Source organism: Microbispora hainanensis (genome assembly GCF_006874475.1).
GTDB lineage: Bacteria > Actinomycetota > Actinomycetes > Streptosporangiales > Streptosporangiaceae > Microbispora > Microbispora hainanensis.
On sequence record NZ_VIRM01000001.1, the window covers coordinates 1 to 113647 of the forward strand.

Annotated in this window: 98 protein-coding genes and 1 pseudogene (1 of these 99 cut by a window edge); 46 read left to right on the plus strand and 53 right to left on the minus strand. The window is 71.8% G+C overall.

The annotated features are described in order from the left end of the window. The first annotated feature begins 102 nt into the window (after positions 1–102). Positions 103–981, plus strand: a complete 879-nt coding sequence (locus tag FLX08_RS00005; protein WP_280117079.1) for a pectinesterase family protein — start codon at positions 103–105, stop codon at positions 979–981. Between the two features lie 54 nt (positions 982–1035). Here the strand turns inward: FLX08_RS00005 and FLX08_RS00010 are convergent, their stop codons facing one another. From FLX08_RS00010 to FLX08_RS00040, 7 genes are all read right to left on the minus strand, one after another. Beyond that, positions 1036–1431 carry an ACT domain-containing protein gene (locus FLX08_RS00010; RefSeq protein ID WP_142615832.1) on the minus strand — a complete coding sequence of 132 codons (396 nt, stop codon included), beginning with the start codon at positions 1429–1431 and terminating at the stop codon, positions 1036–1038. Positions 1432–1506: 75 nt separating this feature from the next. Then, entirely contained in the window at positions 1507–2160 is a 654-nt protein-coding gene (locus FLX08_RS00015; protein WP_142615834.1) for a DUF6461 domain-containing protein, read from the minus strand. 167 nt (positions 2161–2327) lie between these two features. Next, positions 2328–3932 (minus strand): sensor histidine kinase, encoded by a 1605-nt coding sequence (locus FLX08_RS00020; RefSeq protein WP_208761190.1) that lies wholly within the window; start codon positions 3930–3932, stop codon positions 2328–2330. Between the two features lies 1 nt (position 3933). Continuing rightward, the gene (locus FLX08_RS00025) at positions 3934–4608 is read right to left on the minus strand and encodes a response regulator (protein WP_142615836.1); all 675 of its coding nucleotides are present in this window, start codon (positions 4606–4608) and stop codon (positions 3934–3936) included. Positions 4609–4630: 22 nt separating this feature from the next. Beyond that, on the minus strand, positions 4631–6184 hold the full coding sequence (locus tag FLX08_RS00030; RefSeq protein ID WP_142615838.1) for a serine hydrolase domain-containing protein: 1554 nt from the start codon (positions 6182–6184) through the stop codon (positions 4631–4633). 141 nt (positions 6185–6325) lie between these two features. Then, a complete protein-coding gene (locus FLX08_RS00035) occupies positions 6326–6802 on the minus strand; it encodes a DnaJ family domain-containing protein (RefSeq protein WP_142615840.1) in 477 nt (158 codons plus the stop codon). A 77-nt stretch (positions 6803–6879) separates the two neighbouring features. After that, a complete protein-coding gene (locus FLX08_RS00040; protein WP_142615842.1) occupies positions 6880–7749 on the minus strand; it encodes an NAD(P)-dependent oxidoreductase in 870 nt (289 codons plus the stop codon). A 97-nt stretch (positions 7750–7846) separates the two neighbouring features. Between FLX08_RS00040 and FLX08_RS00045 the strand changes: the two genes are divergently transcribed. Next, on the plus strand, positions 7847–8188 hold the full coding sequence (locus FLX08_RS00045; protein WP_142615844.1) for a winged helix-turn-helix transcriptional regulator: 342 nt from the start codon (positions 7847–7849) through the stop codon (positions 8186–8188). Between the two features lie 112 nt (positions 8189–8300). Here the strand turns inward: FLX08_RS00045 and FLX08_RS00050 are convergent, their stop codons facing one another. From FLX08_RS00050 to FLX08_RS00060, 4 genes are all read right to left on the minus strand, one after another. Then, complete coding sequence (locus FLX08_RS00050) at positions 8301–8750, minus strand: hypothetical protein (protein ID WP_142615846.1); 450 nt, start codon at positions 8748–8750, stop codon at positions 8301–8303. A 57-nt stretch (positions 8751–8807) separates the two neighbouring features. Further along, positions 8808–9719: a CDP-alcohol phosphatidyltransferase family protein gene (locus FLX08_RS00055; protein ID WP_142615848.1), complete on the minus strand. Its 912-nt coding sequence runs from the start codon at positions 9717–9719 to the stop codon at positions 8808–8810. 41 nt (positions 9720–9760) lie between these two features. Then, a complete protein-coding gene (locus FLX08_RS42820) occupies positions 9761–9883 on the minus strand; it encodes a hypothetical protein (RefSeq protein WP_261986053.1) in 123 nt (40 codons plus the stop codon). Positions 9884–10081: 198 nt separating this feature from the next. After that, complete coding sequence (locus FLX08_RS00060) at positions 10082–10567, minus strand: SRPBCC domain-containing protein (RefSeq protein WP_244312155.1); 486 nt, start codon at positions 10565–10567, stop codon at positions 10082–10084. Between the two features lie 135 nt (positions 10568–10702). On the opposite strand from FLX08_RS00060, the gene FLX08_RS00065 reads away from it, so the two are divergent. From FLX08_RS00065 to FLX08_RS42830, 4 genes are all read left to right on the plus strand, one after another. Beyond that, complete coding sequence (locus FLX08_RS00065; protein WP_142615852.1) at positions 10703–11191, plus strand: DUF5946 family protein; 489 nt, start codon at positions 10703–10705, stop codon at positions 11189–11191. Between the two features lie 39 nt (positions 11192–11230). Next, complete coding sequence (locus tag FLX08_RS42825) at positions 11231–11359, plus strand: hypothetical protein (protein WP_280117080.1); 129 nt, start codon at positions 11231–11233, stop codon at positions 11357–11359. A 113-nt stretch (positions 11360–11472) separates the two neighbouring features. Further along, positions 11473–11652 carry a hypothetical protein gene (locus tag FLX08_RS40305; RefSeq protein ID WP_167530220.1) on the plus strand — a complete coding sequence of 60 codons (180 nt, stop codon included), beginning with the start codon at positions 11473–11475 and terminating at the stop codon, positions 11650–11652. A gap of 477 nt (positions 11653–12129) precedes the next feature. After that, positions 12130–14697, plus strand: coding sequence for an HNH endonuclease signature motif containing protein (locus FLX08_RS42830; RefSeq protein WP_142615854.1), 2568 nt, complete (start codon positions 12130–12132; stop codon positions 14695–14697). A 464-nt stretch (positions 14698–15161) separates the two neighbouring features. Here the strand turns inward: FLX08_RS42830 and FLX08_RS00075 are convergent, their stop codons facing one another. After that, complete coding sequence (locus tag FLX08_RS00075; protein WP_142615856.1) at positions 15162–16247, minus strand: L,D-transpeptidase; 1086 nt, start codon at positions 16245–16247, stop codon at positions 15162–15164. A 165-nt stretch (positions 16248–16412) separates the two neighbouring features. Here FLX08_RS00075 and FLX08_RS00080 point away from each other — a divergent pair, with 165 nt between their 5' ends. Further along, positions 16413–17021: a cupin domain-containing protein gene (locus FLX08_RS00080; RefSeq protein ID WP_142616302.1), complete on the plus strand. Its 609-nt coding sequence runs from the start codon at positions 16413–16415 to the stop codon at positions 17019–17021. A 108-nt stretch (positions 17022–17129) separates the two neighbouring features. Here the strand turns inward: FLX08_RS00080 and FLX08_RS00085 are convergent, their stop codons facing one another. After that, positions 17130–17672 carry a hypothetical protein gene (locus FLX08_RS00085; protein ID WP_142615858.1) on the minus strand — a complete coding sequence of 181 codons (543 nt, stop codon included), beginning with the start codon at positions 17670–17672 and terminating at the stop codon, positions 17130–17132. 119 nt (positions 17673–17791) lie between these two features. Between FLX08_RS00085 and FLX08_RS00090 the strand changes: the two genes are divergently transcribed. Further along, positions 17792–19222: an aldehyde dehydrogenase family protein gene (locus FLX08_RS00090; RefSeq protein WP_244312156.1), complete on the plus strand. Its 1431-nt coding sequence runs from the start codon at positions 17792–17794 to the stop codon at positions 19220–19222. A 128-nt stretch (positions 19223–19350) separates the two neighbouring features. Beyond that, the gene (locus FLX08_RS00095; RefSeq protein ID WP_142615860.1) at positions 19351–19929 is read left to right on the plus strand and encodes a hypothetical protein; all 579 of its coding nucleotides are present in this window, start codon (positions 19351–19353) and stop codon (positions 19927–19929) included. 34 nt (positions 19930–19963) lie between these two features. Here the strand turns inward: FLX08_RS00095 and FLX08_RS00100 are convergent, their stop codons facing one another. The 4 genes from FLX08_RS00100 to FLX08_RS00120 all read right to left on the minus strand — a co-directional run bounded on the left by FLX08_RS00100 (position 19964) and on the right by FLX08_RS00120 (position 27117). Further along, entirely contained in the window at positions 19964–24370 is a 4407-nt protein-coding gene (locus tag FLX08_RS00100; RefSeq protein WP_142615862.1) for an HAD-IC family P-type ATPase, read from the minus strand. 595 nt (positions 24371–24965) lie between these two features. After that, complete coding sequence (locus FLX08_RS00110; protein WP_167530221.1) at positions 24966–25316, minus strand: STAS domain-containing protein; 351 nt, start codon at positions 25314–25316, stop codon at positions 24966–24968. 202 nt (positions 25317–25518) lie between these two features. Next, the gene (locus FLX08_RS00115) at positions 25519–26376 is read right to left on the minus strand and encodes an SAM-dependent methyltransferase (RefSeq protein ID WP_142615866.1); all 858 of its coding nucleotides are present in this window, start codon (positions 26374–26376) and stop codon (positions 25519–25521) included. A gap of 237 nt (positions 26377–26613) precedes the next feature. Continuing rightward, positions 26614–27117: a VOC family protein gene (locus FLX08_RS00120; protein WP_142615868.1), complete on the minus strand. Its 504-nt coding sequence runs from the start codon at positions 27115–27117 to the stop codon at positions 26614–26616. Positions 27118–27281: 164 nt separating this feature from the next. On the opposite strand from FLX08_RS00120, the gene FLX08_RS00125 reads away from it, so the two are divergent. Next, the gene (locus tag FLX08_RS00125) at positions 27282–27494 is read left to right on the plus strand and encodes a hypothetical protein (protein WP_142615870.1); all 213 of its coding nucleotides are present in this window, start codon (positions 27282–27284) and stop codon (positions 27492–27494) included. A 58-nt stretch (positions 27495–27552) separates the two neighbouring features. On the opposite strand, the gene FLX08_RS00130 is transcribed toward FLX08_RS00125, so the two are convergent. Together FLX08_RS00130 and FLX08_RS41810 are read right to left on the minus strand one after the other, a co-directional pair. Then, positions 27553–27771 (minus strand): hypothetical protein, encoded by a 219-nt coding sequence (locus FLX08_RS00130; protein WP_142615872.1) that lies wholly within the window; start codon positions 27769–27771, stop codon positions 27553–27555. A 478-nt stretch (positions 27772–28249) separates the two neighbouring features. After that, the gene (locus tag FLX08_RS41810; RefSeq protein WP_244312157.1) at positions 28250–29599 is read right to left on the minus strand and encodes an ROK family transcriptional regulator; all 1350 of its coding nucleotides are present in this window, start codon (positions 29597–29599) and stop codon (positions 28250–28252) included. Positions 29600–29890: 291 nt separating this feature from the next. Here FLX08_RS41810 and xylA point away from each other — a divergent pair, with 291 nt between their 5' ends. From xylA to FLX08_RS00150, 3 genes are all read left to right on the plus strand, one after another. Further along, positions 29891–31036: a xylose isomerase gene (xylA, locus tag FLX08_RS00140; protein ID WP_142615874.1), complete on the plus strand. Its 1146-nt coding sequence runs from the start codon at positions 29891–29893 to the stop codon at positions 31034–31036. A gap of 28 nt (positions 31037–31064) precedes the next feature. Continuing rightward, positions 31065–32435: a xylulokinase gene (gene xylB, locus FLX08_RS00145; protein WP_142615876.1), complete on the plus strand. Its 1371-nt coding sequence runs from the start codon at positions 31065–31067 to the stop codon at positions 32433–32435. Between the two features lie 176 nt (positions 32436–32611). Then, positions 32612–33265 carry a DUF998 domain-containing protein gene (locus FLX08_RS00150; protein WP_142615878.1) on the plus strand — a complete coding sequence of 218 codons (654 nt, stop codon included), beginning with the start codon at positions 32612–32614 and terminating at the stop codon, positions 33263–33265. Between the two features lie 123 nt (positions 33266–33388). On the opposite strand, the gene FLX08_RS00155 is transcribed toward FLX08_RS00150, so the two are convergent. The 3 genes from FLX08_RS00155 to FLX08_RS00165 form a co-directional block, all read right to left on the minus strand. After that, a complete protein-coding gene (locus FLX08_RS00155; protein ID WP_142615880.1) occupies positions 33389–34180 on the minus strand; it encodes an SDR family NAD(P)-dependent oxidoreductase in 792 nt (263 codons plus the stop codon). Positions 34181–34200: 20 nt separating this feature from the next. Then, the gene (locus FLX08_RS00160) at positions 34201–35649 is read right to left on the minus strand and encodes an MFS transporter (protein ID WP_142615882.1); all 1449 of its coding nucleotides are present in this window, start codon (positions 35647–35649) and stop codon (positions 34201–34203) included. Positions 35650–35711: 62 nt separating this feature from the next. Then, positions 35712–36407, minus strand: a complete 696-nt coding sequence (locus tag FLX08_RS00165; RefSeq protein ID WP_142615884.1) for a type 1 glutamine amidotransferase domain-containing protein — start codon at positions 36405–36407, stop codon at positions 35712–35714. A gap of 133 nt (positions 36408–36540) precedes the next feature. Between FLX08_RS00165 and FLX08_RS00170 the strand changes: the two genes are divergently transcribed. Continuing rightward, entirely contained in the window at positions 36541–37503 is a 963-nt protein-coding gene (locus FLX08_RS00170; RefSeq protein WP_142615886.1) for a LysR family transcriptional regulator, read from the plus strand. A 15-nt stretch (positions 37504–37518) separates the two neighbouring features. On the opposite strand, the gene FLX08_RS00175 is transcribed toward FLX08_RS00170, so the two are convergent. Continuing rightward, the gene (locus FLX08_RS00175) at positions 37519–38094 is read right to left on the minus strand and encodes a helix-turn-helix domain-containing protein (protein ID WP_142615888.1); all 576 of its coding nucleotides are present in this window, start codon (positions 38092–38094) and stop codon (positions 37519–37521) included. 184 nt (positions 38095–38278) lie between these two features. Here FLX08_RS00175 and FLX08_RS00180 point away from each other — a divergent pair, with 184 nt between their 5' ends. Continuing rightward, complete coding sequence (locus FLX08_RS00180; RefSeq protein WP_142615890.1) at positions 38279–39361, plus strand: alkene reductase; 1083 nt, start codon at positions 38279–38281, stop codon at positions 39359–39361. Positions 39362–39377: 16 nt separating this feature from the next. Here the strand turns inward: FLX08_RS00180 and FLX08_RS00185 are convergent, their stop codons facing one another. Genes FLX08_RS00185 through FLX08_RS00200 form a run of 4 tightly spaced genes read right to left on the minus strand, consistent with a single transcriptional unit; the run spans position 39378 to position 43305 of the window. Then, complete coding sequence (locus FLX08_RS00185; RefSeq protein WP_142615891.1) at positions 39378–39953, minus strand: GTP-binding protein; 576 nt, start codon at positions 39951–39953, stop codon at positions 39378–39380. Then, positions 39934–40299: a DUF742 domain-containing protein gene (locus tag FLX08_RS00190; RefSeq protein WP_142615892.1), complete on the minus strand. Its 366-nt coding sequence runs from the start codon at positions 40297–40299 to the stop codon at positions 39934–39936. Before FLX08_RS00190 ends, FLX08_RS00185 begins: the two co-directional genes overlap by 20 nt. A gap of 13 nt (positions 40300–40312) precedes the next feature. Next, positions 40313–40720, minus strand: a complete 408-nt coding sequence (locus tag FLX08_RS00195) for a roadblock/LC7 domain-containing protein (RefSeq protein ID WP_030507694.1) — start codon at positions 40718–40720, stop codon at positions 40313–40315. Next, on the minus strand, positions 40717–43305 hold the full coding sequence (locus tag FLX08_RS00200; protein ID WP_167530222.1) for a sensor histidine kinase: 2589 nt from the start codon (positions 43303–43305) through the stop codon (positions 40717–40719). The genes FLX08_RS00195 and FLX08_RS00200 overlap by 4 nt, the downstream gene beginning before the upstream one ends. A gap of 186 nt (positions 43306–43491) precedes the next feature. Here FLX08_RS00200 and FLX08_RS00205 point away from each other — a divergent pair, with 186 nt between their 5' ends. The 4 genes from FLX08_RS00205 to FLX08_RS00220 all read left to right on the plus strand — a co-directional run bounded on the left by FLX08_RS00205 (position 43492) and on the right by FLX08_RS00220 (position 47503). Next, positions 43492–44307, plus strand: coding sequence for an SDR family NAD(P)-dependent oxidoreductase (locus FLX08_RS00205; RefSeq protein ID WP_142615896.1), 816 nt, complete (start codon positions 43492–43494; stop codon positions 44305–44307). A 188-nt stretch (positions 44308–44495) separates the two neighbouring features. Continuing rightward, the gene (locus FLX08_RS00210; RefSeq protein ID WP_142615898.1) at positions 44496–45545 is read left to right on the plus strand and encodes an acyltransferase family protein; all 1050 of its coding nucleotides are present in this window, start codon (positions 44496–44498) and stop codon (positions 45543–45545) included. Positions 45546–45753: 208 nt separating this feature from the next. Next, positions 45754–45954, plus strand: coding sequence for a hypothetical protein (locus FLX08_RS00215; RefSeq protein ID WP_142615900.1), 201 nt, complete (start codon positions 45754–45756; stop codon positions 45952–45954). Between the two features lie 46 nt (positions 45955–46000). Then, positions 46001–47503 (plus strand): SPFH domain-containing protein, encoded by a 1503-nt coding sequence (locus FLX08_RS00220; RefSeq protein WP_142615902.1) that lies wholly within the window; start codon positions 46001–46003, stop codon positions 47501–47503. A 46-nt stretch (positions 47504–47549) separates the two neighbouring features. Here FLX08_RS00220 and FLX08_RS00225 read toward each other — a convergent pair whose 3' ends face one another. After that, complete coding sequence (locus tag FLX08_RS00225) at positions 47550–48392, minus strand: helix-turn-helix transcriptional regulator (RefSeq protein WP_244312158.1); 843 nt, start codon at positions 48390–48392, stop codon at positions 47550–47552. 170 nt (positions 48393–48562) lie between these two features. On the opposite strand from FLX08_RS00225, the gene FLX08_RS00230 reads away from it, so the two are divergent. Beyond that, positions 48563–49585, plus strand: a complete 1023-nt coding sequence (locus FLX08_RS00230; protein WP_142616306.1) for an aldo/keto reductase — start codon at positions 48563–48565, stop codon at positions 49583–49585. A gap of 32 nt (positions 49586–49617) precedes the next feature. On the opposite strand, the gene FLX08_RS00235 is transcribed toward FLX08_RS00230, so the two are convergent. Beyond that, positions 49618–50433: a helix-turn-helix domain-containing protein gene (locus tag FLX08_RS00235; protein WP_142615905.1), complete on the minus strand. Its 816-nt coding sequence runs from the start codon at positions 50431–50433 to the stop codon at positions 49618–49620. Between the two features lie 76 nt (positions 50434–50509). Between FLX08_RS00235 and FLX08_RS00240 the strand changes: the two genes are divergently transcribed. Next, a complete protein-coding gene (locus FLX08_RS00240; RefSeq protein ID WP_142615907.1) occupies positions 50510–51913 on the plus strand; it encodes an MFS transporter in 1404 nt (467 codons plus the stop codon). Positions 51914–51938: 25 nt separating this feature from the next. Here the strand turns inward: FLX08_RS00240 and FLX08_RS00245 are convergent, their stop codons facing one another. From FLX08_RS00245 to wecB, 6 genes are all read right to left on the minus strand, one after another. Then, a complete protein-coding gene (locus tag FLX08_RS00245) occupies positions 51939–53471 on the minus strand; it encodes an MDR family MFS transporter (protein ID WP_244312159.1) in 1533 nt (510 codons plus the stop codon). A 137-nt stretch (positions 53472–53608) separates the two neighbouring features. Next, complete coding sequence (locus tag FLX08_RS00250) at positions 53609–54268, minus strand: response regulator transcription factor (protein WP_142615908.1); 660 nt, start codon at positions 54266–54268, stop codon at positions 53609–53611. Continuing rightward, complete coding sequence (locus FLX08_RS00255; RefSeq protein WP_142615910.1) at positions 54256–55539, minus strand: sensor histidine kinase; 1284 nt, start codon at positions 55537–55539, stop codon at positions 54256–54258. Before FLX08_RS00255 ends, FLX08_RS00250 begins: the two co-directional genes overlap by 13 nt. A gap of 49 nt (positions 55540–55588) precedes the next feature. Next, positions 55589–56518: a CPBP family intramembrane glutamic endopeptidase gene (locus tag FLX08_RS00260; RefSeq protein ID WP_142615912.1), complete on the minus strand. Its 930-nt coding sequence runs from the start codon at positions 56516–56518 to the stop codon at positions 55589–55591. Between the two features lie 195 nt (positions 56519–56713). Next, a complete protein-coding gene (locus tag FLX08_RS00265) occupies positions 56714–58783 on the minus strand; it encodes a glycosyltransferase family protein (protein WP_142615914.1) in 2070 nt (689 codons plus the stop codon). Between the two features lie 110 nt (positions 58784–58893). Further along, positions 58894–60021, minus strand: coding sequence for a non-hydrolyzing UDP-N-acetylglucosamine 2-epimerase (gene wecB, locus FLX08_RS00270; RefSeq protein ID WP_142615916.1), 1128 nt, complete (start codon positions 60019–60021; stop codon positions 58894–58896). Positions 60022–60119: 98 nt separating this feature from the next. Here wecB and FLX08_RS00275 point away from each other — a divergent pair, with 98 nt between their 5' ends. The 8 genes from FLX08_RS00275 to hisC all read left to right on the plus strand — a co-directional run bounded on the left by FLX08_RS00275 (position 60120) and on the right by hisC (position 69664). Further along, entirely contained in the window at positions 60120–61787 is a 1668-nt protein-coding gene (locus FLX08_RS00275; RefSeq protein WP_142615918.1) for a glycosyltransferase family 4 protein, read from the plus strand. Between the two features lie 110 nt (positions 61788–61897). Then, a complete protein-coding gene (locus FLX08_RS00280; RefSeq protein WP_142615920.1) occupies positions 61898–63160 on the plus strand; it encodes a nucleotide sugar dehydrogenase in 1263 nt (420 codons plus the stop codon). A 14-nt stretch (positions 63161–63174) separates the two neighbouring features. Then, positions 63175–64263 carry a glycosyltransferase gene (locus tag FLX08_RS00285; RefSeq protein WP_208761192.1) on the plus strand — a complete coding sequence of 363 codons (1089 nt, stop codon included), beginning with the start codon at positions 63175–63177 and terminating at the stop codon, positions 64261–64263. A gap of 113 nt (positions 64264–64376) precedes the next feature. Then, positions 64377–66203 (plus strand): DUF4434 domain-containing protein, encoded by a 1827-nt coding sequence (locus tag FLX08_RS00290; RefSeq protein WP_142615922.1) that lies wholly within the window; start codon positions 64377–64379, stop codon positions 66201–66203. Between the two features lie 223 nt (positions 66204–66426). Beyond that, positions 66427–67014 carry a hypothetical protein gene (locus FLX08_RS00295; RefSeq protein WP_142615924.1) on the plus strand — a complete coding sequence of 196 codons (588 nt, stop codon included), beginning with the start codon at positions 66427–66429 and terminating at the stop codon, positions 67012–67014. A 177-nt stretch (positions 67015–67191) separates the two neighbouring features. Further along, positions 67192–67848: an NUDIX hydrolase gene (locus FLX08_RS00300; protein WP_079314646.1), complete on the plus strand. Its 657-nt coding sequence runs from the start codon at positions 67192–67194 to the stop codon at positions 67846–67848. 199 nt (positions 67849–68047) lie between these two features. After that, the gene (locus FLX08_RS00305; protein ID WP_142615926.1) at positions 68048–68524 is read left to right on the plus strand and encodes a hypothetical protein; all 477 of its coding nucleotides are present in this window, start codon (positions 68048–68050) and stop codon (positions 68522–68524) included. Positions 68525–68599: 75 nt separating this feature from the next. Next, positions 68600–69664, plus strand: coding sequence for a histidinol-phosphate transaminase (hisC, locus tag FLX08_RS00310; RefSeq protein ID WP_208761193.1), 1065 nt, complete (start codon positions 68600–68602; stop codon positions 69662–69664). Here the strand turns inward: hisC and FLX08_RS00315 are convergent. From FLX08_RS00315 to purD, 6 genes are all read right to left on the minus strand, one after another. After that, complete coding sequence (locus tag FLX08_RS00315; protein WP_142615928.1) at positions 69661–70110, minus strand: Clp protease N-terminal domain-containing protein; 450 nt, start codon at positions 70108–70110, stop codon at positions 69661–69663. The two genes, hisC and FLX08_RS00315, sit on opposite strands and share 4 nt — an antisense overlap. Positions 70111–70416: 306 nt before the next feature. Further along, on the minus strand, positions 70417–71379 hold the full coding sequence (locus FLX08_RS00320) for an EamA family transporter (RefSeq protein ID WP_142615930.1): 963 nt from the start codon (positions 71377–71379) through the stop codon (positions 70417–70419). A 36-nt stretch (positions 71380–71415) separates the two neighbouring features. Beyond that, positions 71416–72660, minus strand: coding sequence for a transcriptional regulator (locus tag FLX08_RS00325; RefSeq protein ID WP_167530236.1), 1245 nt, complete (start codon positions 72658–72660; stop codon positions 71416–71418). 262 nt (positions 72661–72922) lie between these two features. Continuing rightward, positions 72923–74200 carry a UDP-N-acetylglucosamine 1-carboxyvinyltransferase gene (gene murA / locus FLX08_RS00330; protein WP_142615932.1) on the minus strand — a complete coding sequence of 426 codons (1278 nt, stop codon included), beginning with the start codon at positions 74198–74200 and terminating at the stop codon, positions 72923–72925. A gap of 173 nt (positions 74201–74373) precedes the next feature. Continuing rightward, positions 74374–75222, minus strand: coding sequence for a phosphoribosylaminoimidazolesuccinocarboxamide synthase (locus FLX08_RS00335; protein ID WP_142615934.1), 849 nt, complete (start codon positions 75220–75222; stop codon positions 74374–74376). A 278-nt stretch (positions 75223–75500) separates the two neighbouring features. Further along, on the minus strand, positions 75501–76742 hold the full coding sequence (gene purD, locus FLX08_RS00340) for a phosphoribosylamine--glycine ligase (protein WP_142615936.1): 1242 nt from the start codon (positions 76740–76742) through the stop codon (positions 75501–75503). Between the two features lie 508 nt (positions 76743–77250). Here purD and FLX08_RS00345 point away from each other — a divergent pair. From FLX08_RS00345 to FLX08_RS00355, 3 genes are all read left to right on the plus strand, one after another. After that, on the plus strand, positions 77251–78324 hold the full coding sequence (locus FLX08_RS00345; RefSeq protein ID WP_244312160.1) for a magnesium and cobalt transport protein CorA: 1074 nt from the start codon (positions 77251–77253) through the stop codon (positions 78322–78324). A gap of 188 nt (positions 78325–78512) precedes the next feature. After that, positions 78513–79709, plus strand: a complete 1197-nt coding sequence (locus FLX08_RS00350; RefSeq protein WP_142615940.1) for a cytochrome P450 — start codon at positions 78513–78515, stop codon at positions 79707–79709. A gap of 20 nt (positions 79710–79729) precedes the next feature. Beyond that, the gene (locus tag FLX08_RS00355) at positions 79730–79924 is read left to right on the plus strand and encodes a ferredoxin (RefSeq protein WP_142615942.1); all 195 of its coding nucleotides are present in this window, start codon (positions 79730–79732) and stop codon (positions 79922–79924) included. 224 nt (positions 79925–80148) lie between these two features. On the opposite strand, the gene FLX08_RS00360 is transcribed toward FLX08_RS00355, so the two are convergent. From FLX08_RS00360 to fbaA, 4 genes are all read right to left on the minus strand, one after another. Further along, a complete protein-coding gene (locus FLX08_RS00360) occupies positions 80149–81075 on the minus strand; it encodes a glycerophosphodiester phosphodiesterase family protein (protein ID WP_142615944.1) in 927 nt (308 codons plus the stop codon). 73 nt (positions 81076–81148) lie between these two features. Continuing rightward, the gene (locus tag FLX08_RS00365; RefSeq protein WP_142615946.1) at positions 81149–82432 is read right to left on the minus strand and encodes an adenylosuccinate synthase; all 1284 of its coding nucleotides are present in this window, start codon (positions 82430–82432) and stop codon (positions 81149–81151) included. A 194-nt stretch (positions 82433–82626) separates the two neighbouring features. Next, positions 82627–83049 (minus strand): DUF3151 domain-containing protein, encoded by a 423-nt coding sequence (locus FLX08_RS00370; protein WP_142615948.1) that lies wholly within the window; start codon positions 83047–83049, stop codon positions 82627–82629. Positions 83050–83156: 107 nt separating this feature from the next. Next, positions 83157–84179, minus strand: coding sequence for a class II fructose-bisphosphate aldolase (gene fbaA / locus FLX08_RS00375; RefSeq protein ID WP_142615950.1), 1023 nt, complete (start codon positions 84177–84179; stop codon positions 83157–83159). A 176-nt stretch (positions 84180–84355) separates the two neighbouring features. Here fbaA and FLX08_RS00380 point away from each other — a divergent pair, with 176 nt between their 5' ends. Next, positions 84356–85036, plus strand: a complete 681-nt coding sequence (locus FLX08_RS00380) for a DedA family protein (RefSeq protein WP_244312161.1) — start codon at positions 84356–84358, stop codon at positions 85034–85036. A 133-nt stretch (positions 85037–85169) separates the two neighbouring features. Next, a complete protein-coding gene (locus FLX08_RS00385; RefSeq protein WP_142615952.1) occupies positions 85170–85643 on the plus strand; it encodes a hypothetical protein in 474 nt (157 codons plus the stop codon). Here FLX08_RS00385 and pyrE read toward each other — a convergent pair. After that, positions 85615–86172: an orotate phosphoribosyltransferase gene (gene pyrE, locus FLX08_RS00390; protein WP_142615954.1), complete on the minus strand. Its 558-nt coding sequence runs from the start codon at positions 86170–86172 to the stop codon at positions 85615–85617. The genes FLX08_RS00385 and pyrE overlap by 29 nt on opposite strands. A gap of 189 nt (positions 86173–86361) precedes the next feature. Here pyrE and FLX08_RS00395 point away from each other — a divergent pair, with 189 nt between their 5' ends. Together FLX08_RS00395 and FLX08_RS41815 are read left to right on the plus strand one after the other, a co-directional pair. Next, positions 86362–90243 (plus strand): sigma-70 family RNA polymerase sigma factor, encoded by a 3882-nt coding sequence (locus FLX08_RS00395; RefSeq protein ID WP_167530223.1) that lies wholly within the window; start codon positions 86362–86364, stop codon positions 90241–90243. A 263-nt stretch (positions 90244–90506) separates the two neighbouring features. Next, on the plus strand, positions 90507–92576 hold the full coding sequence (locus FLX08_RS41815) for an NYN domain-containing protein (protein ID WP_244312162.1): 2070 nt from the start codon (positions 90507–90509) through the stop codon (positions 92574–92576). 93 nt (positions 92577–92669) lie between these two features. Here FLX08_RS41815 and FLX08_RS00410 read toward each other — a convergent pair whose 3' ends face one another. Together FLX08_RS00410 and FLX08_RS00415 are read right to left on the minus strand one after the other, a co-directional pair. After that, positions 92670–93296, minus strand: a complete 627-nt coding sequence (locus FLX08_RS00410) for a response regulator (RefSeq protein WP_142615958.1) — start codon at positions 93294–93296, stop codon at positions 92670–92672. A 3-nt stretch (positions 93297–93299) separates the two neighbouring features. Then, entirely contained in the window at positions 93300–97511 is a 4212-nt protein-coding gene (locus tag FLX08_RS00415) for a HAMP domain-containing protein (protein ID WP_142615960.1), read from the minus strand. A gap of 158 nt (positions 97512–97669) precedes the next feature. Between FLX08_RS00415 and FLX08_RS00420 the strand changes: the two genes are divergently transcribed. Further along, positions 97670–99202 (plus strand): PP2C family protein-serine/threonine phosphatase, encoded by a 1533-nt coding sequence (locus tag FLX08_RS00420; RefSeq protein ID WP_425280606.1) that lies wholly within the window; start codon positions 97670–97672, stop codon positions 99200–99202. Position 99203: 1 nt separating this feature from the next. Here FLX08_RS00420 and FLX08_RS00425 read toward each other — a convergent pair whose 3' ends face one another. From FLX08_RS00425 to FLX08_RS00435, 3 genes and pseudogenes are all read right to left on the minus strand, one after another. Further along, entirely contained in the window at positions 99204–101006 is a 1803-nt protein-coding gene (locus FLX08_RS00425) for a S9 family peptidase (RefSeq protein ID WP_142615964.1), read from the minus strand. Positions 101007–101115: 109 nt separating this feature from the next. Further along, positions 101116–101289: pseudogene (locus tag FLX08_RS00430) on the minus strand (helix-turn-helix domain-containing protein); the annotation flags it as partial. Positions 101290–101331: 42 nt separating this feature from the next. After that, entirely contained in the window at positions 101332–102756 is a 1425-nt protein-coding gene (locus FLX08_RS00435) for an ATP-binding protein (protein WP_142615969.1), read from the minus strand. Here FLX08_RS00435 and FLX08_RS00440 point away from each other — a divergent pair. Beyond that, positions 102700–103167, plus strand: coding sequence for an FtsX-like permease family protein (locus FLX08_RS00440; RefSeq protein ID WP_142615971.1), 468 nt, complete (start codon positions 102700–102702; stop codon positions 103165–103167). The two genes, FLX08_RS00435 and FLX08_RS00440, sit on opposite strands and share 57 nt — an antisense overlap. Positions 103168–103215: 48 nt before the next feature. Here FLX08_RS00440 and FLX08_RS00445 read toward each other — a convergent pair whose 3' ends face one another. Beyond that, positions 103216–104031, minus strand: coding sequence for a putative RNA methyltransferase (locus tag FLX08_RS00445; protein ID WP_142616318.1), 816 nt, complete (start codon positions 104029–104031; stop codon positions 103216–103218). Positions 104032–104141: 110 nt separating this feature from the next. On the opposite strand from FLX08_RS00445, the gene FLX08_RS00450 reads away from it, so the two are divergent. Together FLX08_RS00450 and FLX08_RS00455 are read left to right on the plus strand one after the other, a co-directional pair. Then, entirely contained in the window at positions 104142–105473 is a 1332-nt protein-coding gene (locus tag FLX08_RS00450) for an FG-GAP and VCBS repeat-containing protein (RefSeq protein WP_142615973.1), read from the plus strand. Positions 105474–105496: 23 nt separating this feature from the next. Continuing rightward, positions 105497–106228 (plus strand): MBL fold metallo-hydrolase, encoded by a 732-nt coding sequence (locus tag FLX08_RS00455; RefSeq protein ID WP_142615975.1) that lies wholly within the window; start codon positions 105497–105499, stop codon positions 106226–106228. On the opposite strand, the gene FLX08_RS00460 is transcribed toward FLX08_RS00455, so the two are convergent. Then, positions 106221–107477 (minus strand): MFS transporter, encoded by a 1257-nt coding sequence (locus tag FLX08_RS00460; protein WP_244312164.1) that lies wholly within the window; start codon positions 107475–107477, stop codon positions 106221–106223. The two genes, FLX08_RS00455 and FLX08_RS00460, sit on opposite strands and share 8 nt — an antisense overlap. A 139-nt stretch (positions 107478–107616) precedes the next feature. Here FLX08_RS00460 and FLX08_RS00465 point away from each other — a divergent pair, with 139 nt between their 5' ends. The 6 genes from FLX08_RS00465 to FLX08_RS00490 all read left to right on the plus strand — a co-directional run. After that, positions 107617–108048 (plus strand): ester cyclase, encoded by a 432-nt coding sequence (locus tag FLX08_RS00465; protein WP_167530225.1) that lies wholly within the window; start codon positions 107617–107619, stop codon positions 108046–108048. A 173-nt stretch (positions 108049–108221) separates the two neighbouring features. Continuing rightward, positions 108222–109469 carry a YbfB/YjiJ family MFS transporter gene (locus FLX08_RS00470; RefSeq protein ID WP_167530226.1) on the plus strand — a complete coding sequence of 416 codons (1248 nt, stop codon included), beginning with the start codon at positions 108222–108224 and terminating at the stop codon, positions 109467–109469. 54 nt (positions 109470–109523) lie between these two features. Further along, a complete protein-coding gene (locus FLX08_RS00475; RefSeq protein ID WP_167530227.1) occupies positions 109524–110504 on the plus strand; it encodes a GlxA family transcriptional regulator in 981 nt (326 codons plus the stop codon). Between the two features lie 57 nt (positions 110505–110561). Further along, positions 110562–111080 (plus strand): NUDIX domain-containing protein, encoded by a 519-nt coding sequence (locus tag FLX08_RS00480; RefSeq protein ID WP_142615981.1) that lies wholly within the window; start codon positions 110562–110564, stop codon positions 111078–111080. Between the two features lie 73 nt (positions 111081–111153). After that, positions 111154–111378, plus strand: coding sequence for a hypothetical protein (locus FLX08_RS00485; RefSeq protein ID WP_142615983.1), 225 nt, complete (start codon positions 111154–111156; stop codon positions 111376–111378). 145 nt (positions 111379–111523) lie between these two features. After that, positions 111524–113647: the 5' portion of an ATP-binding protein gene (locus FLX08_RS00490; protein WP_142615986.1), read on the plus strand. It continues 285 nt past the right edge of the window; the window shows 2124 of its 2409 coding nt (coding positions 1–2124); the start codon lies at positions 111524–111526; its stop codon lies beyond the right edge, outside the window.

Genomic DNA, 113647 nt, shown 5'->3' on the forward strand with positions numbered 1-113647 from the left:
CCACCCACGCGCTCACCCACGCCCACCCCCTCGCCCACTCCCACCCCCACGCGCTCACCCTCGCCGTCGCCCACGCCGTCGCCCACCGGCGGGAAGCCCACAGTGGCCGCCGACGGAACCGGCATATACCGGACCGTGCAGGCGGCGATCGACGCCGTGGCCTCGGGCAACTACAGCCGGAAAGTGATCACGATCAAGCCGGGCACCTACCGGGAGATCGTCACGATCCCGGCCAACAAGCCGTACATCACGCTGGAGGGCCTCGGCTCGTCGCCCGGGGACGTCGTGATCGTCAACAATCACTACGCCGGAGGGAACGGCGGCACCTTCAACAGCGCCACCGCGTTCGTGAACGGCCACGACTCCGCCCTCACCAACCTGACGATCTCCAACGACTACGCCGAGAACGGCACCACCGTCGACCAGCAGGCCGTCGCGCTGAACCTCAACGCCGACCGGGCGGTCCTGTCGAACGTCCGCCTGCTGGGCGACCAGGACACCTTCCTGATCAACGACTCCGCCCGCACCTACGTCAAGAGCTCCTACATCGAGGGCACCGTCGACTTCATCTTCGGCGGCGGCACCGCGGTTCTCGACGACTGTGACATCTACGAGAAGCGCAGCACCGGCGCCCCCGTCACCGCCGCCAGGACCGCCGCCGGCAAGACCTACGGCTTCCTCATCTACAAGTCCCACATCACCGGCGCGACCGGAAACACCACCCAGCTCGGCCGCCCGTGGGGGCCCGACGCCCAGGTCCTCTACCGGGAGTCGACGCTCAGCTCGACCATCAAGACCTCGCAGCCCTGGACCGACATGTCCGGCAACTCGTGGAAGAACGCCCGCTTCTTCGAATACCGGAACACCGGCGCCGGCGCCACGGTGAACTCCAACCGACCGCAGATGAGCGACTCCCAGGCGGCCGGCTACACCCCGCAGAAGTACCTGGCCGGATCAGACGGCTGGAACCCGATCGGCTGAGCGCATTCGCTTCGCCCGCCGTCCGGGACCGCCGGATGACGACGACGTCGAGCGCTACGAGTCGGGTGTGCGCAGGTGACGGGTGTCCACCCGGTGTCCCGCCTCCTCCAAAACGGTGACGGCTTCCTTGACCCTCGGCTCGGGCACGAGGACCAGGTCGGCGTGGAACGTCGAGGCGACGAACACCGGGATGGCCGCCTCGGCCAGCGGGCCCACGACCGCCGCCAGCATGCCCGGGACGTCGAGCGCGTGTCCGGTGCCCCCGCCGTACAGGCCGATCCACCGCTCACCGGACCCCGTCGGCCAGGCCTCGCGGACCACGGTGAGGCCCTCCGGGGCGCGCACGAGCGCGATCCAGTCGTCGTCTTCGGGGAACGTCGCCTGCGGAAGGTGCTGGACGGCGAACGCGGACGGCACGATGCCGAGCTTCTGGGCGGCGGGTGAGGTCATGACACGTGTGTAGCAGAGCCCCCCGACAAGACACCCCGACAAGACAACCCGACAAGAAGCCCGTGACACCGGCGCCTAGACCTGGGCCCACTCGGTGATGGGGGCGACCAGCAGCGGCCCGTCGAAGGAGCGCGGGGTGAGCGTCACCCCGGTGATCGTGGCGGCGAGCGCGAACGCCTTCGGCAGCGCGTCGTCCCAGCGCGTGTCCCAGGCCGCCTTGCCCGTCGTGGCGGCCAGCGGCAGCCCGGCTCTGCGCATCGGCTCCTTCAGCCGATCGGGGTCGCTGCCCCAGCGGTTGACCGACGCGTGCGGCGTGAAGGCGGTGACGATCTCCCCGTCTACGGCGTAGAGGAAGGCGTGCTCGCCGTAGTCGTGGCGTCCGACGGCCACGGCCTCGCACTCCTGGGCGAGGCGCGCCAGGTTGTCGCCCAGCGCGGTGTGCCAGCCACACGGCTCGATTGCAACGCTCCATTCGGCGATGTGGGTGATGCCGACATATCCGCCACCGTCGCCGCCGTCGGTCTCCTCGATGAACTCCGCGACCTCGTCGTGGAGTTCATCGAGGGTCATCGAGCGGACCGCCGCCCCGGAGGGCTCGAAACGGGCCGCGACGTCGGCGGGCTCCACGCCATGGAAGAACGACACGCTGAAGACGTCACCCAGCGGGTTGTGCACGTTGTCCGTCGCGGGGGCCGTCAGCCACCGGAAGGGGGCGAGACGATCGGGCACCTGGGCTCCCTTGGTCGTTTCGCGACATCGTGGCAGTCGCCGCCGACAAAAACCGGAGGCCGAGACCATTCGTCGCGTTTCTGTCATCCGGCAGCGGGACGCCGCCGACGTCAGGAGGATCGCGACGCGCTCCTGCAAGAGGCTTGGATCTTGCTTGACCCGCGCTCTTACGGCACGACGGTCGTGGAGACGAGCCGGTCGCGGGCGAAGCACAGGCGGTAGGCGCGGGCCGAATCGGTCGTCATCGTGTAGTAGACGCAGTCCTGGCCCGCCGGCGGAGCGGGAGCGCCGTCGGGCGCGCCGTCCCTGGTGAACACGGGAAGCCGCGACCGCAGGTCGTCGCGCGGCTCACCCGCCTTCAGCCCCTCGTACGCCGCCGGGTCGAGGACGGAGAACGACGAGCTGACGAAGCTCAGGGGGATCAGGAGCGCGAAGATCCCGGTCAGCACGGCCACGGGAATCCCGACCGCCTGCGCCAGCCGCAGCCGCACCCGCCGCCGCGCGAGGTCCAGCTCCCGGGCCGCCGTGGTCTCGCGCACGCCGAGGCCGGCCGCGGTGGGCGCCTGCTCGTGCGCCGCCCGGCTGCCGGTGACGGGCAGCTCGGCGGCGACCTCGAAACCCCCGCCGGGAGCCGGGCCGGCCCGCAGGACGCCGCCCGCCAGCCGCACCCGTTCCGCCAGGCCGACGAGCCCGGAACCACACGAGGCCACGCCCGTCGGGGCCGCCGCCGGAGCGGGGTCGTTGACCACTTCGAGGGTGACGACGCCGTCATCGAACCCGACCCGGACGCGTACGGTCGCGCCGGGGGCGTGTTTGGCGGCGTTCGTCAGGGCCTCCTGGAGCACGCGGCGTACGGCGAGCGCGGTCATCGGGGGCAGTCCGTCGATGACGCCGGCGTCGTGTGCCGCATGCTCGACGACGATCGGCACGCCGGAGTCGCGGGCGCGCTCGACGATCGTTTCGACGCTCTCCTCGCGTGGGGGTGCGCCGTCTTCGTCGTCCGCGCGCAGCACGCCGATGATCTCGCGGAGCCGCTCGGTCGAGGCGGCGGCGGCCTCACGCAGCTCGCGTACGGCCGCCTGCTGCCGCGGGTCGAGACCGGGGTCGAGCTCCAGGGCGCCGGCGCGCACCGCGAGGAGCGTCAGGTCGTGACCGAGCGAGTCGTGCATGTCGCCCGCGATGCGCGCCCTTTCCCGCAGGCGGGCCCGGTCGGCGACGGCCCGCTGCTCGCGTTCGAGCCGGTCGGCGAGCAGCCAGCCCGTACGGACCAGCTCGGCGTGCTGGCGTCGCCAGCGGCCCAGCAGCCAGGGCACCACGACCGCGAGCAGCAGCGTGACGAGCTGCGTCGGCCACCCCCACAGGTCGCGCAGGATGAGCCCGGACAACGGCAGTCCGGCGAGGGCGACGGCCGAGAAGAACCACAGCGCCGGACGGGCGCTCGCCATCCGGTGCCCGGCCAGGTAGCCGAAGACCACCAGCGCCGCCCACGTCCAGGACAGGGGGCCGAACATCTGCACGTCCAGGGCCAGGCTCACCGCGACCGGGATGGCGAGCGCCGCCAGCGGCCACCGACGGCTCACCGCCGTGGCGGCCCCGAACAGGGGCACGGCCACGGCCGCCACGGCCATCCCCCGGGCGTCGCGGTCGTCGAGGGCCAGCGCGACGGGCGGCGCGCACACTGCCACCCACACCGCGAGCCACACTGCGAGCCACACCGCCGGTCGCAGCGCCGGTCGCGGCCCGAGGTCGAGCAGACGGGACGGCCGCGCCACCTCACGCCCTCCGGTCGAGCGGGCTCTCGGGCACGAGACCCGCCTCGTACGCCAGGATCGCGGCCTGGACGCGGTTGCGGAGGCCGAGACGGGTGAGGATCTGGCTGACGTACCCCTTGACCGTGCCCTCGACGAGATGAAGGCGCCGGGCGATCTCGGCGTTGGACAGGGCGGCCCCGACCAGCGCGAGCACCTCGCGCTCGCGGTCGCCGAGCCCGTCCACGAGGGCGCGGGCGGCGGACTCCGTGCCGAGCGGGCGTTCCCGGAGGCGGGTGATGACCCGCCGCGTGACGGCGGGGGAGAGGTAGGCGCCACCTGCGGCGACGGCGCGGACCCCCGCGATCAGTTCGCGTGGGTCGCCCGACTTGAGGAGGAAACCGGACGCGCCGGAGCCGAGCGCGCTCGTCACGTAGTCGTCCTCGTTGAACGTCGTGAGCATCACGACGGCGACCTCGGGGAGGACCCGGCGCAGCTCCGCGGCGGCCCTGAGCCCGTCGAGCCGCGGCATCCGGATGTCGAGCAGGCAGATGGCGGGACGGTGCCGCAGGGCGAGCTCGACGGCCTCGTGCCCGTCGGCCGCCTCGGCGACGACCTCGATGTCCCCGGCCGTGGCCAGGATGCTCGCGATGCCGGCGCGGATCATCGCCTCGTCGTCCGCCAGCAGGACGCGGATCATCACTTTTCCCCTGCAATCCGGCCTATCGCGCTGTGTGGACTGATTGGTGTATTTCGCTCGCCCATGCGGGGACGCTACCAACGGTCCGTCGCCCGAGCCGTACGGCCTGGACGAGGCGGGCGGTGTGGACGAGGCGGGCGGCCACGACGGCGACGGCGGCCAGGCCCCCGGTGGCGGCCCAGATGTACAGCGCGAGCCAGACATAGGCGAGCTGGTCCAGCGTGCCCACCCGGTTGAGCAGCAGCCCGGCCAGCTCCGCCAGCCCGAGGAAGAACGCGACCGGCAGCGCGTAGGGGACCAGCCGCGCGACCGTCCGCCAGGCGCGCCGCCGCGCGCGACGGGCGGCCCAGCGACGGGAGCGCAGCACCCCGGTCAGGCCGAGGGCCAGGTTGAGCAGCGACAGACCGCCCAGCCAGGGGTCCGCCTGCGTGGTGAACGGCACGGCGTGCGCGTCGGGCCGTCCCTCGATCATGTCGACCAGGCCGTCGCTGATGATCAGCGCGTCGTCGCCGGAGATCATCCCGGTATTGGTGACGACCGCGATGCCCCACCCGCTCGCGGGCAGGAGGGTCTGCGCCGAGTTGTGCGTGAGCAGCCAGCCGGTGTGCCGCAGCATCGGCGCCCCTCCGGCCGTCCGCTCGGCCGACCACCCCATGCCGTACGCGCTGCCGCCCGCACCGGACGGGGTCTGGGTGGCTGTGACGAGGTCCCGGGGAAGGGCGTCACCGTGGCCGTTCTGTGTGATCAGCCATCTGCCCAGGTCGTGGGCGGTGCTGACGACCCCGTAGGAGCCGTTGACGAACCACTTCGGATGCGCGCGCTCGATCAGCCGGCCGTACGCGCGGATGTATCCGGCGCCCGCGCCGGGCAGTTCCTCCGTGGTGTCCACCGTCCGCGTGGACGTCATGCCGAGCGGCCTGAACACCGTGGCGGCCATGAAGTCGGCGAAGGGCCTCCCCGACACCACCTCGGCCAGCCGCGCCGCGACCGCGTAGTTGGGGTTGTGATAGATCATCCGGGTGCCCGGCGCGGCGGCGAGCGGCGCGGTTCCGAGCATCGCGACGGCGTCCTTGAGGTCGTCCGGTGCGGGGAGCGTCAGCTCGGGGAAGGTCCGGTCGCTCATGCCCGAGGTCTGCTGGAGAAGCTGCCGCACGGTGATCTTTTCGGCCCGGGGATCGGCCATGGTGAACTCGGGCAGATAACGCCGCGCCGGCGCGTCGAGGTCGATCCTGCCCTGGCCGGCGAGGCGCAGCACCGCCAGGGCGGTGAACGACTTCGACAGCGAGGCGAGCGGCACGGGGGTGTCCGCGGTGATCGCCTCGCCGCCGGCCGTGTGACCGAGCCCGGCGGCGTACACGACCGTGTCGTCCTTGACGACCGTCACCACGGCGCCGGGCAGGTCCGTACGCCGCATGTAGTCGCGTACGTATCGGTCGACGGACTCCGCGGTCAGGCCGGGCCGCCCGTCCGGGGAGGGCGCCTGCGTCGTAGCCGCCACCGCCCCTGAACCTGTTATAAGCAGTCCCGTCGTGAGCAGCACACCGGCCAGGCCGATGGTCGCCGCGATCCCGCGCATGCGCACCGTGTTTCCCCTCCGAGCTCTTTTCGGGCTCTTTCCGTTCGCAGGTCATGAACGGTAGGAGCGGCCGGAGGGGCGGCACATCGGGCGATCGGGAGGTCCTCACCTGACTTTCGTCAGGTCGCCGGCTTCGGTGGGTCAGCGGCGTCCGAACCACCGGAGGAAGGAGCGTCCCCGGCGCTTCTCGGGCGCGGGGGCGGGCTTCTTCTCGGCGACCGGATGAAGGGCGCGCCACTCGGCGGCGACCTCGTCCGCGTCGATGAGCGGCTGCACGACGGGCGGACCGGACAGGGGCTTGCGGTAGCTGTCGCGGATCTTGTCGTTCATCTCCTCGACGATCCTGCGCGCCTCGGCCTCGGTGCGCGCGCCCAGCGCCTCCGCCCTCGCCTCCTCGGCCTCCTTGCGCAGCGCCAATGTCCCCGGCAGCGGGAACGACAGGTTCTCCGCCTGCATCTTCTGCTTGATCCACCACATGTCGTCGTGGGGCTTGCCCTGACCGGGGATGGGCTTGCCTGCGCCCGGCAGGTCGTCGAACTCGCCACGCTCGGTGGCCTCGCGAATCTGCCGGTCGATCCACGACTCGAAGCTCACTCCGAGGGGCTTGCGTTCGGTCACGGCCTCACCTCGCAATCCTCTTGCGAGGATAACTTCCGGTGTGGACGGCCCGGGGGCAGGGGTCAGGGCACCCCGGATCAACGCCGCAGCAGGTCGATCACCCCGGTGGTGCCCTCGTCGCCGTGGCCGTCCGCGAGCCGCCGCGCCATGAGAGCCATGAACGGCGTGAGCAGTTCGGGACTGACCTTCTGCTCCTCGGCCGTACGCAGCAGGGTCGCGTTGCCCCTGACCATCATCGCGAGGTTGGACGTGACGTCCCTCGTGTAGTCGCCGCTCTCCAGGTGCTCGGCCACCCCGTACGCGTACGGGACCATCGCCTGCAGCCAGCCCACGACGAGGTCGGCGAACGCCTTTGGGGGGATCTCGTCCCGCACGAGCGCGAAGGCGTGCGTCACCCCCGCGAACATGCCCGTCATCGCGCTGAGCAGCGCCACGTCGTGGAGAGCGGCGAGCCCGGGGTCCTCACCGGTGTAGACGGTGGCGGCGGGTGCGGCCAGCGTGTCCGCGTGGGCCTCGAACACCGCCCGGGAGCCGCTGTAGAAGACGTACGCCCCGGAGCCCGGCACCCCGATCATGGGCGGGACCGCCATGATGCCGCCGTCCAGGAACCGGGCGCCGCGCCCCTGCGCCCAACGGGCTCGGGCGCGGGCCTCCTCCGGGGTGCCGGTGGTGAGGTCGACGAGGTCCTTGCCGGACAGGTCGGCGTCGGCGAGGGCGTCGTCCACCGAGGCGTGGTCGAGCAGGCAGACGACCACCAGGTCGCTCGCGGCCACGGCCCCGGCGGCGGTCGCGGCGACGCGGGCGCAGTCCATGGCCTCGGCCTTCCCCGGGGTGCGGTTCCAGACGGTCACGGGGTGCCCGGCGGCGAGCCAGGCACGGGCGAGCGCTCCGCCCATCGCTCCCAGCCCGAGAAGGGACAATGAAGGCTTTTCAGCGTTGTGAGTCATGCCGATTAGGCTGGTCACGAGCCCCGGGAGGATCAAGTACGCACTTTGAAGTGGGTGCTTACCCCGGGGTGAGCAAGCAGCCAGGAGGGGATGGGCAATGCGGGCCGCGCGGCGTCCGATAGCGTCCGAATGCGGGCTCGACGCGGCGATGGAGGTGATCGGCGGCAAGTGGAAGAGCTCGATCCTCTGGGCCCTTAACGAACGCCGATGCCGTTTCGGTGAGCTGCGCAGGATGCTCCCGGGCGTGACCGAGAAGGTGCTCGCCTCGCACCTGCGCGAGATGGAGGCCGACGGCATCGTGTGCCGCGAGGTGTTCGACGAGGTGCCGCCGCACGTCGAATACTCGCTGACCCCGCTCGGCGTCGCGCTGAACGAGGCGCTGGCGGCGCTCGGCGCGTGGGGCCGGGACCACCTCCTCGGCGGCCGCGACGGTCACTGACCCCCGCTCCGGCGACGGCGCGCGGGCACGTCCGACTCGGCGGGCACCCCGGACGTGCGCCGCTCCCTCGCAGCCGGTGACGATCGTGGACGGCCGGCCGGCGGTCCGGGTTTCACGGGATGACCTCGTGGCCCGGCTGCCCGGGTGTGCGCCGCTGCTGCTTCAGCTCGGCCTCATAGAGGTGACGGCGGCCTCCGGCAAGTTCGTTGCGGGCCTGGCGTTCCAGCTCCTGGAAGGTCGCGTAGTAGCCGTCGTCGTACTCCTCCACGATCTGGAAGGTCCAGCGGCCCTGGATGACGTTGCGGCCGATCAGCTCGCGTTCGATCCGGTCGGCCCACTTGTCGTGCCCGGCCTGCCGCAGCAGCCGTACGGCGTTGTCCAGCTCGAAGTCCGCCGTGCCGGTGAGCTGGTGGAAGGAGTAGAGGTGGCCCCTGACCCGGTGGATCGTCTCCAGGGCCTTGCTGAGCCTGCCCAGCGCGTCGACCGTGACGTCGTCCAGCCCTTCGGGGCGGCGGTGGCAGGGATCGGGCAGGCCGGCGGGTTCCTCAGGTTCGGTCATCATGTCCCACCGCTACCCCTCGCGACGACGCCTCTATCCGTCTGAGCAGCCGTGAGACGCTCAACCGGCGGGCGTCCCCGAGGCGGACGGCTCGGCGGACGAGCGGATCGAGGCCAGCGCGCGGTTCAGGTCCCGTGACGACAGCACGAGCTTGTACATGATGAGGGCCTCGAAGAGCAGCAGCAGGGCGGCCGCGCCGATCGTGACCGGGACGACCGCGCCGAGCAGCGGGCCGACGATGAACACCGCCATCTGGAACTCGATGCCGCTGACCAGGTGGGTGCGGATCCGGTGCTCGCGCAGCCACTCGCGCATGCCGGGATACCAGGAGAAGCGGCTGCGGAACTCCTGCTGCAGGTCCACGGCCTGCGTCAGGCGGACCCTGATCTCGTCGGGGTCGCCGTCGAGGTCGTCGTTCAGCAGGGACGCCGGCAGCGCGGCCCCACCTTCGGACGCCGACTCCTCGTAGGCGAGCCGTAGCGTGCGCCGCATCTGGCGCCGGACCTTCGCGATCTGCAGGGCGTCGACGTAGCGCAGCATGTCGAGGAACACCACGGCGATGCCGAGGAGCAGGTAGACGTCCTGACCGGTCGCGCGGTATTGCCCCCACATGAGCGCGGCGGTGCAGGCCAGCACCCGGATCCGGTCGAAGACGTAGTCGAGCCAGCCGCCCAGGACGGTCCCCGTCCCCTTGAGCCGCGCGATCTTCCCGTCCATGCAGTCGAGGACGAAGCTCACGTGATAGATGGCGGCCCCGGCCACCAGCCACCGCCACTCGGCCTGCAGGAAGCACCAGGCCGAGCCCAGGCCGAGCACGAAGGCGCCCCAGGTGATCTGGTTGGGGGTGATGGACGTGCGGTTGGCCGTCGTCACCACCAGCCGGCCCGCCAGGGGATCCACCAGGAAAACGGTCCACCAGGCGTCGCGCGCCTTATATGTCCGAGAGCGTACGTCGTGAAGCGTGAACGTCATTTGGGGGCTTTCTAGATTATGGGGGGATTTCGGGGAGAACGTCAGAAGTCGTCGTCCAAATCGTCCATTTCGTCCGCATAGTCGTCCGGGTCGAGCGCGTGCGCGTCGTCGCCCAGGTGCAGGTCGTCCTCGTCGAGCAGTGCCACCATTTGCTGGAGAAGCATCTTAAACATGATTTTGCCCTTTGACCGGCGTTTGTTTCGCTACCGCTCATCAAAGCATCACCCGACATCACTCGCTGACGTTTTCCACAGGCCCTCCGGGTGGCGCGAATTACCCGAAAAGCCGAATTTCCCTTTTTGGTATCCCCGTGTTTCTTCCCCGCGCGACGACGGGATGGCGCGGGGCCGAGGCGGGGCGGCTCAGGCGACGGCGCGGGCGAGATCGGAGAGCCACCGCTCGTGGTTGGCCCGGAGCATGGGCTCCCGGTAGAAGAGCGGCAGCAGTGGGCCGGCGAGCGACTCTTCCATGGTGACCCTCGTGCGCCCGCCCTCCAGGGGTTCCAGGACGTGCCGGTCGACGGCCCGGTAGCAGCCGAGGAACGTGCCCGTCCAGGTGAGCTCCCGCCGGGGTTCGACCACGGCGAACCGCGACCGCAGCGGCACGCCGTTCAGGCGCCACCGGAAGGACGCGCCGGGACGCACGTCGCCGAGTTCGACGATCCGGATGCCCGAGACCCACGACGGCCACGTCCACAGGTCGGCCATGACCGCCCAGACCCGGTCCACGGGTGCGTCCATCACAAGGCGGGACGAGGAGGTGAGCTGGGCGTCGGGATCGACGCGCCCCCGCGCGGCGTACTCCTCGTGCAGCACGGCCAGGGACGGACCCGAATAGAGCAGCGACATGGACGACTCCTTGAGACTAGTGCTCATTAACAAGAGCGATGCTCTCTCATGTGCAAGAGACATGTCAAGAGCAGTGCTCTCGGAGTCGTGAAATGCCGTGGACGCGGCCGTCTCCGGCTGCCTAGGGTGCGGGCCATGACGGACAGCTCCGGTATGGGCCGGTGCGACTGCGGCGCGACCCCCGGTCCGCTGGGCGAGTGCGCGGACTACTACCACGCGATCCTGGCCGAGGAACAGGCCGATCCCGAGATGTTCAGGTGGCACACCGTCGTGGTCTGCGCCTATCTCCTGCAACACCCGGCCAGGGGCCACGAGAAGCACCTCGACGGTCAGTTCCGCCTGCTGCAGCTCTGTTTGGACAAGGGCCTCGAGGCGTTGCTCCGCGTCGCGGCGAATCAGGTGGCGCGCAACAGGCGCGGATCGCGGTCGGGCTACGACATGGCCCCGCTGGAGGCGTACGCGCCGCTGCCGCGGGGTGTGTCCCCCGGGCCCTTCCGTGCGAGCTTCTGCAGGTTGCCGTTCAGGGACGGCAGCCTCGTTTTCGACGGATATCCGGCGTACGGCAGCCGCATCGTGGGCATCGCCGCAGCGACCGTGGAGTCCTGGAGCGTCCTCACGATCTGATGCGGGCAGGGGCTCGCCGAGCTCGCCGTCTCGGCCGACGTGCTCTTCGCGACCCAGGACGAGCTCATGCTCGTGGAGCCCGCGCTCGCGTGCAGGCCCCAACTGGTCGTGACCCGGGGCGCCAAGGGAGGCGGCGCCACCGTCGAGGGCCTGCGCTACCACACGTAGGCCGCCCCCCCTCCGTCGACCCCTCCGAGGTCGGCGGCGCGTTCGTCGCGGGCTATCTCAGCGCGATCCTGGACGCCCTGCACCCGGCGGACCGCCTCAAGCGGGGCATCTCGGTGGCCGCCTTCGCGTTCGCCTCCGTGGTCGCCTTCGCGTTCGCCCTCGCGTTCGCCCTCGCGTTCGCCCTCGCGTTCGCCTTCGTGGTCGCCTTCGTGGTCGTCCGCCACAGTTCCTGGCGGGGCCTCCCCGCACGCGGGAACTACCCCCGTGAGCAGGGCGGTCCCCCCAATCTGTGATCCCAAGAGATTCCTATTTGATCTTGCACTAGCTCCGGAGAGACGAAAGAATTGATACAAGTTTTCGAATCTCTTGATGGAGGTGTGATGGATCTGTTCGACATTGATCCTGAGCGCCTTCGTCATTCGAACGATGGCGACGGTGAGTGGTGGGACCGTCTGATCGCCAATTCCCCGCTGTGGTCGTCCGACGGCTCATCCGCCCGCCAGCCCTTCCCGATCATCGGCTCCGAGCCGCCGCAGCATGCGAGCCAGAGTGGGAGCACCTCCGCCGGCACATCCCTCGGCGATGGTGTGCCCGATAGCGGGAGCACGGCCGGCCCAGGCGCGGATACCGCTGGCAGGCTCGCCGACGGCGCAGAGGCCGACAGTGCGGATGCCGCGCTTGGAGATGCCGCAGGCGTGGACGGCGCTGGCGCGGATGCCGCCCGTGGGAATGCTGATGGTGCGGACGCCGCTGGCGCGGATGGCTCTGGCGTGGGTGCCTCCGATGCGGGTGGCTGTGGTCGCGGCCGTGCGCGGTCGTCGTGGGTGCTGGTGGGGTGTGTTCGTGAGGTGGCGCAGGAGCTGGCGCTGGCGCCGCTTCCCGACGACGTGGACGTCTGTCTGGCTGAGGCGGAGGAGTTGCTGTTCGCGCGGGATCGGATCACGTGTGCGCTGGCCGACCGGGTGGGGCGGGTGCATCGTGCAGGGCAGGCCAAGCAGCATGGGCATGCCTCCACCCGGTCCTGGCTGCGTACCGCCGCCGGGATGACGGTGGGTGGTGCGGGCCGCCTGCTGATGCTGGGCGCGGAGCTGCCGCGCCTACCGGTGGTGCGGGAGAAGTTCGCCGTGGGTGAGTTGGCGGCGGGGGTGGTGGAGGCCATCTGCGCCGCTGTCGCCGGGCTGACCGATGAGCAGGCCGGGTTGGCGGAGCCGATCCTGGTGGAGCTGGCGGGCAAGGCCGGGGCGGCGGAGGTGGCCAAGGCCGGCCGCCATTTGCGGGCGGTGCTCGACCCCGACGGCGAAGAACGCGATGAGCAGGCCGATTACGGGCGGCGCTTCCTGCGGGTCCGGCCCGGTAAGGGCGGCGGCGTGGAGGGGGAGTTCTACATTCCCCGTGAGCCCGGCGCCCGCCTGATGACCTTGTTGCAGGAGTACGCCAAGAAGAAGGCCGAGGGTGATGACCGCACGCTGACGGAGCGCCAGGCGGACGCGCTCATCGCCGCGCTGGAGCAGCAGATCGTCACCGAACTCCTCGTCGTGGTCAGCGCCGAATCCCTCCCCACCGACCCCGAAGACACCGACCCCACCGACTACTCCGAAGACACACGGGATGCCGGGGGCTTCGAGGAAGGCCAGGACCACACGCGCGACTCTGCTCCGGGCGAGGCCAATGACACCAGCGACGCTGCTCCCGGCGAGGCTGACCACCTCGACACTGCCGAGGCAGATGCCGGTGCGGGCAGCGATGCCGATGCCGACGGAGCTGTAGACGTCGGTGGTGGGAGCGCCGAGGGCGTCTGCGATATCGCAGAGGACGACGTCAGCGGCGTCGGCACGGCCGCCGCCGACCCCGCCGCCGACCCCGCCGCCGACCCCGCCGCCGACAGCGCTGGTGATCGGGCCGAGATGGGCCACCTGGGCGACCTCAGCGACCTGGGCAGCACCGACGCCGCCACCGCCCCTGCCACCGGCTCCGGCGACGCCACGCCCGGACTTCCCGACGAGGAGTCTCGCGGCTGCGGGGTCGGTGAGCGCGGGGTCGGTGAGCGGCGGCCCGGCGAGCAGCGGCCCGGCGAGTGCGAGCCGCGCGACACCGCAAGCACCGCCTCTGCCCAGGTCGACGACGCCGGGGGCGACGAGACCATGAACACCAGCTCTGCCGAGGGCGACCACACCGCGAGCACGAGCTCTGCCGAGTGCAACGAGAGCGCCCCCGCCAAGGACGGAGACGGCGACCGTGCTGCGGCCCCGTCTGGAGCACCCCACGCCACGCGGCGCGCGTCGGCATGGCCAGCCGACGGTGGCGGGCATTCGCACACAGCCCCTTCGGACACGGCTCCTTCGGACACGGCCCTTTCGGACACAGCGTCTTCGGGCGCGACCTCTTCGCACACGGCGTCTTCGGGCGCGACCTCTTCGCACACGGCGTCTTCGGGCGCGACCTCTTCGCACACGGCCCCTTCGGCTGCACCGCCATCGCACGCAGTCCCTTCGGAGGCGGCGCTTTCGAAGGCGGGGCGGCCGGATCCTCCTCCCGAGGACGCCTCCCCACGTCACACCCACGCCGGGCCTCGGCCTGCGGGGGAGTGCCGGCATGGCCAGGGCGCGTGCCGGTGCGGCGGCGAGGCGCGCTGCTCGCGTGCGACGCAGGCACCGGGAACAGCACAGGGGGCCTCGGCAACGGCGCCCGGCGGGCCGGGACCGGAGCCGGAGACACCACCCGGGAGGGCATCGAGAACAGCACCGAGAGCCGGGCGAGGGACGCGCGGAGCGGCGCAGGGTGCGTCACCGGGAGCGGCGCAGGGTGCGTCACCGGGAGCAACTCCGGGAGCAACTCCGGGAGCGTCGGCAGGCACGCCGCCCGGGGCGTTCCCGGGGGCGGCGCTGGGGGCGTCACTGGGACCAGCGTTGGGGGCGTCGTTGGGGATGGTGCCGGGGTTGTTGCTGGCGACCGGGCAGGTGCTGCCCGTCTCCAGCGTGCACCGCCTCGCCCGCACCAGCACGTTGGTGCGGATCGTCATGAACGCCGACGGGCAGGTCCTGGACATGGGCCGCAAGGTCCGCCTGGCCACCCCCGCCCAGCGCAGGGCGGTGTTCGCCCGGTATGCCACCTGCTGGATCGACGGCTGCCCGCTTCCGGCGACCATGTGCCAGATCGACCACGCCGACAACTGGAGCAGCGGCGGCCTGACGGACCTGAAGCTGCTGGGTCCGGCGTGCCAGTTCCACAACCGCGACCGCTACCAGCACCCCGAGCGCTACACCCGCCGCAAAGAAGGCACCGACCGCTGGGCCTTCACCTACCACCGTCTCGGGAGAGCCCGGCGACTACGGGAATGAGGCGGGGAGTGAGGAGTGGCGATGCGCAGGCAGGCCCGGGCGGCTGCGGGAATGACCACCAGGGCCGAGGGCCGACGCGAGGACCGACGCGAGGACCGACGCGAGGGTCGCCGGTGCGCTGTCCGCTGGGCGCACAGTCCTTCACCCTGCGCCGCAGGGCTTCAGAGGGCAAACAGCTTCGCCCTGACCTCAGATCTCAGCCGTCGGGCGGCACTGTGAAGCGCCGTGGAGCGGACGGCGAAGGCGAGCCCCGCCGGGCACCGGAAAGCAGGCGGCGCCCCACCCGGGTCGTACGGACCGGGGGCGGGAGCGCCGTGCGGAGCAAGAGGGGGCACCGTGCGGAGCAAGAGGGGGCACCGCGCGGAGCAAGAGGGGGCACCGTGCGGAGCACGGAAGTAGCACCGCGCGGAGCACGGAAGTAGCACCGCGCGGAGCACGGGAGAGCGCCGCGCGGAGCAGTGGGCCTATCCCTGGAGGGCGTCCTGGCCGGCGGACGGGGACGCGGAGGGCGATGCTGACGCCGACGAGCCGGCGGGCAGCGCGCTGCCGCGCTTCCACTGGTTCCAGCTCAGCTGCCAGTAGCTCCAGCCGTTGCGCCAGTCGAGCTTGCGCTTGGTGCCGGTGACCGTGATGACGTCACCGCGCTGGCTGATGCCGTAGAACCACTTGGCTCCCGCGGGGGTGGCGCGTACGCAGCCGTGGCTCTGGTTCGACTTGCCCAGGAACTGGTAGTCGCCCGCGCTCTGGTGGACGTACTCGCCGCTGTCGGAGATCCGGACCGCCCAGGGGATCTCCAGCTTGTAGTAGAGCGGGTCCTTGGGGTCGGTGACGCCGAGCCAGGACGAGGTCATCGTCTCGACCCGCTTCTTGCCCATCGCGAGGTGTACGCCGGTGGTCGTGAGGTAGACGTCGACGCCGTTGCGCCGCAGGCCGCCGCGGCCCGCGCTGATGGGGATGGTCTTGGCGAGCTTCCCGTCGCGGCGCACCTTCATCACGTGCCTCTTGGTGTCGACCACCGAAATGTTGGCGGTGCCGACGGCGAAGCGGCGCGAGACGTCCTTGGCGGCCTCGTTACCGGGGATCTGGCTCAGCCTGGCGGTGAACAGGACCTTCTGATGCGGCTTCCAGTAGGTCTTGGTGCGATAGATGACCTTGCGGTCGGAGACCCAGCGCCAGGCGCCCTCGACGGGCTTTTCCGCCTGGACCTGCAGTACCGCTTCCGCGGCCGCCTTGTTGCGTACGGCGCGGTCGAAGGTGACGATGATCGGGAAACCGACGCCGACCCGCTCGACCTTCTCGCCCATGGGCGTGATGTCGGCGATGCCGAGCTTCGGCTTTCCTGTCTTGCGTGCCGTCTTGGACGCCGCGCGCGGGGCGAGTGCCGTCGCCTTGACGTCCTGGGCCTGAGTGGCCGGAGCCTGAGTGGTCGTACCGGCCGCACCAGTGACTGATGCGGCGGGAGCGGTTGTGCCTCCCGCCGAGCAGGCCGTAGCGACGGCGATGGCGGCAACGGTGAGTGTGACGTGGGCCGCCCGCCGGAGGGTATTCACGGTCTACTCCTCATAGGGGGTTTTCACAGCGAATTGCACTGACTTGGAACGTGTGAAACGGCGGTTTTGTGCGGCCGATTCCGTAACGATCAAGTAACGCTGATATAGGCGGTCCTGGTCGGATATATCGGGTTGCCCTGCCGTACGATCGGCCGCGTGCTGCTGATGACGCTGGACGCCTGTCCCGGCGGGCCTGGACTTTCCGCCCGCGACGACGAGGAGGCGCTGCGGATCGCCGCCGAGGCCTTCCCCGGCACGGATCCCGTCGTGGCGGTGGACGAGGACGACCGGGACGCGCCCCTCCGCTTCCTGCGCCGGGACGTCACGGGGGCGTTCGTGGCGATCCAGACGCGTCCCCCGATCGCCGAGGCTCTCGGCCTGCTGCCGCACCCCGAGGGCGGGTGGTATCGCGAGACGTGGCGGACGGCCGCCTCCGTCGAGCTTCCCGGGTACGGCGGCACGCGGGCGACGGCGACCGGCATCTACTTCCTGCTGGAGCCGGGCGAGGAGTCGGTCTGGCACGCGGTGCGGTCCGACGAGGTGTGGTTATGGCACCGGGGCGGGCCGTTGACGCTCGTGCTTGGCGGCACGGGCGAGCGGCCCGGCCGGGAGGACGTGATCGTCCTGGGGCCGGATGTGGAGAACGGGCAGGTCCCGCAGGCGGTGGTGCCGGCGGGCACCTGGCAGGCGGCTCGCCCGGCGCGAGATGAGGGCGTGCTGGTGAGCTGCGTCGTATCACCCGGCTTCGATTTCGCCGACTTCACCGCGCTCTGAGGCCGACTGCACCGCGCTCCCGATATCACCGTGCTCTGAGCCGGCCGCGCGACGCCGGGAGAGCACGACGACGCCGGGTCCGCTCAACGCCCCGGGATCGCCCTGCGCTCAGGTGGTGGTGCCGGGGAGGCCGACGCGGTCGGGCACCTGGCGGGGCAGGCCGCGCAGCCATCCCTCGACATCGGCGGGCCACCAGCGGCCCGCGGACAGGCCGCGCAGCGTCTCCTTGACGGCGCCGGCCGAGGCGGGGCTCGGCATCACCCTGGTCGGCGCGGCCCCGGCGAGCACGCCGAGCCACCAGTGCCGCCGGGTGGGCGTGAGGCTGTCGGGGTCGAGGACGATGTAGTAGTCGGGGAGCACCAGCCGGTCGGCGCGCAGCGCCCCGGCCGCCGCCTCGATGGCGACCTCCAGGCCGCCCACCGGCGTCGTACCGTCGAAGAAGCCGGTCCAGGCCTCGCCGACCTCGGCCAGTGGATCGGCGTCGTGCAGCACGTACGTCGCGCTCGCGCGCGTCACCACCTCGGTCATCTCGGTGGGCGTCCGCTCCCCGCGCAGGATCGCCCGCACGTTGTGGAGGCCGTCGAGCCCCGCGATCACCTCGGCCGCCCGGTGACCCACCACCACGACCACCGTGCTGCTCAGCCGTCGCATACGGGGAAGTCTAGGAAGCCTGGTGATAACCGTACGGCCCCGGGGGTAGGCGAGCACGGGTAGAGCGAGCACGGATAGGCGATACGAGCAGCGATACGAGCAGCGGGGGGAGAACCGGGGTGCGGGACAGGGACCGCTGGGTGCTGACCGACGGCGCGTGGACGGCGAGCGCGAGCGAACGTGACCGTACGGTCGCCGACCCGGCGACGGGAGAGCCGGTGGGCGACTTCCCCGCCGGGTGCGCCGAGGACGTGGAGCGGGCGGTCCACTCGGCCCGCCGCGCCCAGCCCGCATGGGCCCGTACGGCTCCCGCCGACAGGGCGGCGTGCCTGCACCGGATGGCAGGCCGGATCGAGGCCCGCGCGGACGAGCTGGCCGAGCTGGTGACCAGGGAGATGGGCAAGCCGATCGGCGACAGCCGCGGCGGCGTGGCGGCGGGGGTCGGCACGCTCAGGCAGTATGCCGAGCTGGGGCCGCTGCACCGGGGACGCAGCCTGCAGGGCGGCTGGGACGCCACCGACCTCATGGTCCACGAGCCGCTCGGCGTGGTCGCGGTGATCACGCCGTGGAACGACCCGGTGGCCATCGCCTGCGGGCTCGTCGGAGCGGCCGTGGTGACCGGCAACGCGGTCGTGCACAAGCCGTCGGAGCGCACACCGCACACGGGGGCGCTGCTCGCCGAGCTGATGGCGGCGGAGCTGCCGCCGGGCGTGCTGACGATGGTGCCGGGCGACCGGCATCCGGGCGAGGCCCTGGCCGCGCACCCGGGGATCGACCTCGTCGCGCACGTCGGCTCGACCGCCGCGGGCCGGGCCATCGCCGCCGTCGCCGCGCGCACCGGCGCCAGGACCCTGCTGGAGAACGGCGGCAAGGACCCGCTGATCGTGGACGCGGGCGTGGACGTGAAGTGGGCCGCGGGACAGGCGGCGACCGGCTGCTTCGCCAACGCCGGGCAGATCTGCACCTCCGTCGAGCGGGTCTACGTCCACCGCGACGCCGCCGAGGAGTTCCTCGCCGCGCTCGTGCAACGGGCCGAGGAACTGCGCATGGGCCCCGGGATGAACGAGGAGACGACGCTGGGCCCGCTCGTCGACCGGGCGCAGCGCGACGTCGTGGACCGGCACGTACGCGGCGCGATCGAGGCGGGGGCGCTGCTGCTGACCGGCGGATACGTGCCCGAGGGGCCGGGGGCGTTCTATCCGCCGACCGTCCTCGCCGACTGCACGGAGAACATGGACGTCATGCGCGAGGAGACGTTCGGACCGGTCGCGGCGGTGCGGGTGGTGGAGTCGTTCGACGAGGCGCTCGAGCTGGCCCGCGAGTCGCGGTATGGCCTGGCGGCCACCGTCCTCACCCCGTCAATGGACAACGCCCAGCGGGCTTGGCGCGAGCTGCCGGTGGGCACGGTGAAGATCAACGCCGTCTTCGGCGGGGCGCCCGGGGGCGCGGCCCAGCCGCTGCGCGCCAGCGGGCACGGCTTCGGGTATGGTCCCGAGCTGCTCGATGAGATGACCCACACCAAGGTCGTCCATCTGAGCCCGCTTCCCTGAGTCGATCGCCGGGGCCGGCTGTCAAGAGATTCTGAGCTTTGACCCGACACTGAGCGCGGGGCGCGCGATCGGCGGTGACGTGCTGCCTACGGTCTTCCTCGTACGATCCGTCACCTCGGGGGAGACTCATGATCATCAGCTCGGCCGCCGCCGCCCTCGCCGCAACCCTGATCGCCGGACCGGTCGCGTTCGCGGACCCCGCGCCGCCCGGGGGAGCTTCCGGGGACGACGCGATCCCGGTCGCGACCACGATCTCGGCGCCGCTCGACACGGCGGTCTACAACCCCCGCAGCAACCCTCGCAACAACCCCCGAAACAACCCCCGCAACAACACCGGCTACGACGGCGAATACGGCCCCTCCGGACCCGACGGCCTGGGGTCGGCCGTCGCCGCACCCGTCACCAGGCCCGTCGCGGCCGGTCCCGCTCCGCTGATGGGCCAGGCCATGGAGCCGAAGCAGGCCGTTTATCACACGAAGGGCAAGGACGGCGTGCGGCACGACGTGTACGTCGTCCCGATCTCGGACGACCCCTCCAAGCCGATCACGCTGCCCGACTTCGGTTTCAAGACGTTCCATGTGACGAACAAGCCGCGCGCCCACACCAAGCAGCGTGCGCACAAGTCGAAGAAGGTCAAGCACCACGCCGTCCGCGGCGCGGGAAAGAAGCACCGCCACGGCGGCAAGGGCATACACCGCGGCCGCTGACCGATCAGGCACTGACCGATCAGGCGCTGACCGATCAGGCCGCCGGTACGGGCAGGTGGGCGGCGGCCCTGCGGCGTTCGGCCTCGGCGCGGGTCGTCGCCTCCCTGACCGGGCGCTGCACGAGCATTCCCACGAGCGTGGCGGCGGCCGCGCTGCCCAGCCCGATGACCCAGCCCACCGGGCCGAGCGGCCGGCATCCGAAGACGGCGCTGACCCCCGGCACCGTGATGATGAGCCACAGGACGGCCAGCGACGACAGCGACGCGAGCACGACGATCCTGTCCCGGCCGCCGCCCGCGAGCGTCTGCAGGAGCTGCGCGGACACGAGCGCGACGAGGCCGATCGTGTCCGCGCGCCCGCGGGTGCCCGTCATGCGTCCGAGAATCCACGCGACCGTCGCCGCCGCCGTCGTGACCGCCGCGCGCAAATAGATGTCGCGGGTCAGCGACGCGCCCAGCGACGCCTCGGGGCCCTCGGCGAGCAGCTCGTCCGGATCGGTCGAGGCGGGCGGCCGTACGGCGACCGCCATGGCCGGCACCATGTCGGTGAGGAGATTGACCAGCAGGAGCTGCCGGGCGTTGAGCGCGCTTCCGCCGGCCAGCAGGTTGGACCCCACGGTGAACGCGATCTCGCCGATGTTGCCGCCGAGGAGGATGCTCAGCGAGTCGCGCACCGAGGTCCACATCGCCCTGCCCTCGACGATGGCGTCCACGATCGTCTCGATGCGGTCGTCGGTGACGACCAGGTCGGCGGCGGACCGCGCGGCGGGCGTCGCGCGGGAGCCGAGGGCGATCCCGACGTCGGCCGTACGGATGGCGGGCGCGTCGTTGGCGCCGTCGCCCGTGACGGCGACGACCTCACCGGCCCGGCGCAGGCACGTGACGATCCTGGCCTTGTGCGCGGGGGTGGTGCGGGCGAAGACCGCCACCTCGGGCAGCACCTTGGTCAGCGTCTCGTCGTCGAGCTCGTCGAGCTCGGGGCCCGTCATGACGCGCTGGCCGTTCAGCGCGTTCAGCTCGACCGCGATGGCCTCGGCGGTGCTGGGGTGGTCGCCGGTGACCATGACGATCCGCACCCCGGCCCGCATGAGGCGCCTGACGCTCTCCGCGGCCGTGGACCTGACCGGGTCGGCCAGGCCGAGGAAGCCGAGGAAGCACAGCTCCTCGATGCGCGACTCGTCGAGGTCGCTCCGGTCGGAGGCGGGCCGCTGCGCGACGGCGAGCACCCGGTAGCCCTGCCGGGCCAGCCGCTCCACCTCGTGCTCCAGCTCCGCGCGTACGGTCTCGTCGCAGGGGACCGCCCCGGTGTCGCGGTGCACGGTGGTGCAGTGGGTGAGCACGATCTCGGGCGCGCCCTTCACGCTGAGCAGGTGCCCCTGCTCGGTGCGGCCGAGCACGGCGTGGTAGCCCCGGCCCGGCTCGAACGGCATCTCGTCCACACGTTCCCAGGTCTCGAACCCTTCAGCCGGCGTGACGCCCAGCCGAAGGGCGCCTTCGAGCACCGCGCGGTCGGTCGGGTGGGCGATCACCCGTCCCCCGCCGGACTTGGGGCTGGCCCGGACGGCCGCGGCGAGGACGCGCCGCAGCCACGCGTCCGCCTCCTCGAGCGGACGGCCCGACCACCCGTTCGACAGGTACCGCAGGCTGATGCGGCCCTCGGTCAGCGTGCCGGTCTTGTCGAAGCACAGCACGTTGACCCGGCCCAGGGCCTCGATGGTGGAGGGGTTGCGCACCAGGGCGGCGCGCCTGGACAGCCGTCGCGCGGCGGCCAGCTCCGCCACCGTGGCGACGAACGGGAGCCCCTCCGGCACGGCGGCGACCGTCAGGCTGACGGCGGGCGTGAGCGCCGCGGCCAGCGGCCGTCCGCGCAGGAGGTCGGTGAGGAGCAGCACGACACCCGAGGCGATCGACAGCGGCAGGATGCGCCGGCTCAGCTCCCGCAGGCGCAGCTCGACGCCGGTCGGCGGGCTCGGCTCGCCCGCGAGCCTGGCGCTGCGCCCCGACTCGGTCATGTCGCCGGTCGCGACGACCACCGCCCGGCCGCTGCCCGCCGCGATCGAGGTTCCCTGGTAGACCATCGAGCTGCGGTCGGCGACGGCCGCCGCCACGGTCGGCGCGGCCGTCTTCGTGACGAGCTGCGACTCGCCGGTGAGCGTCGACTCGTCCACCTCCAGCCCCACGGCCTTGATGACGCGGGCGTCCGCGGGCACGGCGTCTCCGGCGCGCAGCTCGATGACGTCGCCGGGCGCGAGCTCGGCCTTCGTCGTCTCGACGACGCCGTCGGGGCGGCGCAGCCGTACGAGGACCTCGGTTGACTCGGTCAGGCGCAGCAGCGCCCGGTCGGCCTTGAACCGCTGCACGCCGCCGAGGAACGCGTTGATGACCATGACCCCGCTGATCAGCACGGCGTCGAGGACCGAGCCGACGAGAGCGGAGATGCCCGCGCCGGTCGCGAGGGCGGGCGTGAGCGGGTTGGCGAGCTCCTCCAGCGTGGCCCGGGCCAGCGAGTGGGGCCCCTCCGCCTCCTCGGGCAGGGCCTGCGTGCGGCGCCTTCCCGCCTCCTGCTCGCCGATGCCCTCCGACGAGGAACGGAGCCGAGCGAGCACCTCACGCGCCGACATGGCGTGCCATGGCGTGCTGTCGGCGCGGGCCGGAGTGGAGACGCGGCCGGCGTTCTGCCCGTCCCACTCGCCCAGCACGATGGCGCCCAGCGAGACGGCGGCGCTCGCGATCTGCGCCCGGCGCAGGGCTGTGGCGGCCGGGCCGGCGACGGCCAGCAGCGTGCCGACGCACGCGCCGGCCGCGCCGAGCCGTACGGCGTTGCCGCTGTTGCCACGCGCCCGGGGCAGGCAGCGCAGGAACAGGTGGACGCCGTGCAGCTCACCGGCGATGTCGGCGTCCCACGGCACCACGTGGCCGGGTTCCTCGGCCGCCGGATCGACCACCCCGACGCCGATGTCGGCCTGGGCGAGCGCGTGCCAGGCGTTCCTCGACACGACGGCCACGCAGTGGCCCGCCGCCTGCAGGTCGTGCACGTGCTCGGCGAGCTCGCGGCCTCCGGGCAGCGTACGGGCGATCCCGAGGTGCTGGGCCAGGCCCTCGTCGCCGCCCGCGAGCAGGACCGTGCCGGCCGCCGCCTTGGCTGCGCCGACGACGGGCAGGGCCAGAGCGTCGATCTCCGGGGCGAGACCGGCGACGGCGACCCGCGAGCCGTCCCTGGACACCTCCACCGCCCGCAGCCCGCGTGACCGCCAGAGGTCGGCGTCCGAGAGCAGGAGATCGGGGTCCGGCAGCGGGCGGACCGACCAGCCCTCCACGGTCCCGGTGCGGCCGGGGTCGGAGAAGTCGATGAGCGAGTAGAGCCGGGAGTAGAGCTCGCCGGTGTCCTCCCCCTCGCGCAGCGGCTCGACCCGGTCGATCGTCCACGAGCCGGTCGTCAGCGCGTCGGCGTGCAGGATGACGGTGTCGACACGGTCCATCTTGCGCAGGCATTCGGCGTCGAAGACGACCGTGTCGTGCTTGCCGAGCGCACGGGTGACCGCGCCCGCGAACGCGTCGCGGCTGAGATCGGCGACCTTCGGGGTGCCGGAGACGAGGATCGCCACGGCCCGTTCGCCCCGCACGAGCGCCTGCGTCAGCGCGTACGCGGCGGCACTGATCGGGGCGACCACGTCGGCGTAGCGCTCGATCGGCCCGTGCGGCAGGTGGGTCGGCCGCGGCCGGGTCTCGGCCCTGATGTGGTGGTAGGCGCCGGGACGCGCGGCGAGCCGCTCCTCCAGCCTCTCCCACGCGTGCCGGCTGGCCCTCGTCTCGACGTAGCGGCCCACGTTGGCGGCGGCCTGCACGAACAGCGCGGCGGGACGCAGCGTGAGGGTCTGGGTGACGAGGTTGGCGGTGTTGAACAGGGCGTCGGTGGGCCCGTGCCCCAGCCGGCGGTCGAGCTGTTCGCGGATCGCGGGCGTGGCGTTGACCAGTTGCAGCAACGCGGGCACGGCCACCGGGAGCTGCGGGGCCCGGATCGCCCTTCCCAGGAAGATCAGCCCGATTCCGGCGACGCCGGCCGTCAGCCGTATGGTCGCCCGCAAGTGCTCCTCCACGAGCTGGACGGGGCTCTCGTGGGCGTGCTCCTCCTGCTCGTCCAGCTCCTGGATGACGGCCAGCAGCTTGTCACGGTCGACCCGGTCCGGGTCGCAGGCGACGAAGACGGCGGAGATGCGGCCGTTGACCTCCGCCCGCTCGACGCAGGGGAGGGCCTCAAGCCGCTCCTCCAGCTGAAGCGCCGCGGCCTCGGAGCCGGGCCGGCCGATCCCGCGCAGGTCGATGCGTACGCCGCCGGGGCAGACGTGCACGTCGCGCGGGCAGGGAAGCAGGTCTCGGAACGGCTCGGGCAGCACACCGCGCAACAGGGTCGCGGACGTCGTGAGCACCTGGTTCAGGAACATTCGGCTCTCCAGCAGACGGGAGCCCGGACGCCGGGCCCGGGATCGAGCGGGCGGCCGCATCGGAGGGTCAGCCGGCGGGGGTCAGGGCGCCTCGCCACCGCCGCGCGAGCGCGCGGAGGCTGTGCCACGTCGGCGGACGGCCGCCGACATCGGTGGCGGGCTGCCGGAGTGCCCGGAAACACCTCACCCCCCCTCCTCGTGAGAGTCGGGGGGAACTCACGAATGGCTTCCGCCTGAACCCATACGAAGGCTCAGGTGCTGGTCATAACGGTCGTGCGACCGTCCTCGGATACTTTTCCTCCATCCGGAGCCCGAGAAACGCGGGAATGCCAGAAACGCGGGAATGCGGGCGTGAGGGGAAAATCCGGATGAGGTGGGCGTGAGGGAAACCCGGGAGCGGGGTGTCCGGTAGCGGCGTGCCCGGGAGCGGGGTGCCCGGGAGCGGGGTGCCCGGGAGCAGGGTGTCCGGGAGCGGGGTGCCCGGGAGCAGGGGTGCCGGGGTCGGGTTTCCGGGGGCCGGTCGTTGGCGCGGGGCGTTGGTGCGGGGGAACGCGCCGCCCGCGATCGGCGTGTGGGGCCCCGGCGGGCCGCGGAGTCACCCGATGGTGAACGCGGGCCAGTCGAGCAGGGTGAGCAGCTTGCGCAGGCTGGGCTTGACGTTGTCGAGCCGGATCGGCCGGCCCAGGGGAGCGTCGGACAGCAGGGCCAGGGCGCGCAGGCCGTAGAGGTCGATGAACTGGAGCTCGGCGACGTCCACGGTTCCCGTGCCCGGCCTCGCCCACCGCCGGTGCAGGGCGTCGGCCATCGCGTCGCCGTTGGTGAGGTCGATCTGTCCGATCAGCCGTACGCCGCCGTCTTCTGAGGAGCGTACGACCAGTTGCTTGTCGAGGTAGAGCAGAGTCTTCTTGCTCAGGGCCGATTCGAGCGACCCATTGACGATCGTCATGTCGGTGCCGCCTTCCATGTAGAGGGGCAGCCACCTCCGAGCATCACCGTCGCCGCTCACCGATGTCAACCCGGCCGCCGTACGGCCGCGCCGTACGGCGGGAAGCCGCTCCGTCGCCGCAGGGCCCGCTGCCTGCGGCGACGCGCTCCCGGCCGTACGGCTGCGGAGTGACGCGACTCACGTTTGTCGCAGGAAGATCGTTTCAGGGCTTGTGCGCGACGCCGCCGACGAACGTGTGATAGGTGATGCCGGGCTCGAAGACCTCACCCGGGTCCGGCCGCCACTCCGGGAGCGGCACCAGGCCGGGTTCGATGAGCGGCAGGTCGCCGAAGTAGGCCAGGATCTCCTCGCGGGTGCGCCACCGGCCCGTGCCCAGGTTCTCGTTGAACAGCTTCTCGGCCGTGGTCGCCTGCGCCGACACATCGGGCATGCTCGGCCCGGGGTTGTGGAAGTGGGACAGCGCCAGATAGCTGCCCGAGGGCAGGGCCTCGCGGAAGCGCGCGGCGATCCCGTGGGGGTCCTCGTGGTCGTTGACGTGATGCAGGATCGCGAACAGCAGCAGGGCCACCGGCTGGTCGAAGTCGATGAGCGCGCGGACCCCGGGGTGCCCCAGGATCGACTCCGGGTCGCGGATGTCGGCCTCGACGACCGTGGTGCTCCCGTTGGTCGCGAGCAGCGCCCGGCCGTGCAGGAGCACGATGGGGTCGTTGTCGACGTAGACGACGCGAGCCTCCGGGGCGACCTTCTGGGCCACCTCGTGCACGTTGCCCTGGGTGGGCAGGCCCGAGCCGATGTCGAGGAACTGCCGGATGCCCGCCTCGGCGGCCAGATGGCGGACGACGCGCCGGAGGAAGGCGCGGTTCGACCGGCCCGCCGCGGGGGCGTCCGGCGCGATCTGCAGCGTCGCCTCGCCCACCTGCCGGTCGATGGCGTAGTTGTCCTTGCCCCCGAGGAAGAAGTCGTAGACCCGGGCGATGCTCGGCTTGCTCGTGTCGATCCTGGCGAACGCCTGGGCGCGTCCGGCAGCGTCGTCGCCCGGGTGCTGGTCGTTGTCGGCCATGATCCGTCCTGTTCCTCGCCGTACCGGTTCAGATCATGATCATGCTATGAGCTTCCGGGGCCGCGGAGAAGGATGTTTGCGCTAAATGGCACGAACCGGTCGGTCAGCGAACAGCATCGGCCGGCGAAGTGTCCGGTCGGAGGGGGAACTGTCCGTTTGGCGGGCGGGGCAGGTCGGCGGGCGGGGAGCCGGTCGTCGTGGGCGGCCGTGGAAAGCGGGCCGCCCACGGGTGCCGGATCAGACGCTGACGCCGACCCCGCCGCGCGTCTGCGCGCCGTACCGCTCCAGTTCCTTCGCGAGGTCGAGCGGCTTGATCTGGGTGCGCCCGTCGAGGACCTCCTGGGTGATCAGGCCGGCGGGCACCAGCCAGGACACCTCGAACTCCAGCCCGTCCGGATCCTTCGCGTAGAGGGCCTTGGTGGTGGAGTGGTCGGACGCGCCGACCAGGGCGTTCATCTCCGTCAGCTTGGTCGCGATCCGGTGCAGCTCGGCGAGCGTGTCGACCTCCCAGGCGAGGTGATAGAGGCCGACCGTCGCGCGCCCGGCGGTCGACGGCCCCGCCTGCGCCCCGATCTGGAACAGCCCGAGGTCGTGGTCGTTCGAGGAGCCCTCGGCCTGCAGGAAGGCCGCCCCGGGGAACGCCTGGACGACGCGGAACCCGAGGGCCTCCTGGTAGAAGGCCACGCTGCGGGAGACGTCCCGCACGTACAGCACGGCGTGGTTGAGTCGCTGGACCGGCATGACGCCCTCCCGAAAACTTGAACGCTCAAGTAATTGTACCTCGGTGGGTTTCCCGGAAACTGTCGGTGCCAGGTCGTACGGTGGCCACCGGGCAGCGCCAGGGGCGCTGCTCGGGAGCGGTCCGGGGATCGGTGCCGGCGAGGGGGCCGGCGGAGGGGGACGACATGATCGTGGACAGGGCGACGCGGGAGCACGAGGACAACCTGGTCCTGTTCCGGGTGGTGCACGAGGTCGCGGTCCGTCACGCCGGCGCGCCATACCACCAGGTGATCTCGGCGCTGACCGCCGACCTGCCCGGCACGCCCCGGCTGGCCGACGACGAACTGCGGCGCATCGCCGAGGAGATCAGCCTCGGCCGCGACCCCTCCGGCCTGTAAGCCGCTGCCTGCGGAGGGGCGCGATGCCTGCCGGTGGCGCGGAGTGGACGGGGAGGTGTCAGTCTTTCTCGTGGACCGGCATGTTCTGTTCCATCGTGCAGGCAGTGGGCTGCGATCCGCAGAAGGCGGCCTGCAGTTTGAGTGAGTGGGTCTTGGTGATCGGTCCTTGCGACCGCCCCATCACGAAGGCGGGGGCGATGGCTCCGTTGAGGCTCTGGTTGAACCGGCCCGTGGCGGACCTGCCCTGGACGGCGTTCGCGCGTCCCCCTTCGATCACCTGACGTCCGCCTCCACCGGACTTGTGGGCGCGGCCGGCCGCGGGCTCCTCGCGTACGGGTGGCGGGGTGACATGCACCGCTGCGGACGGCGGGGTGCCATGTGCCGCTGCCGGCGGTGAGGCGGGACGCGCCGTCGCGGGCGGTGGTGTGACATGCGCCGTCGCGGGTTGTGCGGCGCAGATTCCCGCCGCCGGGATCATGAGCGCTGCCAGGGCCAGCCGCCGGGCCGTGAGGACCACGACGTCAACGGGGGGCCGCGTCCAGTAGCGGGACATATCGCTGTACGCCTTCCTGCTGGACGGCCGACGAAGCGCGTCGGCCGTCCAATTTCCGTGGATCGGCGGCCTCATACCCCGCGGGCGCAGTCCGTGACCTGTGCTGGGCAAGATCGGCACTGGTCCTTACGGCTTCTTGGCACCCGGCTTCTCGGCACCGGGCTTCTCGGCGTCCGGCCGGGGCGCTTGCGTCGCCCTCGCGTCAGGTGTGCAGGAGTGCGGCGGGGTCGGCCATGACCTGCTCGATCACCTGGCCTGCCGCGCCGAGGGCGGCGGCCTCGGCGCCGAGCCGTGACACGACCACGGGCGGCACGGCACCGCGCATCTGGCCGAGGCGGTCCTTCAGCGTGTCGGCGACCATGTGGCCGATCCAGGGGAAGAGCGGCGCGTAGATGCCGCCGAGGACGATCGCGTCGGGATCCACGAGGTTGACCGCCGACGACAGAGCCACGCCGAGCGCCCAGGCGGCCCGCTCACAGGCGGCACGCACGTCCGCGTCACCCTCCTTGAGCCGGGACAGCACCCATGCCACGCCCTGCTGCGCGGGCAGGAGCATCTCGGGTGAAGACGACGGTTCGTCCGTCTTCCCCGACGTGCCCGTCTCCCCTGATGTGTCCGCATCCCTGCGCCGCGGCATCCCGGCCGGCGGGTTCCCGTGCGCCGCAACCGGGGAAACCGCAGCCGGGGAGACCGCAGCCGGGGGCACGGCGGCGGGCCGGATCGAGGCGGCGGCGCGGGCGGCGGTCAGGAGGGCGTCCTGGCCTGCGTACTGTTCGAGGCAGCCCCGCCCGCCGCAGCGGCACGGCGGGCCGTCGGGGGAGACGACGACGTGCCCGAGCTCCCCGGCGAAGCCGTGCGCGCCCCGGAAGAGCCGGCCGCGGACCACGAGGCCCGCCCCGATGCCGATCTCTCCCGACACGTGCAGGAAGTCCGGCAGCCCCGACCCGAACCACAGCTCGCCGAGCGCGGCCAGGTTGGCCTCGTTCTCCACCCGTACGGGGAAGGGGAACCGCAGGAGCGACGCCAGCGGCACGTCGCGCCAGCCGAGGTTCGGCGCGTTGTGGACGACGCCGCTGGTCATGTCCACAGGGCCGGGCACGGCCAGCACCCCGCCGACCACCCGCAGGCCGTTCTCCACAGCTTCGTCCACAACCGCGGAGGCCAAATCCCCAAGTCGCGCGATCACATCCACAGGGGGTGCGGCTCGGTTGTCCACAGCCTGTGTACGGCGCAGCCGTACCGTCCGGGCGAGGTCGACCACGCACACCGCGAGGTAGTCGACGTTGACCTCGAGCCCGAGGGCGGCGACGTGCTGCCCGCTGATCCGGATCTCGACACCGGGCCTGCCGCGCTCGCCGTCCCGGACGGCGCCGGTCTCCACCACGAGCCCGCCCTCGATGAGGTCGCCGACGAGCTTGGACACGGTCGTCTTGGTCAGGCCGGTCATCTCGGCGAGGGCGGCCCGGGTCACCGATTCCCGGGCGCCGACCGCGCCGAGGACGAGCGCCAGGTTGCGGGCGCGCATCGCGTCATGCCGCAGGGCCTGCGTCATCGCACCCTCCACGCCGCCTCATAACGGCCGCGGCTCTCGCGTCCGTGCCGTCCGTAGCTCTTGTGCTCGTACCGTCCGCTGCTCTCGCGCTCCTGCACGCGTGCGGCCCGCCTCACGCCGTTCCCGCCCGCGTCATCGCACCCCTCCACGCGACTGTCGCCGCACGCCCGACGGGCTGTGCAATCACATCTTCCACTGCCGGAGGTTGAGAACCCGGACACACCCCCTTGACCCTGCGGCTCCTCACGTCCGATATTTAGTCCACAACATAGACTAATTCGGAGGCGACCCATGTACACCCCCACTCCCGAGGACCGCTTCACGTTCGGGCTGTGGACCGTCGGCTGGCAGGCGCGCGACCCGTTCGGCGACGCCACCCGGGCCCCGCTGGACCCGGTCGAGAGCGTCCACCGCCTGGCCGAGCTCGGCGCGTACGGTGTGACCTTCCACGACGACGACCTCCTCGCGGTGGAGCCGGACCGGACCAAGGCCATCGAGAGCTTCAAGAAGGCTCTCAGCGAGACCGGCATGAAGGTGCCGATGGCCACGACCAACCTCTTCACCCACCCGATCTTCAAGGACGGCGGGTTCACCAGCAACGACCGCGACGTCCGGCGGTACGCCCTGCGCAAGGTCATGCGCAACATCGACCTCGCCGCCGAGCTGGGCGCGAAGACGTACGTGTGCTGGGGCGGCCGTGAGGGTGCCGAGTCCGAGGCCGCCAAGGACGTGCGGGTCGCGCTCGACCGCTACAAGGAGGGCTTCGACCTCCTGTGTCAGTACGTGATCGACAAGGGCTACGACATCCGGTTCGCCGTCGAGCCCAAGCCGAACGAGCCGCGCGGCGACATCCTGCTGCCGACGATCGGCCACGCCCTGGCGTTCATCAACTCGCTGGAGCACCCCGAGATGGTGGGCCTCAACCCCGAGGTCGGCCACGAGCAGATGGCCGGGATGAACTTCGTGCACGGCATCGCCCAGGCGCTGTGGCACGGCAAGCTGTTCCACCTCGACCTCAACGGCCAGCACGGCCCGAAGTACGACCAGGACCTCATCTTCGGCCACGGCGACGTGAAGAACGCGTTCTTCCTCGTCGACCTGCTGGAGAACGGCGGCTACGACGGCCCGCGTCACTTCGACTACAAGCCGCTGCGCACCGAGGACAAGAACGACGTCTGGGAGTCGGCCGCCGCCAACATGCGGACCTACCTCATCCTCAAGGAGAAGTCGAAGGCCTTCCGCGCCGACCCCGAGGTGCAGGAGGCGCTGGCCGCCAGCAAGCTCACCGAGCTGGCCCAGCCGACCCTGGCCGAGGGCGAGACCTACGACGACATCCTCGCCGAGTCGATCGACGTGGACGAGGTGGCCGCCCGCGGCTTCCACTTCACCCGGCTCAACCAGCTCGCGCTGGAGCACCTCTTCGGCGTGCGCGGCTGACCGGTACGACGAGAGCGGAGGGACGACTGTGACGCTGGTCGCGGGGGTCGACTCGTCGACCCAGAGCTGCAAGGTCGTCATCCGGGACGCGGAGAGCGGGGCCCTCGTGCGCGAGGGCCGCGCCTCCCACCCCGACGGCACCGAGGTCCATCCCGAGCACTGGTGGTCCGCGCTGCAGAGCGCGATCGAGCAGGCGGGAGGGCTCGCGGACGTCGCGGCGGTGAGCGTGGGGGCCCAGCAGCACGGAATGGTCTGCCTCGACGAGGACGGCGAGGTGGTCCGGCCCGCGCTGCTGTGGAACGACACCCGCTCGGCCGGAGCGGCGGCCGACCTGGTCGCCGAGCTCGGCGGCCCCAAGGCGTGGGCGGAGGCCGTCGGCAGCGTCCCGGTGGCGTCCTTCACCGTGACGAAGCTCCGCTGGCTGGCCCGCAACGAGCCGGACAACGCCGCCCGTACGCGGTCGGTGTGCCTGCCGCACGACTGGCTCACCTGGCGGCTCGCCGGGCGGCCGGGCACGATCACGACCGACCGGGGCGACGCCTCCGGCACCGGTTATTGGTCGCCCGCGACCGGTGAATACCGGACCGACCTGCTCGAACTCGCCATGGGCCGGGTGCCGGAGCTGCCCCGCGTGCTCGGTCCCGCCGAGCAGGCGGGCACGGCCGAGCAGGGCGGCGCGCTGCTCGCGCCGGGCACGGGCGACAACATGGCGGCGGCGCTCGGCGTCGGCATGCGGCCCGGTGACGTGGTCGTGTCGATCGGCACCTCCGGGACGGCGTTCGCCGTCGCAGAGGGGCCGTCCGCCGACCCGTCAGGGGCGGTCGCCGGGTTCGCCGACGCCACCGGGCGCTACCTCCCGCTGGTCTGCACGCTGAACGCGGCACGGGTGCTGGACGCGGCGGCCCGGATGCTCCGGGTCACGCCCCAGGAGCTGAGCGACCTGGCGCTGCGGGCCCCCGCGGGTGCGGACGGGCTGGTCCTGGTGCCCTACCTGGAAGGGGAGCGCACCCCGAACCTGCCCGACGCCACCGGTTCGCTGCACGGCCTGCGGCTGGGCAACTCCACGCCGGAGCACCTGGCCCGGGCGGCGGTGGAGGGCATGCTCTGCGGGCTCGCCGACGCGCTCGACGCCCTCGGCCTCGAACCGCGGCGGGTGCTGCTCATCGGCGGCGGTGCGCGGTCGGAGGCGGTGCGCCGCATCGCGCCGACCGTTTTCGGGCGTCCGGTGCTCGTCCCCACCCCCGGGGAGTACGTCGCGGACGGCGCGGCCAAGCAGGCCGCCTGGCTGCTGTCGGGGCAGCCGGAACCGCCGCTGTGGGACACGGGCGCCACCGAGTCCTACGAGGCCGATCCCACGCCGGACCTGCGCGAGCGCTACCACGAGGCCGCACAGCAGTAGTCGTCCGAGGTGGGGCCCGGGCCGCGTCCCCTCACGGCCGCACCCGAAGGTCTGGGCCCGAAAGTTCTGGGCCCGAAGGTCTGGGCCCCACCCTGAGACGACCCTGACCCGTTCTCCGGGGCATCTACGCGTTGTCCCGGATGTTGGGAACGGGCCGTACGCGGGATCCTGACCATATGGTCAAGAGGATCTATCCCCTGCTCGCCGGCGGCGGCATCCTGTTCGCGGTCGTCACCGTGGTGGCGGCGCAGGTGGGCGGGGATTCCTCCTTGGACCCCGTCTCCATGACGATCAGCGAGTACGCCGCCCGCGACGGGGGCGGCGCCATCGAGACGGCCACGGCCGTCCTCGGCCTGGCGTCGCTCGCGCTGCTGGCCGGGATGCGCGCGCTCGGCGCGCCGGTGCACGGCTGGCCCGCCCGCCTGATCGGCCTGTGGAGCGTCTCGCTCGTCGGCGCGGCCGTGATCCCGTCGGGCACGGTCTGGCAGGGGGACGTCCACGGCGCCCTGTCGGTGGCGGCCTTCGTGAGCGTGCCCGCCGCCGCCATCCAGTTGGTGGGCCGCCTGGGACAGGACGAGCGGTGGAAGGCCGTCGCCCGCCCGCTGGAGTGGCTGACGCTCGCCTCCGGCCTCAGCCTGGCGGCCATCACCTACGTCGCGCTGCCCGGCCACGGCGTCATGATCGGCCTGGTGGAGCGGCTGCTGCTGACCGCCGAGGTGGCCGTCCTGGGCGTGCTCGCCGTACGGCTCGCGCAGCTCGCCTGGGTGCCGTCGCTCAGGGCGCGGATCGGCGACCGGCGCGCCGCGCGCGACTTCCTGGTCCACCGCTGAGCAGTGTCCACTTCCGAGCAGTGTCCACTTCCAAGCCGCCGGATCGTGCGGGCGCGGGGGCGCCGCACGATCCGGCCGGGCAGGCGCCCGGCGTAGGGCACCGGTCATGCTCGTCCTCGCGTGTCAGACGTTCGCCAGCATCTTCCGGGTCAGTTCGCCGAGGCGGCGACGGTAGTCCGGGTCGTACGCCTCTTCGGAGGCCCGCGCCTCCTTCTCCCCGTCGAAGTAGCGGCCGGTGATCCCGGCCAGTTCGGGCGCGTCCACCAGACGCCGGGTGGCGGCCACGCCCTTCTCCAGGGTGTCGACCACCTCCATGCCGGATCTCGCCGACATGGCCGTCGGCATGTACGAGGCGGGATGAATGCTGTTCGCCGTGACACCGCTCCCGTCGAGTTCTCCGGCCAGATCGAGGGTGTGGCAGATCAGGGCGAGCTTCGACCGGCAGTAGGCGGCGACGTCGGTGTATCCACGTTCGAGGTGCGGATCGTCGAAGTCGATCGGCTGCTGGCCGATCGAGGCGACGTTGACGACCCGGGAGGGTGCGCCTCGGCGAAGCAGCACGAGCAGCTCCCGGGTGAGCAGCACGGGCGCGAGATAGTTGACCGCCAGGCGCAGCTCATGCCCGTCCGCCGACAGTTGCTGGGATGTCCCGTCGACGTGGAACCCGATCCCGGCGTTGTTGACGAGCACGTCCAGCCGGTCGTGGGTCTCGGCGATCCGTGCGGCGAGCCGCCGGACCTCGGCGAGGGAGGAGAAGTCGGCGGTGAACGTCTCGCCGCCGGTGGCCTCGGCCACCTCGGCGAGCCGCCGGACGTCTCGTCCGTGCAGCAGCAGCCGGTGCCCGGCGGCGGCGAGGTCTTCGGCGAGCGCACGGCCGAGCCCGTCCGATGCGCCGGTGATGAGAATCAGTGCCATGTCTTCCACCCTTCCGGTGGTTACGTGTCATGTCGTGGCCGTACGGAGGTGATCCCGGTTAGGGCGATGAGGACGACGAGGACGAATGCGCCTCCGCCCAGGGCGAAGCACGCCGTGAACCGGCCTTCGGCGGGCAGGGAGGCCGCTCGGGTGGCGAGGTGCCCTGCGGGCTGGACCGTGAGCAGCGTCGCGGCCAAGGCGCTGGCGACGGAGCTGCCCACCGAGCGGGCGACCGAGTTGATCCCGTTGGCGATGCCGGTCCCGTTGGCGGGTACGGCACCGGCCAGGACGGCGGGGAGGGTGGCGAAGCCGAAACTGACGGCGACGCCGACGAGGACGGCCGCCGTGATGACGACAACGGCCGAGCCGCGCGCGGCGGCGAGCACGGTGAAGCCGGCGGCCCCGCATGCGGCGCCCACGGCGAGGGTCGCGTGGGCGCCGATCACCCGGACCATCGCCCCCGCGACCCGGGCGGCGGCCAGGGAGACCACGGCGGGCGGCATGAGGTAGACGACGGACGTCTCCAGCACGGTGGCCCCGAATCCGTACCCGTCGGGCGGGGCCGGGAGCTGGACCAGCGCCGAAACGCCGAGGAACTGCGAGAACATCGCGAAGCCCACCAGGAAGCCCGCCAGGTTGGCGAGCAGCACCGGTCGCAGGGCGAGCATCCGCATGTCGACGAGGGGCTCGGCCGCCCGCCGCTCGCGCCTCGCCCAGACGGCCGCCATCGCCACCGCCGCCGCGAAGCACCCGAGGGTCGGCGCGGACGACCACCCCCACCTGACCCCCTGCGACAGGGGAAGCAGCAGCAGGGTCAACATCACGGCGAGCGCGATCGCCCCCGGCCAGTCGGTGCGTCCGCCGGGCCGTACGCGGGGGCGGGGGACGACGGCGGCGACGGCGGCCAGGGTGAGCGCGGACACTCCGGCCGACAACCAGAACACGGGGTGGAAGTCCGGTGCGGCGCCTCGGGTGAGCAGCCCCGCGCCGACCAGGGCGACCGCGTTGCCGACCGCCAGCGTCCCGCTGAGCAGGGCCGTCGCGCCGGGAAGGCGGTCGCGGGGCAGTTCGTCGCGGATCACCGACTGCGCGAGCGGGAAGATCGCGGTGGAGGCTCCCTGCAACGCGCGTGCAGCGATCAGCCAGGGCAGCGCGTGGGTCGTGGCGCCCAGCGCGGACCCCGCCAGAGTGAGACCGAGCACGCCGATCAGGGTGCGTCTCGCGCCGTGCTGGTCACCGTAGCGGCCGAGCAGAGGCGTGCATACGGCGGCGGAGAGCAGCGTGGCCGTGGTGAGCCAGCTCGCGGCGGTCGTGGTGGTGTGCAGATCTCGCTGGACGACTCCGAGGATCGGCACGGTCAGCGTCTGCATCATCGAGACAACCATGGCGCCGAGGCCGAGGACCGGAACGAGCAGCCGGCCGCTGCGGCGGCCGGCGGACGCCGTGGTGTCGATGCGGGTCATGAGCATGAGAGAGCTCCTCGGCGGCCGGCCCTCTGCGGTCGAGGGCCGGCGCAGGGATCGGCCGAGGATCAGCCCAGGGTCTTGAGCAGTTCGGCGGCCAGCGGAGCGGAGGAGGCGGGGTTCTGCCCGGTGTGGACGTTGCGGTCGACGACCACGACGGGCGCCCAGGGCTCGCCTGCGGAGAACCGCACGCCCAGGGCGACCAGCCGGTCCTCCAGGACCCACGTCACCCGGTCGGCGAGCCCGGCCAGCGTCTCCTCCTCCCTCGTGAATCCGGTGATCCGGTAGCCGGTGAACGGCGAGGTGCCGTCCGGCCCTTCGGTAGCCAGGAGGGCGGCCAGGCCGTGGCAGACGAGGGCCACCGGCGTGCCCGCGGCCATGACGTCGGCCAGCAGGCGAGCCGAGTGCGGGTCGGCCGCCAGATCCTCCATCGGGCCGTGCCCACCGGGGTAGAACACCGCGGCATAGCCGGCCGGATCGACGCTCTCCAGCGCGATCGGGCTGTGCAGCTCCGCGGCGGACCGGAGCGTGGCGGCCATCGCGTCCGCGCCGTCCTGGCCGCCGGTGACCTCGGGGGCGAGGCTCGCCTGGTCGGCCGTCGGCACGACGCCGCCGGGGGTGGCGACGACCACCTCGTGCCCTGCCTCGGTGAACGCCAGGTAGGGAGCCGAGAACTCCTCGGCCCAGAAGCCTGTCGGATGCTCGGTGCCGTCGGCCAGCGTCAGGTGGCGCGCACCGGTCATCACAAAAAGGATCTTCGCCATTACTCGTGCTCTTTCCGGACTCCTCGCGGAAGGCGAGGTGAGGTGAGCTGACGACGCCCTGCGGCCCCGTCAGCGAGGGAACGAGCTGGAGCGTAGGCGGCCCAGGCATCAGGGAACCAATAGCATTTGTTGTATGAGCCATAGGGGTGCCTATGTGTCGGGAGACCGGGCGGCAGGTGGGGCCCTGGATCTGATGCTGCTGCGGACGTTCCTCGCGGTCTATCGCGCCGGTTCCTTCACCGCGGCCGCCGCGCTGCTGGGGCTGTCGCAGCCGACCGTGACGAGTCAGGTGCGCACGCTGGAGGAGCAGCTCGATCGCCAGTTGTTCGAACGGCTGCCGCGAGGAGTGGCCGCCACGTCGGTGGCCGACGAGCTGGCCGCACAGGTCGCGGGCCCGCTGGACGAGCTGGCGGTGGTGGCCGGACGAGGACGCCAGGGCGAGGAGTCCTCCGAGCCGGTGCATCTCGGGGGTCCGGCCGAGATGCTGAGCGTCCGCGTGCTGCCCGCCCTGGCGCCGCTGGTCGAGCAGGGCCTGCGGCTGCGCGTCACGGCCGGGCTGGCCGACGACCTGCTGGAGGGCCTGCGCGCGGGGCGTTTCGACCTGGTCTTCTCGGCGATCCGGCCGCGGGGCCGCACCGTGCTGGCCACACCGCTCATGGACGAGGAGTTCGTGCTGGTGGCCGCACCTGCCTGGGCGGACCGGATCGGCCCGGTCGCCTGCGACGACCCCAGTGCCCTGCACGGTGTCCTGCACGGTGTCCTGCACGACGCTCCGCTGGTCGCCTACGCCGAGGACGTGCCCATCCTCCGCCGGTATTGGCGCCACGTCTTCCATACGCGCCTGACGAGGTCGCCCGCGGTGACCGTGCCCGATCTGCGCGGTGTGATGGCGGCCGTCGTCGCCGGAGCCGGAGTCACCGTGCTGCCGCGCTATCTGTGTGCCGGCGAGCTCGACAGCGGCAAGCTCGTGATGCTCCTCGACCCGGACGACCCGCCCATCAACACCGGCTTCCTCGTGCAACGAGCGGGCGCGCCCGTACGCCGCCAGGTCACCCTCGTCCGAGACCGGCTGTTGCAGGAGGCCCGCCACTGGTGAGAGCCGGAGTGGGCTTCAGGCGGGACGGGCACGCAGGTGGGCGCGTTCGCCCTGCGGGCCGAAGAGGACCAGCAGCTCGACGGGGCGCGTGTCGGCCGACCCCAGCCAGTGGGGGATGTGGGTGTCGAACTCGGCCACCTCGCCGGGCTTGAGCACCAGATCCCGGTGGTCGAGGAGCAGGCGCAGCCGGCCTTCGAGGACGTAGAGCCACTCGTAGCCCTCGTGTGTCTTCAGGTCGGGCTCGCCCGCGTCGCGGTCCGGTGGGATGACGAGTTTGTACGCCTGCATGCCGCCGGCCCGGCGGGTCAGCGGGACGAAGGTCATGCCGAGGCGGTGCACCGGACGCAGATGCACGCGCGGGTCGCCGGTGCGCGGCGCGCCGGCCAGCTCGTCGAGAGGCACGCCGTAGGCGTGGGCCAGTGGGAGCAGCAGCTCGAGGTTCGGCCGGCGGCTGCCGTTCTCCAGCCGCGACAGCGTGCTTTCCGAGATGCCGGTGGTCCGTGACAGGTCGGCCAGCGTGACACCGCGCTGTTTGCGCAGGTCACGCAGCTTCGGCCCGATGGCGGCCAGGACGTCTTTGAGCTGGTCCATGCCGAACAGGTTGCCGAAACGGCATGAGAAATTGCAACGCGGGCGAGGGGCGGGTCACTCTCGACCTGCTCGCGGGCCGGTCAGGCCGCCGCCCCGGGCCTTCATACGCTCCCGCCATCGTGCCCGGTCGTCGCGCCGAGGCGGCCCGGGAGCCTCCCCGAATCCCTTGGAGGAGAGACCGTCGATGCCAGACCTGTTCGAGCCGCTGACCGTCGGCAAGTGGACACTGGACAACCGGATCGTCATGGCGCCCATGACCCGCAACCGGGCCGGTGCCGGAGGCGTGCCGCAGGACATCACCGCGACGTACTACCGGCAGCGGGCGACCGCGGGCCTGATCATCACCGAGGGCGCCCAGCCCAGCGCGGCCGGGCAGGGCTACCTGAACACGCCCGGCCTGCACACACCCCGGCAGATCGACGGTTGGCGCAGGGTCGCCGACGCCGTACACGAGGAAGGCGGCCGCATCGTCGCCCAGATCATGCACACCGGGCGCATCGCCCACCCGGACAACAAGGACGGCCACGAGACCGTCGCGCCCAGCGCCATCGCCGCGCCCGGCGAGATCTTCACCGCCCACGGCCTCAGGCCGCATCCGGTGCCCCGCGCCCTCGAAACGGCGGAGTTGCCGTCCGTGATCGGCGAGTACGTGCACGCGGCACGCTCGGCCGTGGAGGCCGGCCTGGACGGCGTCGAACTGCACTCCGCCAACGGCTACCTGCTCCACCAGTTCCTCGCGCCCTCCACCAACCGGCGCACCGACGCGTACGGCGGCTCCGCCACGGCACGAGCCCGGTTCGTCATCGAGGTCGCCCATGCCGTGGCCGAGGCGATCGGCGGCGAGCGGGTGGGGATCCGCATCTCCCCGGCGGCCAACCTCCACGGCGCCGTCGAGGACGATCCGGCCGAGACGGCCACGACCTACCGGGCGCTTGTCGACGGGATCGCCCCGCTGGGCCTGGCATACCTGCACACCATCGGCGATCCCGCCGGCCCGCTGCTCGCCGGCCTCCGCACGCGGTTCGGCGGCCCGCTCGTCGTCAACGACGGCTGGGTGCCGGTGACGGACGGGAGCACCGCCCGCCGGCGCGTACGGAGTGGCCAGGCGGACCTCGTCGCCGTGGGCCGGGCCTTCATCGCCAATCCCGACCTGGTGTGGCGCTGGCGGAACCACGCCCCGGTCGACGAGGCCGATCCCGCCACGTTCTACGGCGGCGACACGCGGGGCTACACCGATTACCCTGCTCACCCTGCGCCGGCGGACTGACCGGGCCGGCCGGGCGCTACCGCTGGGCCGCCGTCAGCATCTTGAGCGCGTGCTCCACGAGCGTGACGAGCACGACCTTGGCCGAGGCGCGGCGCCGTACGTCGCAGAGCAGGACGGGGACGTCCGGGTCGAGGTCGAGGGCGATCCGCACGTCCTCGGGCTCGTGCTGCTCGGCGCCGTCGAAGCAGTTGACCGCGACGATGAACGGCGTGCCGCGCTGCTCGAAGTAGTCGATCGACGGAAAGCAGTCGGTCAGCCTGCGGGTGTCGGCCAGCACGACGGCCCCGAGCGCGCCGTAGGACAGCTCGTCCCACATGAACCAGAAGCGCTCCTGTCCGGGGGTGCCGAACAGGTAGACCACGAGCCCTTCCCTGATGGTGATGCGGCCGAAGTCCATGGCCACCGTCGTGGTCGTCTTGCCTTCCACGCCGTCGGTGTCGTCGACGCCGACGCCGCGATCGGACAGCACCTCCTCGGTGCGCAGGGGGCGAATCTCGCTGATCGCGCCGACCAGCGTGGTCTTGCCGACGCCGAAGCCGCCGGCCACCAATATCTTGAGGGCGACCGGCTCCTCAGAGGGCGCGAAGGCCATTGATCACTTCCTTGAGAATGCGCTCGCTTGGCAGCGGCGCCACCTTGCCCGGAGCCCGTACGTCGACGAGTCCGAGGTCGTGCAGATCCCCGATGAGGACGCGGACCACGCCCAGCGGCAGGTCGATGTCGGACGCGATGTCCGCCACCGACGCGCCTCTGCGCGCGATATCGAGGATCCGCCGCTGCTCGGGGCCAATGCCGGGGACGTCCCTCGGTGAGCCCTTGGTGGTCACCATGGTGATCAGGTCGAGCTTGGCCCCGGAGTGCCGTGCCCGGCCCCCTGTCAGCGCGTAGGGCCGGACCAACGGCCCGGCCTCCTCGTCCATCCACTGGGGTCCCGTCATGTGGCCACCAATCTCATGGGGAGATCCGCCGCGGGTTGGTGGAGATGTGCTGACCCACCCGCTTGACCAGCATCGCCATCTCGTACGCGATGTGCCCGACGTCGGCGTCGGAGGCGGCCAGTACGGCCAGGCAGGTGCCCTGGCCGGCGGCCGTGACGAACAGGAACGCGGCCTCCATCTCCACGATGGTCTGCCTGACCTCGCCCCCGCCGAAGTGTCGTCCCGCGCCCCGCGCCAGGCTCTGGAACCCGGCGGCGACCGCGGACAGGTGCTCCGCGTCCTCCCGGCTCAGCCCTTGGGAGGCTCCAACGACGAGACCGTCGGTGGAGAGGATCACCGCCTGGCGGACGGCGGCGACCCTGCTGATGAGATCGTCGAGCAGCCAGTTCAGTTCGCCGGTCGACGTCGCTTTGCCGGTCATTCGTCACCCTTCTCGCCGTACATGTTGTGTGCGTGATCACCGGGTGCGGCCCCACCCGGCTGATCGGAGTCCTCCCGGCCCCGCAGCGCGCCGCGCTGGAAAGCGCTGAACATCGCCCTGGCCTCCTCCGGCGACCGCTCCTCCACGGTCGGGGCGGACAGTGGCGGCGTCTGCGGACCGGTCTCCTGGGACTGGGCGCGAAGCTGCGGGGCGATGTTGGCCTGACGGACCCGGCGCGGCAGGCCGGCGTGGGTGCCGTTGGAGGCGGGGCCCCTGGCCCGCTGCCTGCTCGTCCGCTGCGCCAGGCCGTTCGGGCCCACCCCCGCGGCTGCGGTCGCCGGTTCGGCGGCCGGTGCGGCAGAGGACGACACGGAGGACGACACGGAGGACGACACGGAGGAGGGCACGGAGGAGGGCACGGAGGAGGGCGCGGAGGACGACGCGGGGAGGTCGTCGCGCGCGGCGGAGGGCACCGCGTCGGTCCGCAGGGCGGCCGGAGTGAAGAACGGGGACGGCTCGGACGCGTCCGTGCGCTCCTCCCGGTCCTGCGTCTCCCCGGAAGCCCCCCCTGACGCGGGAACGTCCTTCGCGACCTCCCCGACGAGCGTGCGGACCTCGCGGGGCTCCCCTGCGGAGGCGGGGCCGCGCAGCCCGAGGTCGGCGTGGAGCGTGTCGTTGAGCGAGATGTCGGTGTCGCTGCCGCCGGCGGCCAGCGCGGGCTTCGCGTGAGAGCCGCGGGAGGACGGACCCGCCAGCGCCGCGGGCGAGCCTTCGTCCACCACCAGGGTCCGGGGCATGAGCACGATCGCCGTCGTCCCACCGTACGGCGAGCCGCGCAGGACCACCCCGATCTCGTGCCGGGCGGCGAGCTGGCCGACGACGAAGAGCCCGAGCCGGTCGCTGTCCGCCAGGTCGAACTCCGGCGGGTCGGCCAGGCGGCGGTTGATGTCGTCGTACTCCTCGGGCATCAGGCCGAGACCGCGGTCCTCGATCTCCACCGCGAGCCCGTTGGCGACGACCTCCGCGCGCACCTCCACCCTCGTCTGCGGAGGCGAGAAGATCGTGGCGTTCTCCAGCAGCTCGGCGATCAGGTGCACCACGTCGGCCACGGTCGCACCGGCGATGGCGACCTCCGGCATCGGGGCGGTCGAGATGCGGGTGTAGTCCTCGACCTCGGAGATCGCGGCGCGGACCACGTCGATCAGCGGCACCGGCTTGCGCCACGCACGCCCGGGCGCGGAGCCGGACAGGATGATCAGGCTTTCCGCGTGGCGGCGCATGCGGGTGGTCAGGTGGTCGAGCCGGAAGAGGTCCTCCAGGCTCTCCGGCTCCTCGGCGCGGCGCTGCATCGTGTCGAGAAGCGTGAGCTGGCGGTGCAGCAGGGTCTGGTTGCGGCGGGCCAGGTTGAGGAAGACCTGGCTGACGCCGCGGCGGAGGGCGGCCTGGCCGACGGCGGCCTCCACCGCTGTCCTCTGGACGGAGCTGAACGCGCGCGCGACGTCCTCGACCTCGTTGGAGCCCGTCGCCTTGATCGGGGGCGCCTCGGCCTCGACGTCCACGTCCTCGCCCTGCCGCAGCTTGCCGACGACCTGCGGCAGCCGTACGACGGCGAGTTCGAGCGCGGCGTCGCGCAGGCCGGCGAGGTCGCGGGCGAGCCGGCGGCCGAACCGGACGGAGAAGATGATCGTGGCGATGATCACCACGAGGCCGAGCCCGCCGGCGATCAGGATGCGGAGCATGATCCCGGTGGCGACCGTCGTGGCGGAGACGCTGAGCGCGTCCGAGGCCTTCACCCGGGCCGAGTCGAGCCGGAGGATCAGCTGGTCGATGGTCGGCGACCACTTCTCGGCCTCGGCCGGGAGCGGGCCGCCGGCGCGCACCTGGTTGACGATCTGGTTCTCCAGGGCGGTGAACCGGTCGAACAGCGGCGAGGTGAGCACCTGCTCGTACGGCGCCCGCATCTCACCGGTGAGGACGGGCCGGTTCTTGTTGTAGAGGAACCGCCGGGTGGCGACCCACTCGCTGAAGGCGTTCTGCTCGTCGGCCGTCATCGTGCCGCTGGCGAGCGCGCCGCGCACGAGGGCGTCCTCACGAGTGATCATCTCGTGTGCGTTGCCCATCCCCTGCATGGCGCTGGCCTGCTGGAAGGTGGCCAGGTCGGGCAGCGAGACGAGCCGCTCGTAGAGCGCGAACAGGTCGTCCATGATCGCGTTGTACGCGTTGATCGCGGTCAGCCGGTCGGACCTGCCGAGCGAGACGCCCTCCCGGATCGTGGGCAGGCGTTCGAGGGAGGACAGCAGTGACTTCAGGGGCGCCGCGAGCTCCTCGCTCATGGCGTCGCGGGTCGCCTCGTCGTCGGCGGACTTCTTGAACTTGTCCGCGGCGGCGGTGGTCTTGGCCTGCTGGGCGGTGAGCGCGGCGGACGTCGTCCGGCCGCTGCTGAGGACGCCGGCGGTCAGCGCGCGCTCGGCCTGGATCTGGGTGCCGAGGTCGGTGGAGGTGACACCGATGGTGTCGTACAGCGTCTTGGAGTGCAGGAGGACGAGGCCGTCCCCGACCGTGAGCTTTAGGGCAAACCCCCACATAGCACTCAACATGAGCAATGGCAGGAGCAGCAACAAGAAGATCTTGAACCGAATCGACCGGTTTCTCGAACCCATGGCCACTCCTGCATTGCTGGAGGCTCGCGCCGCATTTATGGGGGAATGCACCTCCGGAAGATCGCACAGAAGGCTAGCACCGATACAGTTCTGGCGCAGTGGGAGGAACTGATGATTACTGTGATCACTGGGGCAGGTGCCGGAATCGGTGCAGCTTCTGCCCTTGATCTCGCCCGGCGAGGTCACCAAATCGTGCTCGTCGGACGCACCCCGGAGAAGCTCCGCGCCGTCGCGGACCGCGCGGAGCAGGCCGGCGGCAGCCGTCCGGACACGCTCGTCGCGGACTTCTCCTCCCTCGATCAGGTGCGCCGGCTCGCCGCGGACCTGCTGGCGCGCTACGAGCGCATCGACGTGCTGATCAACAACGCCGGCGTGATGACGCCCGACCGCCGGACCACCGTGGACGGCAACGAGTGGATGATGCAGGTCAACCACCTGGCGCCGTTCCTGCTGACGAACCTGCTCCACGACCGGCTCGCGGCGTCCTCCGCCAGGGTCGTGACCACCTCGTCGCGGGCCGGGAAGTCGGGCCGCCTCGACCCGGCCGACCTGTCCAGGGAACGGCGGCGCTGGAACGGCTGGCTGCAGTACGGCGACTCCAAGCAGGCCAACGCGCTGTTCACCGTGTCGCTCGCCGAGCGGGGCCTGGCCGCCACGTGCCTCCACCCCGGCGTGCTCAAGACCTCGTTCGCCGAGGGCACGTTCTTCATGAAGCTGGTGTGGCTCCTGCCGGGCATGGGCGAGCCGCCGGAGGCCGGGGCCGAGCGCGTCGTCCATCTCGCCACCCACCCCGACGGGGTCGATCACCCGGGCCGATACTTCGTCAAGAACGCTCCCGCGCGGGTGCCGGAGAGGATGTCGGACCCTGCCCTCGCCGCCGCCCTGTGGGACGCGAGCCTCGCCGCCACCGGCCTGGCCGCCTCATAGAGCGCCCTCCTGGCATCGCAGCGGAACTCGCCGCCTTCGGCGGCCGGAGCCCTCGGCTCGCCGGCGGCTGCCGGGCCGCCTGACCCGCCCGGTTTCCACGGCCCGGAGGCGTGGGCGGGGGAAGAGTTCGGGGACTGTTCGCCGGCGGTTGCGCCGGTGCTCACGGAGGGTGACTAGGGTCCGGGCGCATGACCGTGATCGCCCCCGTCCACTCGGCCGGAAGGTCCGCCGCTCGCGACCCGCTGCTGGACAACGCCAAGTTCCTGGCCATCGTGCTGGTCGTTTCCGGGCATCTCGTCGAGGACCTGCGGGACGTTCCCGTGGCGCATGCGCTCTACTTCTTCGTCTACCTCTTCCACATGCCGCTCTTCATTGTCGTCAGCGGCTATTTGTCCCGAAATTTCACGTTTTCTCCGGGTAAGGCGCGCAAGCTCATCAGTGGCCTCGCGGTGCCGTACGTCATCTTCGAGGTGGCCTATTCGCTGCCCCGCTACGTCCTGTACGGCAAGCTCGAGATCAGCCTGCTCGACCCGTACTACCTGACCTGGTTCCTGATGTCGCTGTTCCTGTGGCGGCTGTCCACGCCGGTCTGGCAGCAGTTGCGTCACCCTCTGGTGATCGCGGTCGGGCTGTGCCTGCTGTCGGGCACCAGCGCCCTGCCCGACGAGCTGTCGATGAACCGCACGTTCGGCCTGCTGCCGTTCTACGTGCTCGGCCTCATGCTCACGCCGGAGCACCTCGATCTTCTGCGCGGGCGCCGGGCGAGGATCGCGGGCGGGGCCGTCCTGGCGGCGGCGCTCGCCGCCGCGTTCGCCGTGCACAGGCTCGTGCCGACGGAGTGGATCCGCTGGCGTCACTCCAACCACCAGATCGGCGTGGACGACCTGTCCGGCACGCTGATCCGGCTCGCGCTGCTCGCGGCCGGCGCCCTGCTGGTGGCGGCGTTCCTGGCGGTCGCCCCGAGCCGCCGCACCTGGTTCACCGGCCTTGGCGCCGTCACCATGTACGCCTACCTGCTGCACGGGTTCGTCGTGAAGGTCGCCGAGCGCTTCCACGACGTCCTCGTCAACCCGCTCGGCGTGACCGCCATGGCGGTCTCTGGGGTCGGGCTCGCGGCCCTGCTCTGCACGCCGCCCGTGCGCAGGGTGTTCCGGTGGGCGGTGGAGCCCGGCGTCTCCTGGGCCTTCACCCGGCTCCGCCGGCCAGGGAGGCGGGAGCCCGCCGCGCCCGTCCGATAGCGATACGCCGCACGGCCCGGCCCCGGCCGCGCACTACGGAACTTCTGGTGGGGGCTCCCCGTTCTGCCAAGTGATGGTGCGAAGCAGGGCGAATTGCGCAGCCGGCGGGCTCGGGAACGGAACTCGGCTCTGTCACGGCGTGGTGATACGGGGTAACCTGCGCATTCGCGGTGCAGCCAGGAGCGGTGAAAACGACGGGGTGACGCGGGTGGTCGGCAGACAGGGCAGGGTCACGGGCAAGATCGGCCCGGGCCTTGTCGGCGAGGTGATGGTGCCTATCCGCGGGGGTGTCGAGGCGTTCTACGCCTATCCGAGCATTCCGGACGAGGAGATCCCGGTGGGGTCCATCGTCGTCGTCGTGGAGTATTCACCCCCGCGCACCGTCTACGTCGCTCGCGCGGTCATCTGACCCGCGCCCTCCTCCACTCCCTTCCCCCCACTACATGGAGGCTCCAATGTCACCGGAGATCCTGGTCGTGGGCGGTGTGGCCATTGTCGCCGTCATCGTCCTCATTCTCCTGTTCAAGGCCATCTGGCGGGTGGCCGAACCCAACGAGGCGCTCATCATCTCGGGCCTCGGCGCCCACACGAAGAACGAGCTGGCCGACAGCCTCGGCTTCAAGATCATAACTGGCAAGGGCACCGCCGTGCTGCCCGGCTTCCAGACCGCCCGGCGGCTGCGGCTCGACAGCCGGGCCACGAATCTGCAGGTCAACTGCGTGACCCAGCAGGGCATCCCGGTCCAGGTGCGCGGTGTGATCATCTACAAGGTGGGCGACGACTTCACCAGCATCGCGAACGCCGCCCGGCGCTTCCTCGACCAGCAGGACTCGATGAACGGCGCCATCCACGAGCTGTTCACCGGTCACCTGCGCTCGATCATCGGCAACCTGACCGTCGAGGATCTCATCCTGAACCGCGAGCGGCTCACCAGCGAGACCCGCAGCTCCGCCGCCGACGAGATGAGCAAGCTCGGCCTGGTGGTCGACTCGCTGCAGATCCAGGAGATCGAGGACGAGACCGGCTACATCACGAACCTCGGCAAGCCGCACGCCGCGAAGATCGCCGCCGCGGCGCGCATCGCCGAGGCACAGCGCGACCAGGAGGCCACCGAGGCCGAGCAGATCGCGGCCGCAAAGAAGGCCGCCGCCGTCCGCGAGTCGCAGATCCAGCAGGCCGGCTATCAGGCGGAGGTGGACCAGGCGGCGGCCAAGGCCAGGCAGGCCGGCCCGCTGTCGGAGGCCACCGCGCGGCAGGAGGTCGTCGTCCAGGAGACCAGGGCCGCGGAGCTGGAGGCCCAGCTCGCCGAGCAGCGGCTCCAGTCGCAGGTCCGCAAGCCCGCCGACGCCAAGGCGTACGAGACCGTCACGCTGTCGCAGGCGGAGCGCGACGCCCGCATCGCCCAGGCCGAGGCCGAGGCCAGGGAGACCGAGCTGCGCGCCACGGCCCAGGCGTCCCAGGTGAAGCAGGCGGCGGCGGCCGACGCCGAGTCGGTGCGGGTGCGTGGTGAGGCCGCCGCGGCGGCGACCAAGGCGACCGGTCTCGGCGAGGCGGAGGCCGCCAAGGCGCGGGGCCTCGCGGAGGCCGAGGCGGCCAGGGCGAAGGGTCTCGCGGAGGCGGAGGCCGCCAAGGCCAAGGGTCTCGCCGAGGCCGACGCGATCAGGGCCCGTTCCGAGGCGCTGCGCGAGAACCAGGAGGCGGTCATCGCCCAGCAGCTCGCCGAGAACTGGCCGCAGATCGTGGAGGCCGGCTCGAAGGCGTTCGGCAACGTCGACCACATGGTGGTGCTCAACGGCGCCCAGGGCATCGAGGAGATGCTGGCCAAGGCGCTCACGCTGGGCGGCACCGGGCTGGGCCTGGCCCGCGCCCTGCTGTCCGGCGGCGCCCCCGGGGCGGTCAACGCCGGCGTCAACGGCGCCGAGCCCCCCACGAAGGACACCATCGACGCCGCCTCCTGACGGCCCGCGTTCGTCCCCGTCCCTCTCCCCGGACGGGGACGAACGCTCAGCCGCGGGTCAGGTCCTGGAGACCGACCACGCGCAGCAGCTCCAGCCGCTCGTGCGACTCGCTGCCCGGGCGGGCGGTGTAGACGATCAGCCGCTGGTCGTGCTCCGGGCTCAGCAGCACCTCGCAGTCCAGCTCCAGCAGACCGACCACCGGATGCAGGAAGCGCTTGACGTCGGAGCGGCGTACGGCGACGTCGTGGGTCTCCCACAGCGCCGCGAACTCCTCGCTGCGGGCCCGGAGCCGGCGTACGAGCGTCGCCAGCCGCACGTCGTCCGGGCGGCGGGCGGCCGTGGCGCGCAGATCCGCCACCCCCGCGCGGGCAGCGTTGTCACGGTCGTCGGGCGGGAACAGCTCCCGCGCTGACGGGTCGGTGAAGTAACGCCAGATGACGTTGCGCTCCGCCTCGGGGCGGGCGGACGCGTCACCGTGCAGCGCCTTGTCCATCGCGTTCTGCGCGAGGACGTCGCCGCGGTCGTTCACCACCTGGGCGGGGGTGTCGACCAGCCGGTCGAGCACGAGCAGCAGGCCGGGGCGGACGTGCTCCGTGGCCGTCCGGTCCCGCGGCGGCTCCTCGCCGGCCAGGTGGAAGAGATGGTCGCGTTCGTCGCCGGTCAGCCGCAGCGCGCGGGCGACGGCGGCGAGCATCTGGCGGGACGGATGCGAGCCCCTGGCCTGCTCCAGCCGTGTGTAGTGGTCGGTGGACATGCCCGCGAGCTGCGCGACCTCCTCGCGGCGCAGTCCGGGCGTACGCCGCCGCGCGCCGTGCGACAGCCCCACGTCGGCGGGGGCGACCCGGGCACGGCAGTGGCGCAGGAAGTCGGCCAGTTCGGTTCTGTCCACACCCTTCACCATGCCCGCGGACGCCGGACGTTGCCAGGGACGGCCTGTCCCGGGATAAGGGCGTCTCTCCCGCCCGCGCCCGCACCGCCGGAGGCTGGGAACCGGCTCGGCGGACCGCGCCGGAGCCCGGACGACCCCGAGATCCTTTGAAAACGGAAGGCATGGTTCGCATGCACTACCGCACGCTCGGCCGCACCGGCATCAAGGTCAGCCCCTATGGGCTCGGCGCATTGATGTTCGCCACGTCCATCGGCAACCCCGATCCCGGCGACTCGGCCCGCATCATCCACAAGGCGCTGGACACGGGGATCAACCTCATCGACACCGCCGACGCGTACGGCGACTCGGAGGAGATCGTGGGCAGGGCGCTCAAGGGGCGGCGGGACGACGTCGTGCTCGCGACCAAGGTGAGCCGCCCCGTCGGCGACGATCCCAACCAGCAGGGCGCCTCACGGCGCTGGATCATGACCGCCGTCGAGAACTCGCTGCGCCGCCTGCGCACCGACCACATCGATCTCTACCAGATCCACCGGCCCGACCCCGCCACGGACGTCGAGGAGACGCTCTCCGCGCTCTCGGACCTGATCCGCAGCGGGAAGGTCCGCGCGATCGGGACGTCCGGCATGCCGCCGTCCGACATCGTCGAGGCCCAGTGGGTCGCCGAACGGCGCGGCCTGGAACGGTTCCGCACCGAGCAGCCCGCATATTCGCTGCTCAACCGCGGCATCGAACGCGAGGTGCTGCCGGCCGCGCAGCGCTACGGAATGGGCACGCTCGTGTGGGGCCCGCTCGGGCAGGGACTGCTCACCGGCCGGGTCCGCAAGGGGCAGCAGAACGAGCTCCGCCGCGCCGGCTTCGTCAGGCACGTCAACGACGAGCACCGCATCGACGTCGTCGAGCGGTTCGTCGCGCTCGCCCAGGAGGCGGGTCTGCCACTGACCCATCTCGCCATGGCCTTCGCCATCGCGCATCCCGGCGTGTCCAGCGCCCTCCTCGGGGCGCGCACGATGAGCCACCTCGACGACCTGCTCGCGGGCGTCGGCGTCACGCTCACCGACGACGTCCTCGACCGGATCGACGAGATCGTCCCGCCCGGCACCGACGTCGGCGCGCTCGACCAGGCGTACGTGCCGCCGGCGCTCCAGCAGACGGGCCTGCGCCGCCGTCCCCTCGCCGAACGCGCCGCCGCCTGACACCTCCGCCGGGGCGGGGCACCGGCCCGGCCCTAGGAGCCGCAGGGGGGTGTGGCGGTCACCGGGCAGGCAATGGGTGACAGCAGCCGCCGGACGTGGCCGGGCGGGCGGCCGAGCTCGGCCCGCATGGTGCGGGTGAGGTGGGCCTGGTCGGCGAAGCCGAGAGCCGCGGCGAGGCCCGCCAGGTCCCGCTCTCCCTCATCGAGGCGGGCGAGGGCGCGGCTGACCCGCACCCGGTTGCGGTAGCGGCTGACCGTCATGCCGACCTGCCTGCGGAAGGTCCGGCTCAGGTGGGAGGGCGAGACCCCGAGCGCCCGGGCCAGCCGTAGGAGATCGGCCGAGTCGGGGTCGTCCGCGAGGATGGCCTCTCGCGCCCGGTCCGCCAGGGCTCCGCCGCGGTCCGGGCTTCGCCGGTCGGCTCGCGGGCGGATCGTCGTGACGAGCGTGTGCACCAGCCGTTCCGCGGGGTCGGCCGAGTCGTGCACGGTGCGCAGGAGAAGCCGGTGTGCGAGCTCGGCCCGGCCGTCGATCGCCAGCGGCGGATGCGGCGGCTCGTCGCCCACCACCGCGTGCCACACCGAGGGCCGCACCACGACGAACGTGCAGACGTCGCCGCCCGCGGGGTGCGCGAACGCGTACTCGCCACCCGGCCACTGCGCATAGCCCGTCGTGGGATCGGCGACCATGCGGTGACCGTCGCCGCGCACCCGGAACATCCCACGGCGCACGAGGACGATGCCGTACGACCCGCCCTCCTCGGGGGTCGACCAGGTGTGATGCCGGGCCGTGCAGGAGACCACGTGGACGGAGAAATCCGGCGTATCGATGACTGTCCTCGATGTCCGCACCGGTCCACTGTACGGATCCCCTGCAAGGCAAAAATGTTCAAGACCCGTGGGCCAGCGATCGCGGAGCCTGAGGGCCATGTCGAGATTGACGAGGGCGCGGCCGTGGGTGGTGCTCACCGTGCTCCTGGCCGGGCAGATGATGGCGTCGATGGACGGCTCGATCGTCACGGTCGCGCTGCCGTCGATACAGCATGATCTGCGGGTCGGTGACGCCGTCCTGCAACTGGTCCCGTCGGCGTACCTGCTCACGCTCGGGGTGCTCAACGTGACCGGCGCCCGTACGGGAGATTTGATCGGCCATCGGCGGGCCTTCCTCGGCGGGCTGGCGGCCTTCACGCTGGCGTCGCTGCTGTGCGGGCTCGCACCGGCGGCCCCGGTGCTGGTGGCGGCCCGGGTGGCCCAGGCCGTGGCGGCCGCGCTGATGGTGCCGCAGATCTTCTCGCTGATCCAGCTTCGCTTCGACGGCTCCGCCCGCAGGCGGGCCATCGGCGTCTACTCGATGGTGCTCGCCCTGGGCGTCGCCCTCGGCCAGGTGATCGGCGGTCTGGTGGTCGGGGCCGACCTGTTCGGGCTGACGTGGCGGCCGGTCTTCCTGGTCAACGTCCCGGTGGGGGCCGTGCTGATGGTCGTAGGGCTGCGCGCGCTCCCGGAGAGCACGCCCGTGGCGCGCAGGCTCGACCTGGGCGGGGTCGCGCTGCTCACCGTGGCGATGTCCGCCGCGATCGTCCCGCTGATCTTCGGCAGGCAGTACGGCTGGCCGGAGTGGGCCTGGGCCTCACTGCTCGCCGGCCTGGTCCTGCTGGTGGTCTTCGTGAGGTTCGAGGGCCGGGTCGTCCGCCGCGGGGGTCTGCCGCTCCTCGACCTCAGCGTGCTGCGGCCTCCGGGGGTGGGAGCCGCGCTCGCCACCTGTGTCGCGGTGATGGGCTGTTACACCGCGTTCCTGTTCGTGCTGACCCTGCATCTCCAGAACGAGCTCGGGTTCGGCCCGCTCGCCGCCGGGCTCGCCTTCGTGCCGTACGCGATCGGGTTCGCCACGCTGAGCCTGACCTGGACCCGACTGCCGGAGGGGGCGCAGCCGGTCCTTCCGATCGCCGGGCCGGCCGTCTTCGCCGCGGGCGCCCTGACAGTGGCCGCGCTCCCCGGTGACGGATGGCCCCCGGCACTCATGATCCCGGTGTTGTTCCTGGCAGGCGCGGGGCACGCGGCCGGTTACAGCCCGCTGGTGGCACGGGTGGCCGCCATCGTGGGCCCGGAGCGCGCATCGGCGTTGTCGGCGTTGAACTCGACCGGGCCCGTGCTGGCCGGCGTCAGCGCCGTCGCCGGGCTCGGCGGCCTCTACCTCGGCGCAGGCCTCGGCTTCGCCTTGGTGGCCGTCGCCGCGCTGCTCACGGCCGGGGCGTTGAGCGCCGCCGCCGCGCGTGCGACCTGGCGGAGCGGTTCCCACGCCCCTGAACGCCCGGCGCGGACACCGGTCGACTAGTCGGCCGCGTGGCGCCGCCGGTGTGTCAGTCGAACGTCAGCTCGGTCGTACGGCGGGGCATGAGCAGCAGCGCGGCGACGCTGAGCACGGCCACGACGACGAGCGCGATGAAGATGTGGTGGACCGCGTCGTACAGCGCGCCCCGGACGAAGGTCGCGGCGGCCGAGTGGGCCGCCGCGCCCTGGGCCTTCAGCACCAGGCTCGTGGCGTCGAGGCTGTCCGGCAGGTGTCCCGCGACGCCGGCGGGCGGGTGGGCGAAGCGGTCCGACAGCGTCGAGTTGGAGATGGCGCCGAGCACGGCGGCCCCGACCGTGCTGCCGAGCGAGCGGCAGAACATGTTGGTCGCGGTGACCACGCCGCGGCGTTCCCAGCCGACGACCGACTGCACGGCGACCATCGTGGGGCTGGCCGACAGGCCGAGGCCGACGCCGACGACGAAGCAGGCGACCGCGACCTGCCAGATCATCGCGTTCGGGCCGAGCAGCGCGCACAGCACGGCGCCGGCCACCACCACGACGATGCCGATCAGCGCGGTGTCGCGAAACCCGATGCGCATGTAGAAGCGGCCCGAGAACGTCGCCGCGAGGGGCCAGCCGACGGTCAGCGCGGCGAGGGCGAAGCCCGCCACCAGCGCGCCCGTGCCCAGCACGCCCTGCGCGTACGTCGGGACGTACGAGGTGAGCCCGATCGTGAGGGCGCCGATGCCGAGGGAGGTCAGGTTGCCGCCGGTCAGCGTGCGGCGGCGGAACACCCACAGGGGCAGCACCGGCTCGGCCGCGCGGCGCTCCACGAGCACGAAGGCGGCGATCAGGAGGAGGCCCGCCGCGAAGATCAGCAGGCTGGGCGCCGAGTTCCACGCCCAGGCGACTCCGCCCTCCAGCAGGCCGAGGATGAGCAGGGAGGAGCCGCCGGTGAGCAGCACGGCACCCGTGTAGTCGATCCGGTGGGAGCCCCGCTTCACCTGCTCCTTGAAGCGCCGGGCGAGCATCCAGGTGGCCACCGCGCCGAGCGGCAGGTTGATGAAGAAGATCCAGCGCCAGGAGACGTACTCGGAGAAGACGCCGCCGAGCGTCGGGCCGACCACCGCCGAGATGCCCCACACGCTGGCGAGGTAGCCCTGGACGCGGGCCCGCTCCTCCACCGTGTAGAGGTCGCCGGCCATCGTCATGCTGATCGGCTGCACCGCCCCGGCACCGATGCCCTGGATCGCGCGGAAGGCGATCAGCGCGGGCATGCTCCAGGCCACCCCGCACAGCACCGACCCGAGCAGGAACGCCCCGATGCCGAAGAACATCACCGGCTTGCGCCCGAACACGTCGGCGAGCTTGCCGTAGATGGGCACGGTCACGGCCTGGGTGAGCAGGTAGATCGAGAACAGCCAGGGGAACTGGGAGAACCCGCCGAGGTCGGTGACGACGGACGGCACCGCGGTGGCGATGATCGTGCTGTCGAGCGCCACCAGTGCGGTGCAGAGCATGATGGCGGCGAGTACGGGACCGCGCTCCGACCGTAGCCCGATGCCTTTCGATGCCGTCGTCGTGGTCGACTTCGTGGTCACGTGGTGGCTCCCCTGTCCCTTCGTGCACGTACACGGGACCCTTCCACTCGAGGGCGGAAGAGTCCCGAAACAGGGCAACTATCGCAAACCGCCCGGCATTCCATGTCGTCGCGGGTCGCGTACGTGGTCTCACGCGGTCAGCCGCGGCGCTGGGTGTCCTCCAGGTAACGCAGGACGGCCGTGACCCTCCGGTCCGCCCGGTCGGTGGGCGCCAGGTCGAGTTTCGCGAAGATGTTGCGGATGTGCTTGTGGACGGCGCCTTCGCTGATGAACAGCCGCTCGGAGATGGCGGTGTTGCCCAGTCCTTCGGCCATCAGGGCGAGCACGTCGCGTTCGCGGGCGGTCAGCCGTTCCAGCCCGCTGTCGGAGCGGGTGCGCGTGAGCAGCTGCGCGACGACCTCGGGGTCGATGGCCGTGCCTCCGGCGGCGACCCGGTGCAGGGCGTCGAGGAACTCGTCCACACGGCCGACCCGCTCCTTGAGCAGATAGCCGAGCCGGTCGGTTCCCCCGGCGAGCAGCTCGGTCGCGAACGCCTGCTCGACGTACGCGGACAGCACGAGCACCGCTAGGCCGGGCAGGCGGCGCCTGGCCTCCACGGCCGCGGCGATGCCCTCGGTGGTGTGGGTCGGCGGCATCCGGACGTCGACGATGGCCACGTCGGGCCGGTGGGCGTCGACGGCCGCCAGAAAGGCGTCCGGGGAGCCGGTCGTGGCCACCACGTCCAGAGACTCCGCGCGCAGCAGCAGCGCGACCCCCTCACGCAGCAGCGGGTCGTCCTCCGCTATCACGATCCGCACGGCAACTCCACATCGATGGTGGTGGGCCCACCGGGTGGGCTGGTCAGGGTGAGACGCCCGTCGTGCGCCTCGATCCGGCTGCGCATGCCGGTGAGCCCGGAGCCCTGCCGTTCGTCCGCGCCGCCGACGCCGTCGTCCTCGATCCGCAGGCGCAACCGGCCGCCCTCACGCCGTACGGTCACGGTGGCGTGCCGGGCCCGGCTGTGCCGGGAGATGTTGGTCAGCGCCTCGGCGCTCACGAAGTAGGCGGTCGCCTCGATGGAGGCGGCGCACCTGCCGGGCGCGTCGAGGTCGACCCGGCAGGGCACCCCGCAGTTGGCCGCGAGCCCGGCGAGCGCGTCGGCGAGCCCCCGGTCGGCCAGCACGGGCGGCAGGATGCCGCGGACGACCGTGCGGAGCTCGGCCAGCGCCTGCTCGGCGGTCTCCTGCGCGCGTTCGAGCAAGTCCTGCGCGCCCGGCCGGTTCTGGGACAGCGCGCGGCGGGCCGCGCCGAGCAGCACGGTGACGGCGACGAGCCGGTTCTGCGTCCCGTCGTGCAGGGAGCGTTCGATCCGGCGCAGCTCCGCGGCGTGGGCGTCGAGCGCCGCCGCGCGGGTGGCCGACAGCTCCGCGATGCGCAGGGAGAGGTCCATGTCGGCGGTGGGCGCCAGGAGCCGGCGTCCCGGCCACGCCTGCAACCGGGCCATTCCGCTCCCGAGTGCCAGGAAGCAGACGGCCAGCCCCACGCCGAGGAGCGCGACCGCCCAGGCGCCGGCGTCGTCGTGCACGTCCCAGAACACCAGCGTCGGGGCGGGGTCCTCCGCGGGCAGCGTCCGCCACCACAGCGGATAGGTGACGTCCTGCACGGCGTCCACCACCAGGGTCAGCGCCGCCAGGCCGAGGAACAGGCCCAGCGTGGCGTGCACGAGGAGCCAGCACAGCTCCCGCCGCACCGCCCGGTCGGCGAGGGCCGCCCGTACGCCGGCCGGTGCGGGCCCCAGTGCGACGATCTCCGGCCCCCACCGGGACAGCCGCCCGCGCTCCCGCTCGGCGACGGACCGTACGACCCGTGGCACGGTGGGCGCCAGGAGCAGGCCCACACCGATCACACAGGTGAGCGCGACCAGGACGAGCCACAGCAGAGCGGCGAACGCCAGCAGCGCGGTGCCGAGACCGCCGACGAGGTGTTCGAAGGCGTCGAAGAGACCGCGGGCGTACGCGGCGACACCCCTCCGGGCGTCTGTCCGCTTGCCTCGCCGGATTTCGGCCGGCTTCCGCTGGCGCGCCGCCATGATCCACCCCCTCGGGCTGACGAGCTTAGGGTCTTCGCGCGGTGGCCGTTCACCGCTGCGGGGCGAGCTCCGGCGCGGGCTCCTCGGCCGGACGGTAGCCGAGGCGTCCCCGGGTCGCGACGAGCACCAGGACCGCCGCCGTGGTGGCCGCGAGCAGGGTGACGTGGCTCGCGTGCTCGGGGGTGCCGAGCGACGGGAACATGTCCGAGTAGACGATCGACATGAAGTTGTTGACGCTGACGTGCAGCACGATGACCAGCGGCAGGCTCTGGCCGGTGCGGTTGAACACCCAGGTGACGACCACGCTGAAGACGGTGGCGAAGGCGACGAACTCGCCGATCCGCATCCAGGTGACGTCCGGCCACCCGCCCCACTCGCTCAGGAACAGCGGCAGGTGCCAGACGCCCCACAGCGGGCCGAGGATGGCGGTGGCGCCCAGCGGGCCGAACCTCCGCTGCATGCGGGGCAGGGCGAAGTCGCGCCAGCCGGGCTCCTCGGCGAGACCGGTGGTGACCATCTGGAGCAGCAGGCCGGGCACGTACGCGACCAGCGCGGCGACGGGCGGCATGTGGATGTTCTCGCCGGAGAGCGCGAGACCGGTGACGATGATGAGGGCGGGCACACCGAGGGCGGTCCCGAGGTACCAGAGCAGGCCGATCCGCCACTTGGTCATCCGGCTGACCCACCGGCGGACGCCCTCCCTGCCGTCCGCGACCCTCGTCACGACGTACGCGGCGAAGATCGGGCCGAGATAGGCGCCGGGGAGAACGCCGGCGAACTGGGTCGTGCCGAGCACGGCGGGGAAGCCGAAGTCCCAGATCCCCAGGCCGTTGTTCGAGAGCACGTAGGGCGACCAGGCCGCCCAGCTCATGAGGTTGGCCAGGATGAAGAAGGCGACCAGCGGGTGGCGGCGGATGACGCCCTTGAGCCCGGTCTCGTTCGTGTGGTGTCCGGCCCGCGGCCGGCTGTCGACTGCCATTTCACGTCTCCTGCGGGAGTGCCGACTGACAGTGATCAGCACATCAACCGGAGGCCCTCCCGGTCGCTCCCGCGTGCTGCCCAATGGAGGTACAGCCAGGGGTACCAAGCGGAGAACGGCCAGGTCAGAGCGTCGAAGGAGGCCGCCCAGGGCCGCGACGAGCCCTGGACGGCCTCCTCCCACAGGAGCGCCGGGTCAGATGAGGACGTGCGCCTCGGGGTTGCCGGCGAAGCAGAACTGCGCGTTGCGGGTCAGCTTGTAGTCGGCCGCCTGCCAGGTGTGGGCGGTGGCGTCCGAGCCGCGCATGTAGATGAAGTTGTAGCGGTCGGCCGAGTAGATCCGGACGCCCTCCTCCTTGCAGCGCCGCACGAGACGGGTGTCCTCGCCCGCGTTGACCGGCTCGAACGGGAACGCCCGCAGCAGGTCGGCCTTGGCCAGGATCGTCGCCCCCTGGATGAGGTGGGCGTAGCGGTGCTCCAGCCCCGGCAGGCGGAAGATCGTGACGTCCTGGTCGGGGAAGTACGTGTAGTGCGCGCCCTTGCCGACCATCTCGGCGTCGGCGTAGTCGAACGCGCGGACCAGGTCGGACAGGTAGTGCTCGCCGTAGATGTTGTCGTCGTCCATCTTGGAGATCAGCTCGCCCTCGGCGTGGGCGATGCCGTGGTTGAGCACCTCGCCCAGCGTCCAGGACGGGTCGGCGGTCAGCACCTTCACGGCCGGGATGCCCGCCGCGAGGGCCTTGTCGCGCACGACCGCCGGGTCCTCCGACAGGCCGTGCATGACCAGCACGAGCTCCAGGTTGCGGTGCCGCTGCCGCGCCACCTGGCTGATCGCGTGTTCGAGCTGACCGGCCCGGTTGGTCGGCAGCACCACGGAGATCGACCGCGACCGCGAGACGACCGGCAGGCCGAGGTCGGTGAGGATCTGGTCGACGCGGTGGGAGAACAGGTGCTTGTCGAACACCTCGCGCATCGCCAGGTGGCCCTGGCGCGACCGCAGCTCGGGGCTGTTGATCAGGTAGATCGCCCGGTTGTACGCCTCCTCCTGGGAGTGCGCGACCGGGATGAGCGGGCCGAACGTCTCCTCGATGGCCCGCGACCACCCCGACAGCACGGTGGTCGAGCAGGCCGACAGCTCGAAGACCCGGCGCGCGCACATGGTGGGCGAGTCGATCACCGAGTTCACGTTCAGGAAGACCTTGTACATCTTGTACGCGGCCAGCATCTGCTCGTACGGCAGCTCGCCCACGATGTGGGGGCGATACTCCTCCGGCCAGGCGTACTTGTCGGCCACGGAGGCGTTCCTGGCGTAGATGTGCAGGCCGAGCGGGCGTACGGGCGCGAGGATCGTCTCCATCTGCTCGCGCCGCTCGGGGTGCTTGTCGCGGAAGTACATCCCCGCGAAGACCACGTCGTACGGCCGGCCCTGCTTGGTCTGGATCGGGTTGTGGATCCGGGGCTGGGCGGCGAACTGCAGCACACCGACACGGTCATGACCCAGCATCTCGCGATATTTCGGGATCATGTCGCCGTCGCACGTGTACACGTAGTCGAACAGCTTGGCCGTCTCGATGAAGAAGTCGAAGTTGGGCGGGTCCTCCTTGTTCCAGAAGACCGTGGGGATGCCCTCCTCGCGGCACCAGGCGATCAGGTCGCGCAGCTCCTGCTTGGGCGCGTTGGTCCCGGTCATCTGGTAGCGCCAGCGGCCCTGGTTGCCGTGCCAGGCCGACTCGCAGAACAGCATCTCCGGCCGCGTCTCGGCGAAGATCTCCCGCCAGTCCTGCAGGCCGAACTCGATCTGGTCCCACTCGTACTTGAACGCCATGCGGGAGAAGTCGTCGAGGATGACCGCGACGCGCAGGTCCGGCCGTACGACCGGGCCGTCGGGCCACTTGAGGCCCGGGATCTTGACCTCGGGGCCGCGCTTCTCGGCCTCGGCGGCGACCTCGATCGCGGACGGCGGCGCCTGCGGCGGCTTCCTGCCGTCCTTCATCGCCTTGCTGAGGTCGCGCGGCAGCCGGACGATCTTCTTGGGCTTCGCCGCGTTCGTCAGCACCTGCGCGACCCGGTAGGGCTTCTGGGTCTGGGTGGCCTGCAGCCGCCAGAGGGCGTAGTCGGCGCGGGCCTCCTGGTAGGCGAGCCGGTTCTCCAGGTCGCGGATCCGCTGCTCGTACTGCTCGATGTGCTTGCGCTCCTCGGGCAGCCAGTTCACCGGCCCCAGTCGCTGGAAACGGGGCTCTTCAGGAGTCTCTTCGGTCTCAGCCATACCTCTCCCCCTTACGGACAAGCCATCGTAAAGGGCTGCAGAGACCTTTGTGCCGATATAGGGGATTCAGCCGAGCCGGGTCTTCCCCCTGTCCAGAACTGTCCTGAGATCTAGCGCAGGATGCCCTTGGCGGCGGGGGAGAGGTTGTCGCCGCGCAGCCAGGCCTCGATGACGCGGGCGATCCGCGGCCCGGCCGCGCCGTCCCACAGGGGCGGCAGGTCGCCGCTCGGGGTGGCCGCGCCGTCCGCGAGCGCCTTGGACGCCGCGGCGGGCAGCGAGGCGGGCGTGACGAGCCGGTTGGTGCCGTGGGTCACGGTGATCGGCCGCTCGGTGTTGGGCCGGACGGTCAGGCAGGGGACGCCCAGCATGGTCGTCTCCTCCTGTACGCCGCCGGAGTCGGTCACCACCAGGGCGGCGCCGCGCACCAGGGACAGGAAGTCGACGTAGCCGAGCGGGTCGACGATCTTCAGGTTCGGCCGGTTCACGAGCCCGGCGTCCGCCAGCCGCTGCCGGCCGCGGGGGTGCAGGGGCACGACGACCCGCACCTGCTCGGCCACGCCGAGCACGGCGTCGACCAGCTCGCGGGCCGCCTCCGGGTCGTCCACGTTGGCCGGGCGGTGCAGCGTGGCCACCGCGTAGTCGCCGTCGATCCCCAGGCGCTCCCGCACCGGGGCCGGGTCGAGCTTGGGCAGCGCGGCGAACAGGCTGTCGATCATCGGGTTGCCGACGAGGTGCACCTTCGCCGGGTCCACGCCCTCGTTGGCCAGGTGCGACAGCGCCTCGGGCGAGGTGGCGAACAGCAGGTCGGACAGCGCGTCGGTGACGACCCGGTTGACCTCCTCCGGCATCTCCCGGTCGAAGGAGCGCAGGCCCGCCTCGACGTGCGCGGTCGGCACGTGCAGCTTGGCGCAGACGAGGATCGCCGCGAGCGTCGAGTTCACGTCGCCGTACACCACCACGAGCGCCGGGCGGTGTTCGAGCACGACGTCCTCAAGCCCCGTCAGCAGGGCGGCCGTCTGCCGGGCGTGGGTGCCGCTGCCGACGCCGAGGTTGGCGATCGGCTCGGGCAGCCCCAGGTCGGCGAAGAACACGTCCGACATCAGCGCGTCGTAGTGCTGGCCGGTGTGGATGATGCCCTGCCGGACCCCGAGCGTGGCCAGCCCCCTGACGACCGGGGCCGCCTTGACGAAGTTCGGCCGGGCGCCCAGTACGTGCAGGACGAGGGGGTTGTCTCTCATCTGCCTCGCCTTTCGTGTCTGGTCGTGCTCACAAGCCGTGCCCTGCCGCGCGTTTTCGCACTCCCTGGCACAAACGTTGCCTATGGTACGGTCGCGCCGTGGAAACCGAGGCCAACAAGCCCGCAAAGGTCGTGTCCGCCGCGTCCGCGAAGGCCGGCCTCGGCGGCTTCCTCCGGGGGTTCGCGAGGAACCCTGTCCTCGTCTCCCGGATCTTCGTGAGCAAGGTCAAGTCCGACCCGATGCGGGTCGCCCAGGCCGCCGCCGACGCGATCCCTCCCGGCATGCGCCCGGTCGTCGGACGCGTCGCCTGGCCCGCCGCCCGGTTCGTCAAGGTCAGGACCCGCAAGATCCTGCAGCGTGCGGCCAAGGGCCCGCTGCGGGACGCGAAGGCCCACTTCGACGCCGGCCGGCTCACCGAGGCGGTCCAGGTGCTCCGGCCGCAGTCCCGGTGGCCGTTCGTCCGCCGCAGGATGGCCTACTACGAAGGGGAGAAGGCCGCGCTCGGCCCGAACCCGATCCCGCCCAAGCCGAAGATCATCATGGGCGAGCGGGTGGCCGGCCGGGTGCTGCACATGGTCACCAACGCCCTGCCGTACACGCAGGCGGGGTACACCGTGCGCACCCACCGCATCGTCACCGCCCAGAAGGCGGCGGGGCTCGATCCCCACGTGGTGACGAGCTGGGGCTGGCCCATGCTCCAGGGGCACACCGACGCCGAGCCGTTCGAGGAGATCGACGGCATCCCCTACTATCGCCTGCTGCCCAAGGGCGAGGTGCCGTACGAGAGCCAGGGACGGATGATCCGCGGCGCCGCGGACGTCTCCGAGCTGGTCAGGACCCTCCGCCCGCAGGTCCTGCACGCGGCGACCGACCACCGCAACGGCTCCGTCGCGCTCGCCGTGCGCGAGCGGACGAACACGCCCTTCGTGTACGAGGTGCGCGGCTTCCTGGAGGAGACCTGGGTCTCCCGCGACCCGGCCAGGGTCGGCAGCGAGCGGCACACGCTGCAGCGTGAGCGCGAGGCGCAGATCATGCGCGAGGCCGACGCGGTCGTGACGCTCGCCGAGACGATGGCCGCCGAGATCGTGGAGCGCGGCGTGCCCAGGGAGCGCATCTTCCTCGCGCCCAACGCCGTGGACGACGCCCTGCTGACGGCCGACTACGACGGCGAGGCGTTCCGCGACCGGTTCGGGATCGGGCGCGACGAGATCGTCGTGGGCTCGGTGTCGAGCATCGTCGCCTATGAGGGCTTCGCCACACTTCTGAGCGCCGCCGCGCTGCTGCGCGACGCCGGGACGCCGGTGAAGGTCCTGCTGGTCGGGGACGGCGCCGAGCGGCCCGCGCTGCTCGAACAGGTCGAGAAGCTCCGCCTGAAGGACGCGATCCTGCCCGGCCGGGTGGGCCCGGACGAGGCGCTGCAGGCGCAGGCGGCCATCGACATCTTCGTCTGCCCGCGCGAGGACCTGCGGGTGTGCCGTCTCGTCACCCCGCTGAAGCCGGTCGAGGCGATGGCGCTCGGCAAGCCGGTCGTGCTGAGCGACCTGCCCGCGCTGTCGGAGCTCGTCGGCGGCGAGGGCGCCGGACTGCTGGTGCCGCCGGGCGATCCGGCCGCGCTGGCCAAGGCGCTCGCCGCGCTGCGCGACGATCCGGAGCGCCGGAGGATCATGGGCGAGGCGGGCAAGGCGGAGGTCGCCGCGCACCGGACGTGGAGCAGTCTCGCCCGCACGTACCAAGGGATCTACCAGTCCTTGACCGAAAACCGATAAACAGCAGAAAGTCGGATGTGTTGCATCAGGCATGCTTGGTTCCGAGTTGAGATAACCTTTGCCACCATGAAGTGTTGTTTCCGCCCCCAGGTTCCCCCCAAGGCCTCGTCGTGACAGCCTTCGATCTCACGATCATCGGGCTGGGATACGTGGGCATGCCGCTGGCCAAGGAGGCCACGGCGGCGGGCCTGCGGGTGGCTGGTCTGGACGTCGACCCCCGTAAGGTCGACGCCCTGAACGCCGGCCGCTCCTACATCGACGACCTGACCGACGCCGACCTCGACGCCATGCTCTCCGCCGGCTTCACGGCCACGCTGGACGCATCGGTGCTGTCGCGGTCGCGCACCATCGTCATCTGCGTCCCGACGCCGCTGGACGAGGACCACCGTCCGGACCTGTCGGCCGTCGAGGGCGCTACCAAGGCCGTCGCAGAGCACCTCCAGGCGGGCACGCTCGTCGTGCTGGAGTCCACCACGTGGCCCGGCACCACCGACGAGCTGGCGCGGCCGATCCTGGAGCAGTCCGGCCTGGTGGCCGGCAAGGACTTCCACCTGGCGTTCTCGCCGGAGCGGATCGACCCGGGCAACCCCAAGTTCGGCCTGCGCAACACCCCCAAGGTCGTCGGCGGCTACACCTCCGCCTGCAAGGAGCGGGCCGCGGCCTTCTACGCGCAGTTCGTCGAACGGGTCGTGCCGGTCAGCGGCACCCGCGAGGCGGAGATGGCCAAGCTGCTGGAGAACACCTACCGGCACGTCAACATCGCCCTCGTCAACGAGATGGCGATCTTCTGCGACGAGCTCGGCGTGAACCTGTGGGAGGCCATCGAGGCCGCCTCCACCAAGCCGTTCGGCTTCCAGAAGTTCCTGCCGGGCCCCGGCGTCGGCGGGCACTGCATCCCCGTCGACCCGTCGTACCTGTCCTACACGGTGCGCAAGCTCGGCTACCCCTTCCGGTTCGTCGAACTGGCCCAGGAGATCAACGAGCGGATGCCGTCGTACGTGGTGGCCCGCGTGCAGCGGCTGCTCAACCGGGCCCGCAAGCCTGTGAACGGCTCGCGCGTGCTGCTCCTCGGCGTGACGTACAAGCCGGACATCGCCGACGAGCGGGAGACACCGGCCATCCCCGTGGCCGAGGCGCTCCTGGAACTGGGCGCCGATCTGTCCTTCTGTGATCCGTACGTGAAGGAGTGGTCGGTCGAGGGCAGGCGGATCCCCCGCGAGGAGAACCTGGCCGAGGCCGTGGCCGCCGCCGACGTGGTGGTCCTGCTCCAGCAGCACTCGGCCTTCGACCTCGACGTCGTGGAGGAGCGAGCCCCTCTCGTCCTGGACACTCGCGGCGTGCTGGCCACGAGCGAACGCGTCGAGCGGTTGTAGGAAGGGTTTCGCGCGTGCACGTGCTCGTCATGACGGTGGTGCATCACCCCGAGGACGCCCGGATCCTGCACCGGCAGATTCGGGCACTCGTCGACGCCGGTCATGAGGTCACGTACGCCGCGCCGTACACCGCGCGGGGAGTCGTGCCGCGTTCCTGGGTGACGGGTGTGGACCTGCCGAGGGCCGCCGAGCGGCGCCGTGTGACCGCGGTGCGGGCCGCCCGCGAGCTCTTCAAGAGCATGCGGGGCAAGGTCGACCTGGCCCTCATCCACGACCCCGAGCTGCTGCTCGCGGTCGCCGGGGTGCGCGGCCGCCCGCCGGTCGTCTGGGACGTCCACGAGGACACTCCCGCGACGCTGTCGCTCAAGCCGTGGCTGCCGGCGTTCCTGCGCCCGCCGATGCGCTTCCTCGCCCGGCTCCTCGAAACCACCGCCGAGCGCCGGCTGTACCTGCTGCTGGCCGAGGCGGCGTACGCGGGCCGGTTCAAGCAGCAGCACCTCGTGGTGCCGAACGAGACCTGGGTGCCCGACCGGGTCAGCCAGCCCGGCGACGACCGCGTCGTCTATCTCGGCTGGCTGTCGGAGGCCCGGGGCGTCCAGGAGGCCGTCGAGGTGGCCCGCCTGCTCCAGCCGCACCGGGTGGCCGTGGAGCTCATCGGCTACGCCGACCCGCAGAGCCGCCCCCTGCTGAACGAGGCCGTCGCTGAGGGCGTGCTGGAATGGCGCGACTTCATGCCGAACGACGAGGCGCTCAAGCGGCTCGACGGCGCGCTCGCCGGGCTCTCGCTGCTGCACGACGAGCCCAACTATCGCCACTCGATGCCCACGAAGATCGTGGAGTACATGGCGCACGGCATCCCGGTCATCACCACCCCCTCGCCGCGGGCCGTGGAGCTCGTGGAGCGCTACCAGTGCGGACTCGTCGTCCCCTGGCAAGATCCCCAGGCGGTGGCGCGGGCGGTGCTCCAGCTCAGGGACAACCCCTTCGAGCGGATCGGCACCGGTGGACGCGGCTACGCCGCCGCGCGGGCGAACCACCACTGGCCCAACTCCGCACGCCGCTTCGTCACCCAGTTAGAGGCGTGGGCGGGCGTCAAGAGCTGAACGCGTGGTGAACACTCCCGCAGGCGGCCGGTGAGGCAGGCCCGGTAGTGCGCACATCCGGGTAGGCTGGGCGCGGCAAGATCATTTGAACGACGGGCGGTAGTGTCCTGAAAGTGCGCTGGCTCACTCTGATCCTGGGTGTGGCGATCCTCGCCGGCGTCGCATCAGTGGTGATCGTCCTTCGTGACGGAAGCACGGGCTCCGGCACCGCCAGCGCCGGGCAGACCGTCCCCCCGACCCCCGTGGTCGGGTCGCCGACGCACAGCGTGTTCACCGACCCCTGCGGGACGTTCGAGACCGCGGCGACCACGCCGTACGCCGTGAGCGGCTACTGGCTGATCCCGACCTCCGACCCGTGCACCTGGCGCCGGCAGCTTGAGGCCATCCACCGCCTCGGCGGGGACACCGTCGTACGCCTCGGGTTCGGCCTGTCGCCGCGCAAGACCGACGACGAGGGCCAGGTCCTGGAGGCATCGACTCCCGAGGGCAAGGAGCCCAAGCCCGACGCCAGGTACGCCCGCTGCGTCGAGAACGGGCTGCCGTGCATGAAGGCGGCGGAAAAGGAGCTCCAGGCGGCCAATGCGGGCAACCGCATCACGAGGACGTACGTCTACCGCACCGACGAGCGGTTCGGCCCCGGCATCTTCCGCTGCCCCCAGATGGAGCACGAGATCGTGGTGGGGGACGCCGTCTTCTTCCGGCTCATCGCGCCCGAGGACGGCTCGGACGACCCCACCTGCGACTTCGGCCGGGAGGGGCGCGGCTACCACCTGATCCTCGTCTCGGCGGGCACCAGGGACAGCCTCAGCGAACTGCTCGACCTCGGCGACCGGTTCGGCATCAAGGTCTTCCCCGCCCTGCCGCTCGCCCCGCGCGACCCCGAGGAGTCCACCCGGGCCGACCCCCGCCACATCGGCACGCTCACCACGCTGACCCGGCGGGTCCTCCAGGACTACGGCGACCGCTTCAAGGGCCGCGAGTCGCTGGGCGGCGTCTACCAGCCGTTCGAGCTGCAGTTGCGCGACTGGCCCGACCCGAGCAAGGTCGACACGCTCCAGGTGTACGCCGAGCAGCACCTGATCGTCGAACAGGAGCTGCCGGACAAGCCGATCCTCGTGAGCCCCTACATCGACAGCCGCAGGCGGGTGAAGTACACCTCCACGCCCGCCCAGGTGGCGCAGGGCTTCAAGGAACTGGCACGCACCGGCGTCGAGATCATCGCGCCGCAGGACGGCCGGGGCACGGGCAAGGTCGGCCTGTTCTGGCCCAACTGGAAGAACAAGCCGGTGGACGACTCCCTCAAACCGGTCGTCGGGGAGAGCACGTACGCCACGGCCTACTACGGCAGCACCCGGGACTACTACCGCGCGATGTCGCTGGCCCGCCAAGACCTGGTCCAGGAGGGCATCCAGGTGGAGCTGTGGGCCAACGTCGAGGCGTTCGAGCCGTCCGCCTCGGCGGAGCCCTGCGGCCGTCAGGGCACCCGTGGGCGCACGGACAAGCCCCGGCTCGACACGCAGGTGACGCTCGCCGCGCCGTACGTGTCGAAGATCATCTCGTACATGTGGAGCGACTTCTTCACCTGCGGCTCGCCGTCCCTGTCAGAGGAGATCGCGGCGGACTGGGACCGTCCGATCCCGATCGAGGCGCAGCGGCGCGCCCGGCAGATCCAGGACGGCCTGGAGGTCCGCGGCTACCACCTCGGCTCGGCCAAGGTCACGCTGAGCTGGCCGGGCCTGGACACGCCGCGCGTCGTCGACTCGGCCACGGTCGGCTGGCACGACACCACCCCCATCCAGGGGCTGCCCGCGGGCGCGGAGAGGATCTGGATCCCGGTGGACTGGGCCACGGTCCCCGGCGGCGTCTGGATACGGGTGGAGGTCACCTCCGCCGACGGCAGGAAGTCCGCCGAGCCGGTCTACTTCCACAACACCGGCTGACCTCCCTGCTCGCGTGTGGTGAGCAGGATCCGGCAATGTCCGGGCAAGGAACGGGCAATGCCGCGGCGAGGCTCGCGCGCCGCGCGCCCCGCCCGCTGATCTCCTTTGCCTGCGCCGCCGCCAGTGGATCTCCATGTGACGGCGGCGTGATGGCCGGCCCATCCCCGCCGGCGCCGAGGTGCCTCCGCAACAGGGCACCCGACGATCGACAAGGAGACCGCACATGAACCGACTTCGTAACCTCCTGCCCGCAGGTCTCGCGGCGGGCGCGCTGGTGGCCGGGATGGCTCTGGCCGCCCCGGCGGCCACCGCCGCCCCGACCGCGAGCGGGCGTGCGAACGTCGTCACCGCGCTCGACTACAACAGCACCGGCTGGACCTACCGCCAGGTGCCTCCCGCGACCCAGGTGCCGGGCTTCGCCGACCGGGGGTTCGACGACAGCGGCTGGCCGTTGGGACAGGCCGGCTTCGGCACCACCAACGGCACCTGCTCGTGGAACAACCAGAACACCGTCAAGACCCCGTGGACGGTCAACACCGACATCCTCGTGCGCCACTGGCTGCACCTGCCGCGCGACGCGCAGCAGGTGCGCGTCCAGGGCACGGTGGACAACGACGCGGAGGTCTACTTCAACGGCCACCTCGTGCAGAGCGTCAAGAGCGGCAAGTGCGCCGCCGGGGCGATCGACGTCGTGGTGCCCGTGGCCGACCTCGACTGCTGCAACCTGATCGCCGTACGCGGCCATGACGGCGGCGTGGCGACCTACCTGAACCTCCGGGTGACCTACGTCAAGCCCACGAAGGCGCTCTGACGCACCCGGCCGCGCGTGGCCCCGGCATCGGCCGTACGGTGCAGTGCCGTCGTATGGTGCCGTCGTATGGCGCCGTCGTATGGCGCCGTCGTATGGTGCCGGGCCACGCCCGACGGGGGCCGGTCGGCTCACCCAGGACGGCCCGAGCCGAGGCCCGCGTCCTGTAGCGTCATGGGCATGATCCCGCGTATCCCCGTCAGCGTGGATCTGGTCGTGCTCACCGTCAGGTCCCAGCAGCTCAGCGCCCTCGTCTGGCGGCGTGACCGGCCGCCGTACGAGGGCCGGTGGGCGCTTTCCGGCGGGTTCATCAAGCTGGAGGAGGACCTGCCCGCCGCGGCGGCCCGCGTGCTGGCCGAAAGGGCCGGTCTTCCCGGCGCCCCGGTCCACCTGGAACAGCTTCAGACCTACGGCTATCCGGACCGCGATCCGCGCCAGCGGGTCGTCAGCGTGGCCTATCTGGGCCTCGCCCCCGATCTGCCCGCGTCCACCGAGGCCCACATGAGCTGGCAGCCGGTGGCCGAGCTGACCGAGATGGCCTTCGACCACCGCAGGATCATGCTCGACGGGGTGGAGCGGGCCAGGGGCAAGCTCGAATACACCTCGCTCGGCGCCGCCTTCTGCCCGCCCGAGTTCACCGTCGCGGAGCTGCGCCGCGTCTACGAGATCGTCTGGGGACGCCCGCTCGACCCGCGAAACTTTCACCGGAAGGTCACCAAGACCGAGGGGTTCCTCGTGCCCACCGGGCGCACCACTACCCGGGACGGCGGACGTCCCGCCATGCTCTACCGCCGGGGCCCCGCCGTGCTGCTCCACCCGCCCATGCTGCGCACCTGACCGGCCGCACCTGATCGGCGGCAACTGATCGGCCGCGTCTGATCGCTAGGGGCCCGGCGCGAGGGTGGGCGTGCAGGGCGAGGGGCACGGCATGGCGGGCATCTCGGTAGAGCGGGCACTGCCGGTACAGCGGGTGTCAAGGGCCTTGAAAGCGCCCCGGGACACACTGCCGGCAACGACGAGGAAAGGAACCCCAGCCATGACCCTCACCCGCACCCTCGCAGGCATCACGCTCGCGGCCGGCATCCTGGCCCTCGCCCCGCTCGCCACGGCGACGGCGGCCGAGGCCACCGCCGCCAAGTCCTGGGGCCCCTACTACGCCGCCGGGTCGAAGGCCAAGGTCAGCGGCTCGCTGACCGCCGCGGCCAAGAGCGACCGGAGCCGGCCCGCGCCGTACGTCAAGGTCACCGGCAAGGTCACCAGCCTGAACCGCAAGGCGTCCACCTGCGGCTGGGCCCTGTTCCGCGTCAGCTACTTCGACGCCGCCAACAAGCCGCACCTGGCCTACCGCAACTACCGCACCTGCTCTTACGGCGGGAAGAAGACCTTCGCCTTCACGATGAAGAACGTCGGCGAGGTCGAGCTCAAGGTCTGCTCCGAGGGCAAGGCCACCAAGCCGTCCCTCACCTGCCAGTACGCCGGCAGCTGGAAGACGCTCTACGCCTACTACCAGTAAGACCGGGGCAGGAGAGTTATCCACAGGGGCCGTGCGGGGTGCCGCCGGAACAGGCGAATCTCCTATCGTTAGGGCATGCCTCGATTCCGCTCGATCCTCGACACCGTGCCGGCCTACAAGCCGGGCAAGGCCGTGGTCTCACCGGACGGCCGGTCCTACAAGCTGTCCTCCAACGAGAGCCCCTTCGGACCCCTGCCGTCGGTGCTGGAGGCGATCGCGCGGGCGGCCACGGAGATCCACCGTTATCCCGATCCCGGCGCGGTCCGGCTCACCGAGACGCTCGCCGAGCGGCTCGGCGTGCCGTTCGACCACGTCGCGCTGGGCGCCGGATCGGTCGCGGTCGCCCAGCAGATCCTGGAGGCGGTGGGCGAGCCCGGCGCCGACGTGATGTACGCCTGGCGCTCGTTCGAGGCATACCCGCTGCTGGTCGGCCTCGCGGGCGCCAACACGATCGAGGTGCCGCTGCGCGACGAGACGCACGACCTCGACGCCATGGCCGACGCCATCACGCCGGAGACGCGCCTGGTCTTCGTCTGCAACCCCAACAATCCGACCGGCACCGTGAACCGGGCCGACGAGCTCGCGCGGTTCCTCGACCGCGTGCCCGAGAACGTCCTCGTCGTCCTCGACGAGGCCTACCGGGAGTACGTCAGGGACGCGGACGTGCCGGACGGCCTCACGTTCTACCGCGAGCGCCCCAACGTCGCCGTCCTGCGCACGTTCTCGAAGGCGTACGGCCTGGCGGGGCTGCGGGTCGGCTACCTGATCGGGCAGGAGCGCGTGGCCGCCGCGGTTCGCAAGACGCTGCTGCCCTTCGCGGTCAACCACCTCGCCCAGGCGGCCGCGATCGCGTCCCTGAAGGCCGAAGACGAGCTGCAGGAGCGGGTCGAGACCGTGATCAAGGAGCGCACCCGGGTCAGGGAGACGCTGCTGTCGCAGGGCTGGACCGTCCCATCCACCGAGGCCAACTTCGTCTGGCTCCGCCTCGGCGAGCGCACGATGGAGTTCGCCGAGAAGTGCGCGGCCGTCGGGGTCGCCGTGCGCCCGTTCGCCGGTGAGGGCGCCCGGATCTCCATCGGCGACACCGAGGCCAACGACGTCTTCCTCGCCGCCGCCGCGGCGTTCCGTAAGGCTTCCTAGGGGGCCGGGTAGTACTGCCGGACGAGCTCCTCCATGGCCCGCGCCGCGTGGCCGGGATCGGCTCCGCACGCGACCAGCACCCGGGCCGCCACGGTCTCGCGATCGCGGAGGAGCGCGAGCAGGATGTGCTCGGTGCCGATGCGGTCGTGGCCGCGCCGCACGGACTCCTCGTTCGACCCCTGGAGGACCGCGTGGGCGGCCGGGGCGAACGGCAGGTGCTCCGCCGTGGCGGGCCGGCCGTGGCCGACGGTCTCCTTGACCCGGAGGCGCACATCCTCGAGGCTCAGGCCCAGGCTCGTCAGAACCTGGGCCGCCAGGCCACCGCCTTCGCGGAGCAGACCGAGGAGGATGTGCTCGGTGTCGATGGAGTAGTGGCCGAGCGTGCGGGCCTCGTTCTGGGACAGGATGACGACCTGTCGCGCTCGATCGGTGAACTTCTCGAACATTGCGCGGTTCCTCGCAAAGCAGTGTCAGTAAACCCTTCCGGGTCCTGTCACGATCTGTCAGGGGATCTCCGTGTATATCGCAGGCGGTCGCCCACGGAGTCGCCCACCCTGCCCGCCGTGGGTCGCCCTCGCATTTCTCATGCGAATATCGCGGGATAATCGGCGGATCGCAGCGAAATCAGGTGCCCGATTCGCCGGCGGCCTCGAATTACCGATTTCGCTCTCACGCTTCACCGAGCCGGCCCTGTTTCCCGGTCCAGCTCGGTTTCCCGGTCCGGCTCACGCTGATGGTTCGCGGGTCTGCTTTTACGGCTCGGCGGCCGGCCGGGACGCCGTGACGCGTCCGGGGCCCGCGGGGGCCTCCTCTTCCGGCGGTGTCGCGGGCCTGCCACGACGCTCGGTGGAGACCACCAGCGCGACCCCCACGACGATCAGGGCTCCCGCCACGAGCATGGCCGCGGTGACCGGTTCGGCCAGGACCGCCATCCCGAGGATCACCGCCACCACCGGGTTCACGTACGCGTAGGTGGACACGAGCGAGATCGGCGCATGGCCGAGCAGCCAGATGTACGAGGTGAAGCCCACCAGCGAGCCCACCAGCACCAGGTAGGCCAGGGCCGTCCACGACTGCCAGCTCACCGTGGCGAGGTGCAGCCGCTCGCCCTGCACGAGACCCATGACCAGCAGGGCCACGCCGCCCACCGCCATCTCGACCGTGCTGGCCACGAAAGGGTTCTTCGGCATCGGGATCCGGGGGGAGATGAACGAGCCCACCGACCACGACAGCGAGCCCAGCAGCACGATGGTGATGCCCACGCCGCTGCCGGACGTGCCGCCGCCCCGCAGTGAGAGGAAGGCGACCCCGGCGAAGCCCACCAGCACACCGGCCAGCGTCAGCACGTGCGGCCGGTCCCTGAAGACCGTCCTGAGCACGATCAGCCACAGCGGGGTACAGGCGACGAGCAGCGCGGCCAGGCCGCTGGAGATGTGCTGCTCGGCCACGGCCACCATGCCGTTGCCTCCGGCGAGGAGCAGGAGCCCGACGAGCGCGGCGCCCCCGAACTCCTTCCACCGCATGCGGAGTGGCACGGCCCTGACGAGCAGGACCGTGCCGAGAACCAGCGCCGCCGCGACGAAACGGAGTCCACCGCTTGTCATCGGCGGAAGGGTCTGGATGGCGATCGCGATGCCGAGGTACGTCGAGCCCCACACCACGTACACGGCGGCCAGCGCCAGCCACACCCGTGTGTCATGACCGTTTCGTTCCATGGGTCATGACAATAGACCGTCGCTTCCGGACGGCGATTACCGGTTCAGCTTCTCCACGATCAGCCGGTAGAGCTGCCGCGGCCGGCCCGGCTGGGGGGTGCGGTTGGGCGGAAGCGGCCACGCGAGTCCCTCGTCAACCAGCGTGCGCAGCAACCGCCTGGCCGTGCGGGGGGTCACCCCGAGCATGCGCCCGGCGCCCTCCGCGTCGACGACCGTGTCGCCGCCCTCCAGCTTGGCGGCCAGGCGCGCCAGCACCTCGACCCCCTTGGGCTTGACCGGTCCGCCCGGCTGGGGAGGCATCCGGGGCGGCGGCACCAGTGCGCGGCCCTCCCGGTCCACGGCGAAGCCCTGCGGCTGCTTGCCGCCCTGCGTGCGGGCGAGCGCGCCCCTGGCGTGCGTCTCGGCCTCGTGCGTGGTGCGGCCCATCCCCACACCCACCTCGACCGCCAGGCCCAGCTCCTCGCGGATCCGCGCCGCGAACGGCAGCACCCGGAACCCGTCCGTGGCCGTCGAGATCGAGCCCTTCGTCGCCACCACGAGATAGCTGTGGTCGTCGATCGGCCACACGCTCGCGTTGATCCGGTTGGCCTCCTGCACCAGCAGGCGGTGCAGCGACAACCGCAGCTCGTCGCGCCAGTAGCGCGGTGCGGCCCGCCGTACGGGCTCGCGCAGCGTCGGCACCTCGACCAGCACGACGGTGAGCTGCGACTCCTCCAGGCGGTGGCGGGCGCCGAGCAGCGCCGCCGTGTGCAGTGCCGTACGGACGGCCGCGGAGGTCGGCCTGACCGGCACCACCGGCACCCCGGCGGCCGTCAGCCGGTCGGCCACGCCCTGGACGCACGTGAGCGCGCCCGTCGTGGCCCCCTGGCGGAACAGCCGCTCGTGGAAGGCCGTGATAGTGCCCACCGGGCCCGGCTCGTCACGGCTGTGGACCTCACCGGAGGAGAGGTTGAGGTCCGTGTACGCCTCGTCGATGTCCGGCCGTCCGAGCACGTCGAGGCTCACCCGGCGCGGATCGATCCGCTCGTCCAGCGCGGCCCGCGCGATCGCCGCCACGAGCGCGGCCCCGCCGAGCTGCACGTGCGTGGCCGGCATCGTGAGCACGCCGGCCCGCCGGGCGAGCTCGAAAGGCACCGGACTCGCGAACAGGCACGCGTCCACACCCGGACCGAGCCGGGTCACCTTGTCCGCCGCCTCCTGCTCGTCCCGGTACGCGGCGGCGACCAGCCGGCAGGGCACCGGGGCAGCCGAGTGCCCCATGAGCATCACCCGCTCGACCAGATCGTGCGACCCCACCACGCCGATGGTGAGGTCGGGTGTCACCGTGCCCAGACGTGACCCGCGCGGAGTGTCTTCCGTGCGTTCGACCAATGTTCGTCCCATCCCACGTCGCCCTCGTTGTTGTGGCTTCTCTTTGGAACGATCGCTGGTTAAGGCCGTAATGTCACGCCCAGATTTACCGGAATACCATTCTGGGTGGTCTGGGGGGTTCCTTAAATCGGAAGATCTGCGCTGGTCAGGGCATTAGTAAAGGTTTCCGGACTCACCCCTCGTCCGAAGTGGAAATTTCACGCACCACATCTGCGCCGAGAGCCTGCATACGCTGCGCGAGCGCCGCGTGGCCGCGGTCGATCAGATATCCGGACCCGATCGTGGTCTCGCCCTCCGCCGCGAGCCCGGCGAGCACGAGCGCGATGCCCGACCGCAGGTCGTGCGCCGTCACCTCGGTGCCGTGCAGCGGCGTCGGACCGTGCACGACCGCCCGGCTGCCCTCGACCTCGACGTTCGCCCCCATCTTGTTCAGCTCGCCCGCCAGCGCGAAGCGGCCGTCGAAGATGCGCTCGTGGATGTAGCTGGAGCCCTCGGCGAGGCAGGCCACGGTCATCAGCGGCGACTGCAGGTCGGTCGCGAAGCCGGGGTAGGTGTCGGTGATGACGTTGATCGGCCGCAGCGGGCGGTTGCGGCGCACCTGGAGGACCGCGCCGTGGGTCTCGAACTCGACGCCCATCTGCTCCAGCTTCCACCGGACGACGCCGAGGTGCTCCAGGGAGGCGCCGACCAGGCTGACCTCGCCGCCGGTGATCGCCGAGGCCATCGCGAAGACGCCCGCGTCGAGCCGGTCGGGCATGACAGTGTGCTCGACCGCGGTCAGCTCGTCGACGCCCTCGACCGTGATGAAGCCCGTGCCGCCGCCGCGGATGCGCGCGCCCATCCGGGTCAGCATCGTGATGACGTCGAGCACCTCGGGTTCGAGGGCCGCGTTCTCGATGACGGTGGTGCCCCGCGCCAGCGAGGCGGCCATGATCAGGTTCTCGGTGCCGGTGTGCGACGGGGTGTCGAGGTAGAGCGGGGCGCCGATCAGGCCTCCGGCCTTGATGTGGATGACGGCCTCGCCCTCGTCCACCATCGCGCCCAGGCGCTTGTAGCCCAGGTAGTGGAAGTCGAGGTTGCGGCTGCCGAGGTTGCATCCGCCGATGCCCTCGATGATCGCCTCGCCGAGGCGGTGGAGCAGCGCGGGGACGAACAGCACCGACCCCCGGAACCGGCGGGCGATCTCCGCGGGCAGGACCGGGCTGGTCAGGCGGGAGGCGTCGATGACGAGCGTCCGCTCGCTCTCGTGGAACTCCACCTTCGCGCCCACGGCCTGCGCGAGCTCGACCGCCCGGCGCACGTCCTCGATGACGGGCACGTTGCGGAGCACCGTACGGCCTTCGGCCGCGAGCAGCGCCGCCCCGATCATGGGCAGTACGGCGTTCTTCGCGCCCTGGATGAAGGCGGTTCCACGCAGTACGTTGCCACCGCGCACGCGGTAACGGACCATGAATTGCTCCTATTTCGGGGGAAGGATGGGGGACTCCCGTCAGCCGGCACCCGACGCGTCGGCGAGGACGATCGGCCTAGAGTAGCCGCTGTTCCAGGAGTTTCGGGGAGGAACTACCCCCAGAAGGCATGGGGGAACGAGTCACTTGAGACTACTTGTGTGACCTGTGTGATTCAGCCGCGGAAACGCTCGCCGGTCAGCCGCTCGTACGCCTCGACATAACGGCTGCGGGTGCGCTCCACGATCTCGTCGGGCAGCGGCGGGGGCGCCTCGCCGGACGACCTGTCCCAGCCCGACTCGGGGGACAGCAGCCAGTTTCGGACGAACTGCTTGTCGAACGACGGCTGGGAGTGGCCCGGCTCCCACTCGTCCAACGGCCAGAAGCGGGAGGAGTCGGGCGTCAGCACCTCGTCGCCCAGCGTCAGCACGCCGTCGGCGTCCCAGCCCAGCTCGATCTTCGTGTCGGCCAGGATGATGCCGCGTTCCAACGCGATCTCGGCGCCGCGGCTGTAGACGTCGAGGGTGATCCGGCGCAGCTGCTCGGCCACGTTCTCGCCCACCTCGCCCACGACCTCCTCGTACGTCATGGGCTCGTCGTGCTCGCCCATGGGAGCCTTGGTCGACGGGGTGAAGATCGGCTCGGGCAGCCGGGACCCGTCGGTGAGCCCTTCGGGGAGCGGCACGCCGGAGACGACGCCCTCCCTGCGGTAGTCCACCAGCCCGGAGCCGGTGAGATAGCCGCGTGCCACGCACTCCACCGGCACCATTCGCAGCCTGCGGCACAGCACGCCGCGGCCGGCGAACTCCGCCGGGACGTCGGTCGAGACCACGTGGTTGGGGACCACGTCCTTGAGTTGCTCGAACCACCACAGGGACAGCCGGGTGAGGATCTCCCCCTTGTCGGGGATGCCGGGCTCGAGCACGTAGTCGAAGGCCGAGATGCGGTCGGAGGCGACCATCAGCAGCAGCCCGTCGGGGGTCTCGTAGAGGTCGCGTACCTTGCCGGAGTGCAGGTGCTTCACCGTTCCATCTTCCCAGCTCTTCACCGCGCCTTGAGCAGCGGGAGCGTCGGCGGCCGCGCCTCGATGTGATCGCCCGCGAACGCCGGAACGGGCCGGTGCGCCTGCGTCACGCCGTCGCACCGGCCGAGCTCCGCGTCCATGAGCCAGGGACGGTCTCGGGGCCGGCTCAGGAACATCGCCTGGTCCAGCCCGGCCCCACCGGGAACCAGTGCTCAAGCACCGGCTCGCGCCGCCCCGCCGGCGCGAAGCGGCCAGTGCCATAGAAGATCCGTCAGGCGTCAGGAGGACGCGGCGGCCAGGGCGATGTCGGAGCGGTGGTGGGAGCCGCGCATCGTGATCTGCTCCAGCGCCTCGTAGGCCCGGGCCCGGGCCTGGGCGACGTCGGCGCCCGTGCCGACCACGTTGAGCACCCGCCCGCCGTTCGACACGATCCGGTTGTCCTCGTCGAGGGCCGTGCCCGCGTGCAGCACGTACGCGCCCTCGACCGTCACCGGGAGCCCCGCGATCGGGTCGCCCTTCACCGGGTCTGCCGGGTAGTTCTCGGCGGCGAGCACCACGGTCACGGCGGCGCCGTCCCGCCACCGCAGCGGCGGATGCCCGGCGAGCGTGCCGGTCGCGCACGCGAGCAGCAGCCCGCCCAGAGGGGTCTCCAGCCGGTCGAGCACGACCTGGGTCTCCGGGTCGCCGAACCGTGCGTTGAACTCGATCACGCGTGGCCCGGCCGAGGTCAGCGCCAGCCCGGCGTACAGCACTCCCGTGTACGGCGTGCCGCGCCGCGCCATCTCGGCCACGGTCGGGCGCACGATCTCGGCCATCACCCGCTCGGACAGGCCCTCCGGCGCCCACGGCAGCGGGGTGTAGGCCCCCATGCCGCCGGTGTTGGGGCCCTTGTCGCCGTCGTAGGCCCGCTTGAAGTCCTGGGCGGGCTGCAGCGCCACCGCGTCGGTCCCGTCGCACAGCGCGAACAGCGACACCTCTGGGCCGTCGAGGTATTCCTCGATGACGACCCGCCCGCACGCCCCGGCGTGCTCCAGGGCCTCCTCACGGCTGTCGGTCACGACCACGCCCTTGCCCGCGGCCAGCCCGTCGTCCTTCACGACGTACGGCGCGCCGAACGCGTCGAGCGCCGCCGCGGCCTCCTCCGGTGTGGTGCAGGTGTACGCGCGCGCGGTCGGCACCCCGGCGGCCGTCATCACGTCCTTCGCGAACGCCTTGGACCCCTCGATCCGCGCCGCCTCCGCCGACGGGCCGAAGCAGGCGATCCCGGCGGCCCTGACGGCGTCGGCGACCCCGGCGACCAGCGGCGCCTCGGGACCGATCACGACGAGGTCGGCGCCCAGCCGTTCGGCGAGCGCGGTCACGGCCGCCCCGTCGGTGGGCGTGACCTGGTGCAGGGTGGCCACCTCGGCGATGCCGGCGTTGCCGGGGGCGCAGTGGACCTCTACGACGGCGGGGTCGAGCCGCAGGGCCCGGCACAGAGCGTGCTCCCGACCCCCGGAACCGATGACAAGTACGCGCACCCGACCATTGTCGCAGTCTTTGCCCGCCGCACCTCCGGCGCGGCACCGCCCCCCCGCACTGCCCCCCGCATCTCCGGCGCGGCACCGCCCCCGCATCTCCGGCGCGGCACCCGCCCCCCGCGCCCCGGCGGAGCGGTTTGGGCGGGGATACACATCCATGGCCAGTTTGTGCGGGCGGTTTTTGGCAAGAAGTGCATGATCGACGGGACTTGACGCGGGTACTCTGGAACAGGTGTCCAACGGCTGTGTGGTAGGTTAGACAGGCTTCGCGCTGTCTCGTGGCGATTGGAGGTGGTCTGGGATGAATTCTGGTGATCCCGTCAGTACGTGCTCGCGCACGTACGTCGTGCGCATTCCCGACCACTCCGAAACTGAAGCCCGAGGGGCAGCTCACGCCTGTATGAAGGGGTGACATCACGTCGCGCGTAGGGCGTGCCGGCTCGGGCGGGAAGGGACCGCCATGCGCTCCTCTCTGCTCTTTCCCCGCATCAACAGGCACACCCGCGTCATGCCCACGCGTCTCGGCGCGGCGCCCATGAACGACGTGGACCCGATCGTCCGCTGTGTGCCACCGAGCAATTCCCTCGTCGAGTTCGGCGCGTACGTCGGCGGCAAGAAGGTCGACGCCGGCGGCATTCCCGAGGCCGTACGCCTGGTTCGCGAGCACAACGAGGCCAACGAGGTGCCCGACGCGTACGTCTGGGTCGGTCTGCACGAGCCCGCCGCGCCCGAGGTCGAGTGGCTCGCCGACGTGTTCGGCCTGCACCCGCTCGCCGTCGAGGACGCCATCAAGGCCCACCAGCGCCCCAAGGTCGAGCGGTACGGCGACTCGCTGTTCGTGGTGCTCAAGACCGTCGCGTTCCTCGACCACGAGGTGTCGGCGGCGAGCAGCGAGATCATCGGCACCGGCGAGATCATGGTGTTCGTCGGGCCCGACTTCGTGGTGACCGTACGGCACGGGCGGCACTGTCCGCTCGGGGACGTCCGCGAGAAGCTGGAGTCGAAGCCGAAGCTGATCGGCCGCGGTCCCACCGGTGTCCTGCACGCCATCGCCGACCACGTCGTGGACAAGTACCTGCAGGTCGCCGACCTCATGCAGGCCGAGCTCGAAGAGGTCGAGGCGGCCGTCTTCGCGGAGGTCAGCTCCCGCGACATCAACAGGATCTACCAGCTCAAGCGCGAGATGCTGGAGCTCAAGCGCGCGGTCGGACCGCTCCAGACCCCCTTCAACGCCCTTCCCCAGCGGCGCAGCATCCCCTCCGAGATGCGTGAGTACTTCCGCGACGTCGGCGACCACCTGTCCCGCGTGTGCGAGCAGGTCCAGTCGTCCAACGAGCTGTCCGACTCGATCCTCCAGGCCGCCCTGGCGCGCTCCAACGCCCTCGCCAACGAGGACATGCGCAAGATCTCCTCCTGGGTGGCGATCATCTCGGTCCCCACGATGATCGCCGGCATCTACGGCATGAACTTCGAGCACATGCCCGAGATCAGCTCCTTGTACGGCTACCCCGTCGTGATCGGCGTGATGGTCGTCGCCTGCACGCTTCTGCATCGCGCCTTCCGCCGCAACGGCTGGCTCTGACCGCCCTTTTCCCCCGGGACGCCGCCCCACGGGCGTCCCGGCGGGCGTCGACGGGCTTCCGGAGACACGTACGCTTCATGACCGGAATCATGAGCAATCAGTCATTGCGATATGTCAAATGATGTTGTTAGGTGGGGTGAGCGGGCCGCTCGACACATCGACCGTTTCCACTCTCGCAGGAGCGTGTCATGACAGAGGCGACACCCCGGCTGGCGACTTATCCCCTCACTCGGGAACGTGCTTTCGATCCACCGGACGAACTGGCACGCCGCCGCGCCGAGGCGCCGATCCAGCGAATGACGTACGCGGACGGGCACGAGGGCTGGCTGGTGACCGGCTATGCCGAGGCGCGCGCCATCCTGGCCGACAACCGCTTCAGCACACGCCCCGAGCTCTTGCACTCGCCCATCCCCCAGCGCGGGGAGTTCCGCAGTGAGCCGCTGACGCCGGGGTTCTTCATCCGCATGGACGCCCCCGCGCACACCCGCTATCGCCGCCTGCTGACCGGGCAGTTCACGGTGCGGCGGATGAAGCAGCTCGAACCGAGGGTCAAGGAGATCACCGAGAGCCGCCTCGACGCCATGGAACGCGAGGGCGCCCCCGCCGACCTCGTCGAGTCGTTCGCACTCCCCATCCCCTCGCTGGTCATCTGCGAGCTGCTCGGTGTGCCGTACGAGGACCGGGGGAAGTTCCAGCACGACTCGGCGGTGCTGCTGAACCTGAACTCCTCGATCGAGGAGGTCCGGGCCGCGGTGCAGGACCTGTACTCCTACCTGCACGGTCTCGTCACGACGAAGGCCAAGGAGCCCACCGACGACATCCTCAGCGGCCTGGTCGCGGGCGGGGAGCTGACGTACGAGGAGATCGGCGGCGTCGGGCTGCTGCTGCTCATCGCGGGCCACGAGACGACCGCCAACATGCTCGGCCTCGGCACGTTCGCGCTGCTGACGAACCCCGGCCAGCTCGCCACCGTGCGGGACGACCCGGCCGCGGTCGAGAACGCGGTGGAGGAGCTGCTGCGCTACCTCAGCATCGTGCACATCGGACCGACCCGTACGGCCCTGGAGGACGTGGAGGTCGGCGGCTGCCTGATCCGGGCCGGCGAGGCCGTGACGCTGTCGTTGGGGGCGGCGAACCGGGATGCCGAGCGGTTCGAGGGCGGTGACACGCTCGACGTGACCCGGCCTGCGCACGGGCACCTGAGCTTCGGGCACGGCATCCACCAGTGCCTCGGCCAGCAGCTCGCCCGGATCGAGATGCGCATCGCCTTTCCCGCCCTGCTGCGCCGCTTCCCCAACCTGCGCCTGGCCGTGCCCGCGCACGAGGTTCCGATGCGGTCCAATATGGCCATCTATGGTGTGCACCGCCTGCCGGTGCTGTGGTGAGGAAGGTCGCAGGGGGAACGATGAAGATCAAGGCGGACACCGGACGGTGTATCGGTGCGGGGATGTGCGTGCTCACGCTGCCCCGGGTGTTCGACCAGAGCGAGGACGACGGGACGGTCGTGGTGCTCGATGCCGAGCCCCCGGCCGACCTCGAGCCCGGAGTGAAGAGGGCCGTGCAGCTCTGCCCGTCGGGCGCGCTGTCCGTGGAGGAGTGAGGTTCGCACGGGCCGTGACGGCGACACACAGGGGCGGGTGACGCTCGGCTACTTGACGGGCACGGTCCGGTGCGCTTGGCTGTACGTCGGCTGTGAAAGCCATTCTTGTGGGTGACCCTGGAGCCCCGCCTCGGTGGTTGTCGAAACCGCCCACGGGCGGGGCTCTTCCCTTTGCGCTGTGGCGCCTCAAGCCCTTACACGCGGCTCAGGCCCCTGCGCGCGGTTCAGGCCCCTACCGGCCGCAGTGGGGTCACCGGGCCGGGCAGCGGCAGGCCGCGGGCCTTCCAGAGGCGGCGCATGCGGTCGGGATAGTCGGTGACGATCCCGGCCACTCCCAGGTCGATCAGCCGGGCGGCCTCGTCGGTCTCGTTGACCGTCCACACGACGACCGGCAGGCCCTGCCGGGCCGCCCCCGCCATCAGCGCCTCGTCGACGAGCACGCGGTCGGGGGACAGGGTCGTCGCCCCCACCGCCGCGGCCGCCGCCGCGAGGTCGCCGCCGACCTCGCCGAGACGGATGCCGTTCATCCAGGCGGGGGTCATCGTGTCGTGCTCGACCAGGGCGTACCGCCGCTCGACCATCGGCCGGGCGATCTCCAGGAGGCGCCAGTCGAAGCTGAGCAGGGCCGACCTCGACAGCCGGTCGTGCCGGTGGAGCTCGTGGACGACCTCCTCCACGAACCGGCGCGGGTCGGCGCACAGGTCGGGACGGGTGGGATCGGACTTCAGCTCCACGTTCAGGCGCACGTGGTCGGCGCCGAGGGCGCCGATCAGGCCGAGCACCGCCCCGAGCGTGGGCATCCGGGTGTCCGGCAGCGGCACCTGCGTGAGCGCGAAGCGGTCGTCCGGCCGCTCGGGCAGCCGTACGCCCACATCGAGGGTGCGCAGCTGCGGCAGGGTGAGCGCGATGATCGGCTTGCCGACGTAGGGGAACATCTCGTCGCCGGGGACGGCCATGCCGGTGTCGGCGCTGGTGACCGCGGACACGTGCAGGTCGTGCGTGAGCACGAGCTGTCCGTCCGCGGACATGGCGACGTCGAACTCGAGTGCGTCGACCCCCAGCTCCAGCGCGAACGCCAGGCCGGGCAGGGTGTTCTCGGGCCGCAGGCCCCGCGCTCCACGGTGCCCGTGCAGCTCAACGTATCCATGCACAGCGGCGTACCTTACCGCCTCGCCCGTCCGCGGCCCGGAACCCGCCGGTTCCGGGCGCGTACCCCACGAACCATCAGATGAGAGAACGAATCTGGATGGTCTGCGTGCGGCCCGGACCGACGCCGATGGCGGAGATCGGGGCGCCGCTCATCTCCTCCAGCGCCCTCACGTACGCCTGCGCGTTCGGCGGCAGGTCCTCGAACGTCTTGGCGCCGGTGATGTCCTCCTGCCAGCCGGGCAGCTCCTCGTAGATCGGCGTGGCGTGGTGGAACTCGGTCTGCGTCATGGGGATCTCGTCGTGACGGACGCCGTCCACGTCGTACGCCACGCAGACCGGGATCCGCTCCAGGCCCGACAGCACATCGAGCTTGGTCAGGAAGAAGTCGGTCACGCCGTTGATCCGGGTGGCGTACCGCGCGATGACCGCGTCGAACCAGCCGCAGCGGCGGTTGCGGCCGGTGGTGACGCCATACTCGCCGCCGGTCTGGCGCAGCCAGTCGCCCTGCTCGTCGAGCAGCTCGGTCGGGAACGGCCCGGACCCCACGCGCGTGGTGTACGCCTTGAGGATGCCGATGATCCTGGTCAGGCGGGTGGGCGGGATGCCGGAGCCGGCGCAGGCGCCGCCGGAGGTGGGCGAGCTGGAGGTCACGAAGGGGTAGGTGCCGTGGTCGATGTCGAGCAGCGTGCCCTGCCCGCCCTCCAGCAGCACGACCTTGTCCTGGTCGAGGGCCCGCGACAGCACGAGCGAGGTGTCGGCGATGTGGGGGCGCAGCCGCTCGGCGTAGCCGAGGTACTCCTCCAGCACCTTCGCCGGGTCGAGCCCGCGGCGGTTGTAGATCTTGGTGAGGATCTGGTTCTTCTCGCCCACCGCGGCCTCGATCTTCTTGCCGAGGATGCCGGGGTCGAGCAGGTCCTGCACCCGGATGCCCATGCGGTAGATCTTGTCGCCGTACGCCGGGCCGATGCCGCGGCCGGTCGTGCCGATCTTGGCCTTGCCGAGGAAACGCTCGCTGACCTTGTCGATGGCCTTGTGCTGCGGCATGATCAAATGCGCGTTGGCCGAGATCAGCAGCCGGTCGCAGGAGATGCCCCGCTCGGCCAGCCCGTCGATCTCGCTGAGCAGCACGCCCGGGTCGACCACCACGCCGTTGCCGATCACCGGGACCACGTCGGGGGAGAGCACGCCCGTCGGCAGCAGGTGCAACGCGTACTTCTGGTCGCCGATGACGACGGTGTGGCCCGCGTTGTTGCCACCCTGGTAACGCACGACATAGTCGACGTCACCGCCCAGCAGGTCGGTGGCCTTCCCCTTGCCCTCATCGCCCCACTGGGCGCCAACGAGAACGACAGCCGGCATGGTTCAACTCCCGCACCAAGACGAAAAGCCCCTGACGCAAGCGCGGCAGGGGCCTCTTGCACACAGAGACTACCTGAGGGGCATGCCGACGGTGAACGGAGTCTTAAGTCACAAGACGGATTGATTGTCCCGCTTAATGTCCCGTTCTAGCGGTTCGTCCAGGAGTCATCCAGGCAATTCGTTCAAGAGATCGCTCAGGAGCTGGGTGCCAGCGCCTCCGCGGCCTCCCGGCTGCTGTCACGCAGGAACTGGGCGCAGCGCTCGGCCTCGTCCTTCTCGCCGATCGCCTGGGCCGCCCGGGCCAGGGCGTTCAGGCAGCGCAGGAACCCCTGGTTCGGCTCGTGCTCCCACGGGATCGGCCCGTGCCCCTTCCAGCCCGCCCGGCGCAGCTGGTCAAGACCGCGGTGATAGCCGGTGCGCGCGAACGCGTACGAGGTGACGGCGTGACCCGCGGCGAAGTAGTCGTCGGCGAGAGCGGCCCAGGCCGCCGAGTAGGCGGGGAAACGGGCTGCCACGTCTGCCGCCTTGGCGCCCGACTCGAGCATCCGCCGCGCCTCGGGGTTGTCCGGCAGCAGGGTGGGCGGCGGGCCGGCAAGGAGGTTCTCGTGCGATTCCATGGGGACAGTCTTACCTGTCAAAGAGCCGCACGGGTATGGGCGGCCCGGCGGGAACCGAAGACCGATACAAGAATGGAGCTTCGCGTTTCCCGCCGGCCGCGCCCCGGCTACTTGAGCTTGGTGCCCGCGGAGTTGAGCTGCTGGCACGCCTCGACGACGCGCGCGGCCATGCCGGCCTCGGCCGCCTTGCCGTACGAGCGCGGGTCGTAGGCCTTCTTGTCGCCGACCTCGCCGTCGACCTTCAGCACGCCGTCGTACTTGCGGAACATGTGGTCCGCGATCGGGCGGGTGAAGGCGTACTGCGTGTCGGTGTCGATGTTCATCTTCACCACGCCGTACGAGATCGCCTCGCGGATCTCCTCCAGCGTCGAGCCGGAGCCGCCGTGGAAGACCAGCGAGAACGGCTTCTCCTTGCCGTACTTGGCGCCGACGGCCTCCTGGATCTCCTTGAGCACGCTCGGGCGCAGCTTGACGTGGCCCGGCTTGTACACGCCGTGGACGTTGCCGAACGTGGCGGCCACGATGTAGCGGCCGCGCTCGCCGAGGCCGAGGGTCTCGGCGACGGCCAGGGCGTCCTCCGGCGTCGTGTACAGCTTCTCGTTGATCTCGCCGACGATGCCGTCCTCCTCACCGCCGACCACGCCGATCTCGATCTCGAGGACGACCTTGGCGGCGGCGGTCTTCTCGAGCAGCTCGCTCGCGATCTGGAGGTTCTCGTCCAGCGGCACGGCGGAGCCGTCCCACATGTGCGACTGGAACAGCGGGTCCTGGCCGCGCGCGACGCGCTCGGCGGAGATCTCCAGGAGCGGGCGGACGAAGGAGTCGAGCTTGTCCTTCGGGCAGTGGTCGGTGTGCAGTGCCACCGTCACCGGGTACTTCTCGGCGACCACGCGGGCGAACTCGGCGAACGCCACCGACCCGGTGACCATGTCCTTCACGGTGGTGCCGGAGAGGAACTCCGCGCCACCGGTCGACACCTGGATGATCCCGTCACTTTCCGCCTCCGCGAAGCCGCGCAGCGCGGCGTGCAGGGTCTGCGACGAGGTCACGTTGATCGCCGGGTAAGCGAAACCGCCCTCTTTGGCGCGGTCGAGCATCTCGGCGTAGACCTCTGGAGTCGCGATAGGCATGCGAAGTCATCTCCTTCTGACGGTATGCGGCGTGGCAAGTATCCCGAAGGGCGGGCCGATCGGGAAAGCCGGGTATGCGGGGCACCGGGAAAGCCGCGGTCATTCCGCGATTCACGGTTTTCCACAGCCCTGCCGCTTCTCAGTCTGATCTCACCCGGGACAGGTAGGCTCGCCCCGTGGACGTGCTCTTGGACCTTCTTGACCCGAAGTGGTGGCTGAGCATGCTCGGCGCCTTCGCGACGATCGGCGTTATCGCCATCGTATTCGCAGAGACGGGGCTGCTCGTCGGGTTCTTCCTGCCCGGTGACTCGCTGCTGGTGACCGCTGGAATTTTCAGCACCGTCGCCGCAGCGGAGGGATTCGGGATCGCGCCGTTGTCACTGCCCACGCTGTTGATCGGCGCGCCGCTCGCGGCGATCGCGGGAGCGCAGTTGGGCCACTTCCTGGGGGCGAAGGTCGGGCGGAAGATGTTCGACAAGCCCGACTCCCGGCTGTTCAAGAGGGAGCACGTCGAGAAGGCGGAGTACTACTTCGAGAAGTTCGGTCCTGCGAAGGCCGTGGTCGTCGCGCGGTTCATGCCGATCGTCCGCACCTTCATGAACCCGGTGGCCGGCGTGCTGGAGATGGACGCGCGCCGTTTCTTCGTCTGGAACGCCCTCGGCGGTGTCGTCTGGGTCGAGGCCCTGCTGCTGCTCGGCCGCTTCCTGGGGGACACGGTCAAGGACATCGACAAGTACATCCTTCCCGGAGTCTTCGTCGTCGTCCTCCTGTCGGTGATCCCGATCGTGCGCGAGGTCATGAAGAACCGCAAGGCCGGCGCCGCCGTCCCCAAGGGCCGCCACCACGCCCCCCGGTAACGCCCTCGGAGGGGCGGTGCCGCTGTGGGCCGTCGCCTCCGGGGATCCGGGGATGACCTGCGGGAAGGTGCTACCGCACAAGAAGTGACCGGTCGGTACTGAGATATGCCTCACACCCGCTACTCTCCCGATTGTGGGACGCCACAGGTCTGATCCCCTCGGTATCGCCAGGCTGGCGCTGGTCGGTCTGGCGGCCGTACTGCTGCTCGCCGTCATCGTGGTCGGCGCGAGAGCGCTGCTGTCCACGTTCGGCTCGGAGGGGCCCGCCTCCGACGCGGCCTCCACCTCGCCGGCGCGGCCCACCGCCGAGCCTTCCTCCGAGCCTTCCTCCGAGCCCTCCTCCGAGCCCTCCACGCCTCGCGTGCCCACCGTCCGCGTGATGTGCAAGGCCGACCGGTGTCCCGTGTTCGTCCGGGTGCCCGGCGGCGACGTGCTCATCGACCGTGACCTGGCCCGGGGTGAGGAGGCGTCCTACTTCCAGCCTGAGCTCGACGTCGTCCTCGACGACGCGAGCACGGTCCAGGTCTTCGAGAACGGAACCGCCAGGTCCCCCGGGCCGGCCGGTGAGCGGCAGGCGTTCAGTGTGAAGCGATCGGAGAGCCGGTGAGCGCCAGGTCGGCGAGCGAGTAGGCGGAGCGGTAGGGGATCCCGGTCGCGGCCAGCGCCTCGTCGCCGCCCCGGTGCACGATCGTCGCGATGCCCACGACCTGCGCGCCGGCCTCGCGCAACGCCTCCACGGCGGTGAGCACGGACCCGCCCGTCGTGGTGGTGTCCTCCACCGCGAGCACCCGGCGCCCGGCGACGTCCGGACCCTCGATCCTGCGCTGCAGGCCGTGGGCCTTGCCCGCCTTGCGCACCACGAACGCGTCGAGCGTGCGGCCACGCGCCGCCGCGGCGTGCAGCATCGACGTCGCCACCGGGTCGGCGCCCAGCGTGAGCCCGCCGACCGCCTCGTAGTCCAAATCTTCGGTGAGGTCCAGCATCACGCGGCCCACCAGCGGGGCCGCCACGCCGTCCAGGGTGATGCGGCGCAGATCGACGTACCAGTCGGCCTCCTTGCCGGAGGACAGCACGACCCGCCCGTGCACGATGCCCTTGTTCTTGATCTCGTCCAGCAGTCTCTCGCGGTCACTCATGAGCCTCAGCGTACGGCCGGCCCCGCGGTGCGGGCCGTACGGGCCGGGTGGAGCCCGCGTGGCGTGCGATGACTACTGAGAGTAAAGAGGGTCCAGCGGTTTAGCCAGGACATGGACTGCGGAATGTATGGCCGTGCAACTCATCGTAATCGCGAGGTCGCAATGCGTAGAGAAGTCCGGCATACCGACATGGAACTGCTTGAGGCCGTGCGGGGAGGCGACACGGCGGCCTTCGGGACGCTCTACCGGCGGCACTCGGCCGCCGCGCGGTCCTTGGCGCGGCAGGTCGTGCAAGGCGAGGACGCGGTCGAGGATCTCCTCGTCGAGACCTTCGCGAGGGTTCTCGAAGCGGTGCGGCGGGGCGGCGGGCCCGCCTGCGCGTTCCGGCCCTACCTCCTCGCGTCCGTGCGCCGCTACGCCGCCGCCGGAGTGGCCGACCTGGCCGACGGCGACTCCCTCTATGTGGACCCCGAGCTCACGGGACTGGAGCGCTCGCCGCTCGCCCGCGCATACCGCTCGCTGCCGGAACGCTGGCGCGCGTTGCTGTGGCACGTGGAGATCGAGGGCGGCAGGCCCGCCGACGCGGGCCCGCTGCTCGGCCTGTCGGGCAGGGCCGCGGCCCCTCTGGTCCGGAGGGCCCGCCAGGGCCTGCGGGAGGCGTACCTGCGGCTGCACCTGGAGAACGGCCCGCGCGCCGAGTGCCGGCCGATCCTGTCCATGATCCTGCGCTACGTCGAGAACGGCCTGCCCAAGCAGGAGGCCGGCGAGGTCGACGCCCACGTGGCCGAGTGCATCGACTGCCGGTCGGTCTTCCTCCAGATGGTCGATCTCACCCAGGAGCTGCGGGCCGTCGTCGGTCAGCTCGTCGCGGGGCCGGCCGTGGACGGCTACCTCGCCGACCTCGCCACCGCGACCGTCACGGGAGCACGGTCGTACGGCGGCGGCATGACGGGCGGCACGAGCGGGCGCGGGCCGAACGGCAGGGCGGGCGGCAGGGCGGGCGGCAGGGCGGTGGGCAGGGCGGTGGGCAGGGTGGGCGCCGGCGCACGGGCACGGGCACGGGCGCAACTGGAGGCCGTGCGCCATCACATCGGGGCGTTGGCGAGTCGTGCGGACCGCCGCATGAGAGGTGCCGTCCGGGCCGCCGAGGGCGAGACGGGCACTGCGGGGCCTGCGCGCGGCCGGGCGGACGCGCTGCGCGCGGCCTGCGGCCGTGCGCGGGCGATGACCGGGCGCGTGTACACGAAGGTCGGCCCGACGCTGGGCTCGCGAGCGGGCCTGACTGCGGGCTTGGGTGCGGGCCTGGCTGCGGGCCTGGCTGCGGGCCTGAAGATGGGATCGAGAGTGGGCCCGGCGATCGGCAGGGCGCTGAGGATGGCGTTCTCGCGTGTGCGGGCGGCGCTGGCGCGGCTGTCCGAGCTGGTGCGGAGCGTGCCGACGTCGCATCGGGCGGTGCTGGGAGGCATCGCCGTGGCGGCCCTCGCGACGGCCGCCTTTTTGCTCGTCGCCCAGCCGACGGGCGTGCTCTTCACCGGCGGCTCGAAGGGACAGGACGGGACACGAGCCCTGGACCGCCCGCAGCCCGCGGACAGCGCCTCGCGCTCGCGGGCCGCCACCGGCGACACCAGCGCGGCCGGCATCCCATCCGCGAACGACCCGCAGAGCCCGAGCGCACAGGCGTCCCCAACGGCCGCGAGCGGCCCGACGCCGGAGATCGTGGACGACCCGGCGGCAGTGAGCGGCGCCGACGGGCCGGGCGCGGGCATCGCGCTCGGCATCCCCGAGATCACCGGCAAGGTGACGCCCGGTGCCGATCCGCGAGGACAGGACAGCAGGGCACAGGACAGCAGGGCGCAGGACAGCAGGGCGCAGGGCGCCGGCCAGGGCGGCAGCGGCCAGGGCGGCAGCGGCCAGGGCGGCAGGGGGCAGGACAGTAGCGGCCAGGACGGCAGGGGGCAGGGCAGCAGGGGAGAGATCGGCAGGGGACAAGGCAGCGGGCAGAGCAGCAGCGGGCAGAGCAGCAGCGGGCAAGGCGGCAGAGAGCAGGGCAGCGGGGCGCAGGGCAGCAGGGGGCAGGCGGGCAGGCGTCCGGTGAGCGAGCCGGATACGACCACCGTCCTCGCCGATCGTGAGCGGACTTCCCGCCCCGCGGACGCCGCAAAAGCCTCGGCTCCGGAACGGCAGCAGGTGCGACGTCAGCTCTCCCGGCACCCCTACCAGGACCAGCGCGCCCAGGCCGGGGCGCAGGGCAGTGGCCGAAGCGGTGTCGAAAGCAGTGCCAAGGCTGGGTCGCGGGGCAGTGCACAGGGCGGCCAGGCCCGCTCGAAGGTGGGCGCAGGCAGTGCCGAGGCCCGCGCGAAGGGCGGGGCCAGGCAGACGTCAGAGGGGGCTCGTGAGCGGCGCGAGTCGCAGGCAGGCGGTCCGGCAACGGATCGCGCCCCACAGGTGCGGCCGGGCAGCGCGCAGGGCCCTCGGCAGGCCGGTGAGCGCGGTCGTGAGGCCCGTGAGCACGCCCGGTCGGGCGAGAGCCACACCGGCGCCCAGAAGGCCGCAGGGAGCGGGAGGAAGGCGAAGGAGGCGCTCGTCGCCGCCGTCGATCCGCTCGGTGCCCTGCTGCGCGGCCAGACCGGGCTCGTCGCCGTACGGCTGCGCAACGCGGGCGGTGCGGCCACCGGTGAGATCACCGCGACGGTGACCCTCCCGCCCGGCGTCCGCTACCTGGGTCAGGACGGAGGCCGAAGCCGCGCGGCGGGCGGCGGCACACGACAGGGCCACGAGCCGAAGCCGGGTGTCGCCGGGCAGAACGGCGCGCCCCCCGAGCCGGGCGGCGGCGCGGGTCAGGGGCGTGCGGCGAGCGGGGGCAGTGGGCGCGCGAACGCGGGAAGCGAGGCCGGTCCGGGGCGTACGGAGCGCGCGCGGGGAAGCGGGGCGGGTGGCGGCGCGGGTCAGGGGCGTGCGGCGAGCGGGGCCACGCAGGGTGCGCACTCGGGAAATGGGGCGGGCGACGGCTGGTCGTGCGAGGCGTCGGGCCGCTCGGCGAGGGGCCAGACCGTGCGGTGCGTCCGGGGGCCGCTCGCCGCCGGTGAGGTGACGGCGATCTTCCTGAAGGTGGCCGTGGCGGCGGACGCGCCCACGGGACGGGCCTTCACGGTGCGGATACGGTCGGGGCGGCTGGAGACCACCGCCTCGTCGACCGTGGGGGTGCGCGCCTCGGGCGCGGCCGCGCGCTTCGCCGCGGACGGCCGCCTCCTCGCCCGCGTAGTCGGCAACGCGCTCGTGAGCTCCACCGCACCGGCCGCGCCCTGCGGAGCCGCCACGGGCGGCCGGGGCCGGGGCCGGGACTCGGGGGTGAGCGTGCCGATCGACCTCGACAGGGACCCCTCGACGCGTACGTCCAGTTGCGCCGATCTCGACCTGCCCGCCGGAAGCCGGGTGTTGTGGGCGGGCCTCTACTGGTCCGGCGGCGGCCGGGGGGCGGCCCCCGCGGGCGACATCCGGGTGCGCGCTCCGAAGGCGCCGGGATACGCGACCCTGCACGCCGCCGAGGTCACCCGAAGGGATCTGCCCTCCGGGTCCGGCTATCAGGCGTTCACCGACGTGACCTCTCTCGTCCGTACGGCAGGCGGGGGCCGCTGGTGGGTCGCGGGCGCCCCGGCCCGTACGGGATCGGTCCGGCACGCGGCCTGGGGCCTGGTGGTGATGGCCGAGGACGCGCGGCAGCCGTACACGCGGGCCGTGGTCCTGGACGCCGCGGCGGTCATCGGGAACGAGGAGAAGGCCCTGCGGCTCCCGCTCGACGGGCTGGCCCCCGGTGGCGCGCCCGCGCGCATCGACCTGATGGTGTGGAACGGCGAGGGGGTCAGGGCGGGGGTCGTCCCGATGACTGATCGCACCCGCGGGGACGGGGAGGGCCGGAGCCCGGAGGGCGTCCTCGGCCAGGGAGACGCCGGAGGGGTCGCGGTCGACACCCTTCACGCACTGCTGGGACCCCACCCCGCGCTCCAGCTCGCCACCCGGCGCGACCCCGTCTTCTTCGGCGTCGCGGTCGTGAGCGCGAGAACGTGGTCTTGACAGCGTCCCCTTGCAGCACAGCCCTTGCCGCAGAGGGGATTCCGCGCCGCCGCCGGTCGTTTCAGTGGCCCGTTTTCCATACCAAATTGGTGAGAGGCGATACCCGGACAAACTGGTACGGTCGGCGTAAACGCTTGCGATCCCAGGGTTGTCGGCGTCCGGATCCCCCACCAGGCGGGCGAGGGCTGAATCGCCGGGAATCACCCTCGCGGGAAGACACGCTTGTCTACCCTGAGAGAGCCACGTAGGAAGGGCGGTGTCGCGTGGATCGCTGCGCGCTGTTCGTTGACGCCGGCTACTTGCTGGCAGACGGCGCGATGGCCGTCCACGGGACTCGCCATCGCGAGGCCGTCTCCTGGGACTATCCGGGCCTGCTGCAGCTCCTGACCAACCTGTCAAGAGAGCGCACGGGCCTTCCGCTCCTGCGCTGCTACTGGTATGAGGCGACCGTCGAGGGCCGCCGTACGCCGGAGCACGACGTGCTGGCGGACATCCCCGGGCTCAAGCTCCGCCTCGGCCGGATCCGGCCGGGCCGTCGGGAGGGTGTGGACGCCCAGGTCCACCGCGATCTCATGACCCTGGCGCGCAACAACGCGGTCTGCGACGCGGTCGTGGTGAGCGGCGACGAGGACCTCGCCCAGGTGGTCAGCGACGCGCAGGACCTCGGCATCCGCGTGACCGTCATGCAGATCGCCGCCGACGGCGCGTGGTCGGCGGCCCGCACCCTGCGGCAGGAGTGCGACGACCTCGTCGAGATCGCGAGCGGTCACCTCCGGCCGTACGTCACGATGCTCACCGGGGCGGACCCGGGCCCCGGCCTCGGCAACGGCCAGTCGCACGGCAACGGCCTCGTCCCCCTCGGCAACGGTTCGCTGTCCAACGGGACGCACCTCAACGGCTCTCACCAGAACGGGACACAGCACAACGGCTCCCAGCACAATGGGACACAGCACAACGGGACACAGCAGAGCGGGACACAGCAGAGCGGGACACAGCAGAGCGGGACACAGCAGAGCGGGACACAGCAGAGCGGGACACAGCAGAGCGGCACCCCGTCGCAGGGGAGCCACTCTCCCGGCCTTCCCAGCGGGACGACCCCGGTGGCGGGAGCGCACGGGGCCCTCCCGCAGAGCGCGTCGTACGACCTGGGCGTTTCCGGCGGGGTGTCGAATGTCCCCCAGCCGCAGGCGACGGGAACGCCCGGCACGGGCGCCCACAGCGGCGGCTCACACGGCGCAGGCGTCCCCGGGAGCGGCACCCCCGCGGACAGCACCCACGGAGGCGGCGCCCAGGGAGCGGGTGCACAGAGAAGCGGCGCTCACGGCACGGGCGTCCCCGGCATCGGCGCTCCCGCAATCGGCGCGCACGACTCGGGCGCCCACGGTATGGGCGCCTCCGGCATGGGCGCCTCCGGCATGGGTGTCAACGGGATGGGTGTCAACGGCATGGCCGCTCATGACTCCGGTGCCCACGGTGCCCGCGCCCCCGGCATCGGCGCCAACGGTATGAGTGCCAACGGCATGGGCCCGCACGACTCCGGTGCCCACGGCGCCGGCTCCCAAGGCACGGGCTCTCTCGGCACCGGCTCCCACGGCGCAGGCTCCCCCGGCACGGGTTCTCACAGTGCCGGCTCTCTCGGTGCCGGCTCCCAGGGCACTGGCGCTCACGGCACGGGCTCTCTCGGTGCCGGCTCCGCCGGCACGGGCTCCCCTGGCACGGGGGCGCACAGCGGCGGGCGGTCCTCCGCCGCCCACGCGCGTCCGGCCCTGCCCGCGCAGCCGTCCCCGCCGGTCTACAACGGCTACTCGCCCGAGTCCCAGCAGCAGCCCGCCCAGCCGCCTCAGCAGCAGCGGCAGGCCCAGCCGTCCGCGAGCACCCCGCTGCCGGCTCCGCCTGCGTCCACCCCTCCGCCGCCTCCGTCGCCGCCCGTCCAGACGCCGCCGAGCAGCCCCGTCCAGAGCCAGCCCGTGCAGAGCCAGCCCGTGCAGAGCCAGTACGGCTCCGGCTCCACGGGCTACTCGCCCTCCCAGCTCGGGCCTTACACGGGTCCGCAGCCCGCGCCGGTGCCGGTCCACACGGGAGGCACGACGACGCTCGCCGAGGCGGTGAAGGCGGCGCACAAGGAGGGCCACGACTTCGGCGAGTCGGTCGCCAGGGACGCCCCCGCGCTCTGGCTGGAGGCCGTGCTCGCCCGCAAGCCCCGGATGCCGTCCGACCTGGAGGCCCGTCTGCTGCAGGGGTCCTCGCTGCCGATCGACTTCCTGCTGCACGACGAGGTGCGGCACGCCCTCCGCCGCGGCTTCTGGGACGCCCTGGAGCGCGCCCGCCGCTGACCCGGGCCGTACGCGCTCCCGGCCGCGGGCCTTCTCACATGCCGGATGACCGGCCGCGACCGGCCGTTTCGGGGCCGGCCGCGGTGCGCGGTGTCAGCCGAAGGCGTCGAACCCGGCCCGCAGGTGGGCGACGCGCTCGCCCAGCTCGGTGACGACGCCGTTCAGGGGCGTGTCGCCGGACTTGTCCGCCAGCTCCCGCACCCGCCGCAGCTCGTCCTCGACGGCGGTGACGCGGCTGGACAGCTCGGCCAGTACGGAGGTGTGGTCGCCGCCGCCCGGCAACTCGTTCGACAGGCGTTCGCGCAGCAACGCCGCCTGCTCGGCGAGCCGCCGGTTCATCGCATAGAGCTCCACGAACACGGCGACCTTGGCGCGCAGCACCCAGGGGTCGAACGGCTTGGTGAGGTAGTCGACGGCCCCCGCGGCGTACCCGCGGAAGGCGTAGTCGGGGGCGCTGTCGACCACGGTCAGGAAGATGATCGGGATGTTCCTGGTGCGCTCTCGCCGCTTGATGTGCGCGGCGGTCTCGAAGCCGTCCATGCCCGGCATGCGCACGTCGAGCAGGATCAGGGCGAAGTCGGTGGACAGGAGGGCCTTCAGCGCCTCCTCTCCCGACCGGGCCCGCACGGGCACGACGTCCAGCGAACTGAGGATCGCCTCCAGGGCGATCAGGTTCTCCTCGCGGTCGTCGACCAGCAGGACCCTGGCGCGGTCAGGCATCGATCATGCCTCCTGGGAGTCTCGGGGCTCTGGGGACGGCACGCCCCTCGATCGTTCTGTGCCCCCGCTGCGCCCGCGCATGAGCCATCCGCGCAGCCGTTCGAGGAGCCGGTCGACGTCGACGGGCTTGGGCACGTAGTCGGACGCGCCCGACGCGATGCTCTTCTCGCGGTCTCCCCGCATGACCTTCGCCGTCAGCGCGATGATCGGCAGGTCGGCGAACTGCGGCATGGTGCGGATCGCCGAGGTCGTGGCCCAGCCGTCCATCTCGGGCATCATGATGTCCATCAGCACGAGCGCCACGTCCTCGTTGCGTTCGAGCTGCTCGATGCCCTCGCGGCCGTTCTCGGCGTACACGACGGTCGAGCCGTGCCGCTCCAGCACGCTGGTCAGCGCGAAGACGTTGCGGATGTCGTCGTCCACGATGAGGATCTTTGCCCCGGACAGCGGGTCTTCACCCTGCCAGTCGCTGCCGTCCACAAGCGGGGTGTACTGGGGGACCGGCAGGTCGGTCGGGAGGGGGATCTCCGGGAGGATGTCCTTGATGTGTAGTTCGGGCACCTCGTCCTCGCGAACGTCCGGCTCCGTGGGGGTGGCGATCGCGCCGCCGTCGGGAGCGGCGAGCGGCCCCGAGTAGTCCGAGGGCAGGTACAGCGTGAACGTGCTGCCCTCCCCGGGGACGCTCTGGACGTGGATCTCGCCGCCGAGCAGGCGGGCGATCTCCCGGCAGATCGACAGGCCGAGGCCGGTGCCGCCGTACTTGCGGCTGGTCGTGCCGTCGGCCTGGCGGAACTGCTCGAAGATCACTTCGAGCTTGTCCGGCGCGATGCCGATGCCGGTGTCGACGACCCTGAAGGCCAGCATGCCCTCCGGCGAGCCCTGCAGCTTCTCGTCCACGTAGGTGACGTCGGCGGGCGCGCGGGTCACCTCCAGCCTGACCTCGCCCTCGTGGGTGAACTTCACCGCGTTGGACAGCAGGTTGCGCAGCACCTGCTGCAGCCGCTGCTCGTCGCTGCTCAGGTCGTCGGGGACGGAGGGGTCGACCTGGACCGTGAACGACAGGCCCTTGTCCTGCGCGAGCGGCGCGAAGGTGGCCTCCATGTAGTCGACCAGCGCGGACAGCGACATCGTCTGCGGATGGATGTCCATGCGGCCCGCCTCGACCTTCGTCAGGTCGAGGATGTCGTTGATCAGCTGGAGCAGCGCGGAACCGGCGTCGTGGATGGTCCGGGCGAACTCGACCTGCTGCGGGGTGAGGTTGCCCTCGTCGTTCTCGGTGAGCAGCTTGGCCAGCACGAGCAGGCTGTTGAGCGGGGTGCGCAGCTCGTGGGACATGTTCGCGAGGAACTCGGACTTGTAGCGCGAGGACACCGCGAGCTGCTCGGCCCGCTCCTCCAGCGTCCGCCGGGCCTGCTCGATCTGGAAGTTCTGGATCTCGATGGCGCGGTTCTGCTTGGCCAGCAGCGCCGCCTTGTCCTCCAGCTCGGCGTTGGACCGGCGCAGCTCCTCCTGCTGGCGCTGCAGCTCGTCGGAGCGCTCCTGCAGCTCGATCGCGAGCCGCTGCGACTCGGTGAGCAGGTCTTCGGTGCGGGAGTTGGCCATGATCGTGTTGATCGTGACCCCGATGGTCTCGACGAGCTGGGTGAGGAACGCCAGGTGGACCTCGCTGAACTGGGTGAACGAGGCCATCTCCAGGACGCCGAGCACCTTGTTCTCGAAGAGGATCGGCAGCACGACGATCTGCGCCGGGTTCGACCGGCTGAGCCCGGTCTCGACCGTGATCGAGTCGACCGGCACGCCTTCGAGGATGACCTGCTTGGCCTCCAGCGCGGCCTGGCCGATGATGCCCTCGCCCAGCTCGAAGCTCGGCTTGGGGGCCGAGCCCGGCTGGATGCCGTACCCGGCGATGAGGTTGAGCCGGCCGCCGTCGTACAGGTAGCAGGCGCCGTGGCTGGCGGAGACGAGCGGGGTGAGCTCGCTCATGATCAGGCGGGCGACCTCGATCAGGTCGCGGTGGCCCTGCATCAGGCGGGAGATCCTGGCCAGGTTGGACTTGAGCCAGTCCTGCTCCTGGTTGGTCTTGGTCGTCTCGCGCAGCGTGGCGACCATCGTGTTGATGTTGTCCTTGAGCTGGGCCAGCTCGCCGGGCGCCTCGACGGTGATCGACCGGGTCAGGTCGCCGCGGGCGACCGCGCTGGTCACCTGGGCGATCGCGCGCACCTGGGTGGTGAGGTTGCCGGCCAGCTCGTTGACGCTCTCGGTGAGCCGCTTCCAGGTGCCCTCGACGCCCTCGACCCGGGCCTGGCCGCCGAGCTGGCCCTCCGAGCCCACCTCACGGGCGACGCGGGTGACCTCGGAGGCGAACGAGGAGAGCTGGTCGACCATGGTGTTCATGGTGCTCTTGAGTTCGAGGATCTCGCCCTGGGCGTCGACGTCGATCTTGCGGGTCAGGTCGCCGTTGGCGACGGCGGTGGTCACCTGGGCGATGTTGCGCACCTGATAGGTGAAGTTGCTCGCCATCGAGTTGACGTTGTCGGTGAGGTCCTTCCAGACGCCCGAGACGCCGGGGACGCGCGCCTGGCCGCCCAGCCGTCCCTCGGTGCCGACCTCGCGGGCGACGCGGGTCACCTCGTCGGCGAAGGCCGACAGCTGGTCGACCATCGTGTTCATCGTGTCCTTGAGCTCAAGGATCTCGCCCTGGGCGTCCACGGTGATCTTCTTGGACAGGTTGCCCTGCGCCACCGCGGTGGACACGACGGCGATCTGACGGATCTGCGACGTCAGGTTGTTGGCCATGAAGTTGACGTTGTCGGTGAGGTCCTTCCAGATCCCCGACACGCCGCGCACCTGCGCCTGGCCGCCCAGCCGTCCCTCGGTGCCGACCTCCCGGGCGACGCGGGTCACCTCGGAGGCGAACGAGGAGAGCTGGTCGACCATCGTGTTCATGGTGCTCTTGAGTTCGAGCATCTCGCCCTGGGCGTCGACGTCGATCTTGCGGGTGAAGTCGCCGTTGGCGACGGCGGTGGTGACCTGGGCGATGTTGCGCACCTGATAGGTCAGGTTGTTGGCCATCGAGTTGACGTTGTCGGTGAGGTCCTTCCAGACGCCCGACACGCCCTTCACCTCGGCGCGGCCGCCCAGCTTGCCCTCGGTGCCGACCTCGCGGGCGACGCGGGTCACCTCGTCGGCGAACGCCGAGAGCTGGTCGACCATCGTGTTGAGGGTCTCCTTGAGCTCGAGGATCTCGCCCTGGGCGTCCACGGTGATCTTCTTGGTCAGGTTGCCCTGCGCGACGGCCGTGGAGACGACGGCGATCTGGCGCACCTGGGAGGTCAGGTTGTTGGCCATGAAGTTGACGTTGTCGGTGAGGTCCTTCCAGACCCCCGACACGCCGCGCACCTGCGCCTGGCCGCCCAGCTTGCCCTCGGTGCCGACCTCGCGGGCCACCCGGGTGACCTCCTCGGCGAACGCCGAGAGCTGGTCGACCATCGTGTTGACGGTGTGCTTCAGCTCCAGCATCTCGCCGACGGCGTCGACGGTGACCTTGCGGCTCAGGTCGCCTCGCGCGACCCCGGTCGTCACCTCGGCGATGTCGCGGACCTGCGCGGAGACGCGGTCGGACATCGTGTTGACGGCCTCGGTGAGATCGCGCCAGCTTCCCGACATGCCGCGCAGGTTGGCCCGGCCGCCCAGCTTGCCCTCGGTGCCGAGGTCGCGGGTGACCCGCGTCACCTCGGAGGTGAACAGCGAGAGCTGGTCGACCATGCCGTTGATCGCCTTGCCCAGGCGGCGTACCTCGCCCCGGGCCGCGCGGTCCACGTCGATCCGGCGGGACAGGTCGCCCTTGGCCACCGCGTCGATGACGTCGGCGGCGCCGCTGACCGGCGTCACGATGGCGTCGATGAGCTCGTTGACCGAGCCCACGCTCTCCGCCCACGCGCCGACGCCCGGCCCGGGGCTCAGCCGTTCGGTGAAACGGCCCTCCTTGACGATCTCGCGGCGGACCCGGGCGAGCTCGTTGGCGAGGTGTTCGCGCCGGTCGGCCACCTCGTTGAGCAGCAGCCGGATCTCGCTGAGGACGCCCGGGGGAGCGTGGGAGACGCGACGGCGGAAGTCGCCGTCGCGCCACGTGATGAGCGTTTCCAGGAAGGGCACGAGATCGGATTCGCGGTAGACCCGTTCGGTCCCGGCCAGCTCGGCGTTGGCGGGCGACATTTAGCCTCCTTTACCCCGACGGGGCTGACGCGACCAAGGCGTTGGGCCTCATACGGCCTGTCCAGCCGCGGACTCCATGCCAGTCTGTCACGTTCCGTGGGGTGCGGGGCCCCTTGCTTGACCCGAAGTCAGCAGGAAGTGTGGTAAGCACAATGGTGGTGGCAACTACCCCTCGAGCCGTCCTCGCGGCGTCCTTCACGCCAGGCGAGACGGCCGTACCCGAAGCGAAGCGGTTCACGCGCGAGGTGATGACCGCGTGGGCCGCGATGTCCGTGTATCCCGAAGCCGAACGCCTGGTGGGCGAGCTGGTCGCGGACGCCGTCGGCGCGCCCTTCGAGGTGGTGTGGCTCCACCACGGCGAGTCCGTCCAGGTGGAGGTGCGGGAGAAGACGGACGGCCATGACTTCGGGCCGCCGGCCGAGGCGATCATGTGGGGCGTCACCTTCACCTCGTCGTTGCGCACCCGCTGGGCCCGCCTCGACCTGCCGGGCGGGGAGCCGGTGCAGAGCGACGAGTGGCTGCTCGAGGCCGCGCACGGCCCGGGCTGGCTCGGCTTCCTCGCGGACGCGAGCGACCTGCTCGCGGGCACGCTCAACCCCGACATGGTCCCGGCGATCATCGCGCAGATCGTGGTGCCCCGCCTGGCGAGCTGGTGCGCCGTCTACACCGACCAGGACGGGATGGGGGAGCTGCGGCCCGCCTACCTCTGGCACGCCGACGAGACCCAGATCGACACCATGCGCGACGAGCTGGAGGAGATCGCGCTGCCCGGGGAGGACGACCCCGCCGTGCTGCCGATGAGCGACTGGCAGGCGCTGGCCTACCCGCTGACCGCGCGGGGACGGCGGCTCGGCGTGATGTGCCTCGGCCGGCGCGACCGCTTCCCCGACGAGGCCATGCAGATCGCCGAGGACCTCAGCCGGCGCGCGGCGCTCGCGCTCGACAACGCCCGCCTGTACGCGCAGCAGGCGGCGGCCAACCGGGCGCTGCAGCGCAGCCTCCTGCCGCCCGACGAGCCCACGACCCCCGGGCTCGACTTCCACGTCATCTACGAGCCGGCCGGGGAGAACAACGAGGTCGGCGGGGATTTCTACGACCTGTTCCCGATCGCCGACGGGGTCTGGCGCTTCGCGATCGGCGACGTTTGCGGCACCGGGCCCGAGGCCGCCGCGGTCACCGGTTTGGCCCGCCACACGCTGCGGCTGCTCGCCCGCGAGGGGTACGGCGTGGCCGCCGTCGTGGGCCGCCTCAACCAGGCCATCCTGGAGGAGGGGGAGCGCGCCCGCTTCCTGACGCTGCTGCACGGCCAGATCACGGTCGTGCCCGAGGGCCTCGACATCCGCCTCGTCTCGGCCGGGCATCCGGAGGCCCTGCGGCTGCGGCCGAACGGCGTCGTGGAGGTCGTCGCCTCGCCGCAGTCGCTGCTCGGGGTGTTCCCCGAGGCGAAGTTCCAGGAGGACAACCTGCGGCTCACCCCCGGCGACGTGCTGCTGGGCGTGACCGACGGGGTGACCGAGCGGCGGTCGGGCGACCGGCTGCTCGACGACGACGGCGGCCTCGCCAAGCTGCTGGCGGAGTGCGCCGATCTGTCCGCCCGCGCGGTGGCCGAGCGCATCCGCCGTGCCGTACAGGACTTCGCGCCCGAGCCGAGCGCCGACGACCTGGCCATCCTCGTCCTGCGCGCGCCCTAGCCTAGGAACAGCCCAGGGTGCGGACGGCGAAGTCGATCGACGCGGCCATCCGGTGCACCCGCTCCTCCACCGTCGACGTGCCCGGTCCGGTGCCGTACCGGTAGACCGACGCCTCCCTGCCGTGGTCCGCCAGGGCCCGCACGTAGCGGTCGACCTGCCGCTGCGGGCAGCGCGGGTCGTTCGCACCCGTGAGGATCAGCAGCGGCGCCTCCACCATGTCGGCGTAGGTGATCGGGGAGGACGCGGCGTACCGCTCGGGCACCTCGGCCGGGGAGCCGCCCAGCAGCGCCCGGTGCGCGGCACGCAGGCAGTCGGCCTCGTCCTCGTACGCCGCCGCGTGGTCGGCGATCGGCGCGGCGGCGATCCCCGCCGCCCACGACTTCGGCTGGGTGCCGAGCGCCAGCAGGGTCAGATAGCCGCCCCACGCCCGGCCAGTGAGCACGAGGCGGTCGGGGTCGGCGATGCCGCGCTCCACCGCCCACTCGCGCACCGCCGCGACGTCGGCCAGTTCGATGTGGCCGATCTCGCCGCGCAGGGCGTCACGCCAGGCCGAGCCGTACCCGGCCGAGCCCCGGTGGTTCACCCTGATCACCGCGAAGCCGCTGTCGACCCACGCCGCGACCTGCGGCCGGAACGAGTCGTCGTCCTGGCCGCCCGGGCCGCCGCCGAAGCCCGGCAGCACGCTGCGCAGGAGGAACACCGTCGGATAGGGCGCGGCCACCCGCTCCGGCCGGGAGACGAGGGCGTGGATGCGCCCGCCCGGGCCCTCCACGTCGATGTCCTCCAGCGGCACGGACGGCGGCGGCGTACGCCCGGGGCTGAAGACCACGTGGCCGTTGCTCGACTTGACGACCGGCGGGTGGGCGGCGCTCGACCAGGCGTATTCCACGGTGCCGTCGGAGCGCGGCGCGGCCGCCTCGATCACCCCGTGGGGGCTCTCGATGGGGGTGAGGCCGCCTCCGGCGAGGTCGTAACGGAGCAGTTCCGTGCGTCCCCGCTGGGTGTGGATGATGAGCAGCGCCCGGCCGTCGTCGTACCAGTCGGCGGAGATCTCGCCGCGCACCCGCAGCCAGATCTCCCGCTGCTCGCCGGTGACCGGGTCCCACACGAGCGGTTCGCGGCGGCCCCGGCGCTCGTGCAGGACGAGCAGGCGCCGGTCGCCGGGGACGGGGGCGAACCTGCCGCCGGCCACGCCCCGGCCCGGCCCGTCGTTCAGCTCGGCGACCGTCGAGCCGTTCGCCCTGATCACCCGCAGGGCCGGGTGCATGACGTCGCCGTGCTCGCTGTGGTTGACGGCGATGAGCGAGCCGTCGAGCGACATGTCCGCGACCGCGGCGTACTCGTCGTGGCGATACAGCGTGACCGGCTCGCTTCCCGGCCTGGCCAGCAGGATCTCGAAGCCGTCCCGGGAGGAGCGGCCGACGGCCGCGGCGCCGTCGGAGGCGAGCGCGAGCCCGCAGGGGTGACCGGGCGGCATGGCCAGCGGCACGTCCGGGCCGCCGTGGAACGGCTGGCGCGACCACACGCCGTGCCCGTCGTCGTCCACATCGTTGTCCTGGCCGCCGTGTACGTCGCCGAACCACCAGATCCACTGCCCGGTGGGGTCGATGGCGCCATAGCGGGTGCCGTGGGGGCGGTCGGTGACCTGGCGGGTCTGGCCGCTCGCCCGGTCCCAGGCGTAGATCTCCCAGGAGCCCGAGGCGTTGCCGCGATAGACGGCCCGTTGCGGCGCCTGGCGCGCCCACGTGGGCAGGGTCACCCGGGGTGCCCGGAACCTGGCCTGCCAGCGTTCCTCGGCCTTCATGCCGGCCCTCCCCTGCGCTCCTACGGGGTCGGGTTCAGTATGTCCCGCCAGACGCGACAATGCCTGACAAACAGGTGATGTCGGGCCACAAGTTCGGCGACGCCGCCCGTCAGGACAGGTCCAGGCCGGCGAGCTGGGCGCGGCTCGCCACGTTGAGCTTCGGAAACGCCCGATAGAGGTGGTGGCTGACGGTCTTCGGGCTGAGGAACAACTGCGCGCCGATCTCCCGGTTGGTCATGCCCGTGGCGGCCAGCCGCACGATCTGCAGCTCCTGCGGGGGGACAGCGCGGACAGCGCTTCCGCCCGCACGGCCGGGGAGCTGGTGTCACCGGTGGCGCGCAGCTCGCCGCGGGCGCGCTCGGCCCACGGACGGGCGCCCAGCCGCTCGAAGGTCTCCCACGCCGCCCGCAGATGCGGCCGGGCGCTGCCCTTGTCGCGCTCCCTGCGCAGGCGCTCCCCGAAGGCGAGCCTGGTGCGGGCCGCCTCCCAGGGACGGCCGCTGCCGGCGTGAAGCCGTACGGCGGCGCTGAAGTCCTCGTGCGCCCGCTCCCAGCCGGGTTCGAGCAGGGCGCGGCAGCGGTGCAGGACGGCCAGCGCCCAGTCCTGTCCCGAGGCCGTCGCCCACTCCTCGAACCGGCGCAGCGGCTCGGGCGCGGGCAGCCCGAGCCGTACGGCGGCCTCGATCTGGTCGGGGGCGAAGTAGACGGCCTGGATCTGGTGGCGCGGCCTCGGTCGGTCGGCCCGCCCTGAGCGCGTGGTCCTCGGTGAGCTCGGCGGCCCGTTCGAGTGCGGCGCAGGCGCCGGCGTTGCCGTCGCGCTCCCTGGCCCGCCGCGCGGCCTGCTCCAGCGCCAGCGCGGCCGTCTCGTCGGGGCCGGTGGCGGCGGCGGCCAGGTGCCAGGCCCGCCGGTCGGGCTGATGGGCGAGCAGCCTCGCCAGGATCGCGTGGACCTCCAGCCGCAGGTCGTAGGTGCCGTGCCGGAAGGCCGCCGCGCGCATCAGGGGATGCGTGAAGGCCACCCGCCCGCCGTCGATCCTGACCAGGCCGGACTTCTCGGCCACGCCGAGCGCGGCGGGCGCGATCCCGAGCTCCCGGCCCGCCCGTACGATCACGTCCAGGTCGCCGCCGTCGGTCAGCGCGGTGACCAGCAGCGCCTTCTGGGCGTCCGCGGGAAGTTCGGCGATGCGGGCCTCGTACGCCTGCCGGATGCGGGCGGGCAGCGGCAGCGGGCTCCGGTCGTAGACGGACAGGTCCGTACGCGGGAGTTCGAGCAGGGCGAGCGGGTTGCCGCAGCTCTCCTCGATGAGGCGGTCGCGGGCGCCGGGGGCGAGCCCGGGGGCGGCGCGATCGAGCAGCGCGGCGGTGCTGCCGGCGTCGAGGCCCGGCAGCCGGTGCTCGGGCAGGCCCGAGGCATCGAAGCCGTCGCGCGCGGCGAAGATCATGACGATGCCCTCGGCGTGCAGCCGGTGGGCCGCGAACCGCAGTGCCCGCGCCGACTCCTGGTCGAGCCACTGCGCGTCGTCGACCAGGCACAGCAGCGGCCCGCCCTCGGCCAGCTCGGCCAGCAGCGACAGGACGGCCAGGCCCACCAGGAGCCGGTTGGTCACCGGGGCCAGGCCGAATGCGCCGCGCAGGGCCGCCACCTGCGGCTCGGGCAGCGCGTCCAGCCGGTCGAGCCCGTGTCCGAGCAGCAGATGAAGCGAGGCGAACGGGATCTCGGCCTCGGTCTCGACGCCGACGCCGCGCAGCACGAGGCGGCCCTCGTCGCGGTGGCCGCATCCGCGGCCGGCGCGTTCGTCGGCCCGGCGGCCACCGGGCCGATCCTCGACCGGCTGGCCGTGCTCGGCATGGCGCCGGAGTGGGCGGAGCGGGGCGGCCTGCGGCTGCTGGGCGCGACGCGCGCGCAGGTGCTGCGATATGTCGTCGCGGAGGCGCTGGCGGTCGTGGCGGTCGGGGTGGTGCTGGGGTTCGCGGCCACGGCGCTCGGCCTGCTGGGGCTGGAGGCGGCCCTGCTGCGCCTGGCCGGGCTCTTCGCCTTCGAGGTGCCGTGGCTGCCGGTCGTCTTGGTGATCGCGATCTGCTTCCTCCTGGGGGCGGCCGCGGCGGTCGCCCCCGCGATCCGCACCATCCGCACCCGGGGCGTCGCGATCCCGCGCTCGTGACCCGTGCCGCATCGTTCAGGACGCGGTGGTCAGCGGGGTGATGGGGGTTCAGCGGGTGATGGTCCAGCGGGTGATGCGGAAGGACGCGGTCACCGGCACCGGGCCGGGCAGCGCGCCGATCTTCGCGGCCAGTTCCTCCGGGCGCGTGTGCCAGGCGCTCGGGCCCATCCCGACCACCGCCTCGATCTCCTCATGGGCGAGGGAGAGCGCGATCTCCTCGGTCTCCTCGCTTATCCGGGTGAACCGGCCGCCCAGGGTGTCGTCCAGGCGGCGGTCCTTGTCCTCGTCCACGTTCAGCAGGCCCAGCCGTTCGACGAGCGGGCTCAGGTGGCCGGGGCCGGGCGTGACGACGACCAGCGTGCCGCCCGGCCGCAGCACCCGGGCGAACTCCTCCGCGTTGCGCGGCGCGAAGACATTGAGCAGCACGTCCACGCGGTCGTCGGCGACGGGGATCGGCCGCCACACGTCCGCCACGACGGCGCCGATGCGGGGATGCGCGCGGGCGGCCCGCTTCAGCGCGTGCTTGGACACGTCGAGGGCGATGCCCACCGCGGCGTCGCCGAGCGCCGCGGCCAGGTAGTAGCCGGTGCCCGCGCCGGCGTCGGCGACCACGGCGGCGCCCTCGCACAGCCGGGCGAGGCGGCCGGCCAGCGGGGCGTAGTGGCCCGCCTCCAGGAAGCGCGCCCGCGCGGCCACCATGGCGGGCGTGTCGGCCGTGCCGGCCGGGCGGGTGAGCATGTTCACGTATCCCTGCCGCGCCACGTCGAAGGAGTGGCCCTGCGCGCATCCGACCGATCCCTCGGCCAGGTGGATCGCCGTACGGCAGGCCGGGCAGACGAGATGGTCGATGACGTCGGCGAGCACCCGTCCATCATCCACCCCGAGCGGAGTGCGAACCGGCGGCAAGCCGGCTGCAGGAGTGCGGCACGCCGCCACCCGCTGAACCATGAGAGCGGGCCGGGCGTCCAACAGCCATGAGGTGTCCCGGTCATACGGCCTCACGGACGGGGATCGCGCTGGCCGTCGCGCTCGTGCTCGCCGCGTGCGGCACTGCCGGGGAGGCGCGTCCGTCGTCCGGCATCGTCACCGGCTCCACTCCGGCCTCCGCTCGGACGGGGCCGGTGACGGCCGACGCGGAAGGCGTGCCGTACGGCGCGGGGAGCGCGCTGCCGGACGACGTCAACGGGGACGGCTATGCGGACGCCGTGATCACGGCGGAGGCGTCGCCGCAGGTCCCCGTCCTCGCCGTCCTGTACGGCTCACGCGGCGGTCTGGACGCGGGGCGGCGGACGGTGGTGCGGTTCGGCGGGCGGGAGTTGTTCGACTTCGCGGGACCGCGTCACCGGCGGCCGGACACCGCCGACCTCGACGGCGACGGATACGCCGACATCCCGGTCATACTCCGGGCAGGGCTGCGGATCGTCTGGGGTGGCCCCGAGGGCCCGGCGGGCGGCCTGTCTCCTGTGGTGCCGGTGCCCGACGTGGAGAGGATCGAGTCGGACTGGCCCGCCGCCGGGGACTTCGACGGCGACGGGCACGCCGATCTGGCGCTCGCCGCGCCTTACCTGGAAGTCTCCGACATCGGCGGCTACGCGGTGCTCTACGGGCCGTTCGGCAGGAACGGGCGACCGAGCCGCACGTACTTCTCCGGCCCGGGACCGGTGAACGGCCCCGGACGGCGCGTCGCCTGGATCGTCCCGGACGGGATCAGGCCGGGCGGGCGGACCGGGCTGATCCTCCACGCGGCCGACGACGGCGAGCAGACCGGCGCGACCTATCTGACGCGGGTCCCTTCCGGCCGGGGCCGCCCGCTCGGCCCCGGGAACGCCGTCGCCGTCGGCGACTTCGACGGGGACGGCCGCCGCGACGTCGCGGTGGGCGACGACGGGAGCCGCAACGACGAGCCCGGCGCCGAGACGATCGGGGCGACGTCCGCGATCACCGTCTACGGCGGGCGGGCGCCGCAGGCCCCGATCGTGATCGACGTTCCCGGCATCCACGGCGCGCTGACCGCCGGGGACGTCGACGGGGACGGCCGGGACGACCTTCTGCTCCAGGACGGCGGCCGGGTCGAACTGCTGCGGAACGGCCTGACCGCCCGGCGGGCTCTCGGCCCGTTCTCGTGCCGGGAGGTCGAAGGCGGCCGGCCGGGAGCGCTGCGCGCCGGCGACTACGACCGGGACGGGCGGGCCGAGGTGCTGGTCACCTGCTGGACGGCCGCTTCCGGCCCCGATCCGCACCGGCTGTGGGTGTGGGAGGACGACGGCCGGGTGACCTTCGTGGACATCGCGGGCTTCGCCGGCTGACCCGGTTCTTCTATCGTGATGCGATGCCGCACCATGAGCCGAGAACCGTGTCCGGTGTCGAGATCGTGCCGCTCTGCGACGCCGTGGGGCCGATGAAGGATCCGGTCCGCAAACCGCTGCCCGAGATGTTCGCCGGTGCCGCGTTCGCACCCGACGAGGAGTGGGTGCTCCACTTCCACTGCTACCTGGTGCGGGCGGCGGGCCGTACGGTCCTGGTGGACACCGGGATCGGCGGCGCGGACTCGCCCGCGACCTGGGCGCCGCTGCCCGGCCGCCTGATCGAGGAACTGGCCGCAGCCGGAACCACGCCGGAGGACGTGGACGTCGTGGTGCTGACCCACCTGCACAGCGACCACATGGGGGGCGCGGTGGCGGGTGGCGCGCCCGCCTTCCCGAACGCCCGCCACATCGTGCAGCGAGCGGAGGCCGAGTGGGCCTCCGCCCCGGTGCGCGAGCTGATCCTCGATCCCCTTCGGGACCTGCTCGACGTCGTCGACGGCGACGTGGAACCCGTGCCCGGAGTCCGGGTGCTGCACGCCCCCGGGCACACGCCCGGCCACCAGTGCGTCGAGGCGGGCGACGTCGTCATGAGCGGCGACGTCCTGCACCATCCCGTCCAGCTCGCCGACCCGACGATCCGCTACGTGTACGACGAGGACCCCGGCCTCGCCGTACGGACGCGCACGGACATCCTCGCCCGCGCCGCCGTCCTCGCCCCCGCCCACTTCCCCGACCCCTTCGTGCACCTTAAGTAATCACCCGGTCTCTCATTGCTATGGTCGGGACGGCGGGAGCGCGCGGAGCGGCGCGGCGGCGGGCGCGGGCGCGGGCGCGATAGCGGATCACCTGTACGGCCCCGAGCAGCCAGATCGGATACTGCACGGCGAACGCCCAGCGGAAGTCGTTCTGCAGGTCCATGACGATCCCGACGAGCGCGATCAGGGACATCGAGGCGGCGAAACCGCCGCCGTTGACGATGCCGGTCGCCACGCCGATGCGCTCGGCCGGGTTGAAGGTGCGGGCGTAGTCGAAGCCGACCATCGAGCCGGGGCCGTTCGTGGCGAGTGCCAGCATGAGCAGCCCGAGCGTCCACAGCGGGGCGCGGCCGGGCCACAGGAGGACGAGCGTCCACGCGCCGGCCGTGGCGCCGATGACCGTGAGCACCATCCACGAGCGGCGCAGCGGGAAGCGCCCGGCGAGGTGCCCGAGCAGCGGCCCGCAGCCCATCGCGAGCAGCGTCAGCGTGGTCAGCAGCACGCCGGCCGTCCGCGGAGACAGGCCCTGCCCCTGCACCAGGAAGGGGTAGCCCCACAGGATCGTGAAGGCCGCGGACGAGCACTGGGTGGCGGCGTGGGTCCACATCCCGAGGCGGGTGCCCGGCTCCGCCCAGGCCGCCCGCACGCCGAGCGCCGCAGGCGCGCGGTCCGGCCGCCGGTCGCGCAGGAAGAGACCGACGGCGGCCAGCGCCACCACCCCCAGGCTCGCCGCCCACAGGAAGGTCGGCGTCCAGCCGTACGTGTGCAGCGAGGTGATCAGCGGCACGGCGGACACGACCGCGCCGAACTGGCCGAGGATGCCGGTGAGCTGGACGATCAGCGGGTTGCGGCGGGGCGGGAACCAGACCGTGACCACCCGGATCACGCTGATGAACGTCATCGCGTCGCCGCAGCCGACCAGCACCCTTCCGGCGACGGCCGCCGGGAGGCCGGTGGCGACGGCGAACAGGAGCTGTCCGAGGGCCATGATCGACGCGCCGGCGAGCAGCATGCGCGTGGATCCCAGGCGGTCGACCAGGACGCCGACGGGGATCTGCATGGCCGCGTAGACGAGCAGTTGCAGCATCGCGATCGTGGACAGCGCCGCCGATCCGACCCCGAACCTCGCCGCCGCGTCGATCCCCGTCACGCCGAGCGACTGGCGGTGGAAGACCGCGACCATGTACGCGAGCACACCGGCGGTCCAGTAGATCAGGGGTTTGCGACTGTTCTCACCCGTATGCCCCACATGCACAAATTTTACTGTTATGCGCTTCTTGCCCCATGCGTGACGTCCCTCACGTATGCCGCCGCTCACTCGTCCCGGTGATGGATTTTCCTCCGTGTTTGTCGGTATTTCGATACGCTTGTCCGGAGAGGGGGCTCCGATGTCCGACGTCGTGGACCGCATGCTCGCCGCGATGAACGACCATGACATCGACGCCGTGCTGCGGTGCTTCGCGCCGGACGCGGTGGTGGTCGGGCCGGAACTGGAGGCGGGGAACCCGGATGAGATCGCCTCCTACATCCTGCAGATCTGGGAGGGATTTCCGGACCTGCGGCTCCTGCTCTGGGGGAGGGTCGGCCACGGTGACGCGCTGGCGACCGAGCTGCTGGCCACGGGGACCCATCGGGGGCCCTACCTGATCGCCGACGGCCAGGTCCTGGAGGCGACGGGACGCTTCACCACTCTGCGCGTCTCCTGGTTCTGGCAGATAGCGAACGACCTCGTCGTCAGCCAGCGCTACTACTACGACCAGCTGGAGCTCTACGCGCAGCTCGGGCTGCGCATGCCGCTGACCTTCGACCCGACCGGCTGAGGGGTCTTCTCCCGCACGGACCCCGGCGAGCGTACGGGCGGGTCGTGCCGCCCGGTGCATGCCCCTCATGGCCGGATTCGAGGGATGCGTGTCCCATACGGCGGCGATGGATCGCCCGGCCGGGCGCATTGATGCCAGGTGATTCCTGCACCCGTTCATCAGGAGGACATGGCATGCGTCCTGTCGATTCCCCCGGCGTCTCCCCCGGCGTCGTCGCCGGATCCCCCGCGCCCGCCGGCGCGTCACCCGCCCGGCAGGCCCTCACCGCGCTCGGCCTGGCCGCGGGACCGGTCGTCGCGCTCGGCTTCACCCGCTTCGCCTACGCGCTGCTGCTCCCCGCCATGCACGAGCGGCTGCACTGGTCGTACGCGCAGGCGGGCGGCATGAACACGGCCAACGCGCTGGGCTACATCATCGGCGCGGGCACGGCCGCCTTCTGGGCGCGGCGGTTCGGCAACCGCGCCGCGTTCCTGTGGGGGCTCGTGGTGAGCGCGCTGTCCCTGTGCGCGACGGCGGCCACGGCGGACTTTTCCGCGCTGCTCGCCCTGCGCTTCGTCGGGGGACTCACCACGGCGGTCGCGTTCGTGGTCGGTTCCGCCCTCGCCTCGCGTGTCGCGACCGGCGCCGACCGCGGCCGTGCGGCGCTGCCGGTCGCGATCTACATGGCGGGCGTCGGCGCGGGCGTGGTGATCTCCGGGCTTGTCGTGCCGGCCGCGCTGTCGGCCGGGCAGGACGCCGGCTGGCGCCTCGGCTGGCTGCTGATGGGCCTGGCCTCGGTCGCCGCCCTGCTGCCCGCCTGGCTCGGCGCCCGCGCGGTCGCGGAGCCCACCGGACCGCACGCGGCCATGCTCACCGCCGGTCAGGTGCGTCGCCTCGCCCCCACGCTGGTCTGGTATGTGCTCTTCGGCGCCGGATATGTCAGTTACATGACGTTCGCGGTCGCACTGCTGCGCACCCAGGGACTGGGCTCCTGGATCGTCTCCGTGTTCTTCGTCGTGCTCGGCGCGGCCTCGGCGGTCGCCACGCTGACGGTCTGGGGCCACCTCGCGGGACGGCTGCGCGGCGGGCGCGCCCCCGCCCTCGTCGCCGCGCTGGTCTTCCTCGGCGTGCTGCCCGTGCTGCTCATGACCCCCGGATCGGCCGCCGCGCTGCTGTCGGCCGTCGTCTTCGGCGCGAGCTTCATGGCCGGTCCCACGGCCGCCACCGTGATCGCCCGGCGGATGCTCCCCGCGTACGGCTGGACGGCGGGCATCGCGGTGCTGACCGTGGCCTTCTCGCTCGGCCAGGCCGTCGGCCCCCTGGTGTCGGGGCTGCTGTCCGACGGCCAGGGCGGCATCGCCCGGGGCCTGTGGCTGTCGGCGGTCCTGCTCGTCCTCGCCGCCGTCGCCGCCCTGTTCCAGCGCGAACACTCCCCGTCCTGACCGGCTCTCCGGCGGAGGGCGGCGGTGCGGAAGGGGGTGGCGCAGACTGGACGCATGGGCGTCCGGACGCGGGCGGGTCACTGCGTGGTCGTCGTCGTGTACGACGGCGTCCGGCTGCTGGACGTGACCGGCCCCCTGGAGGTGTTCACCGTCGCCAACGAGCACGGGGCGACGTACCGGCTGCGGACGGCCTCCCCGGGCGGGCGGGACATCAGGACCAGCGGCGGAGTCCGGCTCGGCGCCGACCTGGCGCTGGAGGACCTGGGCGGGGAGTCGCCCGACGTGCTGCTCGTGCCGGGCAGCCCGGACGTCGCGGCCACCGAATGCGACGCGGTCCTGCTCGACCAGATCCGCCGGCTGTCGGAGCGGGCCCAGTGCACGGCGTCGGTGTGCGCCGGGGCGTTCGTCCTCGCGGCGGCCGGGATTCTCGACGGCCGCCGGGCGGCCACCCACTGGGACCTGGCCGACCGGCTGGCGCTCAGCTATCCCCGCGTGACGGTCGACCCGGACGCCATCTTCGTCCGGGACGGCCGCGTGATCACCTCGGCCGGAGTGACGTCCGGGATCGACCTGGCGCTGGGGCTGGTCGAGGAGGACTACGGCCCCGGCCTGGCCCGGACGGTCGCCAAGCACCTGGTGGTGTTCATGCAGCGGCCGGGCGGCCAGTCGCAGTTCAGCGTGCGGCTGCGTTCCGGGGGCACCGGCGGCGGGGCCCTGCGGCAGGTGCTCGACGCGGTGACCGTCGACCCGGCCGCCGACCACGGGCTGACCGCGATGGCCGCCCGGGCGGGGCTGAGCGTCCGCCAGCTCACCCGGCTGTTCAAGGGGGAGACGGGCATGACCCCCGCCCGCTATGTCGAGCTGATCCGGGTCGAGACGGCGCGGGGCCTGCTGGAGGCCGGGAACGATCCGCTCGACGTGGTCGCGCGCCGTGCCGGGTTCGGCTCGCCGGAGACCATGCGGCGGGCGTTCGCCCGGGAGATCGGCGTGCCGCCCGCCGCGTATCGGTCGCGCTTCCGCACCACCAGCGCGTAGCTGGGGAGTGTCCGTGCCAGACACGATCTAGGCTCAGGGCATGAGATCGGAGCTGCGATGATCCCGGCGGACGCCTTCTACGCGGGGCTGTTCAAGGTGGCCGCCGCGGCGGCCGGTTTCCTCACCGACTCCTCCGGGCGGGTCCTGCTCGTGAAGCCGGGCTACCGCGATCACTGGGGCTGGCCGGGCGGCCACATCGACGAGGGCGAGTCGCCAGAGGCGGCCTGCGGCCGGGAGCTGGCCGAGGAGCTGGGCCTCACCCGGCAGGTGGGCCGCCTTCTCGTGGTCCAGTGGGTGCCGCCGCTGGACGACCGGCCGATCCCCCTGGTCCACTTCCTGTTCGACTGCGGCACGTACGACGAGGGAACGGGCGACGGGGGAACGGGCGACGGGGGAACGGGCGAGGACGGAACCGGCGTCGTCCTGCAGGAGGAGGAGCTGGACGACTACGGGTTCTTCACCGCCGAGCAGGCCGCCTCTCTCATGCCGGCCTACCTGGTGGCGCGGCTGAGGGCCGCGCAGCGGGCCCGTGCGACCGGCGAGACCGTCTACCTCCCTGTCACCGCCGTCGAATAGTTTGCCGTCCCCGTGGAATGGGGTGGACGAACATGTCACGGCGAACGCCCGTGACGGGATGGGGCGGTGAGGCATGGACGATCCGGAGCTCAAGAAGGAGCTTGAGGAGTTGGAGGCCCAGATCGAGCGCCTGCGCAGGGAGACCGCGCAGATGCGCGAGGAGATCGGGCAGAGCTGGGACGAGCCCACGGACCCGGCGGAAAGGGCCACCCTGCTGACCAACGTCGAGCAGCAGGAGGCGCTCATCGAGGAACTGGAACTCAGGCGCGAGCAGATCCTGCGGCGGTTGAGGGGCTGAGCCCGCCCCGGGGGCGCGCGAACCGTCGGGCGTACGCCGCGACGAGCGGACGGAACATGGCCTGACCTGCGTTTGTACGCTGGTATGTGCCACGACGTGGTGGTGCGTGCCGGATGACGGGGGCGGCGTGGGCGTCATGACCGCGATGCGAACGAGAGTTGCCAAGGGGGAGCAGGACGGACTGCCCGCGGAGGTGACCAGCTTCGTGGGGCGGCGCCACGAGCTGGCCGAGCTCAAACGCCTTCTGGGGACATCGCACGTGGTCACGCTGATCGGCGTGGGCGGGGTGGGGAAGACCCGCCTCGCGCTGCGGGCGGCCGAGGAGGTCCGCAGGAGCTTTCCCGGCGGTGTGCGGTTCGTCGAGCTGGCCGCGCTCGAAGATCCGGATCTGCTGGCGCAGGCCGTGGCCGAGGCGCTGGCGGTCAACGAGCACTCGACCCGGTCGCCGCTCGACGCGCTGATCGAACGCCTGCGGGGCAGGCAGACCCTGATCGTGCTCGACAACTGCGAGCACGTCCTCGCCGAGTGCGCGGTGCTCGTGGACACGCTGGTCCGTGCGCTTCCCGAGCTTCGGATCCTCGCCACGAGCAGGCAGGCGCTGGGCATCGCCGGCGAGCAGATCGTCGAGCTGGCGCCGCTGTCGACGCCCGCCCCGGGCGGCGAATCGGCGGTGCCGCTCGCCGAGTCGGACGCGGTCCGGCTGTTCGCCGAGCGGGCCGCGTCGGTCGTCCCCGGGTTCGAGGTGACCGAGGAGAACGAGGAGGCGGTGGCCGAGATCTGCCGCCGGCTCGACGGCCTGCCCCTGGCGATCGAGATGGCGGCCGTACGGCTGCGCGCCCTGTCGGTGCGGCAGCTGCTGGAGCGGCTCGACGACCGGTTCCGGCTGCTCACCGGGGGATCGCGGGCCGCGCTGCCCCGGCAGCGTACGCTGCGGGCGCTGTTCGAGTGGAGCTACGAGCTGTGCACCGAGCAGGAGCGGCTGATGTGGCAGCGGGTCTCGGTCTTCGCCGGCTGTCTTGATCTGGAGGCGGCCGAGCAGGTGTGCGCCGGTGACGGGATCGCCCGCGAGGACGTGCTCGAACTCATCGCGGGGCTGGTCGACAAGTCGGTCCTGCTCCGCAGGGAGTCCGACGGCATGGTCCGCTACCACCTGCTCGACACGGTGCGGCAGTTCGGCCGGGAGCTGCTGGCCGCCTCCGGGGAAGAGGCGACGCTGCACCGGCGCCACCGCGACTACTACCGGAAGATCACCTCACGGGCGTGGGCGGAGCTGTTCAGCGCCGCCCAGCAGTCGTGGGTGGAACGGCTCCAGCGCGACCACGCCAACCTGCGCAAGGCCCTGGACTGGTCGCTGCGCGAGCCGGGAGAGGCCGAGACGGGCCTGGCGATGACCGCGGAGCTGCTCTACCACTGGAGTGGCTACCACCTGTCGGAGGGGGCGGGCTGGTTCGACCGGAGCCTGGCCGCCGCGACCGAACCCGGCGAGGTGCGCGCCCACGCCCTGTGGGCGGGCGCCTGGATCTCCCTGCTGAGGGGCGACTGCACCACCACGCTCGCCCGGCTGGAGGAGGCCGCGTCGATCGCCGAGCGGCTCGGGCTGCGGGTGACGCTCGGCTACATCGCGCTCCTGTCCGGCATGGCGGCCGTGTCCGGGGGTGACCTGGAGAGCGGCATGCGGCTGTACGAGGAGGCGGAGGCCATTCACCGCGCCGCCGGCAACCCCATGGGGCTCGCGCTGGCACTCAACCGGCTCGCCCTGGCCAACGCGTTCCTCGGCCGTCCGGCCGCCCGTGATCTCGCCGAGGAGTGCGTGGCCCTGTGCGACCTGTACGGCGAGGGCTGGCACCGGGCGTACGCGCTGCTGGCGCTGGCGATCGACGCCTGGCACCGAGGCGACATGCGCGCGGCCTGCGCGATCAATAACGAGAGCCTGCGCCGCAACGCGGCGATGGGCGACCAGCTCGGCATGGGCATGAACCTGGAGGCCCACGCCTGGTTCGCCGCCGGGGAGCAGAAGTACGAACGGGCGGCCCGGATGCTCGGCGTCGTACAGACCTGCTGGCAGGCCGTCGGCTCGCGGCTGGCGGAGTTCCGCTACATGAGCCGATATCACGACGAGTGCGAGGCGGTCACCCGGGAGGCGCTGGGCGAGCGCGCCTTCCAGGCCGAGGTCTCCAAAGGCGCGGCCCTGACGAGGGAAGAGGCACTGGCGTACGCCCTGCTCGAACGGGCGCCGGCCGCCGCGCGCGCGCCCGCGCCGTTCGAGGGC

Excerpts from the sequence above, each read along its gene's own strand:
- FLX08_RS00010 (WP_142615832.1), bottom strand. The coding sequence starts at position 1,431 with ATGACCTCACCCGCCGCCCAGAAGCTCGGCATCGTGCCGTCCGCGTTC.
- FLX08_RS00220 (WP_142615902.1), top strand. The coding sequence starts at position 46,001 with ATGTCACCGGAGATCCTGGTCGTGGGCGGTGTGGCCATTGTCGCCGTC.
- FLX08_RS00115 (WP_142615866.1), bottom strand. The coding sequence starts at position 26,376 with ATGGCCGACAACGACCAGCACCCGGGCGACGACGCTGCCGGACGCGCC.
- FLX08_RS00175 (WP_142615888.1), bottom strand. The coding sequence starts at position 38,094 with ATGGACCAGCTCAAAGACGTCCTGGCCGCCATCGGGCCGAAGCTGCGT.
- FLX08_RS00370 (WP_142615948.1), bottom strand. The coding sequence starts at position 83,049 with ATGGAATCGCACGAGAACCTCCTTGCCGGCCCGCCGCCCACCCTGCTG.
- FLX08_RS00050 (WP_142615846.1), bottom strand. The coding sequence starts at position 8,750 with ATGATGACCGAACCTGAGGAACCCGCCGGCCTGCCCGATCCCTGCCAC.
- FLX08_RS00425 (WP_142615964.1), bottom strand. The coding sequence starts at position 101,006 with ATGAAGGCCGAGGAACGCTGGCAGGCCAGGTTCCGGGCACCCCGGGTG.
- FLX08_RS00410 (WP_142615958.1), bottom strand. The coding sequence starts at position 93,296 with ATGCCTGACCGCGCCAGGGTCCTGCTGGTCGACGACCGCGAGGAGAAC.
- FLX08_RS42820 (WP_261986053.1), bottom strand. The coding sequence starts at position 9,883 with ATGCTTCTCCAGCAAATGGTGGCACTGCTCGACGAGGACGACCTGCAC.
- FLX08_RS00055 (WP_142615848.1), bottom strand. The coding sequence starts at position 9,719 with ATGACGTTCACGCTTCACGACGTACGCTCTCGGACATATAAGGCGCGC.
- FLX08_RS00150 (WP_142615878.1), top strand. The coding sequence starts at position 32,612 with ATGGTCAAGAGGATCTATCCCCTGCTCGCCGGCGGCGGCATCCTGTTC.
- FLX08_RS00085 (WP_142615858.1), bottom strand. The coding sequence starts at position 17,672 with ATGCGACGGCTGAGCAGCACGGTGGTCGTGGTGGTGGGTCACCGGGCG.
- FLX08_RS00350 (WP_142615940.1), top strand. The coding sequence starts at position 78,513 with ATGACAGAGGCGACACCCCGGCTGGCGACTTATCCCCTCACTCGGGAA.
- FLX08_RS00455 (WP_142615975.1), top strand. The coding sequence starts at position 105,497 with ATGCCGCACCATGAGCCGAGAACCGTGTCCGGTGTCGAGATCGTGCCG.
- xylA (WP_142615874.1), top strand. The coding sequence starts at position 29,891 with ATGTACACCCCCACTCCCGAGGACCGCTTCACGTTCGGGCTGTGGACC.
- FLX08_RS00305 (WP_142615926.1), top strand. The coding sequence starts at position 68,048 with ATGACCCTCACCCGCACCCTCGCAGGCATCACGCTCGCGGCCGGCATC.
- FLX08_RS00210 (WP_142615898.1), top strand. The coding sequence starts at position 44,496 with ATGACCGTGATCGCCCCCGTCCACTCGGCCGGAAGGTCCGCCGCTCGC.
- FLX08_RS00365 (WP_142615946.1), bottom strand. The coding sequence starts at position 82,432 with ATGCCGGCTGTCGTTCTCGTTGGCGCCCAGTGGGGCGATGAGGGCAAG.
- hisC (WP_208761193.1), top strand. The coding sequence starts at position 68,600 with ATGCCTCGATTCCGCTCGATCCTCGACACCGTGCCGGCCTACAAGCCG.
- FLX08_RS00065 (WP_142615852.1), top strand. The coding sequence starts at position 10,703 with ATGACGGACAGCTCCGGTATGGGCCGGTGCGACTGCGGCGCGACCCCC.
- FLX08_RS00320 (WP_142615930.1), bottom strand. The coding sequence starts at position 71,379 with ATGGAACGAAACGGTCATGACACACGGGTGTGGCTGGCGCTGGCCGCC.
- FLX08_RS00025 (WP_142615836.1), bottom strand. The coding sequence starts at position 4,608 with ATGATCCGCGTCCTGCTGGCGGACGACGAGGCGATGATCCGCGCCGGC.
- FLX08_RS00195 (WP_030507694.1), bottom strand. The coding sequence starts at position 40,720 with ATGACCGGCAAAGCGACGTCGACCGGCGAACTGAACTGGCTGCTCGAC.
- FLX08_RS00415 (WP_142615960.1), bottom strand. The coding sequence starts at position 97,511 with ATGTCGCCCGCCAACGCCGAGCTGGCCGGGACCGAACGGGTCTACCGC.
- FLX08_RS00440 (WP_142615971.1), top strand. The coding sequence starts at position 102,700 with ATGAAGCGAGGCGAACGGGATCTCGGCCTCGGTCTCGACGCCGACGCC.
- FLX08_RS00315 (WP_142615928.1), bottom strand. The coding sequence starts at position 70,110 with ATGTTCGAGAAGTTCACCGATCGAGCGCGACAGGTCGTCATCCTGTCC.
- FLX08_RS00185 (WP_142615891.1), bottom strand. The coding sequence starts at position 39,953 with ATGGCCTTCGCGCCCTCTGAGGAGCCGGTCGCCCTCAAGATATTGGTG.
- FLX08_RS00265 (WP_142615914.1), bottom strand. The coding sequence starts at position 58,783 with ATGGCTGAGACCGAAGAGACTCCTGAAGAGCCCCGTTTCCAGCGACTG.
- FLX08_RS00155 (WP_142615880.1), bottom strand. The coding sequence starts at position 34,180 with ATGGCACTGATTCTCATCACCGGCGCATCGGACGGGCTCGGCCGTGCG.
- FLX08_RS00170 (WP_142615886.1), top strand. The coding sequence starts at position 36,541 with ATGAGCCATAGGGGTGCCTATGTGTCGGGAGACCGGGCGGCAGGTGGG.
- FLX08_RS00040 (WP_142615842.1), bottom strand. The coding sequence starts at position 7,749 with ATGACTCACAACGCTGAAAAGCCTTCATTGTCCCTTCTCGGGCTGGGA.
- FLX08_RS00465 (WP_167530225.1), top strand. The coding sequence starts at position 107,617 with ATGTCCGACGTCGTGGACCGCATGCTCGCCGCGATGAACGACCATGAC.
- FLX08_RS00480 (WP_142615981.1), top strand. The coding sequence starts at position 110,562 with ATGATCCCGGCGGACGCCTTCTACGCGGGGCTGTTCAAGGTGGCCGCC.
- FLX08_RS00095 (WP_142615860.1), top strand. The coding sequence starts at position 19,351 with ATGATCATCAGCTCGGCCGCCGCCGCCCTCGCCGCAACCCTGATCGCC.
- FLX08_RS00260 (WP_142615912.1), bottom strand. The coding sequence starts at position 56,518 with ATGGCAGTCGACAGCCGGCCGCGGGCCGGACACCACACGAACGAGACC.
- FLX08_RS00295 (WP_142615924.1), top strand. The coding sequence starts at position 66,427 with ATGAACCGACTTCGTAACCTCCTGCCCGCAGGTCTCGCGGCGGGCGCG.
- FLX08_RS00030 (WP_142615838.1), bottom strand. The coding sequence starts at position 6,184 with ATGCGCGGGATCGCGGCGACCATCGGCCTGGCCGGTGTGCTGCTCACG.
- FLX08_RS00100 (WP_142615862.1), bottom strand. The coding sequence starts at position 24,370 with ATGTTCCTGAACCAGGTGCTCACGACGTCCGCGACCCTGTTGCGCGGT.
- FLX08_RS00450 (WP_142615973.1), top strand. The coding sequence starts at position 104,142 with ATGAGGTGTCCCGGTCATACGGCCTCACGGACGGGGATCGCGCTGGCC.
- FLX08_RS00200 (WP_167530222.1), bottom strand. The coding sequence starts at position 43,305 with ATGTGGGGGTTTGCCCTAAAGCTCACGGTCGGGGACGGCCTCGTCCTC.
- FLX08_RS00355 (WP_142615942.1), top strand. The coding sequence starts at position 79,730 with ATGAAGATCAAGGCGGACACCGGACGGTGTATCGGTGCGGGGATGTGC.
- FLX08_RS00080 (WP_142616302.1), top strand. The coding sequence starts at position 16,413 with ATGACGCTGGACGCCTGTCCCGGCGGGCCTGGACTTTCCGCCCGCGAC.
- wecB (WP_142615916.1), bottom strand. The coding sequence starts at position 60,021 with ATGAGAGACAACCCCCTCGTCCTGCACGTACTGGGCGCCCGGCCGAAC.
- fbaA (WP_142615950.1), bottom strand. The coding sequence starts at position 84,179 with ATGCCTATCGCGACTCCAGAGGTCTACGCCGAGATGCTCGACCGCGCC.
- FLX08_RS00395 (WP_167530223.1), top strand. The coding sequence starts at position 86,362 with ATGGAACTGCTTGAGGCCGTGCGGGGAGGCGACACGGCGGCCTTCGGG.
- FLX08_RS00230 (WP_142616306.1), top strand. The coding sequence starts at position 48,563 with ATGCACTACCGCACGCTCGGCCGCACCGGCATCAAGGTCAGCCCCTAT.
- FLX08_RS00060 (WP_244312155.1), bottom strand. The coding sequence starts at position 10,567 with ATGTCGCTGCTCTATTCGGGTCCGTCCCTGGCCGTGCTGCACGAGGAG.
- FLX08_RS00110 (WP_167530221.1), bottom strand. The coding sequence starts at position 25,316 with ATGACGATCGTCAATGGGTCGCTCGAATCGGCCCTGAGCAAGAAGACT.
- FLX08_RS00255 (WP_142615910.1), bottom strand. The coding sequence starts at position 55,539 with ATGGCGGCGCGCCAGCGGAAGCCGGCCGAAATCCGGCGAGGCAAGCGG.
- FLX08_RS00345 (WP_244312160.1), top strand. The coding sequence starts at position 77,251 with ATGCCCACGCGTCTCGGCGCGGCGCCCATGAACGACGTGGACCCGATC.
- pyrE (WP_142615954.1), bottom strand. The coding sequence starts at position 86,172 with ATGAGTGACCGCGAGAGACTGCTGGACGAGATCAAGAACAAGGGCATC.
- FLX08_RS00300 (WP_079314646.1), top strand. The coding sequence starts at position 67,192 with ATGATCCCGCGTATCCCCGTCAGCGTGGATCTGGTCGTGCTCACCGTC.
- FLX08_RS00045 (WP_142615844.1), top strand. The coding sequence starts at position 7,847 with ATGCGGGCCGCGCGGCGTCCGATAGCGTCCGAATGCGGGCTCGACGCG.
- FLX08_RS00475 (WP_167530227.1), top strand. The coding sequence starts at position 109,524 with ATGGGCGTCCGGACGCGGGCGGGTCACTGCGTGGTCGTCGTCGTGTAC.
- FLX08_RS00205 (WP_142615896.1), top strand. The coding sequence starts at position 43,492 with ATGATTACTGTGATCACTGGGGCAGGTGCCGGAATCGGTGCAGCTTCT.
- FLX08_RS00190 (WP_142615892.1), bottom strand. The coding sequence starts at position 40,299 with ATGACGGGACCCCAGTGGATGGACGAGGAGGCCGGGCCGTTGGTCCGG.
- FLX08_RS00120 (WP_142615868.1), bottom strand. The coding sequence starts at position 27,117 with ATGCCGGTCCAGCGACTCAACCACGCCGTGCTGTACGTGCGGGACGTC.
- FLX08_RS00485 (WP_142615983.1), top strand. The coding sequence starts at position 111,154 with ATGGACGATCCGGAGCTCAAGAAGGAGCTTGAGGAGTTGGAGGCCCAG.
- FLX08_RS00470 (WP_167530226.1), top strand. The coding sequence starts at position 108,222 with ATGCGTCCTGTCGATTCCCCCGGCGTCTCCCCCGGCGTCGTCGCCGGA.
- FLX08_RS00125 (WP_142615870.1), top strand. The coding sequence starts at position 27,282 with ATGATCGTGGACAGGGCGACGCGGGAGCACGAGGACAACCTGGTCCTG.
- FLX08_RS41810 (WP_244312157.1), bottom strand. The coding sequence starts at position 29,599 with ATGACGCAGGCCCTGCGGCATGACGCGATGCGCGCCCGCAACCTGGCG.
- murA (WP_142615932.1), bottom strand. The coding sequence starts at position 74,200 with ATGGTCCGTTACCGCGTGCGCGGTGGCAACGTACTGCGTGGAACCGCC.
- FLX08_RS00160 (WP_142615882.1), bottom strand. The coding sequence starts at position 35,649 with ATGCTCATGACCCGCATCGACACCACGGCGTCCGCCGGCCGCCGCAGC.
- FLX08_RS00240 (WP_142615907.1), top strand. The coding sequence starts at position 50,510 with ATGTCGAGATTGACGAGGGCGCGGCCGTGGGTGGTGCTCACCGTGCTC.
- FLX08_RS00165 (WP_142615884.1), bottom strand. The coding sequence starts at position 36,407 with ATGGCGAAGATCCTTTTTGTGATGACCGGTGCGCGCCACCTGACGCTG.
- FLX08_RS00180 (WP_142615890.1), top strand. The coding sequence starts at position 38,279 with ATGCCAGACCTGTTCGAGCCGCTGACCGTCGGCAAGTGGACACTGGAC.